We start from the raw sequence: 114,413 nt of genomic DNA, 5'->3' as shown, positions 1-114,413 counted from the left end.
CTGCACCGTGACCGGGTGCTCGGCATACCGCAGTCCGCTCTCGGCGAGCCGGGTGAGGAACTCGCTGGCCCAGCCCATGTCCGCCACGCTCAGCTTGAGCACCTCCGCGAAGCTGCGCCGGAACGCCCTGAGTCCGTTGTGCGCGTCGGTGAGGGCGATGCCGGAGGACAGCCGCTCGAAGAGGCGACCCACCCGCAGCAGTCCCCTCCTGCTCCGCCGCATGTTCGTGGCGGAGCCCAGGAACCGCGAGCCGATCAGCACGTCGACCGGAGTGCTGCGCAGCCGCTCCACCATCGCCACCGCGTCCTCGACCCGGTGCTGCCCGTCGGCGTCGAAGGTGACGAAGTAGGCCGCCCGGGGGTCCAGCAGGGCGAAGTTCACACCGGTCTGCAGGGCCGCCCCTGCCCCCATGTTGAAGGGGTGCCGGACCAGGTGGGCCCCCGCGGCCTCGATCTCAGCGGCGGAGGCGTCCGTGCTGCCGTCATCGACCGCCACCACGTTGGGGAAGTGGGTCCGCAGGCCCTCCATCACCTCCCGGACCATGGGCGCCTCGTTGAAGACCGGGACCACGACCCACACGTCGTCGTTCGTGTCCACGTCGGTCCTTCCGGTGGGTGCGTCGAGCGGTTGGCCGCCGACCCTCCTGATGCTACGTACCACCGAGCCGAGCCGCGCCCGACTTGCCGACGTGGGCGGTTGGTGTCGCGGCTGCGGGACCGGAGGTGACAACTACGCTGGGGGCTCCGGGCGTGGGTCCGGCCGGGCGCTCCGGGACACGGAGCACCCGGCCGGCCGGGACGCAGCCGGCCGGACAGGAGGAAGAGTGGGCAGTCGGGTCTCCGTCATCGTGCTCGGCTACGGCCCGGAGCCGTACCTCGAGCACTGCCTCGACGCCATCGCCTCGGAGCTGCCGGCGGACGGGGAGATCGTCCTCGTCGACAACGGCGTCGGACCCCGCCCAGCCGGCTCGGCCCCGTTCCCGGGCCAGGTGCGCATCGTGGGTGACGGCGCGAACCTCGGCTTCGCCGGCGGGTGCGACCTGGGGGCCGCGCGGGCCACCGGGGACGTCCTCGTCTTCGCCAACTCCGACGCCATCGTGCGCCCGGGCTCCCTGGCGCCGTTGGTGGGGGTCGCCGAGGCCGCCGAGGTGGGCATCGCGAGCGGCAGCCTGCGACTGGCGGACGCGCCAGACCTCATCAACTCGGCCGGCAACCCGCTGCACTTCCTGGGGCTCACCTGGGCCGGTGGCTGCGGGGAACCCGCCTCGCGGCACGCCACTGCCTGCGACGTCGCGGTCTGCACGGGCGGCTTCTTCGCCGTGCGGCGCGAGGTGTGGGAGGCGCTCGGCGGCTTCGACCCGACGTACTTCGCCTACCACGAGGACACCGACCTCAGCGTGCGCTGCTGGCTCGCCGGCTGGCGGGTCCGCTACGTCCCCGAGGCCGTCGCCGACCACCACTACGACTTCGGGCGCAACCCCCGCAAGATGTACCTCCTCGAACGCAACCGGCTCCTGACCGTGCTCACGGACTACCCGTCGGGGCTGCTCCTTGCCGTCGCTCCGGCGCTGCTGGTCACCGAGCCGCTGTTCCTCGTCCTGGCCGTGCTGCAGGGGTGGCCACGCCAGAAGCTGGAGGCGTGGGGGTGGGCGCTCTCCCACCTGTCGCTCGTGCGCCACCGCCGGCGGCGGGTGCAGCGGGCCGTGCGGCGGGGCCCGGACGTGGTGGCCCTCCGGATGGCTGCGCGCATCGAGCCGCCGATGGTCAGCCCGCCACCGGGCATGGGCCTGGTCAACCTCGCGCTGTCCGCCTACTGGCGCGTGGCCCTGCGCACGCTGCTGCGCGGGACCGGGACACCCGGTTCGGCCGAGGCACCCGGCCCGACACCCGGTTCCACACTGACGCCTGGTTCACCCACATGAGCCGACGGAGCCTGCGCGACCGGGTCCAGTCCCAGTCGCTGCGAGCGGGGTCCGTGCGGGTCGCCGTCGGCCTGGCGTTCTACGGCGGCTCCACCTACGTCTTCCTCGCGATCGCGGCGCGCGTCCTCGGCGCCGCCTCCTACGCCGACTTCGCCGTGTTCTGGGGACTGGTCTACGGGGTGGGCCTCGGGGCCACCTACCCCTTCGAGCAGGAGGTCAGCCGGCGGACCTCCCTCGGCCGGGAGCACGGGACCAGCGAGCTCGGCGTGCTCCGGGCCGCCTACCGGCTCGGGTTCCTGGTCGTGGCGGCCGTGGCCCTGCTCCTGCTCCCGGTGCTCCCCCACCTGACCCACACCGGCTTCGTCGAGGCGCTCCCCCTGTGGGGCGTGACCGTGGCCGCGGTGGCAGGCCTGGCAGCCGCCTACGTCTCCCGCGGCGCGCTCTCGGGTCGGAGGCGCTTCGGCGCGTATGCCGGGCAGCTGGGCATCGAGGGCGCCGTCCGGCTGGTGGTCGCGCTGCTCCTGGCCTGGCTGGCGGTGACGTCGCCGTGGCCCTGGGCACTGGTGGTGACGGTGGCCCTCCTCGTCGCCGTGGTGCTGACCGCGCGCAGTGGGCGCACCCCGCCGACCTCCGTCCCCGACCTCCCCGTCCGCGAGCTGGTCGTCTCCATGGCTGCCGTGGGGATCAGCTCGATCATCGCCCAGTCGCTGGTGAACCTGGGACCGGTGGTGGTGCGCGTGCTCAGCGGTCCTGCCGACCAGGAGCTCAGCGGTCGCTTCCTCGCGGCAGCGCTGGTGGCACGGCTGCCGATCTTCGCCTTTGCGGCGGTCCAGGCGGTGCTGATGCCGCACCTCGTGGAGGCCGTCGTGCGGAAGGACGCCGCCGGCTTCACCCACAGCCTTCGCCGAGTCCTGCTCGCGACGACCGGTCTCGGTGCCCTCGGGGTGCTGCTGTGCGCGGCGGCCGGCCCCCAGCTGCTGCGGGTCCTGCTCGGACCCGACTTCGAGCTGCCGCAGCGCGACATCGTGCTGCTGGCGGTCTCGATCGCGCTGTTCCTCGGGACACTGGTGCTGCAGCCGGCCTGCCTGGCCCTGCGCCAGCACTGGCGGGCCGCGGGCGCCTGGGTCGCGGCGGGTGCCACCTTCGGCCTGGCGACGGTCGCACCGCTGTCGCCCCTCCTGACAGTGGAGCTGGCGCTGATCGCGGCGTGCGCCGTGGCGTTGGGAGGACTCTCCCTGGCGGTGGCCCGGGGGCTGAGGACCCTCTGAGTCAGGCGCTGGGCGCGATGGTGGCGATGTGCTCGATGAGCCCGGTGGTCGAGACCGAAGGGGTGCGCGGCAGGTAGACCACCTCGCACACGTCGGAGACCCAGTCGAACTTCCCGGCCCAGTCGTCGCCCATGACGAGCACGTCGCCGCCGTGCTCGACGATGTAGTCGCGCTTCTTCTCCAGCGACTCCTCGACGAAGACCTCGTCGACCATCTTCAGGCTGCTGACGATCTCGAGCCGCTCGTCCTGCGTGAACACCGGGGCCCGGCCCTTCTTGGCGATGTTCAGCTCGTCGGCCGAGACGCCGACGACGAGTCGGTCACCGAGCTCGGCGGCGCGCTTGAGCACCCGGATGTGCCCGACGTGCAGCACGTCGAAGGTGCCGAACGTGATGACGGTGCGAGGGCTCAAGCGGTGCTCCTGGTATGCCGGTGGGCCGGCTTCCGCACGCGGCTGCCGGTGGTCTCCGGCGAGGGTACCGTGCTGGGTCAGTCGAGCCGCGAGCTGGACAGCACCGCCAGCAGGTGTCCCCCGGCCGTGATGAACGCGAGGGGCACCATGAGGAGCAACAGGCCCTGGGTGCCGCCGAGGTCGCCACGGAGGACGTCGATGACTCCGGCGAGCAGCACGAGCAGCGAGGCCTCGATGGCGACGAAGGCGCGGAAGATCGGCAGGTAGGCGAACGCCCGGCGTGCCGTGGCCAGCCCGGACCCCTTGGGGCGGGCCGTCTCGGCGACGTCCTCGAGCGGCGGCCGGCCGGTCTTCGCCCGCGCGACGTGCATGAGGTCGGTGAAGGCCTTGTTCATGAGCACGACGACCGAGACGAGCAGGCCGAGCAGGGTCCAGCCCCCGACGTCGAGCGGGTCGGACAGGGTCCAGCCGTCGGCCCGCAGCCCCACGGCGATCGGGATGGACGCCTCGGTGGCGTAGTGCCCGATGCGGTCGAGGTAGATGCCGGCCGGGGAGAACCGCTGGCGCCAGCGGGCGACCTCGCCGTCGCTGCAGTCGAGCAGGATCTGCACCTGCATGGCCAGGGCGCACAGGAGCGGGCCGACGAGCCCGGGCAGCGGGGTGGTGAAGGCCCCGACCACACCGACGACGATCATCAGCCAGGTGACGCCGTTGGGGCTGATGCCGGTGGGCAGCAGCGCGCGGGTGGCGTAGATGCTCAGGTGCCGGATGTAGAGCGCGCCGGCCCAGTGCTCGGCGTTGTAGCGGCCGATGTGGGCAGCGGGCTGGGCGACCGCGCGCAGCTGCTCCAGACTCGGGTGGTTGTCGCGCGGGTCGTGCACCGGCCCCGTGGGCGGCGACTCCGAACCGGCGGGCGTGGTGGAGTCGTCGGTCGGGCTCATGCGGCGCCTTCCTTGTTCTGCGCCGCCCTGTTCTGGGCGGCGATCCAGCGGTGCCAGCCGGTGGCGGACTCCGCGACGTAGAGCACGGCGAGGTAGACGGCGGCGACCCACAGCAGCGGGACCAGGGCCCCGGGCACGAGCCACGCCACCACGAGCAGCAGCACGAGGCGGCCGTCGACCCCCAGCCCGGCGGTCGACAGCCAGGCGGGCGGCGCGGCGCCGGTGTCGCGCTGGCGGTAGAGGGTGTCGTAGCGGTGGTAGGCGACGGCGCAGAGGTAGGCGTAGCCGGCAGCCGACATGACCCCGGCGGTGTGGTGCACCAGCAGGGCCACGACCAGCGACTCGGCCACCCAGAGCGCGGCGGGCGCCTGCCAGTCGAGGGGGTGGTGCAGCGGCGGCTGCCAGCCCTGCCCGACCATCAGCGAGCCGACCACGGCGGCCGCGAGCGCGACGCCGGGCAGGTCCGCCCAGATCGCGAGCGGGGCGGCGACGAGCAGGACGAGCACGCCGGCGAGGCCGGTCCAGAACGAGCCCCGTCCCACGGCGGCCGCCCGGGCGAGCGGGCCGAGGTCGAGCTGCTCGTCGACGTGGCCGGGGCCCTCGGTGCGCGGCACGGACGCCCAGGTGCGGTCACGGCCGACGACCACGGCGGCGACGCGGCCGCCCTGGGTCCACGCCACCGCGACGATGGTGGCCACGAGGAGCACCCAGAGCACGAGCAAGGGTCGGCGGGTGAGCAGGGTGAGCGCGATGAGCAGGTAGCGCTCGGCGATGGGCAGGTGGATGACCTTCTTGGCCCAGAAGACGGCCGACTGGCTGCGCGTGGGTGCCGGGGCGAGCTGCGTGCGCGCCCCCTCGGTCCCGAGGTCACGGGTGGCGTCGACCGGCAGCAGGTCGGCGACGCTGGCGCGGGCGAAGCCGATCCGGTGGTCGTAGGTGTCGTTCTCGAGGTGGCGCACGGTGACGGCCACCATGGTGGCGATGGCCACCGGCCACCCCGGCTGCCCCTCACGCACCGCCACGGCGGCGACCGCCGCCAGCACGGCATACTCCTTCACCCGGTCACCGACCGCGTCGAGGAAGGCGCCGAGCGGGCTGAACCGGCGGGTGAACCGCGCGATCTCCCCGTCGACGCAGTCGACCGCCAGCGCCAGCAGCAGCACCACGGCAGCCACGACCCAGGCCCACCACCAGCCGGTGGCGACGAGCAGCGCGGCGAGCACCCCCATGAGCAGGGACACGACGGTCACGACGTTGGGCTGCCAGTCGTGGCGCAGGCCCACCGCGGTGATGCGCCGCGAGACCGGCCGCACGGCATACGTCGAGAAGAACCCGTCGCCGCCGCGGGACGCACCGCGCAGGCGCTGGCGCCACGCGTCACCCGCCGCCCCGGCACCACCGGCCGTGCCGCGGGCCCAGCGGAACGGGCCGAGCGCCACCGCGCCGACCCGCAGGCCGCCCCGTACGAGGGCGAGCACGGCGAGGGCGGCGACGTCGCCACCCCAGCCGTCGGAGGCCACGGCGGCGGCTGCGCGCCAGAGGCGGGCCGCCTCCGCACGGTGCTCCGGCGCCACCCGCAGCACCCCGAGCAGCACGTGGGTTGGTGCGGTGACCACGTGGGCCGGCGAGCCGACCGACTCGACCGCGCGGCCGTCGCGACCGACCCGCACGAGCGTGGCCGCCTCGAGTCCGCGGTCGACGCCGTCACGGGCGACGACGGTCGTCGCGGTGCGCACGCCGGGGCGGTCGAGCAGGTCGAGCAGGGCGGGCAGGTCGGTGTCGAGGTCGGCCGCGGCCACCACGAGGGGGGTGTCGCGGGACGTCTCGGCGAGGTCGGCGAGCGCCGTCAGCGCCGCGCAGGCGCCGCCCGGCAGGTGACGCACCGACGTGGGGGCGCAGACCTCCTCGAGCACGGCGGCGAGGTGTGCCGACGCTTCGGGGGCTGCACGAGGGGTGACGCCGACGAGGACGACGTCGGCCCCGCGGGAGAGGCCCCGCAGGGCTCGCGAGGAGGCGGTGCCGACGGAGGTCGCCGGCGCGCTCACCGAGTCGCGTCCAGGTCGTGGTTGTAGCGGTCGAGGACGTCGTCCATGGGGCCGTCCATCATGAGGGCGCCGCGCTGGAGGTAGAGGCCGCGGGTGCTGAACCGCCGCAGGTCCGGCTCGGAGTGCGAGACCAGGAACAGGGTGCGGCCCTCGACGAGCAGGTCCTCCATGCGCTGGTAGCACTTCTCGCGGAACTTGCGGTCACCCACGGCGAGCACCTCGTCGACGAGGATGATCGGCTCGTCGAGGGTGGTGATCACGGCGAAGCCGAGGCGCACCTTCATGCCGGAGCTGAAGTGCCGGTAGGGCGTGTCGAGCCCGGAGCGGACCTCGGGACCGGCGAACTCGACGATGTCGTCGAAGTGCTCGTCGACCTGCTCCTTCGACAGGCCGTGCAGGCCGGCCGTGAGGTAGATGTTGTCGCGCGCGGTCAGTTCGCCGACGAAGCCGCCGGTGAGCTCGATGAGCGGAGCCACTCCCCCGTTGACGGTGACCTCGCCCTCGTCGGGCAGCAGCACGCCGGCGAGCATCTTGAGCAGCGTGCTCTTGCCGCCGCCGTTGCCGCCGACCAGGCCCACCGCCTCGCCCGCCTGGATCTCGAAGCTGATGTTCCGCAGGGCCCAGAAGGTCTCCCTGGGGGCGCCGCTGCGGCCGTGGAAGAGCATCTCGCGCAGCTGCATCCGGCGGCGGCGCGAGCGGTAGAACTCGATACCGAGGTCCTTGACCGCGATGACCGGCCCGGTGAGGTCGACCTGTGAGGTGGACATCGGCTCAGATCTCCTTCAGCACCGGCCGCTCCAGGCGGCCGAAGACGGTGTTGCCGATGAACACGAGGGCCACGCTCACGACCGCGCTGGTGGCGATCGCGCCCCACTGGATGGGGAGCTTGTCGTGCTCGAAGAAGCCGGCCCGCATCGCCTCCAGCACCCCGGTCATCGGGTTGAGCCAGAGGACCTTGTCGTAGGGCTGTGGCACCAGCTGGCCCGAGTAGATCACCGGGGTGGCGTAGAAGAGCATCCGCAGGACGATGCGGATGACCCGCTGCATGTCGGTGATGAGGGCGGTGACCGGGGCGAGCAGGAGGCCCAGGCCCACGGCCGCGATGAACTCGACGACGACGGCGAAGGGGAAGAGCACCAGCCAGCCGTTGAGGTGCGTCTTGCCCTGCAGCAGGTAGAAGCCGAGGAAGAACAGCAGCACCGGCAGGGAGAAGACGTACTCGATGCCCTTGGACACCACGACCCGCACGACCCAGATCTCGCGCGGGAGGTTGGTCGAGCGCACCAGCTTGGCCTCGGAGATCAGGGCCCGGGACGTGTCGGTCAGGGACCCGGAGAACCACTGCCAGGCCAGCAGGCCGATGAGCAGGAAGAGGAAGTACGGCTCGTGGCCGAGGTCGTTGCGCTTGAAGATGTAGACGAAGACCAGGAAGTAGATCAACGACATCAGCAGCGGGTCGAGGATCGTCCACACGTAGCCGAGCACGCTCTGGGAGTAGCGCACCCGCAGGTCTCGGATCACCAGCGTCCACAACACGCTGCGCCGGGCCGCGAGGGCCTCGGTCCGGGAGATCAGCCTCATTCGTCCTTGCCTGTCCAGTGCCGGGTCGGCGGCGGGCGTCCGCCTCACCTGTCGGGTCATCCTTGTGCGGTACCCGGCGACCGAGCGTACGCCACACCGGGGGCTGCTCCGCGCCACGGTGGCGGTCCGGGCCGGTCCAGTATCCTCGGGCGGGTCGCGACGCCTGCGGCGCCCGCTCGACGCACCCGCCCCTGAACCGGAACGGACTCCATGCACCGACTCGCCCGGACCCTGCGCAGCGACGTGGGGGCGCTGGTCCTGTATGCCGCCACGGCCGCCCTCATGGTGGTCGCCGCCCTGCTCGGGGGATGGTCCGCCGGCTGGGGCTGGGTCCTCGGGCTCGCCCTGGTGGCCAACTACGTGGCCGACGCCCGGCTGTTCCTCGTCGACGAGCGGGTCGTGCAGTGGCTCAACGAGCGGCAGCTCGCCAGCGCGCAGCGGGCGTTCCTCCGGGAGGCCTCCGCGGTGCTCGGGTGGGCGGTCATCGCCCGCCCCGACGCCTGGGTGGCCCTGCTCGTGGTGGCCGGTGTCGGCGCCACGCACCTGACCCACGCGGCATACCGGGTGCTCTCCGGGCGCAACCAGCGGCTGCGCCGCGGGCGCCTCGGCTGGGCGAACCTCGACGTCGACGGGCGCACCTCCGGTCCGGAGCTCCTGCCGCCCACGCTGCCCCAGGTCGCCACGATCACGGGCCCGCGCGTGGCCCTGCACGTCGACGTGCCGTTGCTGCTCGGCCTGTGGGTCGGCTGGGCGACCGGCTCCGCGGCTCCCGTCCTCGTGGGGCTGGCCCTGCTGCTCGCCGGGTCGGCCTTCGTCGCCTACCGGGTGCTCGAGCGGCGCCGGACCATCGCCCGCCTGCCCTCCCCGGCGGAGGACAACGCCAAGCTGCTCGCTGCCGTCGAGCGGCTGGCCCCCGAGGTGGCCGTGTACTTCAGCGGCGGCCAGGACACGACCTACCAGCTGAACGTCTGGCTCGAGACGGTCGACCGGCTCCACCGCCCGACCGTCATCATCCTGCGCGAGTTCCTCCACCTCGAGGCGCTGCTGCCGACGCGCACGCCGATCCTCGTGCTGCCGCGGGCCCGCGACGTCGAGGCGATGCAGGTGCCCTCGCTGAAGGTGGCCCTCTACCCGACCACGGTCAACAAGAACAACCACATGATCCGGCTGCGCGGCATCCGGCACGTCTTCATCAACCACGGTGACGGTGACAAGTCGGTCACCTACAGCCCGCTGCACCGCGTCTTCGACGAGATCTGGGTGGCCGGGCAGGCGGCCTGCGACCGCTACCTGCGCCGGGGTGAGGGCGTGCGACCCGAGCAGCTGGTCACGGTCGGCCGCCCGCAGCTGGCGCACATCCAGCCACGCACCGGCCCCGCCTCCCCGACGCCGGAGCGGCCGCTCACCGTGCTCTACGCCCCCACCTGGGAGGGCAACTTCGACGGGGTCGACTACTCCTCGGTGGCCCCGATGGGCGAGCGCATCGTCGACACGCTGCTGAGGTCCGAGCTGCCGGTGCGGGTGCTGTTCAAGGCCCACCCGGCCACCGGCACCCGGCTCCCCCGCGCCGCCGCCGCGCGCGAGGCCATCGAGCAGCGACTCAGGTCCAGCGGCGGGCGGCACCAGGTGGTCGGCACCGAGCCGGACTCCCTCTACAACGCCTTCAACGAGGCCGACGTGCTCGTCGCCGACATCTCGAGCGTGGTCGCCGACTTCCTCGCCTCGCGCAAGCCCTACCTGGTCACCAACCCCCGCGACACCGCCCTCGCGGACTACCACCGCGACTTCCCCTCCACCGCCGGCGGCGCGGTCATCGCCCGTGACTGCGCCGACCTCGCCGCGGCCCTGACCGACGCGGTGGGTCCCGACGTCAACCGCGCGCGCCGCGAGGAGCTGGCCACCTACTTCCTCGGCGCCCCGGTCGCCGACCCGGTCGAGCACTTCGCCGACGAGGTCGACCGCGCCTGTGAGCGGGCGCAGGCGGCTCTGGCCCGCAGCGCCGACCACGCCCAGCTGCTGGCCACCGACGACGCCGGGGCCCAGCCCCGCACCACCGAGGAGACCGCCCGATGAGCGCGCCCGCAGCCCGGCTGTCCCGGCCGTCCCTCACCCGCTACCTGCCGCCCGTCGCACTCCTGGCCCTCGGCTTCGGCCTCGAGGCGCTGGCCATCCCCTTCTCGACCGGTGTGCCGGTCGCCGCCGCGGTGCTCTTCGGCCTCGGCGCGGTCGCCGGCCACGTCGCCGAGGCCTGGCTGGTCCGCCGGCCGGTGCTGTTCGAGGCGCTCGAACGGTTCCAGGTCGGCCACACGGTGCGCACCGGCCTGCGGGGCGTGCTCCTGCTCGGGTTGGTGGCGCCGTGGTCCGCGAGCGACCGAGGCCTCTTCGTCGCGGTGGCCGTCGCCCTGGCCGTCATCTGGGTCGCGCGCCTGCTGCAGGTGGCGCTGCAGGCCGACAGCGAGGCGCGACGACTGCTGCCGGTTTCGTGGCGGAACTTCGAGGTGCCGGGCGTGCGGCGACGCCCGGCGCTGGCCCCTGCACTGCTCAGGCGCGCAGGCCACGGCAACAGCGCGGCCGGGACGGTGGTCGCCGCAGGGGTGGTCGCCCACCTGGCGGGCGGTCCGGGTGGCCTGGTCGTGGTCGCAGCCGTGCTGGCGGCCGTCCTGGCTGCGACGCTGCTGGCCCTGGTGGTCGCCGACGCGCTGCGCGCCCGGGCCGACACCTCCGCCGAGGAGGCGGTCGACCTGCTCGCCGCGGCGCTGCGCGAGCTGGCACCCGAGGTGCTCTTCTACTACAGCCGCCCGGAGGCGATCGGCTACATCGCCAACGTGTGGACGCCCACGCTGGAGGCGGTCGGCCGCAACACGGTCGTGCTGGTGCGCGAGCCGCACAACGCGCCCCTCGTCGAGACCGACCGCATCCCGGTCGTGCAGGTCACCCGCGCCACCGACATCGAGCGGGTCGTCCCGGAGTCGGTGCGGATCGCGCTCTACCCCTCGAACGTGGCCAAGAACAACCACCTGCTGCGCCTGCCCGGCATCGTCGACGTCTTCGTCGGCCACGGCGACAGCGACAAGGGCGGCAGCGCCACGGTGCTGACCCGCATCTTCGACGAGGCCTGGGTCAGCGGGCCGGCGGCGCGCGACCGCTACCGGGTCGCCGACGTGGGCGTCCGCGACGAGCAGGTCCGCGAGATCGGGCGCCCCCAGCTGGCTGAGATCCAGCGGGTCGCGGCGCCCCTGGCGCAGGACAACCGCGGTGGGAGCGGCACCGCCTCGTGGGACTACACCGTGCTCTACGCCCCCACCCGTGAGGGCTTCTTCGCCGAGTGGGAGTACTCCTCGGTGCTCACCCAGGGTGCCGGCATCCTGCGCACCCTGATGGGTATGCCGGGGGTGCGGGTCCTCTTCAAGCCGCACCCGGGCACGGGCACCGACGACCCCGCCTTCGGCGAGGAGGTCGAGCGGCTCAAGGCCATGGTCGAGCAGGCCGGCGCCCCGCACGAGGTCGTGACCGGGGCCGAGGGGCTGTACTCGGCCTTCAACCGGGCCGACCTGCTGGTCAGCGACATCTCCAGCGTCATCACCGACTTCCTCGCGTCCGGCAAGCCCTACGTGGTCACCAGCTCCAGCGCCGAGGACCCCGAGCAGTTCCGGCACACCTTCCCCTCCGCCGCCGGCGCCTACGTCCTCACCGGCGACGGCACGGACGTGGCTCAGTGCGTCGAGGACGCGCGGACGGTCGACACGTTCGCCGAGCAGCGGGCCCGCACCGCGGCATACCTCCTCGGCGACTACCAGACCGACCTCGTGGCCCGGTTCGACCGGGCCGTCGACGAGGCCGTCGAGGCGGTCCGGGCGCAGGCGGCCCAGCGCATCGCCTGAGCCGGCGCCGACCTGCCCCGCCGGGCTGTCCGGTGCGGCAGGTCAGGGGCCCTGGGTCGGCCGCGTCGGGCCCTGGGAGTCAGGCCGTGGGCCCGGGCTCGGCGGAGACGCCGAGGTCGTTCACCCGTGCGAAACGGCCGGCGGGCACCTCGACCGCGAGGTCGAGCCCGGCGGCCAGCAGGGGCAGCTCCGCCTCGATCGCAGCCACCGACCCTGCTGCCTCGATGCGCGACGGCGCGGAGACCTCGAGCCCCGAGGCCTGGTCGACGGCGCACAGGCGGGCGCCCAGCGGGGCAGCGCCCGGACCCACGTGCACGGGAAGCTCGACCCGCACGCGCAGGGTCTCGGCACCCCGGTCGACCGTCGCCGACAGCGCGCGCCCGGCGAGCCGCTCCCCGAGCGAACGGGTCTTCTGCCCCACGTCGAGGCTGAGGTTGTCCTGCTCGGTCCAGTAGGGCACCACGACCAGCGGCTTGCCGCCGACGACGGCCGGCTCGAGCTCGGTCTCCAGCCCCTCGATCCGCACGGCGCCGAGGCGCCGGGTGACGTTGTTGCCGGCGCCCCAGTCGCGCAGCCGGATGAAGAGGTCCCAGACCCCGGCCGAGAGTGGCTTGCCGCCGACGGCCCCGGGGTCGACGGCTCCCTCGGCCACCAGCCGGAACGGCTGCCGACCCGAGCCCCCGCCGGGGGCGGCCGACACCGTCAGGGCGACGGGACGGTCGACCTTGGTCTCCCGGTCGCGCAGGAGCAGCTCGACGCGTGGCTCCTCCACCGGCCTGAGCACCCGCGCCTGCTCCGGCACGTCCTTCGCCGGGCCCTCGTAGCGCAGCTCGCCGGCCTCGGACACGGTGAGTGCCGGGTCGCCCTTACCGGTCTCCACGGCGAGCGTCGCCGAGAGGTGCAGCCGGCCGTCCTTCCACCGGGCGTCGTCGAGGCGAGCCGACAGCACCAGGGAGGCGTCCCACGCGGCGAGGCGCACCAGGTCGTCGTAGCGGCCCTCGCGCAGCAGAACCGAGCGGACCCGGTGTTGGGGGCCGAGGGGCTCCCAGATCCCCGGGGAGGTGAACCGCTCCAGGGCGAGCTTGCGGATCTCCTCGTACATGCGCCGGCGGTAGCTGTCCCTCCAGCCCGCGAACCCCTTGCCGCCGACACGGTTGAGCATCTCGACGCTGTACCAACGGCGCATCACCAGGTCGCGGAGCGGGCCCGGCTCGGTCAGCCGCTCGACGATGTCGATCCCCTCGCGCAGGTTGCCGAAGTAGCCCACCGGCTCGATGGTCCCGAAGCCGGCGTTGCCGGCGTCGTCGCGGGCGATGTGGTGGTAGCAGGTGTAGTCGGACAGCACCGAGACGACCTGGGCCCGCAGGTAGGCCTCGACGACGAAGACGTGGTCCTCGAGGCGGCGCCGCCCCTCGGGGAAGCGCAGGTGGTGCTCGTTGAGGAACTCGCGCCGGAAGCCCTTGTGCGGGGTCATGCTCTCCATGAGCGGAGCGGTCTCCAGGGTGCACGCCTCGTAGTTCTGGCGGAACAGGGTGCGGGGCACGCGCCGGCCGTGCCCGGCGATCTTGCCGATGACGACGTCGGCGTGGTTGCGCGAGGCCATGTCGTACATGCGCTCCAGCGCCTCGGGGGCGAGCGAGTCGTCGTGGTCGACGAAGTAGACGTACTCCCCCTTGGCGGCCTCGATGCCCACGTTGCGGGGCTTGCCCGGCCACCCCGAGTTCGGGATGTGGATGGTGGTGACGTTGGGGTGTTTCGCGGCGAGCTCGTCCAACCGGGCCGGCGTGCTGTCCGTGGACCCGTCGTCGACGAAGATCACCTCGTACTCCGACGCGGGCAGGCTCTGCCCCAGCAGCGAGGACGCGCAGGGCTCGAGGTAGGACCCGGTGTTGTAGACGGCGACGACGACGCTCATCTTGATCTGCGGGCGTCGGAAGAGCCGGTCGGCGAGGCCCATGGCCATCTCCTTACGTGTGGTTGTGGCCCGTCAGCGCGAGCGGGCGGCCTCGGCGCCCTCGGGCATCTCGTCATGGGGCTCGGTCTGGTGCATGTCGTCGGCGACGTGCGCGGTCAGCTCGTGCGAGGTGAAGGGGTCGGCGCGGCGGATGTCGATGACGTGGCCGGTGAGCTCCGACAGCATCGTGCGCAGCGACGAGCGTGCCACGGTGTCGGAGTCGAGCAGCGAATCGGCGGGCTCGTGGCCGAAGGCCTTGGTGCGCATCGGCGTGCCCGTGCGCTCGGGGTTCATGCAGTTCACCCGCACCCCGCTGGCGGCCCACTCGTCGGCGAGCGCCTGGGTCAGGTTGACGGTGGCCGCCTTGGCCGAGGAGTAGAGGCTGTAGCCGCTGCGGCCCCGGGTGTAGCTGCTGGAGGTGAACAGCAGGAGCGCGCCGCTGGTGTCGCGCAGGTAGGGGAAGAACTCCTGGGCGATGAGGATGGGCGCGATGTAGTTGACCTCGGTGGCCGCGTAGATGGTCTCCTCGGTCGTCTCCTCGAGGGTCCCCCGCGGCAGCACGCCGGCCGTGTTCACGACGAAGTCGACCTTGCCGTCGGCGGCGAGCACCTGCTTGCGCGCCTTGACGATGTCGGCCCGCCGCTCGACATGCGTCCCTGTGCCCGAGCGGCTGAAGCTGTGCACGCTCGCGCCGTACCGCTCGGCGAGCGCGACGATGTCGGCGCCGATGCCGTAGGAACCGCCGAAGACGACGATCGTCTTGCCGGCCAGGGCGGCTCGGTACTGCTCCTCGTCGAGCTCCTGCGGCAGGCCGTGGCTGGTCAGCTGGAAGAGCTTGTCGGCGAGGTAGACGTCGATCGGCTCGGTGACCTTCATGTTGCGCTCGTCGCCGGCGACCACGGCGATCGGCACCTCCGGCAGGTAGCGCAGCACGACCGTGCAGTCGTCGGTGGCCGTGAAGTCCGGGTCCTGTCCCGCCAGCTCGTAGGCCCGGCTGATGACCGAGCGGCGGAACCCCTGCGGGGTCTGCCCGCGCCGCAGCTCCGCCCGCTTGAGGACGTCCTTGATCTCGAGCTGCTCCGTGACGGCGATGATCGTGTCGGCCGAGGGGATGGCGGTGTCGACGGCCTCGTAGGTCTCGAGGGCCGCGACGCAGTCCTCGATGATGCGCTGGCTCAGCAGCGGCCGGACGGCGTCGTGGAAGAGGACGTTGCACTCCTCGTCGCCGAGGGCCTGCAGCGCCCGCTCGGTCGTGCCGTTGCGGGTCTCGGCGCCCTCGAGGATGCGCGTGACCTTGCTGTAGCCGCCGTCGGTGACGATCGCGCGGACCGGGTCGAGGTACCCGGGGGTCATCATGACGATGACCTCGTCGATCAGCGGGCTTGCGTCGAGCACGTCGATGGTGTGCTCGATGATCGGGCGTCCCGCGATCTTGATCAGCTGCTTGGGGATGCTCAGCCCGACCCTGCTGCCGACACCACCGGCGAGGACCACTGCCACGTTGCGCATGGTTGTCACCGGCCAGACACTACCCGGTCGCCGGGCCCCCACCGGCGGGCGCGGTGGGTGCCCGTGACCCTCGTTATGCTGCCCGTCATGCTGCACGGGACGCCGACTTCTGCCGAGCGCCCCCTGCGGGCTCCCCAGCCCCGGGCGACGTCCTCGTGAGGGGCGTCGCCGACACCAGCTGGCTGGAGGCGGTCCCCACCATCGGCGTCGCGCTGCTGGTGCTCTTCGTGCCGGGTGTCGTCGCCGCGCTGCTGCTGCGCGCCCGCCCGTCCACTGCCCTGGCCACCGGGCCGGTGCTGACCGTGACCGCCATCTCCATGGGCGGGATCGCGGCCGCCCAGCTGGGGGTTCGCTGGGGTCTGGCCACCCTCGCCGCGAGCTTCGGCGCGCTGTGGCTCGTCACCGGCCTGGCCGGCCTCGTGCCCAGGATCCGCGAACGGTACGACGACGGTCCGCTGTGGCCCCTGGCGGTGGGCGCCGCCCTGGGCCTGGCCGTCGTGGCCGCCACGCTGGTGGTGGTGTCGGGCTCCGCCGACGCCCTCCCCCAGCACCCCGACACCGTCTTCCACGTCAGCACGACCCGCTGGATGGCCCAGACCGGTGACATCTCCTCGTTGCACGCCGCCGGCTACGCCAACGGAACGGGCAGCGGGTTCTACCCCGCCGCCTTCCACGCGATCGCGACCACTGTCCTGCAGCTGAGCGGCGCCACCGTGGTCACCAGCATCTCGTCCACCGTCCTGGTGACCGCCGGGGTCGTGTGGCCCCTCGGCGTCATGCTGCTGGCCCGCCGGGTCCTGGGGGCCACCGTCCCCGTCACGTTGGCGGCGGCGCTCGCCAGCGTCGCCTTCTCGGCCTTCCCCTACTGGTTCATGGGCTACGGCGTGCTGTGGCCCAACCTGTTCGGGCAGGCGCTGTTGCCGGCCATGCTGGCCGCGCTGGTGGCGGTCGCGAGCGGTCCCGACCGCCTGAACGCGTCGCTGCTGCTCCTCCTCGGTGTGCCCGGCCTGGCCCTGGCCCACCCCAACGCCTTCATCGCCCTGGCCATCATGGGTGCGGTCATCGTCGTCTTCGCCCTGGTGCGGCAGGCCTGGGCCTCCCGCAGCCGTCCGGTCGTGGCGGTAGGGGCCGTGCTGGCGGCGGTCGTCCTGGTCGCGGCCGCCGGCGGCGCGTGGGTCGTCGCCACCGCGGGGGCGGGGTCCATGCGTGACTCCAACCCCCCCGGGCCGGAGATGACCTCGTCGGCCGCACTGGTCGACGTCCTGTTGTTCGGGCCACGTGACGCGCAGCTGCTGTGGGTCACGGGAGCGCTCGTGCTGGCCGGCATCGTCGTGGTCCTGGTCCGGCACCGCCGCCAGCTCTGGCTGCCCGTGGCCTTCGTCGTGGTGGGCGGCCTCTACTTCCTCAACGCGGCGGTGGACTCCTCCACCACGCGCCTCCTCACCTGGCCCTGGTACAACAACACCCCCCGTCTCGCAGCGCTCCTGGTCGCCCCGGCCGCGGTGCTGGCCGCCGCCGCCCTCGCCGCGGTCGTCGACGGGGTGCGCCGCCTCGCCGCCTCCCGCCGGCGGCCGGTGGGGGTGACGGCCGCCACGGCCGGCGTCCTCGCGGCATACCTGCTCGTGACCCTCGGGGCCTCGACGCAGGCCCACCAAGAGCTGCTCACGCCCTTCTTCAACCAGCGCGCCGGCTACGCGTGGGTCAGCAACGGCGAGCTGTCCGCGCTGCGCACGCTCGGCCGGAAGCTGCCGGCCGACGCCGTCGTCGCGGAGAACCCCTACAACGGCGGCTCCTACCTCTACCTCGTCAGCGGCCGCCGGGTGCTCTTCACGAGCGAGAAGGCCAGCACGACGGACGACCTGAAGCTGCTCGGCCGCAGCCTCGACCAGATCGGCCGCGACCCGCAGGTCTGCGCCGCGGCGCGGCGGCTGCACGTCTCCCACGTCCTGACCGGCGGCCACTCCTCGACCTTCGGCCCCAGCCGTGAGAAGCGGTATGCCGGGCTGTCGGCCGTGAGCCTCTCCCCCACCTTCAAGTACGTGGCTGGGGCCGGTCCCTACCGCCTGTACAAGGTGGTCGACTGCGCCGGGTCGTGACACCGCTCGGGGACCCGCGCGATGCCCCGTCCGATGCCGGGTTCCCGCCCAGCCCCATGCGCTACCCTCGCCCTGCGCCGAGCCCGGCGCCCCCCGCCCCAGGAAGGTTCCAGCACCGCCCCATGGCAGACACCACGCGCACCGACCGCGCAGGCGTCGTCGATGCCTAGGACCTCCGGGATCTCCCTGACGAGCACGGAACGCGTGCCCGGGGTGCCCGACGCCCCGGGACTCGCCGCCACCGGCGTGCTGGCGCTCGCCTACCTCGGGCTGTTCGCGGCCGTGGCCGTGCCGAGCTCCCCGCTCTTCGCCCTGTTCGCCCTCCTGGTCGTGGGTGCCGAGTTCGCGGTCTGGCGCGTCGCGCCCCTGTCGGCGTGGGCCCTTGCCCGGGTGCAGCTCGGGCTGCCGTGGCGCTGGGCCATCGGCGCCGCCGCGCTCGCCGCGCTCGAGGCCCGCCTGTCCGGGCCCAACACCTCCCTCGACGTGCTCGTCGTGGTGTGCGCCGCGGCCGTCGGCATCTGCGGTGGCGTGGTCGAGGGCCTGGCCCAGGTCGTGGAGTACCTCCGGAAGAGCCCGGTGATCAGCCGCGGCCTGCCCCTCGGTGGCCTCGTGCTGCCCCGCGAGCCGCGGGCCCTGCTGCACCAGCGGTCACGGCTGCTGTGGCCCGCGGTGCTGGTGCTGCTCGTCGTGCCGGCCCTGGCCGCAGGCACGATGCTGCCGTCCTGGCTCGGCGCGACGGCCGCCGTCGGCGCCGCCGCCGGAGCGGTGGGCGTGGTGGTCTGGTCGCTGGTGCTCGCTGCCGAGACCCGGCGCGCCCGCCCCCGGTCACGCGTGCCGGAGGCCGTGCAGGCAGCGGTCACCGAGCTGGCCCCCGACCTCGTCCTCTACTACGGCGGCACCGCCGACGCCCTCTACCAGCTCGAGATGTGGCTGCCCACCTTCGAGTCCAGCGGCCACCGCACCCTCGTGGTGCTTCGCGACCGCGAGGCCCTGCGCCTGCTGCGGCCGACGACCCTGCCGGTCGTGTGCATCCCGGCCGGCACCGCCCTCGTCGCGTTCGACCTGTCGACGGTGCGCGGCGCGCTGTTCGTCTCCAACGCCGCCACCAACATCCACCTCATCCGCAAGGGCGGCATGCGCACCGCCTTCATCGGCCACGGCGACAGCGACAAGTCCAGCAGCCGCAGCCCCTTCACCAAGGTCTACGACGAGATCTGGGTGGCGGGCCCTGCGGGCGCCGAGCGGTATGCCGGGTGGGAGACGGCGCTGGTCAGCGACCGCATCCGCCTCGTGGGCCGCCCGCAGGCGGTGGCCGCACCACACCGCGTCCGCTGCCCCGGTGAGCCGGCGACGGTGCTGTACGCCCCGACCTGGGAGGGCTGGGGCGACGAGCCGTACCACTCCTCCCTTCCGTACCTCGGCGTGGACCTGGTCCGCCGCCTGCTGGCGACCGACGGCATCCGCGTGCTCTACCGGCCGCACCCGCTCACGGGCACCCGCGACGCGGGCGTGCGCAAGGCCCACCACGACGTCGTGGCCCTCCTCCAGGAGGTCGGCGCCCAGGTGCACCGCGACGCGGCGCCGACGGCCTCGGCCTCGCCGGCCGAGGCAGACGCGCTGGCCCTCATGGACGCCGCGGCCCGCAGCGCCGCCGGTGGGATGCACCGCGAGCCGGGTGCCACGGCGCAGTTCTGGGCCGAGGCGCCGGCCACGACCCACCGCGTCGTCGAGGGCAGCTGGCCCGGCCTGTCCAGCTGCTTCGAGCAGAGCGACGCGCTGGTGGCCGACGTCTCCAGCGTCGTCTCCGACTGGCTGGCGCTCGACCGCCCGCTCGCCCTCACCAACCCCGAGGGCCTGGACGCCGCCGAGTTCGGCGAGCGCTTTCCCAGCAGCCGCGCCGGCCTGCTGGTCGGACCGGACCTCGCGGGGCTCGACGCCATCGTCGCCGACCTGCTCGCCGGGCAGGACCGCACGCGTGCGCAGCGCTCGGTCGAGCGCGAGCACCTGCTGGGCACCCCACCCGAGACGGGCGCCGAGCGGTTCAGGGCCGCCCTCGACCAGCTGGTCGAGCAGGCCGGACCGGTGCCGAGCGGCTTCTAGCACCGGTGCCGAGCGGCTTCTAGCACCGGTGCCGAGCGGCTTCTGGCTCAGACGACCGGCGGGCGACCGAGGCGGGTCATCCGCCACACGGTGCGCCACCGCATCGGCCGGCGCGGGCCGGGGTCGGTGCGCCAGCCCTCCAGGAAGCCCCTCCCCCACGTCCGCAGGGCATGGGCGTCACGGTTGCGCAGCACCATGAGCACCACCCAGGTGCCGAGGTACAGCGGCACCAGCAGCACGGGCAGGTTGCGCCGGGCCAGCCACACCCGGTTGCGCGCGTTGTAGCGGTAGTAGACGTCGTGCCGGGCCGGTGAGGTGGCCGGGTGGCACATGGGCGCGTCGGCGTCGTAGCGGATGTCCCAGCCGTGGTCGAGGACGCGCCAGGCCAGGTCGGTCTCCTCGTGGGCGAAGAAGAAATCGCCCGGCAGGCCTCCGGCCTCGTCGAAGGCGACCCGCCGCACCGCGCTGGCCCCACCGAGGAAGGTCGTGACGAGCGAGGACCGGTGCGGGTCGCCCGCCCGCAGCCGTGGGACGTGCCGGCGCTGGGTGGTGCCGCCCTCGGGGTCGACGATCCGCAGCGACACCACGCCCAGCCGGGGTTCGGCCGCGAAGGCCGCGCGCAGCCGGTCGGCCGTGCCGGTGTCGGGCAGCCATCCGTCGTCGTCGAGGAAGAGCACGACGTCGCCGGTGGTGCGGGCCACCCCGGCGTTGCGGCCGGCGGGGATGCCGGCGTTCTCGGGCAGGCAGAGCACGTCGACCCAGTCGGGCAGGCCGGTCAGCTCGACGCCGTTGCCGACCACCACCGTCTGCACCGGCTCACCCTGCTGGTCGCGCAGGCTCTGCAGCGACCGGCTCAGCTCGGCCGGGCGGTCGCCACGGGTGAGCACGACGCAGCTGAGCGTCGGCAGTGGTGGTTTCACGCGCCGCTGCCGGGCGTAGCCGGCGAGTCGACGCTGCCGGGCGTAGCAGGCGAGTCGAGGCTGCCGGGCGTAGCGGGCGATTCAGCACTGTCGTGGGGCACGCCGTGCTCGCGGTCGAGCTCGGGCATGAGGTCACGCGGGCTGCTGAGGAATCCCCAGCCCCAGCTGAGGTGCATCGTCGGCAGCACCACCGTCTCGAGCAGCCGCTCGCGCCAGTCGAGCCGGCCCTTCATCGTGAGACCGCCGAGCGTGGTGACCGAGAGGTACCCAGCCGGCAGCACCCACGCGGGCGCCCACAGGAAGCCGGCGACGGCACCGCCCGCGACCAGCACGAGGGCCGTCGGAGGTGCCAGGTAGCGCAGGTTGATGGTGCCGCGGTGCTCCCGGGCGACGACGCGGCGCCACCGGCCGTAGTCGCGGTACTGCCGGGCCAGGGTCGCCAGCGTGGGGCGCGGTCGGTAGGTGACCCGCAGCTCGGGCGAGAACCAGACCAGTCCCCCGGCTTCACGGATCCGGTGGTTGAGCTCCCAGTCCTGGGCTCGGGTGAACCGCTCGTCGTAGCCGCCCATGCGGCGCAGCCACTCGCGCCGGAACACCCCGAGGTAGACGGTGTCGGCCGGGCCGGACGCCCCGCCGGTGTGGAAGGCGGCGTTCCCGACGCCGAGGCGCGACGTCATGGCGGCCGCGACGGCGCGCTCGAAGGTGGTGACGCCCTCGGCGTGCATCACCCCACCGACGTTGGCGGCACCGGTCTGCTCCAGCAGCTCGCAGGCGGTGCGGACGTAGTCGGGCTCGAGGATGCCGTGCCCGTCGACCCGGACCACGACCTCGACCTCGTCGGGCAGTGCCGCGAGCGCGGCATTGAGGGCCTCCGGCGTGCGACCCGACGGGTTGCGCACCGTGCGGACCCGCGGCTCGCGGCGCACGAGGTCAGCGGCGATCTCGTCGGTGCGGTCCGTGCTCGGGCCGAGCGCGAGGACGACGGTGACGGACCCGGCATACCGCTGTCCGAGCACGGCGGCGACCGCCTCCTCGAGGTGCCGCTCCTCGTTGAGGATCGGCATGACCACCCCGACGGCGGCCGCGCCGTGAGCGCCGCGTTGCGGCGCCCGGTGGGGCTCCTCGTCGTGCTGCTCGTGCGGACGGTCCGGCGAACTCATGAGGCGGAGCATACGGAAGCCAGGTCGGCCTCCGCCGCCTGCCCGCGCACCTGCACCGGCCCCTGGGGGCCCGCCCCACCCTGCCGCGGCGTCGCGGCGGACGTCCCGCCCGACTTCCCGCTGCCGCTCTTCGCGCCGGAGCCGGAGCCGCCTGAACCAGAGCCGCTGGAGCCGGTCGAGGACCGGGAAGCCTTCGCTGCCGGGGTCTTCGTACCTGCCTTGCTCTTCTCCGACGCGGCGATGGTCGCGGCCACCTGCTGCCTCACGAAGTTGGCGTCGTAGTCCCACGGCTTGATGAGCGGCGGCACGAAGTTGACGCTCTTGATCTTCTGCGACCGCGTCTTCATCGCGAGGTCGGCGAAGTAGCCGAGCTCGGACTGGGGCAGGTCGGTGTGCACCATGCCCGAGCTGGCTGCGGCGATCTTCTGGAAGCGGGTGAGCACCGTCTGCGGGTCGACCTGGTCGACGAGCGCGGTCATCACGCAGCGCTGGCGGGCCATCCGGTCGTAGTTGGTGGAGCCGGTGCGGGACCGGGCGTACCAGAGGGCGTGGAAGCCGTCGAGGTGCTGGCGGCCGGGCTCGATCCACCCGCTGATGGGCGAGGTCTCCCCACCGATCGGGGTGCGCCGCTGCACGGTGACGTCGAGGCCGCCCACCGCGTTGACCATCCGCTGGAAGCCCTTGAGGTCGACCATGACGTAGTAGTGCACGTCGAGGCCGCTGACCGCCTCGACCGCCTCACGCGTGGCGAGCACGCCCGGGTTCTGGGTACCGGGTGGGAACTCCGCACGGTGGTTCTCGGCCCACGTGTAGATGCCGTTGAGCAGGCACTGGTCGCCGCAGTTCCAGCCCTCCGGCATGAGCCGCTGCATGACCGACCCGGGTCGGAAGTTGATGTTCTCCATGTCGCGGGAGAAGCCGAACATGACGGCGCGGCCGGTCTCGGCGTCGACGCTCGCGAGCTGGATGCTGTCCGGACGGGTGCCGACGCGCGACTTACCGCTGTCGGCGCCGAGCAGCAGGATGTTGTAGCGGCCGTCGGTCGCGGCGACCGCGCGCTTGCCGGTGAAGAGGGAGTTGAGGGCGTCCTTGCCGGCTCCGACGCTGCTGGCGGCATACACGAGGCCGCCCGAGGTGACCACGAGCAGCCCGGCGGTGAGGCCGGTGAGCCAGCGCCGCGCCTGGATGACGAGGCGGCCAGGCTGCCCGAGGCGCCAGGCGTCGAGGAAGAGCACGCCCCACAGCGCGGCGAACCCCCACAGGCCCCACTGGAGGACGGTGAGAAACCAGGAGCGACCGAAGAGCCCGAGGAAGGCGGTGCGGTGCACCAGGAACAGCATCCCGGAGAGGAAGGCCAGCACCCACAGGCCCAGCCAGCAGCGGACGGCGACGCGGCCCAGCGTGCGGTTGCCGGCAGCGAGCTGCGCGCTCCCGGGGAAGACGAGGGTGAGCAGGATCAGCGAGAAGGCGCGGCGGCGGCGCATCCGGGGGCCCATCAGCTCCGGGTCGGCGAGCCGGCGGTCCGGCCGACCCGACAGGTAGACGCTCTCCTCGGCGTCCAGCTCCGGTGGTGCAGGGGGTCGGCTCATGGTCGCTCAGTATCAGGGAAGTGACGGGTGTTACTCCTGAGGCGCGCGGGTCTTTCCTGGGTTGGTGCGGTGCGTCCTTTTTGGCGGGGAACGGCTCGCAGAGGATCATGTCGGCATGACGCCCCGCGACACCCGCCCGGACGACGCCCGCCCGCTCCCCCAACGAGGGCGTGGCGCTGCCATGAGCTCGGGGGACGACGACGTCTACACCGTCGACGTGCGCCGGGGCCGACGCGGTGGTGCCGGCGCCCCCGTCGACGGTGGCACGCGGCCGCTGCCGGTGACCGAGCGCCCTGACCGCCGGGGCGGTGGCTACGACGACGACGGCGGCTCCGGCAACGGTGGCCGCGGTGGCGGGAACGGCGGTGGTGGCGGACGCCAGCGCCCGGCCCGCTCCGCCGACCAGGCACGACCGAGACGCCGCCTGCGCTGGGGCTGGCTCGTGGTGCTGGTCATCCTCGGCTGGCTGGCCTTCATGGTCTACACCCCGTGGCACGCCTGGAATGCCGTGACCAAGGTGGACACCGCCCCCAAGGGCGCCCGCCCGTCGGACAGCAAGGGCTACAACTACCTGCTCGTCGGCTCCGACAGCCGCGAGGGCCTGACCGCGGCCCAGCGCAAGGAGTACTCGACCGGCAAGGCCGCCGGACGTCGCACCGACTCGATCATCCTGGTGCACGTGCCCGCCGGTGACGGCAAGCCCGCCCTCATCTCCCTGCCGCGCGACTCGTACGTGCCGATTCCCGGCCACGGCAGCAACAAGGTCAACGCGGCGTTCGCCTTCGGCGGCCCGAAGCTGCTGGTGCACACGGTGGAGCAGGTCACCGACCTGCACATCGACGGGTACGTCGAGATCGGCTTCGGGGGCTTCGCCTCCGTCGTCGACAGCCTCGACGGCGTGAACATCTGCGTGAAGAACAACATGAACGACCCCAAGGCTGGGATCAACCTCAAGAAGGGCTGCCAGAACCTCGACGGCAGGAACGCCCTCGGCTACGTCCGGGCCCGCTACTCCGACCCCCGCGGCGACATCGGCCGGGCCGACCGCCAGCGGCAGTTCCTCGGCGCCATCATGAAGAAGGCCGCCACCCCCTCGACCGTGCTGGTCCCGACCCGCTACTGGGGCTTCAGCCACGCCGCCGCCAAGGGCCTCATCGTCGGCGAGGACACCTCGATGACCGACGCCGGCCGTGTCCTGATGGCGCTCCGCGCGGTCTCCAAGGACGAGGGCCTCAGCCTGGTCGTGCCGATCCAGAGCGAGAACTACCAGACCCAGGCCGGCAGCTCCATCAAGTGGAACACCCAGCGGGCCAAGGCGCTGTTCACCATGCTGCGCAAGGACGAGCCGCTCGAGGAGCCGCCGCCCGGCACCGACGGCAAGCCCTCCGGGGGCTGAGCGACTCCCCCTCCCTCGCCGCTCGGTGGTGGCAGGGACAGCAAGAGGGGCGGTATGCCGGGTGGCCGGCATACCGCCCCTCTCTCCTTCTCATCGAGGCACGGACATGCCTTCTCGTCGGGGCACGGACATGCCTGTGGCCCCGCCAGCGGGTGGCGGGGTGTGGGGCGGGGTCACGCTGGTTCGGTTGCGGTGTTGCTGGCCGCCCGGCGGGCGAGCAGGTCGGCGTAGGAGCCGCGGGTGAGGTCCCACTCGACCCGTTCCCCGAACGCCCCCTGCACGACGCGGCCGGCCAGGCGGCGGGTGTGCACGATGGTGTGGTGCCGCTCGCAGAGCAGCGCCCCGTTGGCCAGGTCCGAGGGTCCGAGGTCGGCCCAGTGCACCAGGTGGTGGGCGTCGGTCCACTGCGGCGGTGCCCCGCAGCCGGGGTAGGTGCAGCCGCCGTCGCGCAGCCAGAGGCGTTTGGTCTGGGCGTCGGTGAAGAACCGCTTCTCCAGACCCCAGTCCATGACCTCCCCGTCGGAGCCGAGGACGATCGGGATGACCGAGCCGTCGCAGCACAGCCGCCGGACGGTCTCGGGGGCGAGGTGGGTGCCGGCGTCGAGCCCGCCCAAGGTGGTGGCCGCGCCGAGGCGGTCCTTCAGGTCCTCGTAGCTCATGGTCAGCAGCAGCGTCGTCTTGTTGGTCTTGCCGACCTCGTCCCCGGCTCCGACCGCACGCCGGACCAGGGAGATGAGGGCGTCGCCGCGGCGGCGGTCCGAGGACCGCAGGTCGCGTTCGCCGTCGACCGGCCTGGGGGCCGAAAGTGGGCCGAGGGCGGCCTCGAGGACCGCCTTGCCCTCCACGTCGAGAGTCAGCCGGTACTCGAACGTGCTCGCCCCGGTGTCGGTCGGTGGGGAGAGCCGGATGAAGGACTTGCCCATGCTCTGCTGGTCCTGCAGCACGTCCTGGCGCCCGTACTTGGCGATCAGCCCGTCACGCAGCAGCCGGCACCCGGACGGGCCGTGCTGCTCGGCCATCCCGATCAGCCCCTCCAGCACGTGCGGCTCGGCCCCATCCGCCAGCAGCGGGCGCAGCTTGTCGGCCTCGGACACCACCACCGCCGCGGACTTCACCGGCAGGCGGCCGGACTCCACTGCTTCCTTCACCGGGGCGTTGACGCGCTTCCCGAACGCGGTCGCGACCGACACGATCGCCGCCGCACCACCGGCGATGGTCGACGGGGCGTGGTGGCGGACCCACTGCGCCGTGGTCAGCGCCGCCGACCCGCCGGAGCTCTCGCCGCGGTGCATCGCCTCCCGCAGCACCGCCACCCGGCCCGCGTCACACGCCATGCCCAGCGCGTCGACCTCGCCCATGAGACCGGACAGACCGTCCTCACCACCACCGGAGGGGCACTGCCACGTCACCTCGTCCAGCCCATGCAGCGCCTCCCGCGCGGCGGCGAACCGCTCCCGGCGCTCGGCCAGGCTCAGGCAGTGACCTGCCTGCTCGCCGTGGCGCTGGTTCCCCTCCATGGCGACAACCGTAGGGGTGACCACCGACAACCCACCTCAAGCCGCAATGAACGGAAACCGTTGCAACGCAACGGCTTTGGCGGCATACCGGCTCTTGTCACACAACCCCATCCGCGCGACCTGTGGACGGTGTGGCCTCGTCAACCGCCCTGTGGACGGCGACCCAGGTCAGGCGCCGCAGGCGCGGGCGGTGCGGACCGCCCACAAGGTGAGCTGGCCCGTGTCGGCGGCGTTGACCCTCTGCTTCGGCAGGATCGCGCGGTCGGCCGCCACCAGGGCGCTGGAACGGTACGCGCAGGCGGAGGGCACCAGACGGGTGTAGCCCATGGCGTCGTCGTACTTGCGCACGCTGGCGACCGGGTGCACCCAGCCGCCGGGCATGACCGCGTCGAGCGTCTTCTGGCCGGCCGCCGGGTCGAGGTCGAGCTGCATGTCGACCATGGCCGCGTTGTGGTTCCAGTCCTGGTAGGTGCTCGGCTTCGCGGCCGAGGAGTAGGGCCACCAGCCGCCGTGCTGCAGCGCCGCGTCGTGCGTGTACAGCCGACGCGAGAGCTCCAGCTGGCCGGGGCGCCGGATCCCTGCGTCATAGGCGGCCTTGAGGAACCAGGCGGCACCGGTGTTCACGTTGTAGACGCAGTAGCGACGGTCGCTGGGCTGACGGGTGTAGGCGAGGCAGTCGGGGTCGCCCTGCACGGTGGGCCAGCTGAGCACCAGGTCGACCAGCGGCTGGATCTCGCTCGCCGCGATGACACCGGCACGGTGGCCCTCGAGGAGGGCGCGGCCGGCGTGGTCGGTGACGGTGATGAGGTAGCTGGCGGAGGCAGGGTTCACGCTGCCGTCCTGGAAGGCGTCCCACGCACCGTCGACCCCGTAGCCGCCGTCGGGCTTCCGGCTGGCTCGCAGCCGCTGGAGCTGGGCCTTCGCCTCTGCGTCGTCCCACCCGTAGAGGATGCCGAGGCTGCTCCACTGGTGGGCGGCGTCGTAGGCGGTCTGTCCGGTGGGCAGTGACTGCTGCCGCGCCAGCGCCTGGAGGCTCAGGACCACCCAGTCGCCGAGGCCGCGAAGCCGGCCGACCTCCGCGGCGGTCGCCGACGCCCCGGCTGCCCGCGCGGCGGTGAGCAGGATGGGCGCGTGCCTGCGTGCTGCGGCGACCCCGCCGACGAGCGCGTCGGGGAAGGCGGTGCCCGTGGCCACGAAGGCGCCCCCCGCCTTGCCGGTGGAGGTGAGCACCGCTGCCAGCGCGGCCGAGGTGGCGTAGCGGTCGGCTCCGGCCGCCCGCTCGGCCTGACGACCCGTTGCGCTCTCGGCCGCCGACTCGACGGTGGTCGAGAGCGCTCCGGTGCCTCCGGCGAGCACCAGCCGTCCGGGGGCCAGGCGCTTCAGCTCGTCGCGGACCGCAGCGCTCAGACTGTCCCGCGGAGAGAGGAGGACCGGCCCGCCCAGGGCTGCGGCCACCGGGCCCGAGGCCACGCCGTCCGGGAAGTCTGCTCCGGCAGCGAGCACGGTCCCGCGCACTCCGGCGGGGAACTCCCCCGCGACCCGGCGGGCCGTCAGGTAGCGGTCGGCGCCGTCGAGCCGGCGGACGGCGACGCTCGCGCCCCCGGCGGCGGTCCGGGCCGCACCCAGCACGGCGTTCGACACCGCGCCGGTGCCGCCGACGACGGTGATGCGGCGCGGCTTGAGCCGGCTCAGCTCGTCGCGGACGACCTGCGGCAGGCTCGTCGGCGCGGTGATGAGCACGACCCCGGACAGCCTGGCCGCGAGGGGGCCGGCGGCCAGCGCGTCGGGGAAGGCGCCGCCCGTCGCGAGCACCACCTCCCTGGTCCCGGACGGTGCGACCGACCTGGAGACCGAGACGGCAGTGGCGTAGCGGTCGGAGCCGCCGAGCCGGACGGCGGAGCCGCCGACCCGCTGGAGCCGGGTCAGGTGCGCGTCCGGAACCACCGCGGAGGACCCGAGGACCGTCACGGGCAGGATGGCTGCGGCGCTCTTTCCCACCAGTCCGCCACCCGCCGCGTGGGCCGGCTCCGCCGCGGTCACCACCGCCGCCGCGAGGAGGGCGGACGTGGCCATCACACCTGTCAGTGACCGCAAACCCGACCGGACCCCGCCCCACGCAGACACGCGCGTCACTCTAGGTTCGAAAAGTGGCGGTTGAGCCGGTTTCGGGGATTTCGCCCAGACGTGTCCGAGTGTCGGCCGTGGTCCTGACCCGAGCCCACTCCCACCTGACGGACCCTGCTCCCGGCTGGCGGACCCCTGCTTCCGCCTGGCGGACCCCCGCTCCCCCCTGACGGACCCCCGCTCCCCGCCGCCGGGACCAAAGCCTCATCAGCCTCCGAGCCTTGAGTTCCTACCCTCAAGATGAGTGGCGGTGACGGCCCACCCCGTGCGGCTGCCCCGGCCACCCGCCAGGGAGGTGGGGGCCATGCCCCGGGTCAGGGACCTGTTGTACAGGCTCAGGCCTTCCGGTGCCCCCGGCGCAGCCAACCCACCCGGCGTCCCGGCCGACCGGGCGCGCGAGGCCGCCGACGAGCTGGCCCCCGTTTTCCTGCTCCTGGAGCCGGTGGAGACCGAGTGCCAGGGCATCGTGGCGGCCGCGCAGCACGACGCCGAAGCCCAGCGTGCCCATGACCGCGAGGTGGTGCGCGACCTGCTGGCCTCGGCCGAGGCGCGAGTCCCCGCCGAACGAGAGGCCGCTCGGGTCCGGGCCCGGCGGAGCGCCGACGAGCGGGCGGCTGCGGCGGCCGGGCGCGGGGAGGCGAGCGCCGAGCAGGTCCGTCGCAGGTGCGAGGAGCAGCTGCCCCACCACGTGGACCTCGTCGTGGCCCGGGTGTGGGAGCTCGTCACCGAGCCCACCACCGAGCCCGCCACCGAGCCCGCCGCCGAACCCGCCGTCGAGTCCGCCGCCGAACCCGCTCAGCGCCACGACACCGGAGTGGGCCCATGAGCGTCGGCTGGGTGGCCGGCAGCGTGCGCGCGCGGGCGATGGCCAACCGTCGCCTGGGCCGAGACGGCGCCCTCAAGCTCGCGACGAGCCCGACCCCTGAGGCCGCGGTCGAGCTCCTGGCCCGCACGACCTACGGCCGGCACGTGCACGCCGGCCAGTCGACGGCGCAGGCGGAGCGCGGCGTCCTCCAGGCGCTCATCTGGAACGCCAGGGTCCTGGCCGGATGGACGACCCGCGACGGCGTCGCCACCCTGCGCACGCTGCTGGCACCGCTCGAGATCCTTGCCATCGAGGAGCACCTGCAGCGGCTCACCCGACCGGTGACGGAGCCGGGCCCCGCCCTGAGCCCGCTGGAGCTCGGCGGCCTCGCCACCGCGTGGCCCCGCCTGCGCGGGACGGGAACGCCCGCAGCCGTCCGTGCCGCGCTCGCCACCTCGGCCTGGGGCGACCCCGGTGGCGAGAGCCCACGCGAGGTGCTGCTGTGGCTGCGTTGCTCGGTGGCGGACCGCGTGACCCTGGTGGCGCCGGCGGCAGCGACCTGGGCCGCGCGGTCGACCGCCCTCCTGCTCGCCCGTGAGCTCCTGACGGGGGCGGGGCCCCTGCCGTCCCCCGCAGCGCAGGCCGCCTCGCGCGTCGTCGGCCGGTCGGCCGCCCACGCCCGCCGCTTCACCGACCTGGCCCCGGCCCTCTCGCGCTCCACCCGCTCGGTGCTGGAGGGGGTGTCCGGGCCCGCTGAGCTGTGGGGCGCGGAGGCCCGCTGGTGGCTGGCGGTCGAGCGCGACAGCGAGGGGCTGGTCCGCGCACCACGCCCGGGGCCCGAGGTGCTCGTCGGCGCGGTCGGCCTGCTCGCCGCTGACGCCTGGCGTGTGCGGGCGGCGCTCCAGGCCGCGGCCCATGGCGCGGAAGGGCTGGAGGTCTTCCGTGCCGCGGCGTGAGGCCCTGGGCCCGGTGACGATGCAGCGGGTGGCGCTGCTCGCCCCTCGCGAGGTCCTGCGCGACGTGCTCGCGCGGGTGGCCGACGAAGGCTGTGTGGCGTTCGCCGAACCCAGCGGTCCGGGAGGGAACGGCCACCGGCTCGGAAGCCCGGAGGGCGCCACGTCGGGCCGGCTCACCGAGCCCCGGACCAACGGGGCAGAGCCCGTGGTGGCCGCCACCGCCCCGGACCTCGAGGAGTGCGAGCAACGCGGCCGGTTCGACCTCGTCGCAGGCGAGGCCGAGATCGCCCGGCGCGCCTCCGAGTGCGTCGAGCGGGGCCGCGTCTGCGGCCTGCCGGGCTGGGCGCCGAGCAGCGCCGTGGCGCCCCTCGCGGAACGACTCCGGCCGCTGGGCGCCGTGGTGGTGCCGCTCCCGCGGCCACCGGGCGTGCAACCGCCGACCCTGCTTCCCGCCACGGACCCGGGGCGGCCCTTCGCGCCCCTGGTCGAGACCTACTCGACCGTGCCGTATGCCGACGTCAACCCCTCGCTCGTCGCCGGCCTGGCCTACGTGGCGATGTTCGGGATGATGTTCGCGGACGCGGGCCACGGCATCCTGCTGCTGCTGCTGGCGCTGGTCATGCGGCAGCTGTGGTGGCCCCGGCTGCGAGGGCTCCAGCCGGCGTGGGTCTTCCTCGCCGGAGCCGGCGCCGCGAGCGTCGTGTTCGGCCTGCTGTACGGCGAGTTCTTCGGCCCCACCGGCGTCGTCCCGGCGCTGTGGCTGAAGCCCCTCGAGCACCCCGTCGAGCTGCTGGCCGCCGCGCTGGCCGTGGGTGCCGTGCTCCTGGCGGCCGCCTACGCCCTGGGCAGCGTCAACCGGTACCGCGAGGGCGGCTGGCGGCAGACGCTCTACGCACCCTCCGGCCTCGCCGGGAGCGCGCTCTTCCTGGGGCTCGGAGCCGTCGCTGCTGGGCTCTACGCGGGCGCCGACTGGGCCGTCTACCTGGGCTGCGCGGTGGCCGCCGGTGGCCTGGCGGCGGCGTATGCCGGGCTGTTCACCGCCGCGGGCGGCGGCGGCAGCGGTGCGGTCGAGGCCGGCATCGAGCTCTTCGACCTCGTCATCCGGTTGGGCTCCAACCTCGTGAGCTTCGCCCGCCTCGCCGCCTTCGGCCTCACCCACGCGGCACTGGCGGCGGTCGTCTGGACGGCCACCGTGGCGCTGTGGGACCGAGGCGGACTCGGCCTCGCCGCCGCGGTCGTCGTCTTCCTGGTCGGCACGGCGGTGGCCTTCGGGCTCGAGGGGCTCATCGCCGCGATCCAGGCGCTGCGCCTGGAGTACTACGAGCTCTTCTCGCGGGTGTTCGTCAGCGAAGGCGTGCCCTTCCGTCCCTGGCACGTGCCGATGGAGCAGCCGACCCCGCTCGGAGGAGACCCGCACGTCAGGAGCTCGAACGGCAGGAGCTCGAACGGCAAGGAGGACGTCGCATGACCACATGGCTGATCGCCGCCCCTCTCCTGGTGGCCGGCTGCCTCGCCGGGGTGTGGCTCCGGCGCCGCCGCCCGAGCACGGTGCTGCGGGCCGTGCTGGCCGTCAACGGGCTCCTGCTCGTCGGAGCGCTGGTGCTGCTCGTCCTGGCCACCACGGCCCCGGAAGCGGCCGCCACCGGCCTCCCCCACGCCGCGGCCGCGACCACGTCCTCCGCGAGCGGTGCAGCACTGCTCGGAGCTGCCATCGCCGTCGCCGGCTCGTCCATCGGCGCGGCGATCGCGGTGGCCTACACCGGCTCCGCGGCCCTGGCGGCGATGAGCGAGCGGCCCGAGATCTTCGGTCGGGCCATGGTCATCGTCGGGCTGGCCGAGGGCATCGCGATCTACGGCCTCATCGTGTCGGTCATCCTCATCGGCAGGGCCTGATGGCCGTCGCCGCGAGCCACCAGGTCGTCGCCATCGGATCGGAGGCCGAGGTCGCCGGGTTCGTCCTGGCCGGTGTGCGGGTGGTGTCCGCGGCCACGGCCTCGGGGACCCGTCAGACCTGGGACGAGCTGCCGGCGGAGGTGGCCGTGGTGGTTCTGACACCCCAGGCCGCCGCCGACCTGGGCGATGCACGGTGGTCCCCCAGGGCCCCGTTGTCCGTCGTCCTGCCGACCAGCGGTCCACCGGACCCGCTTCCCGGCCCGGGTGAGGAGGGCGCAGGTGGTTGACGTCCTCGACGCCCAGCGGCAGGCCCTGGACCCGCTGCGGACAGCCCTGCTGGCAGCCGCGCGCGCCGAGGCGGAGCAGCTGAGGCGGTCTGCCGCCGAGGAGGGCCAGGCCCTGGTGGACGGCGCACGCGAGCAGGCAGCCCGGGTACTCGCCTCCGCGGCAGCCGAGGGCGAGGCTGACGGCAGGGAGCTGGCGGCACGAGCCGCCAGCCGAGCCGAGCAACGAGCCCGGGCCATCGTGCTGGAAGCCCAGCACACGGCATACCGTCAGCTGGTGGAGGCGGCCCGCCGCGCCGTGGCGCTCGCCCTGCGCGAGCCCGACCGGAGGGCGGCCCTGGAGGCGGCACTGCGCACGAGCCTCGGCGGTGAGGCGGAGCTGGGCGACACCGCCGACGGCGGCCTCTGGGCCCGGGCGCCCGACGGCCGCACCGTCGACGGCTCGGTCGGCACCCTGGTGGCCCAGGCGATGGAGGGCCTCGACCTGGAGCAGCTGTGGTGCCCGGGCTGAGCACGGCCCGCATCGTGCGGGTGAGCGGCCCCCTGCTGGAGGTCGAGGGGCTCTCCGGCGTTGCCATGGCGGACCTCGTGGCGCTGGGAGAGGCGGAGCTGCCCGGCGAGGTCGTCGCGATCTCCGGGGGCACGGCGACCGTCCAGGCGTACGAGTACACCGGCGGCCTGCGCACCGGGGACCCCGCGCGGACCCTCGGCCGCCCCCTCTCGGTGCGGCTGGGGCCGGACCTGCTCGGGGGCGTGCACGACGGACTCCTGCGACCGCTCGCCGACGCCCCGACCTGGTTGCCACCCGGGAGCACCCGGGAGGTGGCGGGCGGGACGTGGGAGTGGCGGCCCGCGGTCCGCGAGGGCGACCTCGTGGAGGAGGGCGCGGTGCTCGGCACGGTGCCGACCCCGGCCGCGCTCGAGTTCCGCGTGCTGGTGCCGCCCGGCACCAGGGGGGCGGTCACGTGGCTGGCGCCCCCCGGTGCCCGGGTGTCCACCGAACCGGTCGCCCTGGTCGGGGAGGTCGTTGTCGCCATGACGGCCGACTGGCCGGTCCGGCGGGCACGCCCCACGGCCACCCGGCTCGACGCGGGTGAGCCGCTGCTGACGGGGCAGCGCGTCCTGGACGCCGTGTTCCCGGTGGCGCGCGGCAGCACCGCAGCCGTCCCCGGCGGGTTCGGGACCGGCAAGACGCTGCTGCTGCAGCAGGTCGCCAAGTGGTGTGCCGCCGACGTCATCGTCTACGTCGGCTGTGGCGAGCGCGGCAACGAGATGGCCGACGTGCTGGCCGAGTTCGGCGACCTGGTGGACCCTCGCACCGGGCGCCGTCTGGTCGAGCGCACGGTCATCATCGCCAACACCTCGAACATGCCGATGATGGCTCGGGAGGCGAGCATCTACACGGGGGTGACCGTCGCGGAGTACTTCCGCGACATGGGCCACCACGCGGTCGTGATCGCCGACTCCACCTCCCGGTGGGCCGAGGCCATGCGCGAGTGGGCGTCCCGGTCCGGGGCCCTCCCTGCGGAGGAGGGCTACCCGGCGTCACTGCCGTCGGCGCTGGCGGCCTTCTACGAGCGGGCCGGCAGCTTCACGACGCTGGGGGGTGGCACCGGGTCGGTGACCATCATCGGCGCGGTCTCCCCTCCCGGGGGCGACACCACCGAGCCGGTCACCACGCACACCGAGCGCTTCGTCCGTGCGGTGTGGGACCTCGACCGTGACCTCGCCTACGCCCGCCACTACCCCGCCGTGGCGTGGTCGGGCTCCTTCTCCCTCGACGCCGAGGCCGTGGCGCACTGGTACGCCGGTCGGGAGGACCCCGGCTGGGCGGCCCGGCGGGCCCAGGTCACCGCCGTCCTCGCCGAGGCGGACCGGCTGGCGGACCTCGCGGCCCTCGTCGGGAGCAGCTCGCTGCCCTCGCGGGAACGGGTCGTGCTGTGGGGTGGACGGCTCCTGCGCGAGGGGTTCCTGCAGCAGAGCGCCCTGTCGCCGAACGACTCGCACTGCTCACCGGAGAAGACCCGGGCGCTCCTCGAGGCGGTGCTCGGCGTCATCGAGGCCTGCCATGCCGCGGTCCAGCGGGGCGTCACGGCCGCGGAGGTCGAGGAGCTGGACTACTCGCCCCTGCTGCGGGCGGGCGGCGACCTCGCGCCCGACGACGTGGCCGGTGTCGAAGCACGGCGCGACCGGGTGCTCGCCGCCCTGGAGCAGCTGCGATGACGGCGACGACGGCGGGCACGGGCGGCGGTGGCCCCGCGCTGTCGGTCGAGTTCGGCAGCATCGCGCAGGTGCACGGCCCGCTGCTCGTGGTGCGTGACACCACGGGTGTCGGGTGGGACGAGGCCGCGGTGGTGCGCGTCGACGACGGGTCGGGCGGGCAGGTCCGGCACGGTGTCGTGCTCGAGGTCGACCGGGGCCTCGCCGTCGTGCAGGTCCTCGAGGGAACCGAGGCCATCGACCCCTTGGCCACGCGGGTCCGGTTCACCGGGCGCCCCGTGCGCGTGCCCGTCGGCACTGCCTGGCTGGGACGCACCTGCAACGGGCGCGGTGAGCCGAGGGACGGCGGGCCACCGGTCACGTCCGGCACGTCGGCCGCCGTCACCGGCCACCCCCTGAACCCGGTGTGGCGCGAGTCGCCCGGCGACCCGGTGCTCACGGGCATCTCCGCGATCGACGCGCTCACGACCCTCGTGCGCGGGCAGAAGCTGCCCATCTTCTCGGTGGCGGGGCTGCCCCACCTGGCCCTGGCCGCGCAGCTCGCCGCCCAGGCCCGCGCCGGGACCCGCCCCTTCTGCGTCGTCTTCGCCGGGATGGGGGTCACCCACGCCGACGCCGCGATGGTGCGCCAGGCGCTCGAGGGCCGCCTCGCGGTCGGTGAGCTCGTCCTGCTCCTCAACACCGCCGACGACCCGGTCATCGAGCGCATCCTGACCCCGCGCATCGCCCTCACCGTCGCCGAGCACCTGGCCTTCGAGACCGGCCGCGACGTGCTGGTGGTGCTGGCGGACGTCACCAGCTACGCCGAGGCGCTTCGCGAGATCTCCAGCGCTCGCGGGGAGCTGCCCGGCCGGCGCGCCTACCCCGGCTACCTGTACAGCGACCTCGCCTCGCTCTACGAACGCTGCGGGCGGGTGCGGGGAAGGGCCGGGTCCGTGACGATCGTGCCGGTGCTCACCATGCCCGGTGGCGACATCACGCACCCGGTGCCGGACCTGACGGGATACATCACCGAGGGCCAGGTCGTGCTCTCCCCCGCCGTGCACTCGCACGGCGTCTACCCACCCGTCGACGCCCTCTCCTCGCTCTCCAGGCTGATGCGCCACGGCGCGGGCCCGGGGCGGACCCGCGACGACCACCTCGACCTCGCGGCCCAGCTGCTCGCCGCCCTGGCCCGGGCACGGGAGGTCGCCGAGCTCTCGGAGATCGTCGGGGTCTCCGCCCTCTCCAAGACCGACCAGCTGTACCTCACCTTCGCCGACGAGTTCGAGCGCCGGCTGCTCGACCAGCGGCCACAGGAGCACCGCACCCTGGACGACACCCTGGACCGGGGCTGGTCCCTCGCCGCCCTCCTGCCCCGTCGCGAGCTGACCATGCTGTCCGACAGCCTCGTCGAGGAGCACCTGGGCGGACAGCACCCCACCGGAGAGCACCCCACCGGAGAGCACCCCGTCGGCGAACACCTGGAAGCGGGGCGATGAGCATGCCTGCCCTGTCCCGTGTTCCGCCGGGCCGCGCCGGCCGGCTCTGGCTGCGGCGTCGCCAGGCGGTGGCCGAGCGCGGCCGGGCCCAGCTCGACCGCAAGCTGCGGATCCTGCTGCCCCAGCAGCAGAGCCAGCGGATGCGCGCCTCACGACTGGAGCAGCAGTGCGCCGACACCTGGGCCGAGGCCCGCACCTGGGTCCTGCGCGCCGCGCTGCTGGGGGGCGAGGACGCCCTGCGGTCGGCGGCGCCGGTCGACGAGGCACAGGCCCGCGTGAGCTGGCAGGTGGTCATGGGGGTGGACCTGCCGATCGACGCCGACGTCCACTTCCCCGCACCCTCGCGCTTCCCGGCCGCGAACGCCGCGGTCGTGCCCGCCACCGACGCGGTGCGCCGGGCCGTGCTCGCCGCGGTGCGCCTGGCGGCCGCCGAGGAGGCACTGCGCCGGCTCGACGCGGAGGTGGGCGTCACGCGACGCCGGCTCCGGGCGATCGAGACGCACTGGCTCCCGTGGCTGGAGGCGGAGCGTGCACGTCTCGAGCTGGCCCTCGAACAGGACGAGCAGGACGACGGTCTGCGGCTCCGCCGGGCTGCAGCGGAAGGTGGCACCCGATGATCGAACGCATCCTGGTGGCCGTTGACGACTCGGCCGACTCGCTGGCCGCGGTCCGCACGACCCTCGCGCTGGCGGCACCCCTGGGCGCACAGGTGCTGGCCGTGCACGTGCTCACCGACCACGAGGTCGACACCGCGATCGGCCAGGTGAGCGGACCGGCCGCGCCGGCGGGACGGGCCCACTCGGTCAACCGGGTGCTGAGCCGGGTGTCGGCCATGGGACAGGCCAGCGAGGTGGCCGTCGAGACCGCGGTCCTGACGGGCGGCGCAGGGTCGGCGATCCTCGACCGGGCCGGGACCTGGGGTGCGGACCTCGTCGTCATCGGGCGCTCCGCGCGCCTGGCGACCGGTGAGGGCTACGTCGGGGCCCTCACCCGTCACGTGCTGGAGTTCGCCGACCGGCCGACCCTCGTGGTCCCCGCGGGCCGGGTCGAACGGGGCGACGTCCGGCGCCACCGCGACATCCGGTGAGCGACCACCCCGCAGCTCCGCCGAGCGCGTCCTCCCTCAGGAGCTGGCGGGCCATCACCACGCGCTGGATCTGGTTGGTGCCCTCGTAGGTCACCCGTACCACCATGGTCATCGCCTCCGTGGTGCCGGAAACGCACTCCGGACTCACCTCCGGCCTCGCCGGTTCGGCCACCCAGGTCGGTGCTGCGCTGGGCACCACCCCTTCACCGCCGGCCGAAACCGCCAACCACGACACAGCGACAGGAGCACCATGAACACCAACACCACGCTCGGACGAGGAGTCGCCATGAAGGCAGTCATCCAGGACAGCTACGGCACCTCCGAGGTCCTTCGCGTCGGCGACGTCAACATCCCCGAACCCGGCGACAACGAGGTGCTCGTGAAGGTGCACGCTGCCGGTCTGGACCGCGGCACTGAACACCTCATGACTGGCAAGCCCTACGTCGTGCGAATGGCGACAGGGCTGCGACGCCCGAAGCAGCCCACCTCGGGACGAGACGTGGCCGGCACCGTTGTAAAGGTCGGCTCGGCCGTGACCCGTTTTGCGCCCGGCGACGAGGTGTACGGCGTCGCGCCCGGCTCATTCGCCGAGTACGCCGTCGGCCCAGAGAACAAGCTCGCGCGCAAACCCGCGAACCTGACCTTCGCCCAAGCCGCCGCCGTCCCCATCTCGGCCGGTACGGCGCTGCAAGCCCTGCGGGACGTCGGCAAGGTCCGGGCCGGGCAGACGGTTCTCGTCATTGGCGCATCGGGCGGTGTCGGCAGCTACGCAGTGCAACTGGCCAAGGTCTTCGGGGCGCAGGTGACCGGAGTCGCCAGCGCCGCGAAAGCCGACTTCGTGACAAGTCTGGGTGCCGATCACGTGCTCGACTACGGCCGTGACGACTTCGCCGACGGCACCCGCACCTACGACCTCATCCTCGACATCGGCGGCGGCTCATCCCTCAAGCGACTGCGCCGCGCCCTCAAACCGCGCGGCACCGTCGTCTTCGTGGGAAGCGAGAACGCCGGAAGCATCACCGGAATGGGCAGGCAGCTGCGAGGGGCGCTGCTCTCGCTCCTCGTCCGCCAACGCCTCGCGATCCTCATGGCCAGGGAACGCGCCAGCGACCTCGAACAGCTCACCGAGCACCTCGAGGCCGGCCGGGTCATCCCCAGCCTCGCCGACAACTACCCCCTCGACCAGGCCAGGACCGCGATGGAACTGCTCGAGTCGGGCAAGGTCCGCGGCAAGGTGGTCATCATTCCGCTCGACACCGACGCAGAGGAAGACGGCACTCGCTGATGCCCCATCAGGGGCCAGCCGCACCTGAGCTGAGGGTCCACGGCTCTGCGGTCACCGATTGCTCAGGTGGTGCTCCCGCGGCGCTACGGCGATCTGGGTGGTTGGTTCAGACTGGCCCTTGGAGAGCCGTAGGTGATGAATGGTGGCGATCGCCCAGAGCACCGCCATGGTGGCGACCAGCACACCCAGACCGGCGCTGCTGGCCCACAGCACCATGGCCAGGCCGCCGGCGAACGCGACCAGCCCGAGCAGCGTCGTCGCCGCCAGATAGGTCTTGTTTCCGTGCACCAGCTGCGCGAAGCCCGGCACCACCGCAGATGCCGAGGCGGCGAAGCCCAGTGCCAGGATCGCCAGTCCGGTGACCCGGATGTTGCTCATGCCGGGCAGCGTTGCGTCCAGGAGCCACAACAGGTAGAGCGCGACTGCGGCGGCCACGAGGGCTGTGGCGATGAGGTCTCTCTTCGGTAGGCGCATTGTCTCCTACCTCCTTCAGCCCGTCGGCGTCGTAGCTGGCGGGCCTTCTTCTCGAAGTCGGGCCGAGGGCTTGGCAGCGCGGCTACCGCGTCCTGTGCATCTCGCGTTGGATGTCGTCCTCGGTCACGTCGTGCCTGAAGTAGGCGTCCCAGCCGTCCAGCAGCAGCAGGACACCCCAGATCGCGAGCACCCAGCCGGGCCAGAAGGAGCCGGCACCCGAAACGGCCCACAGGCCGACCAGGAACGCGTTGATGACGAGGTAGGCCACCACGTCGCCACGGAACTTCCGCTTCCGCAGCAGCCGGGCCCGGGCCTGCTCGTAGTCAGAGGTCATCTGTGCCTGTGCCATGTCGCCACCTCCTCTCCACCTCCAGCGTGTTGTCGCGGCGCCGTGCCGGTCAGGGGCGTTGGTCACGTCCGATGGCGAACCTCCGGCCGTCCGCCGGGGACGCGTGCGCCGATGCCGAGTCCTGGTGTGGGACCCCGTGCCAACAGGGCTTTCATCGGACCTCGGCCGGGCCTGCCGAGTGCGGCAGGTGTCGACCACCTCGAGTCGGCGGCAGGACGCATGAACTCAGATGCCGTCCACACGTCGGTGCCGTCGTAGGAGGAGGACGGCACGCTCGCCTTGCACGATCGCGCTCCGGCTTGCACCACCGCAGGTCAGAGCGTCAACGACCTACTTCAGGAGCTGGCGGGCCATCACCATGCGCTGGATCTGGTTGGTGCCCTCGTAGATCTGGGTGATCTTGGCGTCGCGCATCATCCGCTCCACCGGGAAGTCCTTGGTGTAGCCGTAGCCGCCGAGCAGCTGCACGGCATCCGTCGTCACCTTCATCGCGACGTCGGAGGCGTAGCACTTCGCGGCCGCACCGAAGAACGGCAGGTCCTTGTCGCCGCGCTCGGACTTGGCCGCCGCGACGTAGACCATCTGGCGCGCGGCCTCGAGCTCCATCGCCATGTCGGCGAGCATGAACTGGATGCCCTGGAAGTCGGCGATGGCCTTGCCGAACTGCTTGCGCTCCTTGACGTACCCGACCGCGAAGTCCAGCGCCCCCTGGGCGATGCCGACGGCCTGCGCGCCGATGGTGACGCGGGTGTGGTCGAGGGTGCGCAGGGCGATCTTGAGCCCCTCACCCGGGGCGCCGACCATGCGGTCTCCGGGGATGCGCACGTTGTCGAAGTGCAGCTCGCGGGTCGGCGAGCCCTTGATGCCGAGCTTGCGCTCCTTCTCGCCGAAGGAGAAGCCCTCGTCGGACTTCTCGACGACGAACGCGCTGACGTTGCTGCCGCGCTTGCCCTCCGGGTCGGTCACGGCGAGCACCGTGTAGAAGTCGGAGACGCCGGCGTTGGTGATCCACGACTTCTGGCCGCTCAGCACCCAGTCGTCGCCGTCCCGGCGCGCGCGGGTCTTCATCGACGCGGTGTCGGAGCCGGCCTCGCGCTCGGAGAGCCCGTAGGAGAACGTCGACTCGCCGCGGGCGACCGGCGGCAGGTACTTCGCCTTGACCTCCTCGGAGGCACCGAGGATCAGCGGCATGGTGCCGAGCTTGTTGACCGCGGGGATCAGCGACGACGAGGCGCAGGCCCGGGCCACCTCCTCGATGACGATGCAGGTCGCGAGCGCGTCGGCGCCGACCCCGTCGTACTGCTCGGGGATGTGCGGGGCGTGGAAGTCCGACGCCACCAGGGCGTCGTGCGCCTCCTGCGGGTAGCGCGACTCCTCGTCGACCGCGGCCGCGTAGGGCGCGATCTTGTCCTCCGCCACCGCTCGGACGGCCTCTCGAAGGGCCTCGTGGTCCTCCGAGATCTTGAACAGGTCGAAGGCAGCGTCACCAGTGCTCACGAACCGCAAGGCTACCCGCTGGTATGCCGCCGCGGAGCACCCCGTGGTGTGGTCCCGGCCACGCTGTGGCCGCCACCGTAGACTCACTGCCCGTGGCCGCCCCCCAGATCCTCTGCATCTCCTACTCCCCCATCACCGGTGACGCCCGGGTGCTCCGGCAGGTCGGGGTCCTCGCGCGCTTCGGCGAGGTCACGACGCTCGGCTACGGCGAGAAGCCGGAGGCGGCCACCGGGCACCTGCGGGTCGAGGACGGGCTGAACTCGCTGCCGCGCACCCCCCTCGGTGTCGCGAAGCTGGCGACCCGTCGGCTGCGCAGCGCCGAGCTCGCGGCCCCGGGCCTCCAGCGCGGCCTCGAGCTCGTCGGCGACCGCCGCTTCGACCTCGTCATCGCCAACGACGCCCGCGCCCTCCCGCTGGCCCACGCCGTCGCCCACGGCGCCCCGGTCTGGGCCGACATGCACGAGTGGGCGGCCGAGGAGTTCTCCCACGTGGCCACCTGGCGCCTGCTGGTCGGCCCACTGATGAAGCACCTCTGCGAGCGCTACCTGCCGCAGTCGGCCGCCGTCACGACCGTGTGCGAGCCGCTGGCCCAGCGCTACACCGAGCACTACGGCGTCGCCTGCGAGGTGGTGCGCAACGCCGGTCCCTGGCGCGACCTGCAGCCCACGCCGGTGCAGGACGACTGCGTCCGCCTCGTGCACAGCGGCGCCGCCATCCGGGGCCGCAACCTCGAGATGCTCATCGAGGCGACCCTCGAGGTGCCGCACTGCACTCTTGACCTCTACCTCGTGCCCGCCGCCGACGGTGGTCGCTACCTCGGCGAGCTGCGGGCCCTGGCCCGTGGCAGCGACCGCATCCGGATCAACCCGCCGGTGGCCCCGGCCGAGCTGCCGACCACCCTCAACCAGTACGACGTGGGCGCGTTCTGCATGCCGCCGATCAACATCAACGCCGAGTTCGCCCTGCCCAACAAGTTCTTCGACTTCGTGCAGGCGCGGCTGTGCCACGCCGTCGGGCCGGCCCCCGAGATGGCCCGCCTGGTACGCGAGTACGGCCTCGGCGTGGTGTCCGCCGACTTCTCCAAGGAGTCGTTCGTCGCGGCGCTGCGCACCCTCGACGCCGACGCCGTCCGGGCGGGCAAGCAGGCGTCGCACGAGCACTCCCACGAGCTGAGCAGCGAGCACGACGTCACGGTGGTCGAGGGCATCGTCACCCGGCTCCTCGGCGGCACGGCGTGACGGGACCCGACGCCGGCTCCCCGTCGGCGCTGCACGTCAACGACGCCGCCTACACCGGGGCGAACCTCGTCGCCGAGGCGCGGCGCCGCGGCTGGCGCTGGGACCTCATGCCCAAGGCGGCCGAGGCGCAGGACTGGAGCGGCGTCATCGGCCGGGCCCGCAAGGCGCTGCTCGGCGGCTCCTGGCTCGCCCGGCTGGCCGTCGCCGCCCGGAGCCACGACGTCGTGCACGTCCACTCCGCATCGACCTTGCACCACACCCGCCCGGCCGCGCCCCGGTTCGTGCTGCACTGCCACGGCACCGACGTGCGCACCACGCAGTACGACCCGCGCCGCACCGACGAGATCCGCGCCGGCCTGCGCGACGCCGAGGCGGTCTTCTACTCGACGCCCGACCTCGCCGAGCACGTCCTGCCGCACCGGGCCGACGCCACGCTGCTGCCGGTGCCGGTGGACGTCGACGCGCTGCCCTGCTGGCAGCCCGCACCCGGGCGGCCGCAGGTGGTGTTCGCGTCGCGCTGGGAGGCGGTCAAGGGCCTGGAGGCACAGCTCGACGTCGCCGAGCGCCTCGTCGCCACCCTCGGCGACCGGGTCGAGGTCGTCGGCCTCGACTGGGGTCCCGACGCGCAGGAGGCGGCACGGCGCGGGGTGCGGCTCGTGCCCCGCCTGGACCACGCGGCATACCTGCGTCTGCTCGCCGGGGCGAGCGCGGTGGTCGGCCAGTCGGCCGGCATCCTCTCGGCCAGCGAGCTGGAGGCGATGGGCACCGGCGCGCCCCTGGTCGTGCCCGTCGAGCTCCCCCTGTATGCCGCGTCCGCGCCGCCCGTCGTCGGCGGCAGCGTCGACGGTGCGGTGGAGGCCGTGACCGAGCTGCTCTCCGGAGGCCAGGGGCACGACCCCGACCGGGTGCGCGGTTGGGTGCGTGCCACGCACGGCACCGCCAAGGGCGTCGAGACCGTCGCCGCGGTCTACCGCAGCGTGGTGGCGGCCCGGTGATCGACGTCCGCGGCGTGACCGGCTCCGTCTTCCGCCCCCTGCGGCTCGACCGGCCCTCGCAGATCTCGCTGGTGCAGGGCGGCGCCCTGAGCACGGCCGGCCTGCTGGCGCAGGGGTTCCTGCGCTTCGCGACCGCCTGGCTCGTCGCCCACATCGCCGGCTCCGCGGCCCTGGGGGCGGTGGCCACGGCGATCGCCACGGCCACCCTGCTGGCCCTCCTCTGGCCCACCACCACCGGCAGCGCGGCGTCGAAGTACATCGCCCGGGCCCGCGGTGCGGGCAACAGCGCCGAGCTGCTCGCCACCGCGCGGCACCTCGCGCTGCGCACCGTGCAGACGTCGCTGCTCCTGGCCGTCGCGAGCATCCCGGTGTGGGTGCTCATCGACCACGGCACGGTGGCCGGGGCCCTGTGCGTCGCGGCGATGACCATCGCCTACTCCGGCTACAGCTTCACCCGCGGTGTGCAGTTCGGGGCGGGGCAGGTGCCGCGCGCCACCGCCTGGGACCTCATCAGTGTCACCGTGGGCCTCGGCGCCCTGGCCGCGGTGCTGGTGGCCGGCGTGCGCGGCCCGGCGCTCGTGCTGCCGCTGGCCCTCGGCTATGCCGTCTACGCCCTCGCCGGCTGGCCCCACGGGGTGCGTGGCCGTCCCGACGGGGCGCACCGCCGCGAGCTCGACGCCTTCGTCGCCCTCGGCGCTGCCGGGTCCATCGCGAGCACCGGCTTCCTCCAGCTGTCGCAGATCACCGCCCGGCTGACCTCAGGTCTGCACGACGCCGGCCAGTACGCCGCCGCACTCAACCTCGCCACCCCCGCCTCCATGCTCGCCGCCTCGCTCAGCCTGGTGCTCTTCCCGTCACTGGCCGAGGCCTGGGGCCGTGGCGACCACGCCGGCTTCCGGGCCCAGACCGACCGCGCCACCCGCACCCTGGCCGCCGTGATGGTGGGCATCTTCGGCTGCCTCATCCTCTGCAGCCGGTTCCTCGTCGCCGTGATCTGGGGCCAGAAGTACGCCGACGCCGCGACCGTGCTGCCGGTGCTCGTCCTCGCGGTGCTGGCGACCAACCTGGCCGTGGCCAGCGTCAACGCGCTGACGACGACCTCCCGCGAGGGCATGCGCATCACCACCGGCGCCAGCCTGCTCGGCATGGCCGTCGGCGTTGTGGTGTGGCTCGTCCTCGGCGACCGCCTCGGCATCCTCGGCGTGGCGCTGGGCTACCTCGCCGGCACGGTCGTCATCGCCGCCATCCCCATCACGATCGTCTGGCGGCGCGACCACCACCGCTGGGCCGGCCTGTTCCTGCGCGTGCTGGTCGCCCTCCTCGCGGTGGGCGCGCTCTCCCTGGGGGGACGTGCCGCCGACCTCCCGCTGTGGCTCGAACCCCTCCTGGCGGCGGTGTTCCTCACCGGCTGGGTGCTTGCCAGCCGACGTGACCTCCCCCGCATCCCCGGCCTCCCGTCGCCCCTCGGGCGCCGCCGCTCGTCCTGACCCCGAAGAGTTAGCGTCCCTGCCACCATGACCCGACCAGCCCCCGTCGTCATCGCCTCCCGCCTCTTCCCCCCGGAGCCGGGCGCCGCGGCATACCGGCTCGGGGCCCTGGCCCGCGCGCTGTGCTCCCGCGACGTGCCGGTCGACGTGGTGACCACCCGTCCCCCGGTGGGCAGCGCCGCCCCCACCGACCCGCCCGGCACCCGGGTGCGCCGCTGGCCCGTGCTGCGCGACGCCGGCGGGAACGTCCGCGGCTACGTGCAGTTCGCCAGCTTCGACGGCCCGCTGTTGCTGCGCCTGCTGTTCCACCGCCGCCCGGCCGCCGTCGTGGTCGAGCCCCCGCCCACCACCGGCACCGTCGTGCGGCTGGTCTCGATGCTGCGCCGGGTGCCCTACCTCTACTACGCCGGCGACGTCTCCTCGACCGCCGCGCGCGGGATCGGCGTCTCGCCGCTGGTCGTGCGGGTGCTCACCGCGGTGGAGGGCTGGGCGATGTCAGGGGCGGCGGAGGTGCTCGCGGTCTCCGACGGGGTCGCCGACGAGGTGCGCCGGCTGACCCGCGGCCGGGTGCCGGTCACCACGGTCGGCACGGGCGTCGACACCGACGTCTTCCACCCGTGCCCGTCGGCCACCGCGGCCGGGCGCACCCTCGTCTACGCGGGCACCATGTCGGAGATCCACGGCGCCGAGGTGTTCGTGCGCGCCTTCGCCGAGGTCGCCGACGAGTTCCCCGACAGCACCCTCGTCATGTACGGCCAGGGCGCCGAGGAGCAGACCCTCCGCTCGCTCGCGCAGTCGCTCGCCCCGGGACGCGTCGAGTTCCGCGGCATGGTCAGCGGCAGCGAGGTCGCGCAGGCGTTCTCCACCGCGCAGGCCGGCCTCGCCTCGTTGCACCCGCGGGTCGGCTACGACTACGCCTTCCCCACCAAGATGTTCGCCGCCACCGCCTGCGGCGCACCGGTCGTGTATGCCGGGCCCGGCCCCGGCCGCGCGATGGTCACCGACCACCGGCTCGGCTGGGCGTGCGACTGGGACGTCGAGCAGACCACCGCCGCACTGCGCTCCGCACTCTCGGCCGAGATCACACCGGCCGAGCGGGAGCGCCTGGCCGTCTGGACCCTCGAGAACGCCAGCCAGCGCGCGGTGGCAGCCGCCGCGGCCGACGCGGTCACCCGGCACCTGCGCCGGTAGCCCGTCCCGCCGCCCCTTGGGCGCAGCAGGCGGGCCCTGCGGTGCGGTGGGCCGGGCCGTTGGGGTGACCCGGCCCGGGGCCGCGATGCCGGCTCCGTCAGTGCCGGCGGCGGTGGAACAGGTGGCCGTGCTCCTCGCGGTCGACCAGCTCGGGTAGCACCTCCTGCTCGAAGAGCTGGATGCTGGTGATGTCGTAGGCCGCCTCGGGGAAGTACGTGATGGCGTACTTCAGCCCGGCGCCCTCGAGCTTCTTGAACTTCTCGACGATCTGCTGGGGCGTGCCCACGGCGGGCCCCGTGGCGAAGCCGTGAACGACCTCCTCGGCCTTCTCCGGCGTCAGGCCGGCCCGCAGGTACTGCTCGCGGATCCACTCGAGCCGGTTGCTGACCTCCTGCTCGTCACGGCCGATCACGACGTTGTAGTTGGCGCTGCGGACGATCTCGTCGAAGTCGCGGCCGACGTCCTGGCAGTGGCCGCGCAGCACCTCGCTCTTGTGCTGGAAGCCCTCGAGGGTGCCGTCGAAGTTCGTGTAGTCGGCGTACTGCGCGGCGATGCGAAGGGTCTTCTTCTCGCCGCCACCGGCGATCCACATCGGGATGCCGTTGTACTTCGACCCCGGCAGCACCGTTCCCTGGAGCGGCTGCGGGGCGCAGATCGCACCGTCGACGTCGTAGTGCTCGCCGTGGAAGGTGGCCGAGCCGGTGGTCCACATGTCGCGGAAGATCTGCACGCCCTCCTCGAGGCGCTTGATCCGCTCCCCCGCGCGAGGGAACCCGTAGCCGTAGGCGCGCCACTCGTGCTCGTACCAGCCCGCGCCGATGCCCATCTCGATGCGGCCCTCGCTGACGATGTCGACCGTCGCGGCCACCTTGGCGAGGTAGGCGGGGTTGCGGTAGCTCATGCACCCGCACATCTGGCCCAGCCGCACCCGACCGGTCACGGCACCCAGGGCCGACATCAGGGTCCACGCCTCGTGCGTCGCCTCGTTGGTCGGCTGCGGCGTGGTGTGGAAGTGGTCGTAGACCCAGATCGAGGTCCAGTCGTCGTTGGCGTCGACGCGGCGCGCGAGCCCGGCCATGACACCCCAGTGCTGCGACGGGTCGATGCCGACGAGGTCCATGCGCCAGCCCTGGGGGATGAACAAGCCGAACTTCACGTGTGTGCTCCTCGGTGGTGCGGGGTCTGCGTGGGAGGTCGGTCCTCACCCTAGGCGCTGCCCTCGACCCCGTCGCGCCCGGGCAGCACGCCTGCCCGGGCCTGCCCGGCGCGCCCGTAGAGCCAGCACGAGGACACCAGGTCCAGCCCGGGCGGCGGGTCCTCCCGACGCAGCAGCTCCCACTCCGGCTGGTTCTGCGCCACCCACGCGGTGAACTCGCGGTAGCGCAGGTGGGGGGCCGCATCGCCGTGTGCCGCGTCGTTGCTGCAGACGGCCACGTAGCGCTCGGCGGAGGCGAAGAGCAGCCGCATGTAGTCCTCGAACACCTCGTCCTCGACGAGGTGGAAGATCACCTCCATCGACAGCGCGAGGTCACCGCGCAGCCAGCCGGCCGGGTCGACGAGCTGGCCCGGCTCGTAGCGCAGGAAGCTCTTGGTGGGGTCGCCGCGGAAGCGGGCGATGCAGCGCCGCACGGCGGTGGGCGACCGGTCGATCCCGAGGTAGCGCGGGTAGGCGGCGAGGGCGAGCTGGTTGCCGTCGCCGCAGCCGAGGTCGACCACCGAGGTGACCCCGAGGTCGGCCACCCAGCGGTTGACGACGGACGCCTTCCACCTCGCTGCGGCGCCGGAGGAGCCCGCGCCCGAGGTGCCGCCCCGGGCGTACCGCTGCTCCCAGTAGCGACCGCTGCCCCGGAACCGCAGGCGGCGCACCACGTCGGCCGGCCTGCTGGAGGCCGACCGCTCGAGCGCCGCCCGGAGGCCCACCCTCCTCAGGCTAGGTGGGTCCCCAAGGGCGCGGGGCTCTTCAGGTCAGGTCGACGGTCTTCTTCGTCTGGGCGGACTCGATGCAGGCCTCGGCGACGCGCACCGTGGTCAGGCCCTGTTCCATGGTGACGATGTCGGCGCCCTCCTTGCCGAGCACCGCGTCACGGAACATCTCGTGCTCGACCCGCAGCGGCTCCGGCTTGGGGATCGCGTACCGCACCACGTCACCCTCGGACACGCCCCGGAACTTCGCGATCGCGTCCCACGTGGTCGCGATCTCCCCGTTGGCGTAGAACGTCAGGTCCGCGGTCAGGGTGTCGGCGATGAACGTGCCCCGCTCACCGGTGATCACGGTGACCCGCTCCTTCAAAGGCGACAGCCAGTTCACCAGGTGGTTGGCCACCGTGCCCTTGCTCAGCGACGCCACCACCGCCACCAGGTCCTCGTGCTCACGCCCGGACTTGTATGCCGTGCGCGCCGACACCGAGGTGTAGGTCTGCTGGGTCACCCACGCGGTCAGGTCGATGTCATGGGTGCCCAGGTCCTTGACCACCCCCACGTCGGCGATCCGGGCCGGGAACGGCCCCTGCCGGCGAGTGGTCACCTGGTACACGTCACCCAGCTCACCGGCCTCCAACCGGGCCCGGGCCTGCTGCAGCGCCGGGTTGTACCGCTCGATGTGCCCCACCGCCCCGACCAGCCCGGCGTCCGCGAACGCCTGGGCCAGCTTCGTCGCGCCCGGGGTGTCCTGCGCCAACGGCTTCTCCACCAGGGCGTGCACCCCCGCCGCGGCCAGCGCCAACCCGACCTGCTCGTGGTAGACCGTCGGCACCGCCACCATGCAGTAGTCGATCCCGGCCTCGATCAGCTCCTCCACCGACCCCAGCACCGGACGCCCACCGGACACCCCGTGCGGGTCACCACCGGGGTCGGCGACCGCGACCAGGTCCACCCCGTCCAGGGACCCCAGCACCCGCGCGTGGTGCCGGCCCATCATGCCCAGCCCGATCAGCCCGGCCCGCAGGTTCGCCATCACGCACCCGCCTTCGCCAGCGCGTTCACCGCGGTCACGATCCGCTCCAGGTGCGCACTGCTCAGTGACGGGTGCACCGGCAGCGACAGGCACTCCGCCGCCGCCTTCGCCGTCTGCGGCAGGTCCGCGTGCGGGGCGTCCGCGAACGGCGCCAGCTGGTGGTTCGGCACCGGGTAGAACATCCCCGACCCCACCGCATACTCGCTCTTCAATGCCGCCGCGAACCCGTCCCGGTCCTCCGGCACCCGCACCGTGTACTGGTGGTACACGTGCACCGCACCCGGCGCCACCGGCGGGGTCACCACGCCGGACAGGTTCTCGGTCAGGAACGCCGCGTTCGCCTGGCGCTGCTTGGTCCAGCCGTCGACCTTCTTCAGCTGCTCCCGGCCGATCGCGGCGTGGATGTCGGTCATCCGGTTGTTAAACCCGACGACCTCGTTGTGGTACTGCTTCTCCATCCCCTGGTTGCGGTACAGCCGCATCATCCGCTCGACCTGCTCGTTCGCGACCGAGACCATGCCGCCCTCACCCGAGGTCATGTTCTTCGTCGGGTACAGGCTGAACATCGCGAACGACCCGAACGCGCCCACCGGGGTCCCGTTCAGCGACGCGCCATGGGCCTGCGCGGCGTCCTCGAACACCTGCAGCCCGTGCTTCTGCGCGACCGCCATCAGGCCGTCCATCTGCGCCGGGTGCCCGTACAGGTGCACCGGCATGATGCCCACCGTCCGCTCCGTGATCGCGGCCTCGACCGCGGCCGGGTCCAGGCCGAAGTCATCCGCGGCGATGTCCGCGAACACCGGCGTCGCCCCCGTCAGCGCGACCGAGTTCGCCGTCGCCGCGAACGTGAACGACGGCACGATCACCTCGTCGCCCGCCTTGACCCCGCACGAGAGCAGGCCCAGGTGCTGACCCGAGGTGCCCGAGTTCACCGCCACACACGCCCGGCCCAGCCCGAAGTGCTCGGCGAACTCGACCTCGAACGCCGCCACCTCCGGACCCTGCGCCAACATGCCCGAGCGCATCACCCGGTCGACGGCGGCCCGCTCCTCATCACCGATGATCGGCTTGGCCGGCGGGATGAACTCCAACCCCTCGGTCCCAGCGGTCGTCCCGGTGTTCGTCCCGGTGTTCGTCCCAGCAGTCACTGTGCAGCCTCCACGAGGGTGTCGGTGTCCTTCTCCATGTACTTCTCGCCGGTCTTCGGGCAGACCCAGCTGCCCTCGCCGCCGTCGGGGTCGCGCTCCAGCGGCACGCCCGCCTTGCCCACCCAGCGCAGCCGCTTGGCCGGCACCCCGGCCACCAGCGCGAAGTCGGGGACGTCACGGTTGACGACCGAGCCGGCCGCCACGAGGGCCCACCGGCCCACGGTCACGGGTGCGATGCAGACCGAGCGGGCACCGATCGAGGCGCCCTGCCGGACCGTCACGCCGACGGCCTCCCAGTCGTCGCCGCGCTTGAGGGTGCCGTCGGGGGTCACCGCGCGCGGGTAGTGGTCGTTGGTGAAGACGACGGCCGGCCCGACGAACACGCCGTCCTCGAGGACGGCCGGCTCGTAGACCAGCGCGTAGTTCTGTAGCTTGCAGTTGTCGCCCAGCCGCACACCCGGGCCCACGTAGGCGCCGCGGCCGATGATGCAGTTCTCCCCCAGCACGGCCCCCTCGCGCACCTGCGCCAGGTGCCAGACGGAGGAGCCGTCACCGACCTGCGCCTCGGGCGAGACGTCCGCCGAGTCGACGATGCGGGCGGTCACGCGCCGGCCCCCTGCGCCGCACCGGCGACGTCGAGGTCGGCCACGCCCTGCTCGGAGATCCCGTGCTCGGCCTGGCCGACGACGAGGAAGCGGACCCCGCCGAACTTCTCCTTGTCCAGCAGGCGGCGGCCGTCGACGACGACCTGCACCCCGGGGAAGTCGTCCTTGGACAGGCCCGCGTACTCGGCGTGGTCGGCCTGCACCACCACCACGTCGGCGGGCTGGCCCAGCTCGTAGGCGTCCCAGCCGAAGCCCTTCAGCTCCTGCGCGGTGTACATCGGGTCGTGCACCAGCACGACCGCCCCGGCCTCACCCAGCGCCTGCACGGTGGCGAACACCCCCGAGAACGCGGTCTCCTTCACCCCACCGCGGTACGACGCCCCCAGCACCACGACCCGCTTGCCGGACAGGTCACCACCAGCCGCGCCGACCGCCAGGCCCACCGTGTACGCCGGCATCGCCGCGTTCGCCTCCCGCGCCGCCCGCACCACCGTCGCGTCCGGGTCGTTCCACAGGTACAGCCGCGGGTACACCGGGATGCAGTGCCCCCCGACCGCGATCCCCGGCCGGTGGATGTGGGAGTACGGCTGGGAGTTGGACGCCTCGATCACCTGGTACACGTCGATGCCGTGCCTGGCCGCGAACGCCCCGAACTGGTTCGCCAACCCGATGTTCACGTCCCGGTACGTCGTCTCGGCCAGCTTGGCCATCTCCGCCGCCTCCGCCGACCCCAGGTCCCACACCCCGTTGCCGCGCTGCAGGTCCAGCCGCTCGTCGAACTGCAGCACCGCCTCGTAGAACTCCACCGCCTTGGCCGCGCCCGCCTCCGAGAGGCCACCGACCAGCTTGGGGTACTTGCGCAGGTCCTCGAACACCCGACCGGTCAGCACCCGCTCCGGGGAGAACACCAGGTGGAAGTCAGATCCCTCGACCAGGCCCGAGCCCGCCTCCAGCATCGGCTTCCACCGCGTACGGGTCGTGCCCACCGGCAGCGTGGTCTCGTAGACCACCAGCGTGCCCGGCTTCAACCCACGGGCGATGTCCTGCGTCGCCGAGTCCATCCACCCGAAGTCCGGACGCGCCTGGTCATCGACGAACAACGGCACCACCACGACCACCGCGTCCGAGTCCGCCACCGCCGCAGCGGTGTCCGTCGTCGCCGACAGCCGACCACCCTCACCAGCGCCCTCAGCAGAGCCGTCGCCAGCGCCGGCGACCTCCTTCAGGTACTCCCCCAGGTGCGCCTCCCCCGGGAACGGCTCCACCCCCGCGTTCACCTGCTCCACCACCGACGCGTTCACATCGGCGCCGAACACCTCGTGCCCGGACCGTGCGAACTGCACGGCCAACGGCAGGCCGATCTTGCCCAGGCCCACAACAGTGATCTTCACAGGGGTTCCTTCTCGCTCGGGGTTACCGCCGTCGATAGTAGAGCCTGCCGCTCGGAGGCCCCATTCCGCCGCCGGGGCGGCTCCCCGGGTGCCCGCCGGGGCAGCTCCCCGAGTGGACAGCCGTTACTGTCGGCCTCGTGAGTCTGACGATCTCTGTCATCGGCACCGGCTACCTCGGCGCCGTCCACGCCGCGTGCATGGCTGACCTGGGGCACACCGTGGTCGGGGTCGACACCGACCCGGCCAAGGTCGAGGCGCTCAACAACGGCACCGCGCCGTTGTTCGAGCCCGGCCTGGACGAGCTGCTCGCCAAGGTTTTGCAGACCGGTCGGCTGCGGTTCACCACCGACTTCGCGGCGGTCGCGGATGCGCAGGTGCACTTCGTGTGCGTGGGCACCCCGCAGATGGTCGGCGAGAACGCCGCCGACACCACCTACGTGTATGCCGCCATCGACGCCCTGGCCCCGCACGTCCAGGACGGTGCGCTGGTGGTCGGCAAGTCCACCGTCCCGGTCGGCACCGCCAAGAAGCTCCTGACCAAGCTCACCGCCCGGGTCCCGGCCGGGGTCACGCCCCGGTTGGCGTGGAACCCCGAGTTCCTGCGCGAGGGGTTCGCCATCGAGGACACCGTCGCCCCGGACCGGTTCGTCTACGGCGTGCACGGCGACCCCGACAGCGACGCCGCCCGCGCCGACGTGGCCCTGCTCGACCAGGTGTACGAGGCGCCGTTGGCCACCGGCACCCCGCGGCTGGTGATGGACTACGCCACCGCCGAGCTGGTCAAGGTCGCCGCGAACGCGTTCCTGGCCACCAAGATCTCCTTCATCAACGCCATGTCCGAGGTCTGCGAGGCCGCCGGCGGCGACGTCGTCGCCCTGGCCGCCGCGATCGGGCACGACGACCGGATCGGGGCCAAGTTCCTCGGCGCCGGCGTCGGCTTCGGCGGCGGCTGCCTGCCCAAGGACATCCGCGCCTTCATGGCCCGCGCCGGCGAGCTCGGCGCCGACCAGGCGCTGACCTTCCTGCGCGAGGTCGACCAGATCAACCTGCGCCGCCGGGCCCGGATGGTCGACCTCGCCCGCGCCGAGTGCGGCGGCACCCTGATCGGCAAACGCGTCGCCGTCCTCGGTGCCGCGTTCAAACCCAACAGCGACGACGTGCGCGACTCCCCCGCCCTGGACATCGCCCAGGCCGCCCGCGCCGCCGGCGGACGGGTCACCGTCCACGACCCCAAGGCCATCCCCAACGCGATGCGAACCCGCCCCGACCTCGACTACGCCGACACCGTCGAGGAGGCCGTCACCGACGCCGACGTCGTGCTCCACCTCACCGAGTGGGCCCAGTACCGCGCCCTCGACCCCGCCACCCTGAAGACCCTCGTCGCGCAACCGACCATCATCGACGGCCGCAACGCCCTCGACCGCGACGCCTGGCGCGCCGCCGGCTGGACCTACCGCGCCCTCGGCCGGCCCCACGCCTGAGGAGACCTCACCCGGCTCCGGCCGTTAGCCCTTTCCCGCACGTCGGTTGCGCCTCCGCGCGACGGTGTGAGGATGAACAGATGACGCTTCACCACGAGCCGGGAACTCGAGAGCGACACACCGACCTGGGCGGACGCCCTGCGGAGGTGGCCGCATGACACTGCAGCACCAGAACGACCCGAACCTCGTCCGCCAGCTGATGGAGGACCCGGGGATCTGGGCGGTGGTCGGGCTGTCGACGAACCAGCAGCGGCCCGCGTGGGACGTCGCCCGCTGGCTCAAGCACGAGCTCGGCAAGGGCCTCGTCCCCGTCCACCCCAGGGCCGAGACGGTCCACGGCGCCCAGGGCTACGCGTCGCTGGCCGACATCCCCGACGGCACCGACATCAAGGTGGTCGACTGCTTCGTGAGCTCGGAGCACGTCGGGGCGGTCGTCGACGACGCGATCGAGCACAAGGACCGGCTGCAGATCGACGCGATCTGGATGCAGCTGGGCGTCATGGACGAGGCGGCCGCCGAGCGAGCCCGGCAAGCCGGGCTCGGGGTGGTCATGGACACCTGCCCGAAGATCGAGGCCCCCAAGGTCCGCCACGACGGCATGCTGCGCTGAGGCGAGCGCTGGCCGTGCAGAAGGGCTGCCTCCGCAGGGCCGGCTTTCGGGCTGCCTCGGTGGGGCGGCCTCAGCAGGGCTTGAGCGCCAGGGCCGCGTCTGACACGACTCCGGTGCCGCCGAGCGCGACGATGCGGGTGGCGCCCAACCGGGTGATCTCGGCCCGGGTCGCCGCCGGGGCACAGCTCTTGGCGGTGAGGAGCAACGGTGCTCCCACGGACCCGGCGGCCGGCGCACCCGCCAGCGCGTCGGGGAAGCTGCTGCCGGCCGCGAGGTAGACCGTCGTGGCGGACGGGAACGTCGCACGCGAGACGGCTGCGGCGGTGGCGTAGCGGTCGGCACCCGCACTGCGGCTGACGTTCGCCGTCGGCACCGCCGCGCGGATCTGCCGCTCGACCGCGCTCGAGACCGCCCCGGTGCCGCCGAGCACGACCACCTGGGCGGGCTTGACGCTCTGGAGCACCGTGGTGACCGACGGCGGCAGCTGGGTCGGCTTGGTGAGCACGAGGGCACCGTTCAGGTGGGCGGCCGCGGCGCCGCCACCGAGCGCGTCGGCGAACCCCGTGCCGCTGGCGACGAAGACCGTCGAGCCAGGCTCGGCGCCGTAGGCCAGCCGCGCTGCGGTCTCGTACCGGTCCCCGCCCGACCAGCGCCAGGCCCGACCGGGGGACGGCACCCGGTCGTCGAGCTGGGCGAGCATGTCATCGCTGACCGCGCCGGTGCCGCCCACCACCTCGATGGAGGAGGGCTTCAGCCGGCTGAGCTCGGTCGCCACCGACGATGGCAGTGAGCCGTCCTTGGGCACGAGCAGCAGGGGCACCCCGAAGTGGGCCGCGAACGGACCGGCGCCGAGCGCGTCGGGGAAGTCCTGCCCGGAGGCGACCACGACCCGGTCGACCGGGCCCGCGAAGTGCTTCTTGGAGATCGCCACGGCGGTCGCGTAGCGGTCGGGGCCCGCGAGGCGGCTGGTGGTTGCGGCCGAAGCAGCCACCGCCTGGACGGCGAGGGCACCCGCGACAAGGGCGGCGGCGATCAGGGAGGCGGGTCTGCGCATGGGCTGGCCTTCGACGGTGACGGGGCGGACTGGTCGCTCGCTTTCACCCTAGCCACACCTGCCCCAGCCGTCCGGCAATCGGGACGATTCGGGCAGGTCGCCTCAGCTGGAGCGGCGCTCCCGCAGGGCCGCGCCCTTGGCGTGCGCCTGGTCGCGCAGCGACGCCTGGAAGTCGGTCATGGCCCGGCGCAGCCGCTCGGCCTCGGGCCCCTCTCCGGCCGCGAGGATGCGCGCCGCGAGCAGGCCTGCGTTGCGGGCGCCCCCGACCGACACCGTCGCCACGGGCACCCCGGCCGGCATCTGCACGATCGACAGGAGCGAGTCCATGCCGTCGAGGTGCTTCAGCGGCACCGGTACGCCGATGACCGGCAGCGGTGTCACCGACGCCAGCATGCCGGGCAGGTGCGCCGCTCCCCCCGCCCCCGCGATGATGACGCGCAGCCCCCGGCCGGCGGCCTGCTGGCCGTAGGCGATCATCTCCTCGGGCATGCGGTGCGCCGAGACGACGTCCGCCTCGAAGGCGATGCCGAACTCCTCCAGCGCGGTGGCGGCCTGCTCCATGACGGGCCAGTCGCTGTCGCTGCCCATGACGACGCCGACGACGGGCCGCGTGGTGGCGGCGGACTGCACGGTCATTCGGTGATCACTCCCGAGAGGTAGTCGGCGGCGTGGCCGGCCCGCTCACGCAGGTCGCCGAGGTCGGAGCCGCTCACGTTGACGTGGCCGATCTTGCGGCCGGGGCGCACGCCCTTGCCGTAGAGGTGGACCTTCAGCCCCGGGTCGCGAGCCATGATGTGCCGGTACGCCGGGTACAGCTCGGGGTAGTCGCCGCCGAGCACGTTGGCCATCACCGTGAACGGCTCGCGCGGGGCCGGCGCCCCCAGCGGCAGGTCGAGCACCGCGCGCAGGTGCTGCTCGAACTGCCCCGTCACGGCGCCGTCCATGCTCCAGTGGCCGCTGTTGTGCGGGCGCATGGCGAGCTCGTTGACGACGTATGCCGGGCCCCCGGTCTCGGGGTCCCTCACCTCGAACATCTCCACGGCGAAGACGCCGGTGACGCCGAGGTTCTCGGCGATGCGCAGTCCCGCCTCGGTCGCCACGGCGGCCAGGTGCGGGTGGAGGTCGGGGGCGGGGGCGAGCACCTCGGCGCAGATTCCGTCGGTCTGCACGGTCTCCACCACCGGCCACGCAGCGGCTTGGTCGGAGGGGCTGCGGGCCACCAGCACCGCCAGCTCGCGCACGAAGTCGACCTTCTCCTCGAGCAGGATGCCGTCGCGGAGCGGTCCGCTGCCCTGCGCGGCGTCGCTCTCGGCCTGTGCGAGCCAGTCGGAGAGCTCGTCGACGGACGCGACCACGCGCACACCCTTGCCGTCGTAGCCGCCTCGCGGCGTCTTGGCCACGAACGGCCAGCCGACCTGCTCGGCGAACGCCTCGACGTCGGCGACCGTGCGTGCCTGGGCCCACGCGGGGCAGGCGACGTCGATCTCGGTGAGCTTGTGCCGCATGGCCAGCTTGTCCTGCGCGTACACGAGCGCGGACGGGCTCGGGTGCAGGGCGACGCCGTCGGCCTCCAGCGCGGCAAGCACGTCCGGCGGGACGTGCTCGTGGTCGAAGGTCACCACGTCGCACTCACGGGCGAAGGCGCGCACCGCCTCGACGTCCCGGTGGTCGCCGACCGGGGACGACGGCACCACCAGCGCCGCGGCGGCGTCCGGCGCCTCGGCCAGCACGCTGAGGGTGATCGCGAGCTCGGCCGCCGGAGCCGCGCACATCCGCGCGAGCTGGCCGCCACCGATGATGCCGACGACGGGGAACCCGCCGGGTGCACGTTGGGGGGAGGTCACGCCCGCGAGGATATCGAGCAGCGGCGCGCTCCGCCGCGGCTGCCCTGCGCGCGGCATACCCGTGGGCAGTCCGAGGCAGCGTCCGAGCGCGGCGCGATCGGTGCCGGACAGCACGGGCCGATAGGCTCCTCTGGTGCTCGGAGCCGTCAACCGCCTGCTCGACCGCCTGCGCGGCGCGGTCGGGCTCCTCTACCGCGAGGCCATCAAGTTCGGCGTCGTGGGGGCCGTCGCCTTCGTCGTCGACGTCGGCCTGATGAACCTGCTGCGCGCGACCGTGCTCGAGGACAAGCCGACCACCGCCAAGGTCATCTCCGCCTCGGTGGCCACCGTCGTCGCGTGGCTGGGCAACCGGAGCTGGACGTTCCGGCACCGGCACAACCGGCCCGTCGCCCACGAGGCGATGCTGTTCTTCGCCACCAACGGCGTCGCCATGCTCATCGGCGTGGGCACGATCGCCTTCTCGCACTACGTGCTCGACCTGAAGACGCTGGCGGCCGACAACGTCGCCAACATCATCGGCATCGCGCTCGGCACGCTGTTCCGGTTCTGGGCCTACCGGACGTTCGTCTTCACCAAGGCCGAGATCTACGAGGACAGCTCACCCCTCGGCACTCCCTGACGGGCCCAGCCGCTCAGGCGGGAGCGCCGATCAGCGCGTTCTCGTCGGACTCCGACAGGAACAGCGCGAAGATCGCCGGCTGCGCCTGGATGAGCTCGAGGCGTCCGCCGTTGGACTCGGCGAGGTCGCGGGCCAGGGCGAGGCCGAGGCCCGTGCCGCCCGAGGACACCGAGCGCTCGAAGATGTGCGGCGCGATGGTCGCCGGCACGCCGTCGCCCTGGTCGCTGACCTCGACGACCACCGAGGGGCCGCTGCGGCGGGCGTGCACGTCGACGGTGCCCCGGCCGTGGGCCAGCGAGTTCTCGAGCAGCGTCGAGAGCACCTGCGAGAGCGCGACGGGAGTGGCGTGCACGACCAGGCCGCGCTCTCCGTGCACCCGCACGCTGCGTCGGGCCTGCTCGAACGCCGGCTGCCACTCGCGCTGGAGGGCGGCGATGACGGAGTCGAGGGACACGGTGGCCCGCTGCTCGTCGCCGCCGCGGCGGGTCCGGGCCATCAGGTCGTCGACGACCCGGGTGAGCCGCTCGACCTGGGCGATGGCGATGTTGGCCTCCTCCTGCACGACGTCGAGGTCGTCGGTGGCGGCGATCTCCTCGAGCCGCATGAGCAGCGCGGTCAGCGGGGTGCGGAGCTGGTGCGACGCGTCAGCGGCGAAGTCACGCTCGGACGCCAGCGACTTGGTGAGCCGCTGCGCGCTGCGCGAGAGCACCTCGGAGACCTGGTCGAGCTCGGCGATGCCGGAGTGCAGCGGCTGGATCCGCGACTCCCCCGCGCCCAGCCGTTCGGCGCGCTCGGCCAGCAGGGTCATCGGGCGGGACAGGCGGCGGGCCTGGCGGCTGGCGACGAGCACGCCCGCCGCGAGCGCCACCACCGACAGCGCCAGCACGACGCCCATGAGCAGCACCGAGGCGGAGGTGCCCCGGTCGGCCCAGTCGCTCAGCGACGACGGGTCGTGCACCGTCACCCACCAGGTGGCCGCGAACACCGGTGCGCCGATGATGAGGATGGCCAGCGCGACGGCCAGGACCGTGGAGCGGATCAGCTGCTGCCGCATGGCGCGGGGTCAGGCCCCGTCGCCGCGCTCGAAGCGGAACCCGACGCCGCGCACCGTGGCGATGTAGCGGGGTTGGGCCGCGTCGTCGCCGAGCTTCCGGCGCAGCACGGAGATGTGCATGTCGAGGGTCTTGGTCGACCCGAACCAGGCGGTCTCCCAGATCTCGCGCATGAGCTGCTCGCGCGAGACGACCTTGCCCTGCTCGCGCACGAGCACCCGCAGCAGGTCGAACTCCTTGGCGGTGAGCTGGAGCTCCTCGTCCTTGAACCAGGCGCGTCGGCCCTCGGGGTCGATGCGCACGAGCTCGTTGGAGGGCGCGGCGTCGGAGGGGTTGCGCCGCAGGAGGGCCCGCACCCGGGCCAGCAGCTCGGCCAGCCGGAACGGCTTGGTGACGTAGTCGTCGGCGCCGGCGTCGAGGCCCACCACCGTGTCGACCTCGTCGGCGCGGGCGGTGAGGATCAGCACGGGCACCGAGCGGCCCTCGGCGCGGATCCGCCGGCACACCTCGAGGCCGTCGACGTAGGGCAGCCCGAGGTCGAGAACGACGAGGTCGGGGTTCTCGGTGGCCGCGTCGAGGGCGGAGCGGCCATCGGCGCGCACGTCCACGTCGTAGCCCTCGCGACGCAGCGCGCGGGCCAGTGGCTCGGAGATGGCGGGGTCGTCCTCAGCCAGCAGCACTCGGGTCATGGGCTGATCGTAGGGAACCGCAGGCAAGTTCAGCGACCCGGCCACACCGGTCGGCGTTTCTCCGCGAATGCAGCCACTCCCTCGGCCCGGTCACCGGAGAACGCGGTGGCCCTCCAGCACTCGTCCTCGACGTCCAGCCCGGAGCCCAGGTCTGTGTCGAAACCCAGCCGCATGGCCCTCTTCGCGTTGCGCACACCGACCGGTGAGTGGGAGGCGATCGTCGAGGCCAGCTCGAGCGCGCGGTCCCGTGCCGTGCCGGCGGCGACGACCTCGTCGACCACCCCGAGCTGGTGGGCCTCCGCCGCCGTGAGCCGCCGTGCCGTGAAGACCATGGAGGCCGCGCGTGACCAGCCGACCCGGCGGGTCAGCAGCTGCGTGCCACCGCCGCCGGGGATCACGCCGACGCTCACCTCGGGCAGGCCGACCGTGGCGCCCTCCCCCGCGACGATGAGGTCGCAGGAGAGCGCAATCTCGAAGCCGCCGCCGAGGGCGAACCCGTCGACCGCCGCGACCACCGGCACCGGCAGGTCCAGGACGCCCCGGTATGCCGCCCGAGCCAGCGGGCGTTGCGCCCGCAGCTCGTCGTCGGTGAAGCGGTTGCGCTCCTTGAGGTCGGCGCCGACGCAGAAGGCCCGGTCGTGGGAGCTGCTGACGACCACCGCCCGCACCGTCTCGTCGTCGGCGACCTCGCCGGTGACCGCGGCGATGGCTCGGGCCATGTCGGTGGAGACGGCGTTCATCGCCTCGGGCCGGTCGAGCACGAGCTCGGCGACGTGGCCGCCCTCGCCGTGCCGCTCGATGCGCACCAGGGGCCGGGCGCCGGTCACGCCGGTGCCGGTCTGCGTCGTGTCGCTCACGGGTGGACCTCTCTGTAGGTGGTGCGGCGCTCCCCGCGGGCGCGCCGGAGCTCGCTGGGCGTGACCTGCCCGATGCCGCGCAGGGTGCGCCGTCGCAGGGCGGTCATCTCGAAGCCCGAGACACTCGCCAGCGACGCGGCGAGAGCGTCGTCGACGAGGACGGTGCGCGGCGGTGCCACGGCGGTGAGCCGGCTGGCCCGGTTGACCGTGGTGCCGAAGACGTCGCCGAGGCGGGAGATGACGCTGCCGTAGGACATGCCGACGCGGACGTCGGGCAGCAGGTCGTCCTCGGTCATGGTCTCGACGAGGTCGAGGGCGATGGCCGCGGCGGCCGCCGGACCCACGGTCACGAAGAGGATCTCGTCGCCCACGGTCTTGATCACGCGCCCGCCGTGCGCGGTGACGATGTCGGTGGCCAGCGCCTCGAACCGCTGCACCATCACGGCCAGCTGCCGCTCGGTCATCCGGCGCACCAGGGCGGTGAAGTTGACCAGGTCGGCGAACCCGACGACCCGGGTGACGCCCTCGCCCGCGTGGTCGGGGTCGGAGTCGGCCAGCATTCGGCTGATGGCGGCGGTGAGGTGTCGGCGCCAGGCGTAGACCAGCAGGGGCTCGAGGTCGTCGGCCATGTCGGCGAGGGTGACCGCGGCAGCGAGCGCGGCGTCGTGGTCGGGCACCGCGCGGGCGTCGGCCTCGTCGAGGGCCACCTCCTGCCCGGGCTCGGCCAGCGCCTCGGCCATCAGCTGGGTCTGCCAGACGGCGAGCCGGTCGGTGGTGCGGGCGAAGGCGCGGGTCATGGCGAGCGCCGTCGTCTCGTCGAGGTGCTGCTCGCGCACCAGCCGGGCGACGGACTTCAGCGCCATCAGGTCGGCCTCGGTGAACGCGGCGTCCTCGTCCTGCACGATCGGGAAGCCGAGGGCGTGCCAGAACTTCCGCGCGCTCAGCAGCGAGACCTGGGCCCCACGGCTGACGTCGCGGCGACCCATCGTCGCGGGCCGTCCGAGCAGCCGGGCCTCGATGTTGTCGGGGTCGGTCAGGGCCGTGGGCCCCTCGTTCGGGCGCACCAGCCGGTGGCGACCGGTCCTGCGCACCGCCGACACCTCCTCGTGCTCGCCACGTGCTTGATCAGCACGTCCTGAATCAACAGAGCCTGACCTGCGGTGCCGATCATGCCGTGTCGGCGCCGCCCGTGCCCGGCGGGGGGCCGTCGCGGCGCGGCGCCTCAGCCGCGAGTCTCCCGGACGTGGACGACGTCGCCGGCGGCCACGGCATACTCGCCGGCGTCTCCGTGCACGACCAGGCGACCCTCGTCGTCCACCCCCACCGCCGGCAACCGGTGGGTGGCGCTGCCGGTGTTGAGGTCGACGACCATGCCGATGGTGCGGCAGGCGGAGCGGTATGCCGCGCGGGCGGCTTCCAGCGCCGCCCCGCCCGCCATGAGGTCACCGTGCAGCACGGCGAGGTGCCGCAGGCAGGCCGCCACGAGGTCCTCGCGCCGGACGTCGGGCGCGCCGCACAGGGCGAGGGAGGTCGCGTTCTCGACCGGCAGCTCCTCACGGGTCTGGGTGACGTTGACGCCGAAGCCGACGACCACGCCGGCCGGGTGCACCTCGCAGAGCACGCCGCAGACCTTGCGCCAGTCGTCCTCCTCCACGAGCACGTCGTTGGGCCACTTGACCGCGGCGTGCACGCCGGCGACGTCGTGGGCCGCCCGGGCGACGGCCAGCCCCGTCAGCAGCGGCACCCAGCCGATGCCGTGGGCGGGAGCCGGCACGAGGACCGAGACGGCGATGGAGGTGCCGGGCGGTGCCTCCCAGGAGCGGCCCAGCCGGCCCCGGCCGGCGCTCTGGTGGTCGGCGACCACCACCCGCCAGGGCTGGGCGAGCTCGGCGGCCGCCGCGTTGGTGGAGCCGAGCTCGGCATGGACGTCGAGCCCCTGCCACGGTGATCCGGGCGTGACCAACGCCTCGTGCAATGCCTCACGGTCGAGCGGTTCGCGCATGAAGGCAAGGCTAGGCTCCCGCCATGGCCCAGAGCACCGACTCCCTCGTCACCGGGGGCACCGAGGTCCCGTCCGACATCGACGTCCACACGACGGCCGGCAAGCTGGCCGACCTCAAGCGCCGGGTGGCGGAGGTCGCGCACGCCGGGTCCGAGCGGGCCGTCGAGAAGCAGCACGCCCGCGGCAAGAAGACGGCCCGCGAGCGCCTCGAGATGCTGCTCGACGAGGGCTCCTTCATCGAGATGGACAAGTACGCCCGGCACCGCTCCAACGCCTTCGGGCAGGACCAGCACCGGCCCTACGGTGACGGCGTGGTCACCGGCTACGGCACCGTCGAGGGCCGCACGGTGGCGGTGTTCGCGCAGGACTTCACCGTGTTCGGCGGCTCCCTCGGCGAGGTCTTCGGCGAGAAGATCGTCAAGGTCATGGACTTCGCCATGAAGGTCGGCTGCCCCGTCATCGGCCTCAACGACTCCGGCGGCGCCCGCATCCAGGAGGGCGTGGTCTCCCTCGGCCTCTACGGCGAGATCTTCCGCCGCAACGTGCACGCCTCCGGGGTCATCCCGCAGATCTCGCTGATCATGGGGCCGTGCGCCGGCGGGGCGGTCTACTCCCCCGCGGTCACCGACTTCACCGTGATGGTCGACCAGACCTCGCACATGTTCATCACCGGTCCCGACGTCATCAAGACCGTCACCGGTGAGGTCGTCTCCTTCGAGGACCTCGGCGGCGCGCGTGCCCACAACACCAAGTCCGGTGTGGCGCACTACATGGGCAGCGACGAGGAGGACGCCATCGAGTACGTCAAGGCGCTCCTGTCCTACCTGCCGTCGAACAACCTCGAGGAGCCGCCGGCCTGGGAGGTCGAGAACGACCTCACCGTCACCGACGAGGACCGCGAGCTCGACACCCTCATCCCCGACTCGCCGAACCAGCCCTACGACATGCACACGGTCATCGGGCACGTGCTCGACGACGGCGAGTTCCTCGAGGTGCAGCCGCTGTTCGCGCCGAACATCATCTGCGGCTTCGGCCGGGTGGAGGGGCACTCGGTCGGTGTCGTGGCGAACCAGCCGATGCAGTTCGCCGGCACGCTCGACATCGACGCCTCCGAGAAGGCCGCCCGCTTCGTGCGCACCTGCGACGCCTTCAACATCCCCGTGCTCACCTTCGTCGACGTGCCGGGCTTCCTGCCCGGCACCGACCAGGAGTGGGACGGCATCATCCGCCGCGGCGCGAAGCTCATCTACGCCTACGCCGAGGCGACCGTGCCGCTGGTCACGGTCATCACGCGCAAGGCCTACGGCGGCGCCTACGACGTCATGGGCTCCAAGCACCTCGGCGCCGACATCAACCTCGCCTGGCCGACCGCGCAGATCGCCGTCATGGGCGCCCAGGGCGCCGTCAACATCCTCTACCGCAAGCAGCTGGCCGAGGCGGCCGAGCGGGGCGAGAACGTCGACGAGGCCCGGGAGCGGTTCATCACCGAGTACGAGGACACCCTGGCCAACCCGTACGTCGCGGCGGAGCGCGGCTACATCGACACCGTCATCACGCCGTCGAACACCCGGATGAACGTCACGAAGGCGCTGCGGGCGCTGCGCAACAAGCGCGAGACCCTGCCGCCCAAGAAGCACGGGAACATCCCGCTGTGAGCGGCGACGGGAACCAGCCCGTGGACGGCTCGGCGGAGTCGCCCGACGTGCAGGAGTCGCGGGAGGAGCCACGGCGTCCCACGCTGCGGGTCGTGCGCGGTGCGCCCACGTCGGAGGAGGTGGCCGCGCTCGTAGCGGTGCTGAGCGCTGCCTCCGGTGGCGCTGGTGAGCCAGAGCCGCCGAGGCCCCCGTCGCGGTGGACCTCGCGGCCGCACGGCCCGCGCGGCCCGCTGCACCCGGGCCCGGGCGCCTGGCGCGCCTCGGCCCTCCCCCACTGAGCGGACCTCTCCGGCAACGCCTACGACACTGATCGCGCTGCGTGATCAGTGTCGTAGGTGTCCTAGCCGTTCACCCCGGCGCACCTCGGCCAGCGGGAGGTCGTGCTCGCGGCCCCATGCCTCCCACTCCGAGGCGGTCCGCGTCCCGAACACGCCTGCCAGGCGCTCCACGAGATCGCCCGCGTCGTCCGTCACCTCCAGCAGCTCGAGCAGCCGCGTGAGGAAGTGCGGCTCGAGGCAGGCCACGGCCACGTGGCCGTGCCGTGCGGCATACAGCCGGTATGCCGGGTGCCCGCCACCCAGCGCACCACCCGGGACGGTGAGGCCGTGGCGCAGCGGCGCCGCCATGGTCTCGGCGGCGTCGGAGAGCGCCACCTCGCAGCGGCTGCCTGTCCCCGTGGTCCCGCGGGCGAGCAGCGCCGCGAGCGCCTCGGTGACCGCACGTTCGGCGCCGGCGAGGTCGGCCAGCAGGACGACCGGCATACGGGGCTCGTCACCGGGGGCGCCGGAGCCCAGCAGCCCCAGCGCCGCCTGGTAGGTGAGGTCGTGGCCCGGCAGGTCGTCGGCCGGCGCCGGGTGACCCACCACCGCGACGTGGCACAACCCGGGGTGCCGGGCGTGCAGCGCCTCCCAGCCGAGACCGAGCCGCTCGAGCGCCCGGGCGCGGCTGGAGGTGATGAGCGCGTCGGCGGCTGCGAGCAGCTGTTCCAGCCGGTCGCGCCCGGCCGGGTCCTTCAGGTCGAGCCGCACCACCTGCTGCCCTGCCGAGAGCTCCTCGTACCAGGCCGGCGAGGCCGCCTCGAGCGGGTCGCCGTCGGGCGGCTCGACCTTGACCGCCTCCGCGCCCAGTGCGACGAGCCGGGCGACGGCCACCGGGCCCGGCACGTTGACCGCGGTGGAGAGGATCCGCACACCCGTCAGTGGACCGGCAGCGGGCTCGTCGGCGCAGGCCTCGTTCGCGGTCATCCGGCCAGCCCGGCCCGCGAGCGCTTGTCGTAGGTCTCCTGCAGCTCGGCGTGGTCGACCGCGTTCAGCACCCCTGCCTCGAGCACCCGCCGGGCCGCGTCGAGGTCGCCGGTGAACGCGCGGAACGCCACCCGCACGTCGATGCCGTGGTCGGGTCGCGAGAGCACCCGCACCGGGTCGCCGCGGCGCACCGTCCCCGGCACCACCACCGCGAGGTAGGCACCGGTGTTGCCGACCTCGGTGAACCGCTTCACCCAGCCCTTCTCGCCCATGCGGGAGGCGAACGTGCTGCACGGGATTCGCGGACCGGCGACCTCGAGCACGACCTCGTCGCCGACCTGCCAGCGCTCCCCCACGATCGCACCGTCGACCTCGAGCCCCGTGGTGGTGAGGTTCTCGCCGAACATCCCGTCGGGCAGCTCGCGGCCGAGCCGGTCCTGCCACGCGTCGAGCTCCTCGCGGGCGTAGGCGTAGACCGCCTGGAAGTCCCCGCCGTGGTGCCGCTGGTCGCCGACGAAGTCACCGACGAGCCCGCTGCCGAGGCCACCCTTCTTCGGGCCGGGGGCGCGCACCTCGACCTCGTCGACGGGACGCTTGCCGATGCCGGTGGGGATGGCCTTCTTCACCGGGTTCGGCTCGGACCGGCCGACGTTGAGCGAGTGGATGCGGGCGGAGGAGGACATGGGCGGCAGCGTATGCCGTGCGGCGCCCTGGCCGGCACTGCGTTTCAGGCCAGCGCCTTTGGGGCCACCGCTATTCGGTGGGACGGCCCCGGGCGGGCGGGGTAGGTTCGGCCGGGTGACCACTGACGCTTCCCAGACCGCCCGCCCCGAGTCCGACGTCGACCGCATCGCCGACCGGTTCCTCGAGGAGTTCGTGGCGCTGAGCCCCATCACCGCCACCTACCTCGGCATCGCCGGCCACGACGAGGACCTCGACGACTTCTCCCCGGCCGGTCACGAGGCGCAGGCGGAGCTGCGGCGCCGCACCCTGGCCGAGCTCGACCGCGTGACGCCGGTGGACGACATCGACCGGGTGACCATCGCCGCCATGCGTGAGCGGCTGGGCCTGGCCGAGGAGACCCACCAGGCCGGGCTCGACGAGATGGCGCTCAACGTGATCGCCTCCCCGCTGCAGGAGATCCGCGGCACCTTCGACCTCATGCCGACCGCCACCAACGAGGACTGGGGCGTCATCGCGCGCCGCCTGGCCAAGGTGCCCGCAGCCCTCGACCAGTGGGTCGAGAGCCTGAAGTCGGCGGCCGGCAAGGGCAACGTCGCGCCGCGGCGTCAGGTCGAGGCGTGCATCAAGCAGTGCGGCGACCTGACCGCCGACGACGGCTACTTCGCGAACCTGCTCTCCGGCGCCAAGGCGGGCGACGACGACCTCGCCGACCCGGTGCGTGAGGAGCTCGAGGCCGCGGTCGCCGGTGCCTCCGAGGCCTACCGCGCGCTGGGCGACCGCCTCCGCGCCGAGCTGCTCGACCAGGCCCCCGAGTCCGACGCCTGTGGCCGCGAGCGCTACCAGCTGCTCTCCCGCGCGTTCCTCGGCGCGGCGGTCGACCTGGAGGAGACCTACCGGTGGGGCCAGGAGGAGCTGGCCCGCATCACCGCCGAGATGGAGGCGGTGGCGGAGCGGATCAAGCCTGGTGCGACCGTCAAGGAGGCCATCGCCGCCCTCGACGCCGACCCGGCATACCAGCTGCACGGCACCGACGAGCTCAAGGCGTGGATGCAGACCAAGGCCGACGAGGCCATCACCAACCTCGCCGGCACCCACTTCGACATCCCCGACCCGGTGCGCACCATCGAGTGCCTCATCGCGCCCACGCAGACCGGCGGCATCTACTACACCGGCCCCAGCGAGGACTTCTCGCGGCCCGGCCGCATGTGGTGGTCGGTGCCCAAGGGCGTCACCGAGTTCGGCACCTGGCGCGAGCTGACGACCGTCTACCACGAGGGCGTCCCGGGCCACCACCTCCAGGTCGCGCAGACCGTCTTCCGCTCCGAGCTGCTCAACCGCTGGCGCCGCATGTTCGCCTGGACCTCCGGCCACGGCGAGGGCTGGGCGCTGTATGCCGAGCGGCTCATGGCCGACCTCGGCTACATGGACGACCCCGGCAACCGGATGGGCCTGCTCGACGGCCAGTCACTGCGTGCGGCCCGCGTGGTGCTCGACATCGGCGTGCACTGCGGCTTCGAGGCGCCGGAGGAGGTCGGCGGCGGGGAGTGGACCTACGACAAGGCGTGGCAGTTCCTCAGCGCGCACGCCAACATGGACGAGGCGTTCCTGCGCTTCGAGCTCGACCGCTACCTCGGCTGGCCCGGCCAGGCCCCGGCCTACAAGATCGGCGAGCGCCTCTGGATGGAGCTGCGCGACGAGGTGCAGCGCCGCGAGGGCGACGCCTTCGACATCAAGGCGTTCCACCGCCGCGCGCTCGACATCGGCGGCGTCGGCCTCGACACCCTGCGCGAGGCCGTCCTCGGCACGCTGGACTGACGCAGCACCCACGACGCAAGCGCCCCCGGGGACCACCCCGGGGGCGCTTGCGTTGTCACGGTCGGCCCTACGGCGTCGTCGCAGGCACGGCCGAGGGCGCGACGGAACGAGCCGTCGAGGCCGTGAACCCTCTGACGATCAGCCACACGGCCAGGACGAGCTCCTGGAGGCCGATCGGGATGTTGAGGACGGTCGTGACCGTCGAGAAGCCGAAGTCCTGGGTGAAGCCGGAGTGGATGGTGGCGACCACCATCAACGCGGCTCCGGCCAGGCCCCACACCGACAGCCATCTCGGAATGACCCGTGAGGCGTAGAGGACGTAGTAGTACAACAGGGCTCCGATGCCGAACGCGAGCAGTCCGACGAACCCCAGCGCCCAGTCCCGCACGGCAAGCAGGGCGTCCCCGGTGGCCTGCGACGAGGCGGCGGCACCCGCCGCCGGCGACTGCTGGCTCACGGTCAGCAGGGCGAGCAGGCTGAGGGTCCCGACCAGGACGAACACCCCCTCGACCACTCGGGCAGCGACAGACCCCAGGGCCAGGGCCGGGTTGTGCTCCCGAAGCACCGGGTACAGCCCTATGGCGATGGCCGCGCCGGTCGCCGCCCACACCAGCTCGATGAGCGCCGTGAGGACCACTCTGTCGTTGCTCACCGCCAGCTTGGCGAGGTAGCCGGGTCCGTCGAGGGTCGATCCCAACGGCACCGCGCTGAGAATACTCGCGGCTGAACAGGCGATGAACAGCACTCCGACCGCGATCGCGTTGCCTCTGTGGGTCGCGTTACCTCTGTATGACGTCATCCTTGTCGCCTCCACTGCCTGGGTGGTGGAGCACGTCGCCGAACGGACGCCCCACCCCACCACCTCACGCTAGGCCGCCCCCTCGGGGGCGGCAGTAGAGGCGGAGGCCCTCAGAGCAGTGCGCAGGTCGACACCGCAGGCACCCCGGCCACCCGGGCCTCGAGGAAGGCGTACTCCTCGGCGAAGCTCGGCACCACTCCCCCGACGTGCGTCGGGACGGCCGTGGTCGAGAACCGCACCGTGGCTCCACGCGCGCACCAGCGCTTCGCGAGGTCGCGGCCCACGGCATACGGGATGACGTCGTCGGCCAGCGCGTGGGTGACGAGCACGGGTGCCGCAGGGCGCCGCTCGCCGATGACGTTGTCGGCGAGCACCGAGCGCCACGGCTCCTCGTCGAAGTAGTCGGCCAGGCTCCGGCCGTCACGGGTCAGGGCGGTCGAGCGCACGAACGCGTGCCGGGGCAGCGAGTCGCCCACGCACTCGTCCTCGGCCTGGTGCACCCGGCGCAGCCCCTCCTCGTCGAGGAGCGAGGTGAGGTCGATGTCGTAGGCAGCGGCGAGGCCGCCGACGGCGTAGAGCGCGAACGCGGCATACGGACCCCCGTCGAGCGCCTTGCCCACCGCGGCGAGGTCGGCGGGCACAGCACCGGCGACGGCCCCGACCACGGGCAGCTCCGGCGCGTACGTCGGGGCCAGCTCGGCCGCGGCGGCCGCTGCACCTCCGCCCTGGGAGTAGCCGGCGAGCGCGACCGGGCCGTCGGCCGGCACCCCCGCCCCGGTCAGGCTGCGAGCCGCCCGCACGCTGTCGAGCACGGCGGCCGCCTGCGACCGGCGGGCCATGTAGGTGTGCACGCCCGGCGTGCCGAGGCCCTCGTAGTCGGTGACCGCCACGGCATACCCGCGGCTGAGCAGGCCCGAGAGGAAGGCCCCCTCGTACTCGCTGGCCGCGGAGAGCTGGCGCGACGGCGCGCAGCGGTCCGCCATGCCCTGCGTGCCCACCGCGAAGGCCACCAGTGGGCGGCTCCCGCTGCCCCGCCAGGGCGAGGAGGGCACCAGCACGCTGCCCGTGACCGCCACGGGCCTGCCGGACCGGTCGGTCGACGCGTACATCACCCGCGTGGCCGTGCCCGGTGCGCGCACGGTGCGGGCCGGGTCGAGGAAGAAGTCCATCGGCTCCGAGCGGAGCAGCCGGCCGGGCTGCGCCGGCACGCCGGCCGGTGGCTCGTAGAAGGCGGGCCGGTCGTCGCTGCCCGCCGCGGCCGGCAACGCGCCGGACGCCTGCGCGCTCGTGGCCAGCGCGCCAGTCCCCGCCACGACGAGCAGCGCCGTCACCAGCACGCGCGCCAGTCGGCTCCTGACGTGGGCGGCCCTGGCGTGGGCGGCCATGGTGGGTGCTCCCATGGTGGGGTCCTCCTCGGGTGGGGCGCGGGCCGTCCGGCGCCCTGACCAACGACGACCAGGCGGGCACGGCACGGCTGCGCCACCCTTCTTGACCGAGGCTTGACCTTCGCGGCATCCCGACCTGCGGGCGGCCGGGGGCTGTGGCACCCTCGGCCGAGCACGCGCCCACCGGGCCTGAGGGCCAGGCGAACGCGCCTCCCGCCCAGTCCCGGCTACTGGTTCGACGCGTAGGCGAGCGCGCCGGCGAACGCAGCCGAGGTGAGTGACCCGAGAACGCGCGCTCGCGCCGGGATGCCACGAGCGGCCGCAACCATCAGCGCGTCCGCGGCGTTCATGGCGGCGCTCATGGTCATCAGCCTCTGCCTGTTCTGAGTGCCTTCCAGGGCGAACAGCAGTGCGCCGAGGACGGCGGTGCGGGTGCCCCAGAGCCGCGTCATCGTCCGCACGCTCGCCTCGTCCGGCACGCCGTACATGCCCAGGAACAGCCGTGGGCTCAGGGTCGCTACTGCACCGAACGCGACGGATCCGGCCCCCACTGCCTTCTCGATGTCACCTGCACCAGCCATGAGCTTCTCCCCGTCTCGCCGTGAGCCGGCTCCGCGCCGCCTCTTGTTTCACGCTACGGATCCCCGCCGCGTCGGTCCATACGCTCACGGCCGGAGCTTTCCGGACAGGGGCGTCGTGGGTCAGGTCCGGGCCGCTGGACCCTTGGCCGCTGCGAACCGAGCACGGTGTCATGGTCGGGTGGACGCGGGTCCGATGAGCACGTGGTCCCTCCGACGGGTCGAGACCGTCGGCGCCGTCGCAGTCGTCGTGGCGGGGGTGCTGTGGCACTTCGTCTACGACTGGTCAGGTGGAAGCCCCTTGGTGGCAGCAGTCGCGCCTGCCAACGAGAGCGTGTGGGAGCACCTCAAGCTGGTGGTGGTCCCCGTGGGGGCTCTGGGACTGGTGGAGGCGAGGTGGGTGGCCGACCGTCCGAGGCTGTGGTGGGCAAAGTGTGTCGAGGTCGCGACCGCATGCACGGTCATCGTCGCGTTCTTCTACACCTACACCGGCGCGCTCGGGGTCCACAGCATCGTGGGCGTCGACATCCTGACCTTCGTCGGGGCGGTCGCCGGCGGCCAACTGCTGAGCTATCGCGTCATCAGCTCACCGAGAAGTGCACCCGTCCCTGTCGCCGTGTCGGTCACGGCGCTGGTCCTGTTGGTGTTCCTCTTCGCCGCGCTCACGTTCGTGCCACCACACCTACCCCTGTTCCAGGAGGCCGCCACCGGCGCCTACGGGCCCACCTGAGCAGCGGCTGGGCCACTACTGGTGCACACCGACCCGGAGGTCGCCGTACGTGCCGCGCGCCCGTTCCAGCGCGCTCACGTACCCCGCCCGCTCGTATGCCGTGGCGTCCACGCCGCGGGGCACGGCGAGCAGGCCGCGCACCTCGTCCAGCGACGTGAAGCCCTTGCGGGCCATCCACTCCTGCAGGCCGTCGAGCAGGACGCGCACGTGGTCGACGCCGTGGCGCATGAGGGCCGAGGCGGTCATCACGACGTCGGCGCCCGAGAGCAGGTACTTGACGACGTCGTCCCACTCGTCGACGCCGGTCGTGGCCGCGAGGGAGCACACGACGTGGCCGCGCAGGATGGCGATCCAAGTCCGCGGGAGCTGCGCGTCGGCCGGCCGGGACAGGCCAGTCGCGGGGTGCACTGCGAGGGTCTCGACGTCGATGTCGGGCTGCTGGAACCGGTTGAAGAGCACGAGCCCGTCGGCGCCGGCGTCGTCGAGCCGCAACGCCATCTGCCCGGGCGAGCTGAAGTGCGGGCTGAGCTTGACCGCCACCGGGATGGAGACGACCGAGCGCACCCGCTGCAGGATCGCGACGTGCGTCTCCTCGACCTCCCGGCCGGTCACGTGCGGGTCGCCCGGCACGAAGTAGACGTTGACCTCGATGGCGGCCGCGCCGGCCTCCTGCAGCGAGCGCGCGAAGTCCTCCCAGCCACCGGCCGTGCTCCCGTTGAGGCTGGCGATGACCGGCACGTCCACGACGCCGGCGGCCCGCTCGACGAGGTCGAGGTAGCGCTGGGGGCGACCCGGCAGCCCGCTGTACCCGGTGGGGAAGTACGTCAGCGCCTCGCTGAAGGCCTCCGAGCCACCCTCGGCGAGGGCGTCGTCGCGGTCCTGCTCCTTGCGCAGCTGCTCCTCGAAGAGCGACGGCAGCACCACGGCACCGATGCCCGCTGCGGCCAGCTTGCGGATCCCGTTGACACTGCGGGTCATCGGCGACGCCGAGGCGACGAGCGGGTTGCGCAGCCGCAGGCCGAGGTAGGTCGTGGAGAGGTCCATCAGGAGCTCCTTCGTGCATCGGCGGTGAACTGGCTGGCGCTGCGCGTCGCCATGTCCTCGTAGGTGGCCCAGCGCTGGTCGACCGCCTCCTGGGCCAGTGCCAGGAGGCGCTCGGCCTCGACCGGGTCGGTGTTGCGGAGCATGCGGTAGCGCAGCTCGCGGTAGACGTAGTCCTCCAGCGGGATCCGCGGCCGAGGCGAGTCGAGCTGGAACGGGTTGCGGCCGTGGGCGCGTGCGACCGGGTCGTAGCGGACGAGGGGCCAGTGGCCGCTGGCGACGGCGCGGTGCTGCTGGTCGAGCCCGTCCTTCATCTCGATGCCGTGGGCGATGCAGTGGCTGTATGCGATGACGAGCGAGGGTCCGTCGTAGGCCTCGGCCTCGCGGAAGGCGGTCAGCGTCTGCTGCGCGTCGGCCCCCATCGCCACGCGCGCGACGTAGACGTTGCCGTAGGCGATGGCCTGCAGGGCGAGGTCCTTCTTGGCCGCGGTCTTGCCGGCTGCGGCGAACTTGGCCACCGCGCCGAGCGGCGTCGCCTTCGACGACTGGCCTCCGGTGTTGGAGTAGACCTCGGTGTCGAGGACCAGGACGTTGACGTCTCGGCCGCTCGCGAGCACGTGGTCGAGGCCGCCCGAGCCGATGTCGTAGGCCCAGCCGTCACCGCCGACGATCCACACGCTGCGCCGCAGCAGGTGGTCGGCGACGCTGCGCAGGTCCTCCACCGCCGGGCGGCCGTCCTCGAGCGCGTCGAGCCGGCGCAGCAGCTCGGCGACCCGCTCCCGCTGCGCCCCGAGCTCGGACTCGCGCACCTGCGGGGCCCCCAGGATCGCGTCGACCAGCTCACTGCCCACCTCGTCGCGCAGCTCGGCCAGCCGCTCGCGGGCCAGGCGGGTGTGCAGGTCGGCGGCGAGGCGCAGCCCGAGGCCGAACTCGGCGTTGTCCTCGAAGAGCGAGTTCGACCAGGCGGGTCCGCGGCCGGCGGCGTTCTTGGTCCACGGCGTGGTCGGCAGGTTGCCGCCGTAGATGGACGAGCAGCCGGTGGCGTTGGCGACCGTGAGCCGCTCGCCGAAGAGCTGGGTCAGCAGCTTCAGGTAGGGCGTCTCGCCGCACCCGGCGCACGCCAGGGAGAACTCGAACAGCGGCTCCAGGAACTGGGTGCCGCGCACGGTGCCGAAGTCGACCCGCGAGCGGTCGTTGACCGGCAGCGTCTCGAAGAACGCGATGTTGGGGCGCTCCCGCTCGACCTGCTCGTCGGCGTCAGCGAGGTTGATCGCCTTGCGGCCGGTGCCGGTCAGCGGGCTCACCGGGCACGCCTCGACGCACAGCCCGCAGCCGGTGCAGTCCTCGACGTAGACCTGCAGCGAGTAGCGGGTCGACGGCAGGCCGACGGCGTCCAGGGGTGCGCTCTTGAACCCCTCCGGGGCGCCGGCCAGCTCGGTCTCGTCGCAGTACTTCGAACGGATCACGCTGTGCGGGCACACGAAGCTGCAGGTGCCGCACTGGATGCAGGTGTCGGGGTCCCACTCCGCCACCAGGTCGGAGATGCGCCGCTTCTCGTATGCCGTGGTGCCGCTGGGGAACGTGCCGTCCACCGGCAGCGCGCTCACCGGGAGGTCGTCACCGCGGCCGGCCATCATCGCGGCGGTCACCTCGCGGACGAAGAGCGGCGCGGACGCCGGGACGACGGGCGCGGGGAGCCGGCAGGAGGTCGGCACCGCGGGCACCGGCACCCGGTGCAGCGCGGCGACGGCGGCGTCGACGGCCTCCTCGTTGCGGCGGACGACCTCGCTCCCCCGCTTCCAGTACGTCTTGTGGATGGCGGCCTTCACCTGCTCGACGGCCCGGTCACGAGGCAGCACCCCCGAGATGGCGAAGAAGCAGGTCTGCAGCACCGTGTTGGTGCGGCCCGGCAGGCCGCAGTCCCGGGCGACCCGGTCGGCGTCGATCGCGTAGAGGCGCAGCCCCTTGTCGATGATCTGCTGCTGCACCGGCCCGGGCAGGGCGTCCCAGACCTCGGCGGGTGGCTGCGGGGCATTGAGCAGCAGGGTCGCGCCGTCGGCCGCCCGGGCCAGAACGTCGACCTTCTCGAGCAGTCCGAGGTGGTGGCAGCCGACGAAGCCGGCCCGCTGCACGAGGTAGGGCGCGCGGATCGGGTGGGGCCCGAAGCGCAGGTGCGAGACGGTCTGGCCGCCTGACTTCTTGGAGTCGTAGACGAAGTAGCCCTGGGCGTGCATCTGCGGGTCGGCGCCGAGGATCTTGATGGTGTTCTTGTTGGCCCCCACGGTGCCGTCGGAGCCGAGGCCGAAGAAGACCGCCCGCACGGTGTCGGCGTCCTCGATGTCGAGGTCGGCGTCGTAGTCGAGGCTGGTGCCGCTGACGTCGTCGACGATGCCCACCGTGAAGCGGCGCCGCGGCTCGGGCTTCGCGAGCTCCTCGAGCACGCCGGCCACCATGCCCGGCGTGAACTCCTTGGAGGACAGGCCGTAGCGACCACCGACCACCGCGGGCAGGTGTGCCAGGTCGCCACGCTGGTGCCCTTCGGCCAGGGCGGCCACGACGTCGAGGAAGAGCGGCTCGCCAGCCGAGCCGGGCTCCTTGGTGCGGTCGAGCACGGCCACGTGGGTCGCGGTCGGCGGCAGCGCCGCCGCCAGCTCGGCGGCCGGGAACGGCCGGTAGAGGCGCACCTGCACCACCCCGACGCGCTCTCCGCGGGCGACCAGGTGCTCGACCGTCTCGCGGGCGGTCTCGGCACCGGACCCCATGACCACGAGCACCCGCTCGGCCTCGGGGTGACCGGCATACTCCACCAGCGTGTAGGCCCGGCCGCAGTGCTCGGCGAGCTCGTCCATGACGGCCTGCACGATGCCCGGTGTCTCGGCGTAGAACGGGTTCACCGTCTCCCGGGCCTGGAAGTAGACGTCCGGGTTCTGCGCCGTGCCGCGCACGAACGGCCGCTCGGGGGTCAGGGCCCGCGAGCGGTGCTGCCGGACGAGCTCTTCCGGCACCAGCGCGCGCAGCACGTCGTCGGGCAGCAGCTCCACCGTGGTGAGCTCGTGGGAGGTGCGGAAGCCGTCGAAGAAGTGCACGAACGGCACCCGCGAGCGCATCGTCGCCGCGTGCGCGACCAGCGCCAGGTCGTGCGCCTCCTGCACCGACGACGAGGCCAGCATCGCGAAGCCGGTCTGGCGCACGGCCATGACGTCGGAGTGGTCGCCGAAGATCGACAGTCCCTGTGCGGCAAGGGACCTGGCGGCGACGTGGAACACCGTCGAGGTCAGCTCGCCGGCGATCTTGTACATGTTGGGCACCATGAGCAACAGGCCCTGCGACGCCGTGAACGTGGTGCTGAGCGCACCGCCCTGCAGCGCGCCGTGCAGGGCTCCGGCGGCACCACCCTCGCTCTGCATCTCCATGACGGTCGGCACGGTGCCCCACATGTTGGGCCGGTCACGCGACGACCACTCGTCGGCGAGCTCGGCCATCGGCGACGAGGGGGTGATCGGGTAGATCGCGCACAGCTCGCTCAGCCGGTAGGCCACGCTGACCGCGGCCTCGTTGCCGTCGATGGTGACGCGCACGTCAGCTCCCCTCGGTGGCGCCGAGGACGCCTCGGTCGCCCGCGGCATACGGGTCGGTGTCCGGGACGGCCGCGCTCTCCTCGGCCACCATCTCGATGGCGTGCACCGGGCACTGCCGGTAGCAGGTGCCGCAGCCGGTGCAGGCGGTGTAGTCGAAGCGGTAGCGGTGGCCGGTGCCCAGCTTGATGACCGCGTCCTCCGGGCACGCCCCGAGGCAGCCGTCGCACTCGAAGCAGTTGCCGCACGACAGGCACCGGCCCGCCTCGTAGGCGACCTCCTGCGGGGTGAGCCCGGCGGTCACCTCGACGAAGGCGTGCACCCGCTCGGCCGGGTCCAGCTCGGCCTGCTCGCGGCGGCTGTGGTCACCGAAGTACCAGAGGTTGAGCTTCCCGAAGTCGGCCATCGGGTGCTTCGGCGCGGGCGCGTGCTCCCGGCCTGCCAGCCAGGCGTCGATGCTGCGGGCCGCCTTCTTGCCGTGCCCCACACCGACCGTCACGGTCCGCTCACTCGGCACGGCGTCACCGCCCGCGAAGACACCGGCCGCGCCCGTCATGAGGGTCACGGGGTCGACCTGCACGGTGTCGCCGTCGAGCTGCACCCCGGGCACGGACCGCAGGAAGCCGGTGTCGCTCTCCTGTCCGACGGCGAGGATCACCGTGTCGGCGGCGAGCTTCTCGAAGTGGCCGGTGCCGTGCGGCCGGCCGTGCTCGTCGAGGGCCTGGACCTCGACGGTCAGCTCGTGCTCGTTCATCGAGCTGATGGTGCGCAGCCAGTTGATGCGGATGCCCTCGCGCTCGGCGTCGACCGCCTCTTCCTCGTGGGCCGGCATCTGGGCGCGGGTTCGGCGGTAGACGATGACGGTGTCCTCGGCGCCGAGCCGACGCGCGACGCGGGCGGCGTCCATGGCGGTGTTGCCGCCGCCGTAGACGGCCACGTGGCGGTTCGTGAGCGCGCCCTGCTCCCCCGACTCGACCTCGCGCAGGAACGAGACGGCGTCGATGACCCGGCTGGCGTCCTCGTTGGGGATGTCGACCCGCTTCGACAGGTGGGCGCCCACCGCCACGAACACCGCGTCGAAGCCTCCGTCGCGCATCTCGGCGGCGAGGTCGGTGACCCGGTGGTCCTGCTCGAAGACCACGCCCAGGGCGGCGATCCGCCCGATCTCGGCGTCGAGCACCTCCCGCGGCAACCGGTACGACGGGATGCCGTAGCGCATCATCCCGCCGGGGGCCGGGCCGTTGTCGCGCACGACGACCTCGTGCCCGAGACGGGCGAGGTGGTAGGCGGCCGAGAGCCCGCTGGGCCCGGAGCCGACGACCAGCACCCGGCGACCGGACGACCGCTCCGGCGGGGTGAGCTGCCAGCCGCGCTCGATGGCGAGGTCGCCGAGGAACCGCTCGACGCCGTGGATCGAGATGGCGCTGTCGAGCTCCGCGCGGTTGCACACGCGTTCGCACGGGTGGTAGCAGACGCGGCCGTGCACGGCGGGGAGCGGGTTGTCGGCGGTGAGCAGCCGCCAGGCGCCCTCGTGGTCCCCGGCCCGCACCAGGGCGAGCCAGCCCTGGATGTTCTCCCCGGCCGGACAGCCGGCGTTGCAGGGCGGCAGCAGGTCGACGTACACCGGGCGGCGCTCCCGCACCGGTCCGGACCGCAGCCGCCCGAGACCCAGCGGCGCCAGCGGGGTGAGGTCCCGGTCGCCTGTCGTCACGCGATCCCCTCCTGGTGAGGCGGGCTGCTCGCAGCCGCCTCGTCGACGTCCCCCCGATCGTCACCCGCGCCGCGCGTGCGCCTCTAGGGTCCTTCGTCACGGCGAGCCGGGGCAGGCGGCTCCACCTTCTGGCGGCCCACCTTCGGCGGGCGGTCCCCTGCGGGTTTGCGAGAATGACCGCCGTGCACCTCGCCCTGACGCTCCTCGCGGTGGTGGCGACCGTGACGGCAGTGGCGGGCCTCTCCCGCCGGCTCGGCCTGTCCGCGCCACTCGCCCTCATCGTCACCGGGGTCGTCGGCTCCTACCTGCCCTTCATCCCCGAGCCGCGGCTCAGCTCCGAGGTCGTGCTGGTCGGCCTGCTGCCGCCCCTGCTGTATGCCGCGGCGATCCGCACGTCGCTGGTGGACTTCCGCGCCAACAAGGCGGTGATCGGCTCGCTCTCCGTGGGCCTGGTGGTCTTCACCGCGCTCGGGGTCGGGGTGGTCGCGTGGTGGCTGCTGCCCATCCCCTTCGTCGTGGCGTTCGCGCTGGGGGCCGTGGTGGCGCCACCTGACGCCGTGGCCGCGACCGCGGTCGCTCGCCGAATCGGCCTTCCCCGCCGGCTGGTGACGATCCTCGAGGGCGAGTCGCTCGTCAACGACGCCACCGCCCTGGTCTCGCTGCGCACGGCCATCGCCGCCGTCTCGGCCACCGCGGCGGTCAGCTTCGGGTCGGTCGCCCTCGACTTCGGCTGGGCGGTGCTCGGCGGGGTCGCGTTCGGCCTGGCGGCCGCGGTGGTCGTCGGCACGGTGCGGCGCTTCGTCGAGGACCCCGTCATCGACACCTCGCTGTCGTTCATGACGCCGTTCCTGGCCTACCTGCCGGCCGAGGAGCTGCACTCCTCGGGCGTGCTCGCCGTCGTGGTCGCCGGGCTGCTGCTGAGCCACCGCTCCCCCGTGCTGCAGAGCGCGGCGTCCCGCACCAGCGAGCGCATCAACTGGGCCACGCTGCAGTTCCTGCTCGAGAACGCCGTCTTCCTGATGATCGGCCTGCAGATGCGCCGGATCGTCTCGGGGGTGGCGTCCTCCGACCTGGGCCTCGGCCTCATCGTCGGCGCCAGCGTGGCGGTCCTGCTGACGGTGATGCTGCTGCGGCCGGTGTGGGTCTTCCCCCTCTCGTGGCTGGCGCCGCGGATCGGTGGCACCACCGGGGGCCCGGTGCCGTGGCAGCACACGACCGTGCTGTCGTGGGCCGCCATGCGTGGGGTGGTGACCCTCGCCGCCGCCCTCGTGCTGCCCCTCAGCACGCCGCACCGCGACGTGCTGGTCTTCATCGCCATGGTGGTGACGGTCGGCACGCTGCTGGTGCAGGGACTCACGCTGCCGTGGGTCGCCCGACGCCTCGGCGTGCGAGGTCCCGACCTCCGCGAGGACGCCCTGGCCGAGGCCACGGTGCTCCAACAGGCGGTGGCCGCCGGGCTGAAGGTGCTCGACGCGGTGCCCGAGATCGACCACCACACCGCCGAGCGCCTGCGGCAGCGGGCCGAGGACCGCACCACCGCGGCCTGGGAACGGCTCGGCCGTGGCCGTGAGGACGAGAACGAGACGCCGAGCGAGGCCTACCGCCGGGCCCGCCTGCTCACCCTGGCCGCCGAGCGGGCCGAGCTGCTGCGCCTGCGCGACTCCGGGGCCGCCGACCACCACGTGCTCAGCACGGTCATGGTGCAGCTCGACATCGAGGAGTCGCTGCTCGAGCGGCTCGAGGACCGCTCCGAGGCCGTCCGCGACACCCCCCTGCACGCCCCGGAGTCACTGGCCGCCGCGTGCAAGCACCTCGAGAAGTACCGGCGCCCGGTGCAGCCGTTGACGCCGCGGGGCTGTCCCGACTGTGAGCGGGAGGGCCTGGTGCCGGTGCACCTGCGGCTGTGCCTGGTGTGCGGCAACGTCGGCTGCTGCGACTCCTCGGTCGGCCGGCACGCGGAGCGCCACTTCAAGGAGACGGGCCACCCGGTGATCCGCAGCTTCGAGCCCGGCGAGGCGTGGCGCTGGTGCTACGTCGACGAGGTGCTCGGCTGAGGCTCGCCGCCCGCGTCGAGCGCGGCATACCCGGCTGCGACCGCCAGGTCGAGGCCGTCCTGCTCCAGGGGCCACGCTCCGCCCGCCCGGCGGGCCTCCTCGACCGGCACGCCGGCGGCATACAGGTCGGCGATCCTCGACGCCACCTGCGCGAGCTCCGCCTGCTGCCCCACGACGAACGACCGGTCCACGGGTCGGCCGTGCCCGGGCACGACGACGTCCGAGGCGGTGAGCCGCCCCGCGAGCTCGGCGCAGGTGCCGGGCCACTCCAACGGGAAGCAGCCGGAGCCGTACATGGGTGGCCCCGACTCCTCGACGAGGTCGCCCACGAGCCAGGCCGATGCGTCGGGCACGTGGAGCACGATGTCGTTGTCGGTGTGGCCGCGCCCGAGGTGCAGCAGCTCGACGACCCGGCCACCGACGAGGAGCCGGTGGTGGTCGCCGACGAGCACCGTGGGCGGCGTGATGACGACCTCGGCCCACTCCTCCGCCGGTTCCTCGCCGCGGGCCACCCAGGCGGCCAGCATGGGCCGCTCGTAGGCGTCGAGGTGGGCGGGCACCCGCTCGTGGCCGTAGATCGGCACGCCCACGAAGCTCTGGTTGCCGAAGGAGTGGTCGAAGTGCGCGTGCGTGTTGACCACGGCCGTCACGGGGAGGGGCCCGAGGGCGCGCAGGTCGGTCCGGATCTCGTCGGCCTGGCGCGGCGACGAACGGGTGTCAACCACGAGCAGCCCGTCGCTGCCCCTGACCACGCAGACGCTGATGTCGAGGGGGTCGTAGCGCCGCTGGAACACCCCGTCGGCAACCTCCGCCCAGCCGCTCATGGAGCCACCGTAGGACAACGGCAGCCAGAGCGGGACCGAAGACCCGGGTGCCCTCCCCGCCGGGGTGACAGCCTGAGTGAAAGTCCTCCTGTGGTGGGGAGGGCGCACCCGGGAGGTGTCAGCCATGAGTGACGTCAACAGTGAGCGCATCCGCCACGAGGCACGTGAGTCGGTCGGCAACCGGCCACCGCGCGAGGGCGAGAGCCGGACCGAGGCGGCGATGCGGCGCTACCTCGGCGCCGAGATCTTCGACGAGCTGCACCGCCCGGAGAAGAAGGCGGAGGGCAAGGCGGCCAAGCCCGCCGCCGAGCCCGAGGAGGAGGCCGGCCCCGAGGGCTGACCGGACCGTCGTCGCTACGCTCGCCCCATGAGCGAGCGCCCCTCCCCCGTCCACGTCGTCCTGGCCTCGGCGTCCCCGGCCCGCAAGAAGCTGCTCCACGCCGCCGGGATCGAGCCCAGCATCATGGTGAGCGGCGTCGACGAGGACGCCGCCACCGCCCAGGCCGAGGAGACCTACGGCCCGCTCGAGCCCGCGGACCTCGCCCTCGTGCTCGCCCGGGCCAAGGCCGAGGACATCGCCCCCCAGTGCGACGAGGCGCTGGTCATCGGCTGCGACTCCATCCTCGAGCTCGACGGCGACGGCCACGGCAAGCCGCAGACCCCGGAGCAGGCCATCGAGCGGTGGCAGCTCATGCGGGGCCGGTCGGGGGTCCTGCACACGGGCCACTGGCTCATCGACACCCGCGAGGACGACGGCACCGGCGCCACGTTCGGGGCGACCGCGTCGACCACCGTGCACTTCGCCGCGATCGACGACGACGAGATCCGTGCCTACGTCGAGACCGGCGAGCCGCTCCGCGTCGCCGGCTCGTTCACCCTCGACGGGCTCGGGGCGCCCTTCGTCACCGGCATCGAGGGCGACCCGAGCAACGTCGTCGGCCTCAGCCTGCCGCTGCTGCGCGAGCTCCTCGGCGAGGTCGGCATCGCCTGGCACACCCTGCGCGCCCCCGGGATCCCGACGTGACCCACGGCGGTCCCCGCCTCGACGACGGGCGACGCGCCGGCGTCCTCACCGCGCTCGTGGGCCTGGGGTTCGCCGCGGTCGACGCCGCGACGCGTCCCGAGCCGGGCTCGCCCCGGCCCACCACGGTCGCGCGGCTGCGCCGCGCGGGACTGGTCGCCGCACCGTTCCTGGCGGGCGGCCACGTCCTGTTCTGGCGGGGCGTCCTCCCCCGCCGCCACTGACGCGCCTCTCCGTCAGACGGGCGGGATGTCGCGGCGCTTGGTGGCGAAGTGGCGGTCGCGCGCGCTGGCGTAGCGCAGCCGCAGCAGCAGCTCGGCCCGCAGCGCGTCGGCCTCGATGACCTGGTCGAGCACGAGGTCCGAGGCGAGCCGCTCGAGGTCGACGTCCTCCTCGTACTCGGCGCGCTTCTCCTGCACGAAGGCATCCCTCGCCTCGGCGCCCTGCTCGGCCTCGACCGCCGCGATCTTGTTGGCGTAGACGGCGTTCACGGCCGCCTCCGGGCCCATCACGGCGATGCGAGCGGTGGGCAGCGCGATGGTCGCGTCGGGCGCGAACCCCGGCCCGCCCATGGCGTAGAGCCCGGCGCCGTAGGCCTTGCGGACGATGACGCAGAACTGCGGCACGGTCGCCGACGACACCGCCGAGACCATCTTGGCGCCATGGCGGATGATGCCGCCGCGCTCGACCTCCGAGCCGATCATGAAGCCCGGCACGTCGGCGAGGTAGATGATCGGGATCGAGAAGGCGTCGCACAGCCAGATGAACCGGGCCGCCTTGTCGGCGCTGTCGGTGAAGAGCACGCCACCCTTGACGGCCGAGTTGTTGGCGATGACGCCGACGGTCTCCCCGGCCATGCGCCCGAGCCCTATGACGAGCTCGGCCGCGAATAGCGGCTTGATCTCGAAGAACGAGTCGTCGTCGAGCAGGCCGTCGATGACCTCGTGGATGTCGAAGGGTTGGCTCTCCCGCTCGGGCACGGTGTGCCGGGTGAGCGGCTCCGCCGGCTCCTCCGCGGCATACGACGGCAGGTCCGAGTGCCAGTTCTGCGGCATGTAGGAGAAGTAGAGCTTGGCCAGCTCGATCGCCTCGGTGTCGTCGGAGGCGAGCAGGTCGCCGACGCCGGAGACGGTGCAGTGCATGCGGGCGCCGCCCATCTCCTCGAGCGAGACCTTCTCTCCCACAACCATCTCCGCCATGCGCGGGCTGCCGAGGTACATCGAGGCGTTGCCCTCGACCATGATCACGATGTCGGTGAACGACGGGATGTAGGCACCACCGGCGGCACTCGGCCCGAACAGGCAGCAGATCTGCGGCACCTTGCCCGACAGCGCGACCTGGTTGTGGAAGATCCGCCCGGCGCCGCGGCGGCCGGGGAAGAGGTCGACCTGGTCGGTGATGCGGGCGCCGGCGGAGTCGACGAACCAGAAGAGCGGCAGCTCCTCGCGCAGCGCCGTCTCGGTCGCGCGGACGATCTTCTCGACGGTGCGTGCGCCCCACGACCCCGCTTTCACGGTGGGGTCGTTGGCCACGACGACCGCCGGGCGGCCGTCGACCGTGCCGCGGCCGGTGACCACGCCGTCGGCGGGCAGTCCGCTCGCCATCGCGTTGGCGTAGCGGCCGTCCTCGACGAACGACCCCTCGTCGAAGAGCAGCGCGATGCGCTCACGCACGAAGAGCTTGTTCTGCGAGTCCAGCTTCGCCTTCGCCTTCTCCGGCGGGACGTCGGAGGCGAGGTATGCCGCGGCGAGCCGCTCGCGGACGTCCGTCACCTTCGGGTCGACGCCGGAGTCGGAACCGGTCGCGAACGGGGCCTTCGAGCTCGAGGAGGTCACCGGCATACCCTCTCGCACGGTCATCTGTCGTCCTACCTTCGTCTCGGCGCTCACGCCGTCGGGAGGCCGAGGTTGCGGGCGATGACCATGCGCTGCACCTCGGAGGTGCCCTCGCCGATCTCGAGGATCTTGGCGTCGCGGTAGAAGCGGGCCACGGGGTACTCCTCCATGAAGCCGTTGCCGCCGAACACCTGGGTGGCGATGCGGGTCGCCGTCACGGCCGCCTCGGTGGAGTAGAGCTTGCAGATCGCGGCGGCCTGCTTGACCTCGGCGACCGAGCGGCGGCCCTTCTCGAGCTCGTCCTTGAGCCATGCCGCCTTGTAGGTGAGCTGGCGGGAGGCCTCGACCATGACGGCGAGGTCGGCGATCTGGAACGAGACGCCCTGGTTGACGCCGATCGGATTGCCGAACGCCTTGCGGGTCTTGGCGTAGGAGGTGGTCTCCTCGAGCATCCGCTGGCTCATGCCGACCGCGAGGGCGGAGATGGCGATGCGGCCGTCGTCGAGGGTCTTGAGGAACTGCTTGAAGCCGTTGCCCTCGGTGCCGAGCAGGTTGCCGACCGGGACACGGCAGTCCTGGAAGGTCAGGCCGTGGGTGTCGGAGGCGTGCCAGCCGAGCTTGTCGTAGGCCGGCTCGACCGTGAAGCCGGGGGTGCCGTTGGGGACCATGATCGCGCTGATCTGCGCCGACCCGTCGTCATTGGTGCCGGTGCGCGCGGTGACGGTGACGACCGAGGTGATGTCGGTGCCGGAGTTGGTGATGAACGCCTTGGCGCCGTTGACGACCCACTCGTCGCCGTCGCGCACGGCCTTGGTGCGGGTGGCCCCGGCGTCCGAGCCGGCGTCGGGCTCGGTCAGGCCGAAGCCGGCGAGGGCACGGCCGGCCACCAGGTCGGGCAGGAAGCGCTCCTTCTGCTCCTGGCTGCCGTAGGTGAGGATCGGGTTGATGCCCAGGCCGACGCCGGCCGACAGGGTGATGCCGATCGACTGGTCGACGCGTCCGAGCTCCTCGATGGCCACGCAGAGGCTGGTGAAGTCGCCGTCGTCGCCCATGCCGCCGAACTCCTCGGGCACGACGAGGCCGAACAGGCCGAGCTCGCCCATCTTGGGCACGAGGTCGACCGGGAAGTGGTGCTCGCGGTCCCACTGGGCGATGTGCGGGGCCACCTCGGCCTCGGCGAACTCCCGGACGACCTTGCGGAAGTCCTCGTGGTCCTTGCTCAGCTCGAACATCATCGTTCCCACTTCTGTTGGTGATCAGGGCCGGGGTGGTGGCTGTTGGTGATCGTGGCCGGAGGTGGTGGCCGCGCGGCGTTGCTTGACGTTGACGTAAACGTAAAGCAATGATGGGCGCCATGACAACCCCGACCCGGGAGCAGGAGCGCGCATCCAGTGCCCGCGACGGCGCCGAGCAGCGCGAGCGCACCTCGTCCGACCGGACCTGGACGATCCGCGAGATCGCCGACGAGTTCGGGGTCACCCACCGCACCGTGCGGCACTACGAGGACCTCGGCCTCATCTCCCCGGAGCGCCGCGGCACCACCCGCGTCTACCACCGCCGCGACCGCACCCGGCTGAACCTCATCCTTCGCGGGAAGCGCCTCGGGTTCCCCCTCGAGGAGATCCGCACGATCATCGACCTCTACGACCGGCCGCGCGGCAAGGCCAGCCAGCTCGAGTACGTGCTCGGCCAGATCGACGAGCGGCGTGAGGACCTCGAGCAGCGCCGTCGCGACATCGAGGACGCGCTCTCCGAGCTCGGCGAGTTCGAGCGCCGCTGCCGCGAGGACCTCGACCGCCTCGGCTGAGCCCCACCCCGTCCCAGCCCACGCCCAGCCCGGTCGGCTAGGTTCGCCGCCGTGAACTGGGGTGAGGTCGGCGCACGGCTCGTGCCCACGCACGCGGTCACGCTGACGGCGCCCATCGTCCTCACGGCCCTGGTCGCCGCCCTGGTCGTGGTCGGCGTCGGCCCCGTCTGGCGGGCGGTCCGGCTCGTCGTGACCCTCGTGCACGAGCTGGGCCATGCCGTCGTCGGGATCGCGGTCGGCCGCCGGTTCACCGGGTTCGTGCTGCGTGGGGACATGTCCGGGCACGCCGTGACCGTGGGCCCGACACGAGGCGCCGGCCGCCTGGTCACGACGTGGGCCGGCTACCCCGCCCCGGCCGTCGTGGGCGCCGCCATGGTGTATGCCGCCGGGCGCGGCTGGTCGGCGCCGATGGTCACCGCCGGACTCGTCGTGCTCGTCGTCGCCCTGCTGCGCGTGCGGTCGGCGCTCACTGCGCTGGTCATGCTGCTGGTCCTCGGGGCGAACGCGGCCCTGTGGTGGTGGCGCAACGACCGGCTGCAGGCGACCGTCCTCGTGGGCCTGGGGGTGGTGCTCGTGGTCGGGGCCTGGCGCCACCTGGCCGCCGTCGCCGGAAGCCGCGACCGAGGGAGCGACTCGGCGGTCCTGGCCGCCCTGACCCGGGTGCCCCGCGCCCTCTGGACCGCGTCGTTCGCGCTGGTGTGCGCTGGAGCGACCGCGGTGGCAGCCAGGGTGCTGCTCGACCTCGTGCGCTGAACCGCCCTTCGTGTGAGGGCCCGGCACCTCGCGACGACACCGACCCGCCCGAGCCACCGGCCTGCGCACCTGCGGGGCCCACTTCCCCGTGGAATGCTGCGAACCATGGCCACACCTCCCCCTCGGACGACCGTGCTCATCCTGGGTGCGGGCGGTGACCTGACCCACCGGCTGCTGTTGCCCGGGCTTGCGAGCCTGCTCGTCGCGGAGCCCAGCCGCGACGTTCGCGTGGTGGGCGCGGACCGCACCGAGCTGACCCAGGCCCAGTGGCAGGACCGCGTCAGCGACGCCTTCGCCACGGTGGACCCCACCGCGACCCTGCTGAGCGCGGTGGTGAAGGACACGGCATACCTCACGACCGACGTGCTGGACCCGGACGGTCTCGGCGAGCTGGTCGCGAGCTGCGGTGACGGGCCCCTCGTGATCTTCTTCGCCCTCCCGCCGCACATCTCGATGAAGGTGTGCGAGCTGCTGCGCGACATCCACCTGCCCGAGGTGACCAGGTTGGCGCTGGAGAAGCCGTTCGGCACCGACCGCGCCAGCGCCGCCGCCTTCAACACGTTGCTGCACCAGGTGGTCGACGAGGACCAGGTCTTTCGCATCGACCACTTCCTCGGCCAGGCCGCTGTGCTCAACCTCATCGGCCTCCGGTTCGCCAACCGGCTCCTGCAGCCGGTCTGGAGCTCCGAGCACATCGAACGGGTCGAGATCGTCTACGACGAGGACCTCACCCTCGAGGGCCGCGCGGGGTACTACGACCATGCCGGCGCACTCCGCGACATGATCCAGAGCCACCTGCTCCAGGTGCTGGCCCTGTTCGCGCTCGAGTCGATCGCCACGCTCGACGCCCGGGAGCTGCGCGACCAGAAGACCCAGGTGCTGCGTGCCACCACGGTGTGGGGCGGATCCCCCGAGCGGTCCTCGCGTCGCGCGAGGTACACGTCGGGCGCGCTGGGCCGGCGCACGATCCCGGACTACGTCCACGAGGAGGGAGTCGACCCCGCTCGGGGCACCGAGACCCTCGCCGAGGTCACCCTGGCAGTGGAGAACAACCGGTGGGCAGGGGTGCCCTTCCTCCTGCGGAGCGGGAAGTCGCTGGGCATTCCCCGCAAGGATGTGGTCGTGCACTTCCGCGACGTGGCCCACCTGCCGGCCGGGTTCACCGGCGCCGGCTCCCACACCGACCGCCTCGTGCTGGACCTCAAGACGGGCGCGGTCTCGCTCACCCTGACCATGAACGCCGAGGGCGACCCCTTCGACCTCGAGCAGAAGGCTCTCACCGCCACGCTGGCACCGGCCGACCTGCTCCCCTACGGCGAGGTGCTGGCGCACATCCTCGACGGCGACCAGCTGCTGACGGTGCGCGGCGACGCCGCGGAGGAGTGCTGGCGGATCGTCGAGCCGGTGCTGCGGGCCTGGGCGGAGGGCACGGTGCCCATGGAGACGTATGCCGCCGGCTCAGCCGGCCCCGACGGCTGGCTGCCCGGCTGACGCGGTGGCCTCAGGCTCCGCACTGGCCCACCGGCCCGGGTGTGGTCGTCAGCCGCCGATCCGGGTGCGCACGGCATACAGCTCGGGGAAGAAGGTGAGGTCGAGCGCCCGGCGCAGGAAGTCGACGCCCGACGAACCGCCGGTCCCGGTCTTGTGGCCGATGGTGCGGGTGACGACCTGCAGGTGGCGGAAGCGCCAGGTCTGGAAGTTGTCCTCGATGTCGACGAGCTCCTCACAGGTCTCGTAGACGCCCCAGTGCTGGCTCGGGTCGGCGTAGACGCCGGCGAAGACGTCGACGAGGTCGTCGTCCATCCGGTACGGCGTGGTCACGTCGCGCTCGAGCACCGCCTGCGGGATCGCGTACCCGCGCCGGTGCAGGTAGCGCAGGAACTCGTCGTAGAGGCTGGGCTCCCCCAGCGCCTCGCTGAGCAGGTCCTTGGCGGTCGGGTCGTGGTCGAAGACCGCCACCATGTCGCGGTTCTTGTTGCCGAGCATGAACTCGACCGCGCGGTACTGGTAGCTCTGGAAGCCCGACGAGGTGGCGAGGAACGGCCGGATCTGGGCGTACTCGCTCGGCGTGAGCGTGGCCAGCACCGACCACTGCTCGGTCAGCTGGTTCTGGATGTGCTTGACCCGCGCCAGCCGCTTGAGGGCCGGGGCGAGGTCGTCGGTGGTGAGCAGGACCCGGGCCGAGCGCAGCTCGTGGAGCATGAGCTTGAGCCACAGCTCGGCCACCTGGTGCTGCACGATGAAGAGCAGCTCGTCGTGCTGCGGCGGGACGCTCCGGGGGTGCTGGGCCGACAGCAGCCGGTCGAGGTCGAGGTAGGACCCGTAGGACATGCTCGCGGAGAAGTCCCGCTGGATGCCCTCCTCCAGCTCGCGCTGGACCCGGGCCTCGGGGGTGTCGCTCATGGCGCACACCCTAGACCCGGGCCCAGCGCGGTCAGCCGGCCCTGGTGACGGTCGCCGTCACCCGAACGCGTCGGGGTCCGGGCCGGTGCGGTGGCCGCGGTCGAGCGTGGCGATGGCGGCGAGGTCCTCCTCGTCGAGGCGGAACCCGAAGACGTCGAAGTTCTCGCGGATGCGGCTCGGGGTCACCGACTTGGGGATGACGACGTTGCCGATGTCGAGGTGCCAGCGCAGGATCGCCTGCGCCGGGGTGACGCCGTGCTTGCTCGCCACCTTGCCGATCGTCTCGTCCTCCAGGACGTCACCACCGGAAGCCAGCGGGCTCCACGCCTCGGTGACGATGCCGTTGGCGGCGTGGAACTCGCGCAGCTCGCTCTGCTGCAGGTACGGGTGCAGCTCGACCTGGTTGATGGCGGGCAGCTCGCCGGTCTCGTCGAGCAGCCGCTGCAGGTGCGGCACGTGGAAGTTGCAGACGCCGACGGCGCGCACGCGACCCTCCTCGCGCAGTCGGAGCAGCGCCTTCCAGGTGTCGACGTACTTGTCCTGCTTGGGGGCCGGCCAGTGGATGAGGAACAGGTCGAGCGTCTCGAGGCCGAGCCGCTGCATCGACCCCTCGAACGCCGCGATGGTCGAGTCGAAGCCGTGGTCGTCGTTCCACACCTTGGTGGTCACGAACAGCTCCTCGCGGGGCACCGACGCCTTGGCGATCGCCTCGCCCGTGCCTCGCTCGTTGCCGTAGAGGCGAGCGGTGTCGATGCTGCGGTAGCCCGTCTCGATGGCGGTGGTGACCGCGTCGACGACCTCCTCCTCGGGCACCTGCCACACCCCGAAGCCGAGCTGCGGGATCTCGATTCTGGTCGTTCCGGCGGACAGCGAAAGGTTCGGGACAGCAGTCATGACCTCGACTGTATGCCGCGTGGGCGCGGCATACAGGTCGGGTCACCTGCCGGGACGAGGCGGAACATTCAAGGCCCTGCGGCTGTTGTGGAGCCCACATCCGGGGCGGGCGGTTGACGTCGGGGAAAGCGGCTAGGCTCCGCGCCATGGCGCCCATCAGCAAGGTTCTCATTGCCAACCGCGGCGAGATCGCCGTCCGCATCGCGCGTGCCTGCAAGGACAGCGACATCGGCTCAGTGGCCGTCTACGCCGACCCCGACCGTGACGCCCTGCACGTGAAGGTCGCCGACGAGGCCTACGCGCTGGGCGGCAGCACCCCCGGTGACAGCTACCTCGTGGTCGAGAAGCTGCTCGACGTCGCGAAGCGCTCGGGCGCCGACGTGGTGCACCCCGGCTACGGCTTCCTCGCGGAGAACGCCTCCTTCGCCCAGGCGGTCATCGACGCCGGGCTGACCTGGATCGGCCCCTCCCCCGCGGCCATCGACAGCCTCGGCGACAAGGTCAAGGCCCGCCACATCGCCGCCAAGGCCAAGGCGCCGCTGGTGGCCGGCACCCCCGACCCGGTCGAGAACGCGAGTGAGGTCATCGACTTCGCCGAGAAGCACGGGCTGCCCGTGGCCATCAAGGCGGCCTACGGCGGTGGCGGACGCGGCCTGAAGGTCGCCCGCACCCTCGAGGAGATCCCCGAGCTGTTCGAGTCGGCGACCCGCGAGGCGGTCGCCGCCTTCGGCCGCGGCGAGTGCTTCGTCGAGCGCTACCTCGACAAGCCGCGCCACGTCGAGACCCAGTGCCTGGCCGACGAGCACGGCAACGTCGTCGTGGTATCGACCCGTGACTGCTCGCTCCAGCGCCGCCACCAGAAGCTCGTCGAGGAGGCCCCTGCGCCGTTCCTCTCCGAGGCACAGAACGCCGAGCTGTACCGCGCCTCCAAGGCCATCCTCAAGGAGGCCGGCTACACCGGCGCCGGCACCTGCGAGTTCCTCGTCGGCCAGGACGGCACCATCTCCTTCCTCGAGGTCAACACGCGCCTGCAGGTGGAGCACTGCGTCAGCGAGGAGGTCACCGGCATCGACCTCGTGCGCGAGCAGTTCCGGATCGCGAACGGTGAGCCGCTCGGCTACAGCGACCCCACGCCCCGGGCCCACTCGATCGAGTTCCGCATCAACGGCGAGGACGCCGGCCGCAACTTCCTCCCCGCCCCCGGCACCGTGAGCGTGTTCCAGCCGCCGTCGGGCCCCGGCGTCCGCCTCGACAGCGGTGTCGTCGAGGGCGACACCATCGCCGGTGCGTTCGACTCCATGCTCGCAAAGCTCATCGTCACCGGCCACGACCGCAAGCAGGCGCTGCAGCGCGCCCGCCGGGCGCTGGCCGAGTTCGTCGTCGACGGCATGCCCACCGTGCTGCCGTTCCACCGGGCCGTGCTCGACGACCCGGCCTTCGACCCGGCCGACGCCGGCGAGCCCTTCACGGTGCACACCCGGTGGATCGAGACCGAGTGGGACAACACCGTCGAGCCCTTCGCCGGCCCGGCAGCCGAAGCCGAGGAGCAGGGCGAGCGCCAGTCCGTGGTGGTCGAGGTCGGCGGCAAGCGCCTCGAGGTCGTGCTCCCCGGCGGCCTCAACCTCGGCGGCGGTGGAGGTGCCGCAGCGAAGAAGAAGGCGCCGAAGCGCTCGGGTGGCAGCAAGGCCGGTGCGGCCGCGTCGGGCGACTCGCTGACCGCCCCCATGCAGGGCACCATCGTCAAGATCGCCGTCGAGGAGGGCCAGCAGGTCGCCGAGGGCGAGCTCGTGGTCGTGCTCGAGGCCATGAAGATGGAGCAGCCCATCAACGCCCACAAGGCAGGCACCATCACCGGCCTGTCGGCCGAGGTCGGCCAGACCGTGACCAACGGCGCCGTCATCGCCGACATCAAGGACTGAGCCACGCGGCATACCAGCGTGAACATGAGAGCGGCCCGTCACCCACGTGGGTGACGGGCCGCTCTCGTGTGCCCTGGCGGTATGGCGCGAGGTCAGTGCTGCCGGCTCAGTGCTGCTGGGGACCGCCGGTGTCGGGCTGGTCGCCGCCCGGCGTGCCGGGGGTGGCCTGCTCCTCACCCTGCTGGGTGGGGCCGCCCTGGGTCAGGGGCGTGCCCGCACCTCCACCGGGAGTGCCGGTTTCGGCGGCGTCGCCGCCCTGGGGTCGCAGGCCCTCCTCCAGCGGTCCGCCGGGCTGCCCGGGCTCCTGGCCGCCACCGGGCGTCAGCGGCTCGTCGAGCGAACCGGGCTGCTGGGCGTCGTCGCCTGGCAGCGGCTGGGGGTTGGGCGCGGGCGTCCCGTCGGGGTCCGGCGCGGAGTCGTCGGAGGCGGTCATGGAACCCGGACCGACGGGGTCGTTGCCGGTCTGCTGCTGCGGGAAGGGCTCCGGCTCGGGTGTGGGCGCGGGACCCGGTTCGGGCATGGGGTTCGGCAGCGGCTCGGGAGTCGGCGACGGGCCCGGCTCCGGCATCGGCGTGGGACCCGGCTCCGGGACGGGCGTGGGCCCGGGCTCCGGAAGAGGCTGCGGCATGGGCTCGCCCGGTACCGGGTGGCTGCCCTCGGGCGCCTCGGGCGCCTCCGGTGGCAGGCCGAGCTTGTCGCGCAGCGTGTCGCCGCCGCGGTCGATCTGCTCGGAGTACTTCCCACCGGTGCGCTCGTCGACGAGGTCCTGGACCTTCTCGATCGCGCTGCCCGCCTGGTCGGGGTTGCCCTTGACGAAGTCCTTGACCTTGTCCATGAATCCGCCGGCCATCGTCGTGCCTCTTCTCGTCTGTCGGTGTCGGTCTCGCGAACGACCCTAGCGACGGCCCGTGCCGACGGCTCGCCGAGCGACGGGCGGCGGCGCTACTGGGGTGCGTGCATCTGACGGGCCGCCTCGGCGACCGAACCCGACAGCGACGGGTAGACGGTGAAGGTGCCGGCGAGCTGGTCGACGGTCAGCCCGTGCTGCACCGCCAGCGTCACCGGGTAGATGAGCTCGGACGCCCGCGGCGCGACGATGACGCCGCCCACCACGGTGCCGATGCCCCTGCGCGCGAACAGCTTCACGAAGCCGTCGGTGATGCCCTGCATCTTGGCGCGAGGGTTGGTCGCGAGCGGCAGCATGAGCGCCTCGGCGTCGACGAGGCCCTCGTCGACGTCCTTCTGCGAGTAGCCGACCGTGGCGATCTCGGGGTCGGTGAAGATGTTCGCCGAGACCGCCCGCAGGTTGAGCGGGTGCACGGCGTCACCGAGCGCGTGGGCCATCGCGATGCGGCCCTGCATCGCGGCGACGGACGCGAGCGGCAGCACGCCGGTGCAGTCGCCGGCGGCGTAGATGCCGCGCACCGCGGTCCGCGAGACCCGGTCGACGGAGATGTGGCCCGAGGGCTTCAGCTGCACGCCGACCTCCTCGAGGCCGATGCCTGCCGTCTGCGGGACCGAGCCCACCGCCAGCAGTGCGTGGGTGCCCTCCACCTCGCGGCCGTCCTCGAGCCGCACGAGCACACCGGTGTCGGTGCGCTCGACCGCGGCCATGCGCGACCGGTTGAGCACCTCCATGCCGCGCTTGCGGAAGACGTCCTCGATCACCGTGGCGGCGTCGGCGTCCTCGCCGGGGAGCACACGGTCGCGCGAGGAGACCAGGGTGACCTGCGAGCCCAGTCCGAGGTAGGCCTGGGCCAGCTCGGCGCCGGTGACACCGGACCCGACGACCACCAGCTTCCCGGGGAGCTCCTTGAGGTCGTAGATCTGCTGCCAGGTGAGGATGCGCTCACCGTCGGGCTGGGCGGTCGCCATGACGCGCGGGGTGGCACCGGTGGCGAGCAGCACCACGTCGGCGGTGAGCTCCTCGACGCCGCCGTCGACGAGCTCGGCCCGCACCAGCGTCGGGGAGAGCATCCGCCCGAGGCCGCGCAGCACCCGCACGCCGTCGGCGTCGAGGCGCTGGCCGATGTCGCGGCTCTGGGCGGCGGCCAGGGCCAGGATGCGCCGGTTGACGGCGACGACCTCGGCCACGGACTCCGAGACCTCGTCGCCCTCGGGGTCCTCGAGGTGCACGCCGAGGTCGGCGGCCGTCTCGAACTGGGACTTGAAGTCCGCGGTGGAGATCAGGGCCTTCGACGGCACGCAGTCGGTCAGCACCGCGGCGCCGCCGAGGCCGTCACGGTCGACCACGGTCACCTTCGCCCCGAGGTGGGCTGCCACCAGGGCCGCCTCGTAGCCTCCGGGGCCACCGCCGAGGATCACGACTGAGGTCTCACGCGCGTTCACGGCCCCCATCCAACCACTGCCGCTCCTCCGGCCACCGCGCGGCGGCCCCGGCGGCCCACTGGACAACATCGCGCGAACTCCGGGGAAACGGAACGCTCATGGAGCCGTTGGGCCATCATCGGATGCATAGCATCGGCGCGGCGCCCCAGCCGGCAGGATGTCCGGTTCGCCGCTTCGCAGGAGGTCCGTCGTGAGCCAACTCCACCATCGTCGCGTCAGCGCCGGGGTCGCCGCCGTCGTGGCGGTCGCCGCCATCGCCGCCTGCTCCCCGCCCGAGAAGAAGAGCAGCTCCAGCTCGGCGTCGGGGGCCAGTGCCGCCTCCGCCACGTCCGCCAAGGACCTCGGGGGCATGGACAAGCTCGTCGCGGCCGCGAAGAAGGAGGGGCAGCTCAACGTCATCGCCCTGCCACCGGACTGGGCCAACTACGGCGAGATCATCAAGGCCTTCCAGAGCAAGTACGGCATCACCATCACGAGTGACCAGCCCGACGCCAGCTCCGCCGACGAGATCAGCACGGCCCAGCGGCTCAAGGGCCAGTCGAAGGCGCCGGACGTGTTCGACCTCGGTGCCTCCGTGGCGGCGGCGAACACGGCGATGTTCGCCCCCTACAAGTCCGAGAAGTTCGACGAGGTGCCCGCGAACCTCAAGGACCCGAACGGCACGTGGGTCAACGACTACGGCGGCTTCATGAGCATCGGGTACGACGCCGGCAAGGTCCCGGCGCCCACCTCCGTCGCCGACCTGCTGAAGCCTCCCTACAAGGGCAAGGTGGCCCTCAACGGTGACCCGACCAAGGCCGGCGCCGCCTTCGCGGGCGTCCAGATGGTCTCCGTCGCGCAGGGCGGCACCGTCGAGGACATCACCAAGGGCGTCGACTTCTTCGCCAAGCTCAAGGCCGCGGGGAACTTCCTGCCCGTGGACCCGACGCCGGCGACCATCGAGTCCGGACAGACTCCCGTGGTCTTCGACTGGGACTACCTCAACGTCGCCCAGGGCGCCAAGCTCAAGGGCAAGATGGACTGGAAGACCTTCGTGCCCGACAACGCGGCGGTCGGCGGCTACTACGTGCAGGCCATCAACAAGGACGCCCCGCACCCGGCCGCTGCCCGGCTGTGGCAGGAGTTCCTGTACTCCGACGAGGGCCAGAACCTGTGGCTCAAGGGTGGCGCCCGGCCCGTCCGCCTCGAGGCCATGCAGAAGGCGGGGACCGCCGACGCGGCAGCGGCCGCGGCTCTGCCGAAGGTCGCCGGCCAGCCGGTGATCCCGACCGAGGCGCAGAACGCCAAGGCCAAGGACTACCTCGCCAAGAACTGGGCCAACGCCGTTGGCTGACCGGGCTCGCACGGGGGCGCTCCGCGGCATACGGCCGTCGGGCGCCCTCGCGGGTGTGGTGCCGTTCTTCGCCTACACCACGGTCTTCCTCCTCATCCCCACGCTCGTCGTCGTCATCGGGGCGTTCCTGAGCGGGGGTCGTCCCACCCTGGGCAACGTCCGGGCCCTCACGGAGCCCGCGGTCATCTCGGCGACCCAGCACTCCGTGGTGCTGTCCGCGGTCACCGCCGTGGGCGGCGCGGTCATCGGCGCCGTGCTGGCGTATGCCGTGTCCACGGCACGCGTCGACGGTGTCCTCCGGCGCTTCGTCGCCTCCCTGTGCGGGGTGCTGGCGCAGTTCGGCGGCGTGGCGCTCGCCTTCGCGTTCCTCGCCAGCTTCGGGGCCACCGGCTTCCTCACGACCTGGCTCGCGAAGGTGGGGGTCGACACCGGGCCCGGGCTCTGGCTCTACGAGTGGGACAAGGGCCTGATGCTCGTCTACCTGTACTTCCAGATCCCGCTCATGCTGATCGTCTTCCTCCCCGCCGTCGAGGGCCTGCGGCCGCAGTGGCGGGAGGCGACCGAGACCCTCGGGGGCAGCACCTGGGTCTACTGGCGCCGGGTGGCCGCCCCGATCCTCTTCCCGTCCTTCGTGGGCGCGACGCTGCTGCTGTTCACCAACGCCTTCAGCGCCTACGCCACCGCCGCCGCCCTCGTCTCCCAGGGCTCCCCCCTGCTGCCGCTGGCCATCGGCAACACGCTCACCTCGGAGGTGATCCTGGGCCAGGAGAACATCGGGAAGGCCATGGCCCTGGAGATGGTGGTCGTCGTGGCGGTCGCCATGACGCTGTATGCCGTGCTGGACCGGCGTTCGTCGAAGTGGCTGGCGCCGTGAGCGGCAACCGGGCGGCCGCGCGCCGCAAGCAGGACGTCTTCCGGTGGGTCACCATCGGGGTCTGCCTGCTCTTCTTCGCCCTCCCGCTCTACGGGATGCTCGAGTTCACCACCCGCGGGCCCGGGGGGACCCGCTCGGCGCAGACGTGGGCGACCCTGCTGGACTTCGGCAAGGTGAGCGCGGAGTACCCCGCGCTGAAGGAGGGGTTCCTGGCCTCGGTCGGCCTGGCGGTGCTCACCGTGCTCATCATGCTGGTGCTGCTCGTCCCCACCATGACGTGGGTGCGGCTGCGCCTCCCGGGCCTCTCCCGCACGGTGGAGTTCCTCTGCCTGCTGCCACTGACGGTGCCCGCGATCGTCCTCGTCGTCGGGCTGACGCCGGTCTACGCCTGGGTCACCTACCTGCTGGGCGAGTCGACCCTGTGGCTGTCCCTCGCCTACGTGATCCTCGTGCTGCCCTACGCCTACCGCTCCCTCGACGCCGGCCTGCGGGCCATCGACGTCAAGACGCTCGCGGAGGCCAGCCGCTCCCTCGGTGCGGGGTGGGGCACCGTGATGATGCGGGTGATCCTGCCCAACCTGCGCACCGCGGTGCTCTCGGCGTCCTTCCTCTCGGTGGCCCTCGTGCTCGGCGAGTTCACCATCGCCAACCTGTTCAGCCGCAAGAACCTCCAGGTCGCGATGTACGAGCTGGGCAAGAGCGACGCCCAGATCAGCATCGCCGTCGGCCTGGCCGCCCTGGTCTTCGGCTTCCTCGTCCTGTTCGCCATGTCCTTCGTGGGCGGCCCCCGCTCCGCCACCGCCGCCGCACCCCGGCTCCGCCGCACCCGCAAGGAGAGCCCGTGACCAGCATGACCAGCACCGACGGCCAGGGCGTCGCCGTCCAGCTGACCGGCCTGCGCCGGACCTACGGCGCGCTCAACGCCCTCGACCACTTCACCCTGCACATCGCGCCCGGCGAGCTGGTCGCCCTGCTCGGCCCCTCCGGCTGCGGGAAGACGACCGCCCTGCGCTGCCTCGCCGGCCTCGAGGACCCCGACTCCGGGCGCATCGAGGTCGGCGGACGCGACATCACCTCGGTGCCCACGAGCCGGCGCGACATGGGGATGGTCTTCCAGGCGTACAGCCTGTTCCCGCACATGACGGCCCGGCAGAACGTCGAGTTCGGGCTGCAGCTGCGCAAGCGGAGCACCCAGGAGCGGCGTACGCGGGCGGCCGACATGCTCGACCTCGTGGGGCTCTCGGACCAGGCCGACAAGTACGCCCACCAGATGTCCGGCGGCCAGCAGCAACGCGTGGCCCTCGCCCGCGCGCTGGCGATCGAGCCCCAGGTGCTCCTGCTCGACGAGCCGCTCTCGGCCCTCGACGCCAAGGTGCGCACGCAGCTGCGGGACGAGATCCGCCGCATCCAGCTCACCGTCGGCACGACCACGCTGTTCGTCACCCACGACCAGGAGGAGGCGCTCGCGGTGGCGGACCGCGTCGGCGTCATGCGCGCGGGCCACCTCGAGCAGCTCGCCGCCCCGGAGGAGCTCTACGCCCGGCCCACCTCGGAGTTCGTCGCCGACTTCGTTGGGTTGACCAACCGGCTCCCGGGGACCGCGGTCGACGGCCACGCCGACGTGCTCGGTGGTCGGGTCCCCCTGCTGGACGGCTCGGCCACCTCCGGCGAGGTCATGGTGCTCGTCCGGCCCGAGGGCATCGACATCGCGGCCGACCCGGCAGGGGACGCCACCGTGCTCAGCGGCAGCTTCCTCGGGGCCCACGGCCGGGTGACCGCCGAGACCGCGGGCGGCCACCACGTCGTCGTCCAGGTGCCCAGCTCGGCCGTCGCGGCCTACCCACCGGGCACCCGGGTGCGCCTCACGGCTCGAGGCGACCGCGCCCTAGCTGTACGGGCCGAGTGAGTCAGGGTCAGCGCATGTTGCCGGTGTGGCCCAGCGAGAACCGGCCCGGCTGCGGCCACACGGCCAGCCCGTGCGGACCGCTGTCGACCTTGATCCGGTGGGTGACCTTGCCGGTCGTGGTGTCGAAGACGTAGACGACGTGGTCGTAGCGTCCGGCCAGCCACAGCTCAGAGCCGTCGGCCGACACCCCGCCCATGTCGGGCGAGCCGCCGCCCGGGATCTTCCACAGCGCCACCTTCTTCAGCGTGGCGGAGTCGAGGACTGTGATCGAGCCGGCGTCCCGGTTGGAGACGAAGAGCCGGCTGGCGTCGCGGGAGGGGTAGATGCCGTGCGCGCCGATGGCCGTGTGGATGAACCGGGAGATCCGGAGCGTCTTCGCGTCGATGACCCACACGCCGTTGCGGAGCATGTCCGCCGCGAGGAACCAGCGGCCGTCCGGGGTGAGGCGGACGTCCTGCGGCATCGCCGACGCGCCCGGCATGAGGCCCTGCTTGGGGCTGCCCGGCATGTTCATCGCCTGGTGGGGTGACGTCGCCCCGGGGGTCTTGACCTTGTTCAGGTCGATGACCTTGCGGACCTTGGTGGCATGCGCGTCGATGACGAGGAGCTTGCCGCTGAACTCGCAGCTGGCGATGAAGAAGCTCTCGTCGGCGCTGAAGTCGGCGTGGTTGACGCCGTGGCAGGGCACCGACACCGAGTGCTTGAGCTTCATGGTGTGGGGGTCGCGGGCGTCGATGCGGCGCAGGCGCTCGGCCATGACGAGGGCGTACTTGCCGTCGGGCGTGAAGTACAGGTTGTAGGGGTCGTCCACCGCGACCCGCTTCCCCGCCTTGCCGGTCTTCGGGTCGATGGGGATGAGGTCGTTGCCCAGGTCGTCGTTGACCCACAGGGTCTTCAGGTCCCAGGAGGGCACGACGTGCTGCGGCTCGCGGCCGGTGCTGAACCTGCCGACGACCTTGTAGGTCGACGGGTCGATGAGCTGCACGGTGTTGCTCATGGTGTTGGGCACGTAGACCATCGGCTTGGCCGTGCGCGCGGCGCCGGTCAGCGCGCCGGCGGCGTCCGCGGCATACACGTTGGTCGTCGGGGACGCGCTGCCCGTGGCGGTCGCCGGCGAGCTCGGCGCCCGCCCGGAGCCAGAGCTGGACGGCGTGCCACCGGCTGGGCCGGTCGAGGTGCCGTCTGACGAGCAGCCCGCTGCGGCGAGCACGGCTGAGAGCAGGATGAGGGCGACGCGCCCCCGGGTTCCCCCTGGATGCATGGGCTCAGTCTCGCAGGAGGGTCGACAGGGTCACCGGCCGGAGTCCGGAATGGGACAGGTCGGCCAGGATTCCGGGCAGCGCCTCGACCGTGCCGGGGTGCCCCAGGTGCAGGCTCACGATCGACCCCGGGCGGACCTGCTTGCGCGTGCGCGAGCGCACCAGGGCGGCGCCCGGGTCGCGGTAGTCCTCGGGGTCGACGTCGTAGGAGATGCACCGGCGGTAGCCGCTCGCCAGGGCCGCGGCCCGGATGGTAGCGGTGCTGCGCGGGGTCCCGGAGGGGCGGAACCACCAGCCGGTGGTCCCGACGGCCTTCTTCAGCGCCGCGGCGCCGCGAGCCACCTCCTGGCGCGCGGTGGCGGCGTCGAGGGAGGGCATCTGCTGGTGGCTCCAGGTGTGGTTCCCCAGGTCGTGGCCGCCGCGGACGATGGCCCGGCCGAGCGACGGGTCGTCCGCGAGCCAGGTGCCCACGGCGAAGACCGTGATGGCGGCGCCGGCGTCGCGGCAGTGGGCCAGCACCCGGTCGGTGAGGGAGGCGGGCCCCTGGCCGTGGAAGGTCAGGGCGACCTCCTCCCGGCTGCGGGGGCCGTGCACGATGTCCGGGCCCGCGGTGTCGAGGAGCGAGGGACGTGCGGGGCGGCCGGACGCCGTGGCGGAGCCGGTCGGGGTGGCCGAGGCGGATGCCGTGGACCCGGGCTGCGTGCCCGACGTGCCGCCACCGCCGGCCGCGCTCGTCGCCCCGGAGGACGGGCCCGCCGCCGAGTCGGACCCGGTGCCGGGGGCGGAGCACGCGGCAAGGGTGGCGGCAGCGGCCGCGACCCCCAGGAAGGCCCGTCGGCCGAGCACGGTGGGTGCGGGGTGCTCGTCCGGTGCGGGGAGGTCCGGGTCGAGGGGTTCCGGTTCGGTCACCGGGGAAGCGTGGCACGACAACCTGAGCGATTTCTCAAGGCTCGCTCGGGCGGTCTGTACGCTTCGGCCGTGACCGACAACGCCAGCCTTCCCACCGTGCCGGACCTGAACGACCCGGCGACCGACCCGTTCGAGGTGGCCGGCGCCGCCGCCTCGGTCATCGCCGAGAGGACCGGTGCCGAGCGGCACGACGTGGCCCTGGTGCTCGGGTCGGGCTGGGGCCAGGCGGGCGACCTCGTCGGCGAGACGCTGGCCACGGTCGACAACGCCGACGTCCCCGGCTTCGCCAAGGCCGCCGTCGAGGGCCACTCCGGCACCATGCGCTCGGTCGCCATCGGCGACACCGGTCGCCGCGCGCTGGTCTACGGCACCCGCACCCACTTCTACGAGGGCCGTGGCGTGCGGGCCGTCGTCCACGCGGTGCGCACGGCTGCGGCCGCCGGGTGCAAGGCCATCGTGCTCACCAACGGCTGCGGCGGACTGAACCGCTCGTGGGGTCCGGGCACCACGGTGCTCATCCGCGACCACATCAACCTCACCGCCCACTCCCCCATCGAGGGCGCCAACTTCGTCGACCTCACCGACCTGTACTCGCCGCGCCTGCGTGAGCTGGCCCGCACCGTCGACCCCACGCTCGACGAGGGCGTCTACGTGCAGTTCCGCGGTCCCCACTACGAGACCCCGGCGGAGGTGCAGATGGCCAAGACCATCGGCGGCGACCTCGTCGGCATGTCCACGACCCTCGAGGCGATCGCCGCCCGGCAGGCGGGCCTGGAGGTGCTCGGCATCTCGCTCGTCACGAACCTCGCCGCCGGCATCAGCGACCAGCCGCTCTCGCACGCCGAGGTGATCGAGGCCGGCCAGGCCGCCGCAGGACGCTGCGGCCGGCTGCTCGCCGACATCGTCGCCGCCATCTGAGCCGCCACGAAGAAGAGGACTGCAGACATGACGTATGCCGGGCGGCACGGGCGCGCCGAGAACGGGGACAGTGGTGCGGTGCACCACCGCGACGAGCTGATCGAGGCCGCGCAGGCCTGGATCGACGACGACCCCGACCACGAGACGAGGGTCGAGCTGGGTGAGCTGGTTGCCCGCGCCAAGGCCGGCGAGGAGTCCGCCCTGCCCGACCTGGTCGACCGCTTCGCCGGGATGCTCGAGTTCGGCACCGCCGGCCTGCGCGGCGCCCTCGGCGCCGGTCCCAACCGGATGAACCGCTCAGTGGTCATCCGCGCGGCCGCCGGCCTCACGGCATACCTGAAGGAGCGGGACGCCGAGCCGTTCGTCGTCATCGGCTACGACGCCCGGCGCAACTCCGACGTCTTCGCCCGCGACACCGCGGCCGTGGTCGTCGGGGCGGGCGGGCGCGCCGCGGTGCTGCCGCACACCCTGCCGACCCCGGTGCTGGCGTTCGCCATCCGCCACCTCGGCGCCGACGCCGGCGTGATGGTGACCGCGAGCCACAACCCGCCGCAGGACAACGGCTACAAGGTCTACCTCGGCGACGGCAGCCAGATCGTGCCGCCGGCCGACAGCGGCATCGCCGGCCACATCGCCCACGTGCGGGCCGTGGCCGAGGTGCCGATGGCCGACGACGGCTGGGAGACCCTCGACGACGAGGTGCTCGACGCCTACGTCGACGCGACCGCCGCCATCGTCGCCGCCGACTCGCCGCGCGACCTGCGCACCGTGCACACCGCGCTGCACGGCGTCGGCAGCGAGACCCTGCTGCGCGTCTTCGAGAAGGCCGGCTTCCCGGCACCGATCCCGGTCCCGAGCCAGCAGCAGCCGGACGCCGCCTTCCCCACCGTGTCGTTCCCGAACCCCGAGGAGCCCGGCGCGATCGACGCCGCCCTCGAGCTGGCGCGGGAGGTGGAGCCCGACCTCGTGCTCGCCAACGACCCGGACGCCGACCGGTGCGCCGTCGCCGTGCTCGACGGCGGCGACTGGCGCATGCTGCGCGGCGACGAGGTGGGGGCCCTGCTCGGCGCCCACCTGCTGCGCCGCGGCGTGCCGGAGGACGCCGTCTTCGCCAACTCGATCGTCTCCTCGCGGCTGCTCGCCGCCATGGCCGCCAAGGCCGGCATCCAGCACGAGGAGACCCTCACCGGGTTCAAGTGGATCGCCCGTGTGCCCGGCCTGCGCTACGGCTACGAGGAGGCCCTCGGCTACTGCGTCGACCCGGCCACCGTGCGCGACAAGGACGGCGTCAGCGCCTGCCTGCTGGTGGCCGAGATGGCCGCCGGGCTCAAGGCCGACGGCCGCACCCTCACCGACGTGCTCGACGACCTCGCGGTGGAGCACGGTCTGCACGCCACCGACGCGTTCTCGGTGCGCGTGGCCGACCTGTCGCTGATCGGCACCGTCATGGCGCGGCTGCGGGAGAACCCGCCCACCGAGGTCGCCGGGACGGCCGTCGAGCGGGCCGACGACCTGGCCGAGGGCAGCGAGGCGCTGCCGCCCACCGACGGGCTGCGCTACCACCTCGCCGACGGGTCCCGCGTCATCGTCCGCCCGTCCGGCACCGAGCCGAAGCTCAAGGTCTACCTCGAGGTGGTTGAGCCGCTCGCCGGGCCCGAGGCGCTGGCGGCAGCCCGCGAGACGGCCACCGCGCGGCTGGCCGCGATCCGCGAGTCCATGCAGGCGCTCACCACCGTCTGAGAGACAGAGGGTCGTCAGCCGTCACGTGCGCAGCGCGACGGCTGACGACCACACTCTGAGACACCGATAGACTCCAGCGGTGAGTACCTCCACCGCACCGCGTGACGCGGTCGACGCACCATCTCGGGCCCGTGACATCCTCGGCGCCTCCCGGCTGACCAACGAGTCGCTGACCGCGTGGCTGCACGGCCTGCCGGGCGTCGACCAGGTGGGGTGCGAGGCCCGCGCCGCGATGCTGGGCACCCGCTCGATCAAGACGACGTCGAAGGCCTGGGCCATCGACACCGCCATCTCGATGATCGACCTGACGACGCTGGAGGGCGCCGACACCCCCGGCAAGGTGCGTGGCCTGTGCGCCAAGGCGCTCACCCCGGACGCCACCGACGCGTCGACCCCCCGCCCGGCGGCCGTGTGCGTCTACGGCGACATGGTGCCCTTCGCCCGTGAGGTGCTCGGCGAGGGCAGCGGCGTCAACATCGCCGCGGTCGCCACCGCCTTCCCCTCGGGCCGCGCCAGCATGCCCGTCAAGCTGGCCGACACCCGCGACGCCGTGGCCAACGGCGCCGACGAGATCGACATGGTCATCGACCGTGGCGCGTTCCTCTCCGGCCGCTACCTCGACGTGTTCAACGAGATCGCCGACGTCAAGCAGGCCTGCGTCCGGCCCGACGGCACCGCCGCGCGGCTCAAGGTCATCATGGAGACCGGCGAGCTGGTCACCTACGACAACGTCCGCCGGGCCTCCTGGCTGTCGATGCTCGCCGGTGGCGACTTCATCAAGACCTCGACCGGCAAGGTCTCCCCCGCCGCGACGCTGCCCGTCACGGTGATCATGCTCGAGGCCGTGCGCGACTGGCGCGAGCTGACCGGTGAGATGGTCGGCGTGAAGCCGGCCGGCGGCATACGGACCAGCAAGGACGCCATCAAGTTCCTGGTCGCGGTGAGCGAGGTGGCCGGCGAGGACTGGCTCGATCCGCACTGGTTCCGCTTCGGCGCCTCCAGCCTGCTCAACGACCTGCTGCTGCAGCGCCAGCGGATGCGCATCGGCGCCTACTCCGGGTCGGACTACGTGACCGACGACTCCCCCAGCCTGTACTGACCGCCCGCGGATTCCGAGGAAGCCAACCCATGCCCACGTTCGAGTACGCACCGGCACCCGAGTCCCGGGCCGTCGTCAACCTCAAGCCCTCCTACGGGCTCTTCATCGGTGGCGAGTTCACCGAGTCCGAGGGCGGGTCGGCCTTCAAGTCGATCAGCCCGGCCAGCGAGGAGGTCCTCGCCGAGGTCACGGAGGCCTCGTCGGCCGACGTCGACCGCGCCGTCGCCGCCGCCCGCCGCGCCTTCACCGGCGCGTGGGGCCGCATGTCCGGCGTCGACCGCGGCAAGTACCTCTTCCGGATCGCGCGCATCCTGCAGGAGCGCGCCCGCGAGTTCGCGGTGCTCGAGAGCCTCGACAACGGCAAGCCGATCCGCGAGAGCCGCGACGTCGACGTGCCCTTGGCCGCGGCGCACTTCTTCTACCACGCGGGCTGGGCCGACAAGCTCGAGTACGCCTCGCTCGGCTCGAACCCGCGCGCCATCGGTGTCGTCGGCCAGGTCATCCCGTGGAACTTCCCGCTGCTCATGCTGGCGTGGAAGATCGCCCCGGCCCTGGCCGCCGGCAACACCGTGGTGCTCAAGCCGGCCGAGACCACTCCCCTGTCGGCGCTGCTGTTCGCGGAGGTCTGCCAGCAGGCCGACCTGCCGGCGGGCGTCGTCAACATCGTCACCGGCGCCGGCGCCACCGGCCAGGCCATCGTCGACCACCCGGGCATCGACAAGCTGGCCTTCACCGGCTCCACCGCGGTCGGCAAGATGATCGCCCGCTCCATCGCCGGCACCCGCAAGAAGGCGACGCTCGAGCTCGGCGGCAAGGCGGCCAACATCATCTTCGACGACGCCCCCATCGACCAGGCGGTCGAGGGCATCGTCAACGGCATCTTCTTCAACCAGGGCCACGTCTGCTGCGCCGGCTCCCGCCTGCTGGTGCAGGAGTCGATCGCCGAGGAGGTCGAGGCACGCCTGAAGCGTCGCCTGGGCACCCTGCGCGTCGGCGACCCGCTCGACAAGAACACCGACGTGGGCGCCATCAACTCCAAGGCCCAGCTCGAGCGCATCACCGAGCTCACCGCCGCCGGCGAGGCCGAGGGCGCCACCCGCTGGTCGCCGGAGTGCGAGCTGCCGAGCAAGGGCTTCTGGTTCCGCCCGACCGTCTTCACCGGCGTCAGCCAGGGCCACCGCATCGCCCAGGAGGAGATCTTCGGGCCGGTGCTGTCGGTGCTCACCTTCCGCACGCCGCACGAGGCGGTCGCCAAGGCAAACAACACGCCCTACGGCCTCTCCGCCGGTGTGTGGACCGAGAAGGGCTCGCGCATCCTGTGGATGGCCGACCAGCTGCGCGCCGGTGTGGTCTGGGCCAACACCTTCAACAAGTTCGACCCCACCAGCCCCTTCGGCGGCTACAAGGAGTCCGGCTACGGGCGCGAGGGCGGTCGCCACGGCCTCGAGGCCTACGTCACGACGGGAGACAGCAAGTGAGCCCGACCACCGGCGCCCCGAGCCGAGTCGAGATCAAGAAGACCTACAAGCTCTACATCGGCGGCAAGTTCCCCCGGTCCGAGTCCGGTCGCTCCTACGAGGTGTATGCCGGCGGCGCCAGCTCCGGTGCCTTCCTCGCCAATGCGGCGCAGGGCTCCCGCAAGGACGCCCGCGACGCGGTCGTCGCCGCCCGCAAGGCGTTCCCCGCCTGGGCCGGCGCCACGGCATACAACCGCGGTCAGGTCCTGTACCGCGTCGCCGAGGTGATGGAGGGCCGCCGCGCCCAGTTCGTCGCCGAGGTCCGCGCCAGCGAGGGCGTCAGCGAGCGCCAGGCCGAGGCGGTCGTCGGGCAGGCCATCGACCGCTGGGTCTGGTACGCCGGCTGGAGCGACAAGTACGCGCAGGTGCTCGGCGGGCTCAACCCGGTGGCCGGCCCCTACTTCGACATCTCCGCCCCCGAGCCCACCGGTGTCGTGGCCGTGCTCGCGCCGCAGGCGTCGTCGCTGCTTGGCCTGGTGTCCGTGCTGGCCCCGGTCGTCGTCTCCGGCAACACCGCCGTCGTGCTGAGCAGCGAGCTGCGCCCGCTGCCGGCCATCACCCTCTCGGAGGCGCTGGCCACCTCCGACGTGCCCGGCGGGGTCGTCAACATCGTCACCGGGCGCACCGGCGAGGTCGCGCCGTGGCTCGCCTCGCACCGCGACGTCAACGCCATCGACCTGGCCGGGGCCGCGGGCGCCGAGGGCGTCGTCTGGGGCGACCTCGAGGCGGCTGCCGCCGAGAACCTCAAGCGCGTCGTGCGCCCGGCCGGCACCGGTCCCGAGGCGGTCGAGCCCGACTGGACGGCCACGCCCGACCTGTCGCGGCTCACGGCGTTCCTCGAGACCAAGACGGTCTGGCACCCCAAGGGCCGTTGACCGAGCAGCTCGCCCGCGTCGTCGTGCTTGCCGGCCCCAGCGGGGCCGGCAAGTCGCGGCTGGCGGGCCGTCTCCGCGATGCCCACGGCTGGCCGATCGTCCGCCTCGACGACTTCTACCGCGACGAGGACGACCCGCAGATGCCCCGCAGCGAGGAGCTCGGGATCATCGACTGGGACCACCCCGACTCGTGGAACCGGCCGGCCGCGCTGTCGGCGCTCGAGACCCTCGTGCGGAACGGCAGCGTGGAGACCCCGGTCTACGACATCTCCGCCAACCGCGCGGTCGACACCACGGTGCTCACCGCCCGCCCGACCGACATCGTGCTGGCCGAGGGCATCTTCGCGGCCGAGATCATCCCCGACCTGCGCCAGCTCGGGCTGCTGGCGGGCGCCTTCTGCGTGCACCACCACCGCTGGGTGACCTTCGCGCGGCGCCTGACCCGTGACCTGGCCGAGCGCCGCAAGCCGCCGCTGACGCTGGTGCGCCGCGGGCTGGCCCTCGCGCGCGAGGAGCCCGTCATCGTGCAGCGGCACGTCGACCTGGGCGCCGAGCCGGCCCGCGCGGCGCACCTCGAGCCACGGCTCAGCGCGCTGGCGGACGCCGTCGCCACCTGACCGCCGCCGAGCCCTTGCACGTCCTGCAACGTCCTGCCACTGCCCTGCCACGTCCCGGGCACGACATGGCCACCGCGTGCCGCAGACCAGCGTCCTCCGTCGTTCTGCGCTGGTAGGTTTCGCCGTACCGCGCGAGCGGGCTGGCTGAGGGGGTCGGATGAGTGAGGGCACGGTGCCCGGCGGAGCCACGGGCGCGACGCCCGGCTGGAGCGCACCCGGTGCGGCCCCGGCCCCGGAGCGGGGCGACGTGGGCTACGGGCAGCCAGCCGCGGCATACCCCTCCCTTCCGTCGCCCACCCACGCACCGCCGGGGTGGAGCGGTGTCCCGGCCCACAAGCCGGGCATCATCGCGCTGCGGCCCCTGACCTTCGGCGACATCATCGAGGCGAGCTTCGCCTGCCTGCGCCGCAACCCGCGCACCTTCCTCGGCCTGGCCCTGCTGACCTCGCTCGTCGTGCTGCTCGTGATGGCCGCCATCGGCGGCCTGGTCTGGCTCGTCAGCACCTCCGTCAACAGCACCGACGGGCTCGACGTCGTGCTCGCCCTCGGCGTGACCTCGTCCGTCGCGCTGCTGCTGTTCACCAGCACGGCGACCTCCATCGCGCTGTCGGGGATCCTCGCCTACCCGGTGGGTGAGGCGGTGCTGGGCCGCACCGCCTCGATGGGCGAGACCTGGCGGCGCACCCGCCGCTTCCTGCCCCGGCTCCTCGGCCTCTGCGTGGTGCTCGTCATCCCGCCCACCGTGGTGTTCGCCGGCTTGGTGGCGCTGGCCGTGTGGGGCTTCGCCGGTGGCACCCCGGCCGTCGGGGCGCTCGGTGTCGTGGCCGTGCTGTGCCTCACCCTGGCGACCATCTGGTTGGGCATCCGGCTGGTGCTCGCCACGCCGGCGGTGGTGCTCGAGGACCTCGGCGTCGTCGCGTCGCTGCGCCGTTCGTGGCGGCTGACGCCCGGGCTGTTCTGGCGCACCTTCGGCATCCTGTTCGTGTCCGGCCTCCTCATCGGCATCGTGCAGTACGTGTTGTCGTTCGCGTTCCAGCTCGGCGGCATGCTGCTCGGCTTCGCTGTCGGCTCCATGGGCAGCGGCCAGGCCGCTGACCTGGTCGCCGGCGTCGTCACGGTCGGCGCCTCCGTGCTCGGCAGCCTGCTCAGTGGGGTCGTCACCCAGCCGTTCATGGCCGCGGTGCTCGCCCTGCTCTACACCGACGCGCGGATCCGCAAGGAGGGCTTCGACCTCGCGCTCGCCCGGGTCGCGGCCGGCGCCAGCCCCATCGGTCGCTAGATGGTGCCCCTGGCCGCTGCCGCCGCGCTGCCCGCAGCTGCCATGGCCGCGCTGCCCGCGGCAGCCGCGTCCGTCGCGGGGGTGCCTGCGCGCGCCGCGCTGCACGTCGCGGCGCGCCTCGACCCGGGCAACGGTGAGGCGCGCAGGTGGCTCGAGGAGGAGCTGTCGCGTCCGGCCTACCACGAGCACAACGACCCGATCGCCCGAGCCCTCGCCGCCCTCGAGCGGTTCATCGACAGCCTGCTGAACGCCGACCCCAGCGCGGGAGGCGCGCTGCCGGCCGGCATCGCCGGGCTCGTGACCGCCGGCCTGGTGGCGTTGGTGCTCTTCGCCCTGCGCCACGTGCGCCGCGAGGCACGCCGCGGCGACGTCGGTGGACCCGCCCTGCTGGGCGAGGAGCGGCTGACCGCCGAGCAGTTCCGCGAGCGCAGCCGCCGCGCCCTTGACGAGGGCAGGTTCGCCGACGCCGTGCTCGACGCCATGCGGGCGACCGCCCAGGGAGCCGCCGAGCGGACCCTGCTCGACGACGCCCCGTCGCTGACCGCCCATGAGGTGGGGCTGCAGCTCGCCGTGCCGTTTCCGGAACACCGCGACGAGCTGGCCCGGGCGGCAGACCTGTTCGACGCCGTGGCCTACGGGCACCACGCCCCCGAGCGCGAGCAGGCCGAGCACCTGCTTGCGCTCGAAGCCACCCTGCGGCGCACCCGGCCGGCGACCCGCCAGCCCGTCGCTGCGGGAGGTGCCTCGTGAGCCTGACCGTGTGGGACCGCCACGAGGCCGAAGCCGCCACCGCCACCGACGCGAGTCCGGGTGGCACACCCGAGTCGCCTCAGGGCGGACGCTCGCGCCGGCGACGCCTGGTGCTCGTCACCGCCGTGGTGCTGGTGCTCGGGCTGGTCGTGGCAGTGGCGGTGAGTCTCGCCCGTCGTGGCGGCAACGACGCACCACTGGACCCGCGCAACCCCGGCGCCAACGGCGCGCAGGCGGTCGCGCGGGTGCTCGAGCAGCGCGGCGTTGCGGTCGACATCGCGCGCGGGCAGGCCGAGCTCGCAGACACCGACGCCATCGACGGCTCCACCACCGTCCTCGTCTCCGACCCGCGAGCCCTCTCGGAGGAGACGGCCGCCGCGATGTGGGACAGGGTGCGAGGCGCCCGGCGGCTGGTGCTGGTCGAGCCCGACCGCTTCCTCCTGCAGGCCCTCGACCTCGCCGTCTCGCCGGCCGGCGGGGGCAGCCCCACCCGGTCGCTGCGGGCCGGCTGCGTGCTGGCGGGCCTCACCGCCTCCGACACCGTGACGGCCGGTGGCACGGGCTACACGAGCCCCGCCCCCGGCGCCACGCGCTGCTTCAGCTTCGAGGGCAGCTCGGAGCTGGTGTCGCTGCCCGCCAGCCCCGGCACCCCGGAGGTGGTCGTGCTCGGCAGCGGCGACCTGCTCAGCAACGGCGAGGTCACCCGCTACGACAACGCCGGCGTGAGCCTGCGGCTGCTCGGCCAGGGCGACCGGCTCGTCTGGTACGTCCCCTCGGTGCTCGACGTCTCCGCCGGCGACACCACCCCGGCCTCCGAGCTGCCGAGGGCGCTGGGCCCGCTGGCCCTGCTGGCCCTCTTCGCGGTGCTCGCGCTGATGCTGTGGCGGGGCCGGCGCTTCGGTCCGCTCGTGACCGAGCCGCTCCCGGCCGTGGTCAAGGCGGTCGAGACGACCCAGAGCCGCGGGCGCCTCTACCGCCGGGCCCGTGACACCGGCCGGGCCGGCACCGTCCTGCGCGCCGCGGCCACCCGCCGGCTCGCGAGCTGGCTCGGCCTGCCGGTCGGGGCGACGCCCGAGGCGGTGGCGCAGGCCACGGCCGCGGCGTCCGGCCGCCCGCTGCACGAGGTGCTGGCCCTGCTGGCCGGTCCCCCACCTGCCGACGAGGATGCGATGGTGGCCCTCGCCGACGACCTGTCCACCCTGGAGAAGGAAGTGCACCGCCCATGACGGACCAGCCCCACACCACCCTGACCGACGCGCCGGGCGCCGACGTGCCGGGCGCTGACGACGCGAGGCGGTCCGAGCAGGCACGCCGGGCACTGCTCGCGGTGCGGGCCGAGGTCGGCAAGGCCGTGGTCGGCCAGGACGCCGCCGTCACCGGCATCCTCATCGGCCTGCTCTGCCGGGGGCACGTGCTGCTCGAGGGCGTGCCGGGCGTCGCCAAAACCCTGCTCGTGCGCAGCCTCGCCGCCGCCCTCGACGTGCAGACCAAGCGCGTGCAGTTCACCCCCGACCTCATGCCGGGCGACGTGACGGGCTCGCTCGTCTACGACAACGCCACGTCGGAGTTCTCCTTCCGCGAGGGGCCGGTCTTCACCAACCTGCTGCTCGCCGACGAGATCAACCGCACGCCCCCCAAGACCCAGGCGTCGCTGCTGGAGGCCATGGAGGAGCGGCAGGTGTCGGTCGACGGCATGCCACGCCCCCTGCCGGTGCCGTTCATGGTGGCGGCGACCCAGAACCCGGTCGAGTACGAGGGCACCTACCCGCTGCCCGAGGCGCAGCTCGACCGCTTCCTGCTCAAGGCGGTGCTGCCGCTGCCCTCGCGCGACCACGAGGTCGCCGTCATCGCCCGGCACGCCGCGGGCTTCGACCCTCGCGACCTCGCGGGAGCCGGCCTGCGGGCGGTCGCCTCCGCCGACGACCTGGCCGCCGGGGCGCAGGCCGTGGCCCGGGTTGAGGCGTCGCCCGAGGTGATCGGCTACATCGTCGACATCGCCCGGGCGACCCGGCACTCCCCCTCGCTGTCGCTCGGCGTGAGCCCTCGCGGCGCCACGGCGCTGCTGGCCACCAGCCGCGCCTGGGCCTGGCTCAACGGCCGCGACTTCATCACCCCCGACGACGTCAAGGCGCTGGCGCAGGCGACACTCGCCCACCGCCTGACGCTGCGCCCGGAGGCCGAGCTCGAGGGCGTGGGCGTGGCCGCGGTGCTCGACAGCGCCATCGGGTCCGTGCCCGTGCCCCGCTGAGGCCCAGCCCGTGTTCGTGACCGGCCGCCTCGTGGCGCTCGTGCTGTGCGGGGTCGTGCCCGTGCTGCTGCGCCCGGCCGTGACCACCGTCTGGCTCTGGGTGGTCGTCTTCCTCGTGGCCACGGCCCTTGACGTGGCGCTCGCCGGCAGCACCAAGGTCCTGCACCTGGAGCGCCGCCCGTCGGCGCAGGTGCGCCTCGGCGAGACCGGCAGCACCACGCTGCTGGCCACGAACACCGGCCGGCGGACGTTCCGCGGTTCCCTGCGCGACGCGTGGCAGCCGTCGGCCGGGGCCGTGGGCAACCGTCACCAGGTCGTGGTGCCCGGTGGCGAGCGCCGCGCCCTGCGCACCACGCTCACCCCCACCCGGCGCGGTGACCGACAGGCGGACCGGGTCACCGTGCGCCGGCTCGGCCCGTTGCGCGTGGCCGGACGGCAGCGCTCGTATGCCGTCCCCGGGCACGTGCGCGCCCTGCCGCCGTTCCACTCGCGTCGCCACCTCCCCTCCCGACTGGCCCAGCTGCGCCAGCTCGACGGCCGTTCCGCGGTGCGGGTGCGCGGCCAGGGCACCGAGTTCGACTCGCTGCGCGACTACGTCGAGGGCGACGACGTGCGCAGCATCGACTGGCGGGCCACCGCCCGCCGCCGCTCGACGGTGGTGCGCACCTGGCAGCCGGAGAAGGACCGCCACATCGTCCTCGTGCTCGACACCTCGCGGACCTCCGCGGGCAGGGTCGGTGACACCCCGCGCCTCGACGCCGCCATGGACGCCGCGCTGCTGCTCGGCGCCCTTGCCTCGCGAGCCGGTGACCGGGTCGACCTCATCGCGGGCGACCGCCGGGTGCACCGCAAGGTCGTCGGGTCGAGCCGCACCACGCTGCTCTCCGACCTCGTCGCCGCCATGGCCCCGCTTGAGCCGGCGCTGCTCGAGGCGGACTGGCGGCTGCTCACCTCGGAGGTCACCCGGCTGAGCCGACACCGGGGCCTCGTCGTGCTGCTCACTCCGCTGGAGCCCGCGGCCATCGAGGAGTCGCTGCTGCCGCCGCTCGGCGTGCTGGCCCAGCGGCACCGGGTCGTGGTGGCCTCGGTCTCCGACCCCGCCCTCGGCGAGATGCGGGCCGGCCGGGGCGACGCCCGTGCGGTCTACGACGCGGCGGCGGCCGAGCGCAGCGTGGCGCTGCGACAGCGCACGGCGGCCGGGCTGGGCCGCCTCGGTGTCGAGGTGCTCGATGCCGACCCGGAGCACCTTCCGGTGGCCCTCGCCGACCACTACCTGCTACTCAAGAGCCGCGGCCTGCTCTGACCAGTTCTGGTCATCGCTGGCTTCGCGAAGCGCATGCGCGTCCACCGACTCTGTCGGCGACTACGTGTGTCATTCCGCCCAGAATGCCGCGCGGACAAACGTCCGCGACATGACCGGCCCCCAACAGAAGTCAACTGGTGCGTCGCCGAGGACGCCCGCTGCTCTTTGCGGGCATCGCGTTGAAACCCAGCGTGTCCAGGTTCAAGTCAGCGAACGGGATGATGGGAATGGAGCTCGATGTAGCGAGTGGTGTCACTAGCGGCTCGCTTGTCACGATTACCCCCGCCACAGTGGTCACGGCAAGGCCGGCATTCGCACCGACATGGGCTAGAACGGTGCCGATATTGGCGCCAAGCCAGTCGATTCGCCGAGCATGCTTGTCCACGGTCGACCGCTCTGGCTTCTTGCCCTGCTTACCCATGAACAGTTTGGCTATCTCGTGCGACATCTCCGAAGGAGTTCGCGCAACTTCAAAGTCTTTGGCTTCAACAGCGAGCACGGTGCGCGTGTCGGGGTGCCAGGCGAGGACGTCGATGTCGCCCAGGTCTAGGCCGTCCGAATCGGCTATGCGCGCCCCTCCGATCTTGCTCACGGAGAGCTGGGCGCTGAAGCCGAGGCTGCGTAGTCGTTCGGCAACGTCCGCGGCGTAGCCGTCGTTGATGCGACCGCGTGCCTCGGAGACGTACGCCTTCATCGCTTGAGTCTTGGCGTTGGCTTGCAGTCGGCCCGAGATGAGACTGGTAAACCAGTAGGGACCGGTGTTTAGAACACTGCGGAACCCGAACACCAACTCGTCGCCTTGAAGGATCAGTGGCCTGCGCACGTATGACATATTGCGGTTGAAGCGCCATGGCACCGCGTCGGGGCCGATCTCCATGAACTCGCGCCGCGCGGTGAGCGACATTGCTTTTAGCACAGTGTCGACGACACCTGGGTTGAGGTCCCGGCTCGAAGCGACCTGGGCGAGTGCGTCGGCGCGGGCGATGCGTGTGACTTGGTCTGCGGTTCCAAGGTCTAGCAGTCCACCGCAAACTTCGCGTAGGTCCCGCAGGGTGAACCCGTACTCGCTGCGCATCGCATCCGCGCTTTCTGTGACGATGTCGGGCCCGGGTGCCACTTTGGGTCCATCCGGTGGTGGCTCAGTAGCCGTTCGAATTGCCCTCGCACCGGCCGCTTCGACGTACGTCTGCATCGCCTTGTCGACAGGTTCGTCCCGACTCATGCCGAGGCGTCCGGACTCTAGGATGGACACGTCGAAGTCTGCGAGTTTGTAGTGGAGGAAGTCGGACGCTGTTCCGCGCTCGATGATTTCCTGAGCGAGACCGAGGAGCCGGTAATAGTCCCGTGTAGTCGGCAGCCGTTCGCCGAGCGGTGGTTGGGCGGCGACGTATTCGATGAGGAACCTATTCGCTCGTTGGGCCGTGGCGCTTTCGCTGCGGTGCTCAACGAGTTCTCTGGTCGTTTCAGCACCGGCGCCGAAGCAAGCAAGCCGTGACCGAAGCACTCTTGCGTTGTACTTCGCGAAGTGGATGAGTGCCTCGTTCTGCGCGACGAGGTACTTCAGCAGCGCTTGTTGGTCATACCGAGCGATCTCCGTTTCCACGAGTGTGAACAGGTGGCCAACGGCCTTGTTCAAGGTTCCGGACCTGTCACTCCCCGTGAGCGGTCCTACTGGGAGACCGGCACCGGACGGGTCGCGGAGCCACTCGCCCAGTTCGTCGAGGATTTGTGCGGTGACTTGCCCGTGCCCGGTGAGCGGAGCGGGGAGGCGTTCAGCTCGCATGTCGGGTGTGTCGTTTTCGTTGAAGGCGTTGAGCATCCGTTTCGGGCCGAGCGGCGCGACCGCATTCACGAGCGGGTTGACGTCACGAGCATCAACAGCGAACAAGTCCGTTAGGAGCGCTGCGACAAGGTGCCGTTCAGCAACGTTCGTTTCCTCTTGGAGCTCGGCAACGAACAGGTCGGTGAATCGGAGGTTGACGGTGCTGTCCGCGCGAATCGCAAGCACCGGTTGTCTGGCGGTGGCCGCATCCTTGAGGCGTGTCCATTGTTCCGCGGGGCCTGGCGACACAACCAGGTGGCATCTCAGGGTCGGCGGCGTGAGCCCACCCCGGACGACGCACTCACGGACCCAGTACGAGACAGCTTCAAGGAGCAATGCGGCTACATCTGCTCGCGGTTGGCCACCCAGGTCAGGGCTCACGAAGATCAGATGGGTCCCGAACTCCACCACATACCCAACGAACGAGCTGGCCGGGCCGGTGATGAATATTTCGGGAGCGTCTCGGTTGTATCGCCGCCTGACTTGGACCATCGGCCGGCCTTCAACCGGTGCCTCTACCCCGTGACGATCGGTCTCTTCGAAATACCTTTCCCGTTCGAAGAACCCATCCCCTGCCTCAAAGACAACGATGCTAGGCAGACCATCATCGGAGAAGTAGAACGACTTCTCGTTGTCTACATAAGACGTGTATTCGTCAAGAATGTTGGTCGACATCGATTGTCCTGGACGACGATCGGCGGCTTCAGCGAAGTACAGCAAGCCGAGGGCGCCGTCTTGCTCCCTGTGGAGCATGACCTCAAGGTCGTCGCCCCGCGCCATGAGCACCGGATCGGCCCCTTCCATGTGCGGGACACCCCAAAAGGCGGACCGGCCCGGACTGTCAGTAACGATGAGGTGCAACACCGTCTCTGCCGATGAGTATGTGGAACGCACGCTGGGTTGAATAAGTTGGCCGATGCGCTCGAG

Annotated in this window: 100 protein-coding genes (2 of these 100 cut by a window edge); 52 read left to right on the top strand and 48 right to left on the bottom strand. The window is 72.7% G+C overall.

What is annotated here, in order from left to right; translation table 11 throughout:
* Nucleotides 1–597: the 5' portion of a glycosyltransferase family 2 protein gene (locus BMW78_RS14640; RefSeq protein WP_245735879.1), read on the bottom strand. It extends 99 nt beyond the left edge of the window; only the first 597 of its 696 coding nucleotides appear in the window; it begins with the start codon at nt 595–597; the stop codon falls past the left edge of the window.
* A gap of 226 nt (nt 598–823) precedes the next feature.
* Here BMW78_RS14640 and BMW78_RS14635 point away from each other — a divergent pair, with 226 nt between their 5' ends.
* Together BMW78_RS14635 and BMW78_RS14630 are read left to right on the top strand one after the other, a co-directional pair.
* Entirely contained in the window at nt 824–1,921 is a 1,098-nt protein-coding gene (locus BMW78_RS14635; protein ID WP_245735878.1) for a glycosyltransferase family 2 protein, read from the top strand.
* Complete coding sequence (locus tag BMW78_RS14630) at nt 1,918–3,189, top strand: lipopolysaccharide biosynthesis protein (RefSeq protein WP_091761257.1); 1,272 nt, start codon at nt 1,918–1,920, stop codon at nt 3,187–3,189. The genes BMW78_RS14635 and BMW78_RS14630 overlap by 4 nt, the downstream gene beginning before the upstream one ends.
* Before the next feature lies 1 nt (nt 3,190).
* Here BMW78_RS14630 and BMW78_RS14625 read toward each other — a convergent pair whose 3' ends face one another.
* The 5 genes from BMW78_RS14625 to BMW78_RS14605 all read right to left on the bottom strand — a co-directional run bounded on the left by BMW78_RS14625 (nt 3,191) and on the right by BMW78_RS14605 (nt 8,168).
* On the bottom strand, nt 3,191–3,601 hold the full coding sequence (locus BMW78_RS14625) for an FAD synthase family protein (protein WP_091761255.1): 411 nt from the start codon (nt 3,599–3,601) through the stop codon (nt 3,191–3,193).
* A gap of 77 nt (nt 3,602–3,678) precedes the next feature.
* Nucleotides 3,679–4,542 carry a CDP-alcohol phosphatidyltransferase family protein gene (locus BMW78_RS14620; protein WP_091761253.1) on the bottom strand — a complete coding sequence of 288 codons (864 nt, stop codon included), beginning with the start codon at nt 4,540–4,542 and terminating at the stop codon, nt 3,679–3,681.
* Nucleotides 4,539–6,587: a DUF5941 domain-containing protein gene (locus tag BMW78_RS14615; protein WP_091761251.1), complete on the bottom strand. Its 2,049-nt coding sequence runs from the start codon at nt 6,585–6,587 to the stop codon at nt 4,539–4,541. The genes BMW78_RS14620 and BMW78_RS14615 overlap by 4 nt, the downstream gene beginning before the upstream one ends.
* On the bottom strand, nt 6,584–7,354 hold the full coding sequence (locus BMW78_RS14610; protein WP_091761249.1) for an ABC transporter ATP-binding protein: 771 nt from the start codon (nt 7,352–7,354) through the stop codon (nt 6,584–6,586). Before BMW78_RS14610 ends, BMW78_RS14615 begins: the two co-directional genes overlap by 4 nt.
* Before the next feature lie 4 nt (nt 7,355–7,358).
* Complete coding sequence (locus BMW78_RS14605; RefSeq protein WP_091761247.1) at nt 7,359–8,168, bottom strand: ABC transporter permease; 810 nt, start codon at nt 8,166–8,168, stop codon at nt 7,359–7,361.
* A 210-nt stretch (nt 8,169–8,378) separates the two neighbouring features.
* On the opposite strand from BMW78_RS14605, the gene BMW78_RS14600 reads away from it, so the two are divergent.
* Together BMW78_RS14600 and BMW78_RS14595 are read left to right on the top strand one after the other, a co-directional pair.
* Entirely contained in the window at nt 8,379–10,241 is a 1,863-nt protein-coding gene (locus tag BMW78_RS14600; RefSeq protein WP_091761245.1) for a CDP-glycerol glycerophosphotransferase family protein, read from the top strand.
* On the top strand, nt 10,238–12,049 hold the full coding sequence (locus BMW78_RS14595; protein ID WP_091761243.1) for a CDP-glycerol glycerophosphotransferase family protein: 1,812 nt from the start codon (nt 10,238–10,240) through the stop codon (nt 12,047–12,049). Before BMW78_RS14600 ends, BMW78_RS14595 begins: the two co-directional genes overlap by 4 nt.
* Before the next feature lie 79 nt (nt 12,050–12,128).
* Here the strand turns inward: BMW78_RS14595 and BMW78_RS14590 are convergent, their stop codons facing one another.
* Nucleotides 12,129–14,006: a glycosyltransferase family 2 protein gene (locus BMW78_RS14590; protein WP_177180406.1), complete on the bottom strand. Its 1,878-nt coding sequence runs from the start codon at nt 14,004–14,006 to the stop codon at nt 12,129–12,131.
* A gap of 30 nt (nt 14,007–14,036) precedes the next feature.
* Nucleotides 14,037–15,512, bottom strand: a complete 1,476-nt coding sequence (locus BMW78_RS14585; protein ID WP_091761239.1) for a bifunctional cytidylyltransferase/SDR family oxidoreductase — start codon at nt 15,510–15,512, stop codon at nt 14,037–14,039.
* A 155-nt stretch (nt 15,513–15,667) separates the two neighbouring features.
* Between BMW78_RS14585 and BMW78_RS14580 the strand changes: the two genes are divergently transcribed.
* Complete coding sequence (locus BMW78_RS14580) at nt 15,668–17,608, top strand: DUF6541 family protein (protein ID WP_091761237.1); 1,941 nt, start codon at nt 15,668–15,670, stop codon at nt 17,606–17,608.
* A 162-nt stretch (nt 17,609–17,770) separates the two neighbouring features.
* Nucleotides 17,771–19,708 carry a hypothetical protein gene (locus BMW78_RS14575; RefSeq protein ID WP_143056266.1) on the top strand — a complete coding sequence of 646 codons (1,938 nt, stop codon included), beginning with the start codon at nt 17,771–17,773 and terminating at the stop codon, nt 19,706–19,708.
* A 47-nt stretch (nt 19,709–19,755) separates the two neighbouring features.
* Here BMW78_RS14575 and BMW78_RS14570 read toward each other — a convergent pair whose 3' ends face one another.
* From BMW78_RS14570 to BMW78_RS14560, 3 genes are read right to left on the bottom strand one after another with little or no spacing between them, the layout of a single operon-like run.
* Nucleotides 19,756–20,628 carry a glycosyltransferase family 2 protein gene (locus BMW78_RS14570; RefSeq protein ID WP_091761233.1) on the bottom strand — a complete coding sequence of 291 codons (873 nt, stop codon included), beginning with the start codon at nt 20,626–20,628 and terminating at the stop codon, nt 19,756–19,758.
* A complete protein-coding gene (locus BMW78_RS14565; RefSeq protein WP_091761477.1) occupies nt 20,625–21,788 on the bottom strand; it encodes a glycosyltransferase family 2 protein in 1,164 nt (387 codons plus the stop codon). Before BMW78_RS14565 ends, BMW78_RS14570 begins: the two co-directional genes overlap by 4 nt.
* Nucleotides 21,785–23,377 (bottom strand): LCP family protein, encoded by a 1,593-nt coding sequence (locus BMW78_RS14560; protein WP_091761231.1) that lies wholly within the window; start codon nt 23,375–23,377, stop codon nt 21,785–21,787. The genes BMW78_RS14565 and BMW78_RS14560 overlap by 4 nt, the downstream gene beginning before the upstream one ends.
* A 115-nt stretch (nt 23,378–23,492) precedes the next feature.
* Between BMW78_RS14560 and BMW78_RS14555 the strand changes: the two genes are divergently transcribed.
* Nucleotides 23,493–24,773 (top strand): LCP family protein, encoded by a 1,281-nt coding sequence (locus BMW78_RS14555; protein ID WP_245735877.1) that lies wholly within the window; start codon nt 23,493–23,495, stop codon nt 24,771–24,773.
* 173 nt (nt 24,774–24,946) lie between these two features.
* Here the strand turns inward: BMW78_RS14555 and BMW78_RS14550 are convergent, their stop codons facing one another.
* Together BMW78_RS14550 and BMW78_RS14545 are read right to left on the bottom strand one after the other, a co-directional pair.
* Nucleotides 24,947–26,290: an HNH endonuclease signature motif containing protein gene (locus BMW78_RS14550; protein WP_091761227.1), complete on the bottom strand. Its 1,344-nt coding sequence runs from the start codon at nt 26,288–26,290 to the stop codon at nt 24,947–24,949.
* Nucleotides 26,291–26,458: 168 nt separating this feature from the next.
* Nucleotides 26,459–28,363, bottom strand: coding sequence for a cell wall-binding repeat-containing protein (locus tag BMW78_RS14545; protein WP_091761225.1), 1,905 nt, complete (start codon nt 28,361–28,363; stop codon nt 26,459–26,461).
* Nucleotides 28,364–28,718: 355 nt separating this feature from the next.
* Here BMW78_RS14545 and BMW78_RS14540 point away from each other — a divergent pair, with 355 nt between their 5' ends.
* From BMW78_RS14540 to BMW78_RS14490, 11 genes are all read left to right on the top strand, one after another.
* Nucleotides 28,719–29,240 carry a hypothetical protein gene (locus tag BMW78_RS14540; protein ID WP_091761223.1) on the top strand — a complete coding sequence of 174 codons (522 nt, stop codon included), beginning with the start codon at nt 28,719–28,721 and terminating at the stop codon, nt 29,238–29,240.
* Nucleotides 29,237–30,175, top strand: coding sequence for a hypothetical protein (locus BMW78_RS14535; protein ID WP_091761221.1), 939 nt, complete (start codon nt 29,237–29,239; stop codon nt 30,173–30,175). The genes BMW78_RS14540 and BMW78_RS14535 overlap by 4 nt, the downstream gene beginning before the upstream one ends.
* Entirely contained in the window at nt 30,162–31,643 is a 1,482-nt protein-coding gene (locus BMW78_RS14530; protein ID WP_218144367.1) for a V-type ATPase 116kDa subunit family protein, read from the top strand. Before BMW78_RS14535 ends, BMW78_RS14530 begins: the two co-directional genes overlap by 14 nt.
* Nucleotides 31,640–32,068 carry an ATP synthase subunit C gene (locus BMW78_RS14525; RefSeq protein WP_091761220.1) on the top strand — a complete coding sequence of 143 codons (429 nt, stop codon included), beginning with the start codon at nt 31,640–31,642 and terminating at the stop codon, nt 32,066–32,068. The genes BMW78_RS14530 and BMW78_RS14525 overlap by 4 nt, the downstream gene beginning before the upstream one ends.
* Nucleotides 32,068–32,355 (top strand): V-type ATP synthase subunit F, encoded by a 288-nt coding sequence (locus BMW78_RS14520; protein ID WP_091761218.1) that lies wholly within the window; start codon nt 32,068–32,070, stop codon nt 32,353–32,355. Before BMW78_RS14525 ends, BMW78_RS14520 begins: the two co-directional genes overlap by 1 nt.
* Nucleotides 32,348–32,863, top strand: a complete 516-nt coding sequence (locus tag BMW78_RS14515) for a hypothetical protein (RefSeq protein WP_091761216.1) — start codon at nt 32,348–32,350, stop codon at nt 32,861–32,863. Before BMW78_RS14520 ends, BMW78_RS14515 begins: the two co-directional genes overlap by 8 nt.
* A complete protein-coding gene (locus BMW78_RS14510; protein WP_177180405.1) occupies nt 32,851–34,575 on the top strand; it encodes a V-type ATP synthase subunit A in 1,725 nt (574 codons plus the stop codon). Before BMW78_RS14515 ends, BMW78_RS14510 begins: the two co-directional genes overlap by 13 nt.
* Nucleotides 34,572–36,053, top strand: coding sequence for a V-type ATP synthase subunit B (locus BMW78_RS14505; protein ID WP_091761213.1), 1,482 nt, complete (start codon nt 34,572–34,574; stop codon nt 36,051–36,053). The genes BMW78_RS14510 and BMW78_RS14505 overlap by 4 nt, the downstream gene beginning before the upstream one ends.
* Nucleotides 36,050–36,670 carry a V-type ATP synthase subunit D gene (locus BMW78_RS14500; RefSeq protein ID WP_091761211.1) on the top strand — a complete coding sequence of 207 codons (621 nt, stop codon included), beginning with the start codon at nt 36,050–36,052 and terminating at the stop codon, nt 36,668–36,670. Before BMW78_RS14505 ends, BMW78_RS14500 begins: the two co-directional genes overlap by 4 nt.
* Nucleotides 36,667–37,140, top strand: a complete 474-nt coding sequence (locus tag BMW78_RS14495; RefSeq protein ID WP_091761209.1) for a universal stress protein — start codon at nt 36,667–36,669, stop codon at nt 37,138–37,140. The genes BMW78_RS14500 and BMW78_RS14495 overlap by 4 nt, the downstream gene beginning before the upstream one ends.
* Before the next feature lie 250 nt (nt 37,141–37,390).
* A complete protein-coding gene (locus BMW78_RS14490) occupies nt 37,391–38,425 on the top strand; it encodes an NAD(P)-dependent alcohol dehydrogenase (RefSeq protein ID WP_245735876.1) in 1,035 nt (344 codons plus the stop codon).
* 51 nt (nt 38,426–38,476) lie between these two features.
* Here the strand turns inward: BMW78_RS14490 and BMW78_RS14485 are convergent, their stop codons facing one another.
* The 3 genes from BMW78_RS14485 to BMW78_RS14475 form a co-directional block, all read right to left on the bottom strand.
* The gene (locus BMW78_RS14485; protein ID WP_091761207.1) at nt 38,477–38,899 is read right to left on the bottom strand and encodes a hypothetical protein; all 423 of its coding nucleotides are present in this window, start codon (nt 38,897–38,899) and stop codon (nt 38,477–38,479) included.
* 82 nt (nt 38,900–38,981) lie between these two features.
* Nucleotides 38,982–39,248, bottom strand: a complete 267-nt coding sequence (locus tag BMW78_RS14480) for a 2TM domain-containing protein (RefSeq protein ID WP_091761205.1) — start codon at nt 39,246–39,248, stop codon at nt 38,982–38,984.
* 330 nt (nt 39,249–39,578) lie between these two features.
* Nucleotides 39,579–40,745, bottom strand: coding sequence for an acyl-CoA dehydrogenase family protein (locus tag BMW78_RS14475; protein ID WP_091761471.1), 1,167 nt, complete (start codon nt 40,743–40,745; stop codon nt 39,579–39,581).
* A gap of 92 nt (nt 40,746–40,837) precedes the next feature.
* Between BMW78_RS14475 and BMW78_RS14470 the strand changes: the two genes are divergently transcribed.
* Genes BMW78_RS14470 through BMW78_RS14455 form a run of 4 tightly spaced genes read left to right on the top strand, consistent with a single transcriptional unit; the run spans nt 40,838 to nt 45,656 of the window.
* A complete protein-coding gene (locus BMW78_RS14470; protein WP_091761470.1) occupies nt 40,838–41,983 on the top strand; it encodes a glycosyltransferase in 1,146 nt (381 codons plus the stop codon).
* Nucleotides 41,980–42,978: a glycosyltransferase family protein gene (locus BMW78_RS14465; protein ID WP_091761203.1), complete on the top strand. Its 999-nt coding sequence runs from the start codon at nt 41,980–41,982 to the stop codon at nt 42,976–42,978. The genes BMW78_RS14470 and BMW78_RS14465 overlap by 4 nt, the downstream gene beginning before the upstream one ends.
* Nucleotides 42,975–44,465 (top strand): lipopolysaccharide biosynthesis protein, encoded by a 1,491-nt coding sequence (locus BMW78_RS14460; RefSeq protein WP_091761202.1) that lies wholly within the window; start codon nt 42,975–42,977, stop codon nt 44,463–44,465. Before BMW78_RS14465 ends, BMW78_RS14460 begins: the two co-directional genes overlap by 4 nt.
* 27 nt (nt 44,466–44,492) lie before the next feature.
* A complete protein-coding gene (locus tag BMW78_RS14455; RefSeq protein ID WP_091761200.1) occupies nt 44,493–45,656 on the top strand; it encodes a glycosyltransferase family 4 protein in 1,164 nt (387 codons plus the stop codon).
* 97 nt (nt 45,657–45,753) lie between these two features.
* Here BMW78_RS14455 and BMW78_RS14450 read toward each other — a convergent pair whose 3' ends face one another.
* From BMW78_RS14450 to BMW78_RS14425, 6 genes are read right to left on the bottom strand one after another with little or no spacing between them, the layout of a single operon-like run.
* Complete coding sequence (locus tag BMW78_RS14450; RefSeq protein WP_091761198.1) at nt 45,754–46,812, bottom strand: LLM class F420-dependent oxidoreductase; 1,059 nt, start codon at nt 46,810–46,812, stop codon at nt 45,754–45,756.
* Between the two features lie 50 nt (nt 46,813–46,862).
* A complete protein-coding gene (locus tag BMW78_RS14445; RefSeq protein ID WP_091761196.1) occupies nt 46,863–47,576 on the bottom strand; it encodes a class I SAM-dependent methyltransferase in 714 nt (237 codons plus the stop codon).
* A gap of 40 nt (nt 47,577–47,616) precedes the next feature.
* Complete coding sequence (locus BMW78_RS14440) at nt 47,617–48,609, bottom strand: Gfo/Idh/MocA family protein (RefSeq protein ID WP_091761194.1); 993 nt, start codon at nt 48,607–48,609, stop codon at nt 47,617–47,619.
* Nucleotides 48,609–49,757, bottom strand: coding sequence for a DegT/DnrJ/EryC1/StrS family aminotransferase (locus BMW78_RS14435; protein WP_245735875.1), 1,149 nt, complete (start codon nt 49,755–49,757; stop codon nt 48,609–48,611). The genes BMW78_RS14440 and BMW78_RS14435 overlap by 1 nt, the downstream gene beginning before the upstream one ends.
* Nucleotides 49,754–50,362, bottom strand: a complete 609-nt coding sequence (locus BMW78_RS14430) for an acyltransferase (protein ID WP_091761193.1) — start codon at nt 50,360–50,362, stop codon at nt 49,754–49,756. Before BMW78_RS14430 ends, BMW78_RS14435 begins: the two co-directional genes overlap by 4 nt.
* A complete protein-coding gene (locus BMW78_RS14425; RefSeq protein ID WP_091761191.1) occupies nt 50,359–51,753 on the bottom strand; it encodes a nucleotide sugar dehydrogenase in 1,395 nt (464 codons plus the stop codon). Before BMW78_RS14425 ends, BMW78_RS14430 begins: the two co-directional genes overlap by 4 nt.
* A 143-nt stretch (nt 51,754–51,896) precedes the next feature.
* Between BMW78_RS14425 and BMW78_RS14420 the strand changes: the two genes are divergently transcribed.
* A complete protein-coding gene (locus BMW78_RS14420; protein WP_091761467.1) occupies nt 51,897–53,234 on the top strand; it encodes a UDP-glucose dehydrogenase family protein in 1,338 nt (445 codons plus the stop codon).
* Nucleotides 53,235–53,388: 154 nt separating this feature from the next.
* Nucleotides 53,389–53,844, top strand: coding sequence for a CoA-binding protein (locus BMW78_RS14415; RefSeq protein ID WP_091761189.1), 456 nt, complete (start codon nt 53,389–53,391; stop codon nt 53,842–53,844).
* A gap of 70 nt (nt 53,845–53,914) precedes the next feature.
* Here the strand turns inward: BMW78_RS14415 and BMW78_RS14410 are convergent, their stop codons facing one another.
* From BMW78_RS14410 to BMW78_RS14400, 3 genes are all read right to left on the bottom strand, one after another.
* On the bottom strand, nt 53,915–54,898 hold the full coding sequence (locus BMW78_RS14410; RefSeq protein ID WP_091761188.1) for a cell wall-binding repeat-containing protein: 984 nt from the start codon (nt 54,896–54,898) through the stop codon (nt 53,915–53,917).
* A 102-nt stretch (nt 54,899–55,000) separates the two neighbouring features.
* Nucleotides 55,001–55,534: a 5-(carboxyamino)imidazole ribonucleotide mutase gene (purE, locus tag BMW78_RS14405; protein WP_177180404.1), complete on the bottom strand. Its 534-nt coding sequence runs from the start codon at nt 55,532–55,534 to the stop codon at nt 55,001–55,003.
* A complete protein-coding gene (locus BMW78_RS14400; protein ID WP_091761463.1) occupies nt 55,531–56,742 on the bottom strand; it encodes a 5-(carboxyamino)imidazole ribonucleotide synthase in 1,212 nt (403 codons plus the stop codon). Before BMW78_RS14400 ends, purE begins: the two co-directional genes overlap by 4 nt.
* A 133-nt stretch (nt 56,743–56,875) precedes the next feature.
* Here BMW78_RS14400 and BMW78_RS14395 point away from each other — a divergent pair, with 133 nt between their 5' ends.
* A complete protein-coding gene (locus tag BMW78_RS14395; RefSeq protein ID WP_245735874.1) occupies nt 56,876–57,361 on the top strand; it encodes a GtrA family protein in 486 nt (161 codons plus the stop codon).
* 13 nt (nt 57,362–57,374) lie between these two features.
* Here BMW78_RS14395 and BMW78_RS14390 read toward each other — a convergent pair whose 3' ends face one another.
* From BMW78_RS14390 to BMW78_RS14370, 5 genes are all read right to left on the bottom strand, one after another.
* Complete coding sequence (locus tag BMW78_RS14390) at nt 57,375–58,415, bottom strand: sensor histidine kinase (protein WP_091761186.1); 1,041 nt, start codon at nt 58,413–58,415, stop codon at nt 57,375–57,377.
* Between the two features lie 9 nt (nt 58,416–58,424).
* Complete coding sequence (locus BMW78_RS14385) at nt 58,425–59,102, bottom strand: response regulator transcription factor (protein ID WP_091761461.1); 678 nt, start codon at nt 59,100–59,102, stop codon at nt 58,425–58,427.
* A gap of 29 nt (nt 59,103–59,131) precedes the next feature.
* The gene (locus tag BMW78_RS14380) at nt 59,132–59,959 is read right to left on the bottom strand and encodes an enoyl-CoA hydratase/isomerase family protein (RefSeq protein WP_245735873.1); all 828 of its coding nucleotides are present in this window, start codon (nt 59,957–59,959) and stop codon (nt 59,132–59,134) included.
* Nucleotides 59,956–61,050, bottom strand: coding sequence for an adenylate/guanylate cyclase domain-containing protein (locus BMW78_RS14375; RefSeq protein ID WP_245735872.1), 1,095 nt, complete (start codon nt 61,048–61,050; stop codon nt 59,956–59,958). Before BMW78_RS14375 ends, BMW78_RS14380 begins: the two co-directional genes overlap by 4 nt.
* 131 nt (nt 61,051–61,181) lie before the next feature.
* Nucleotides 61,182–61,961, bottom strand: coding sequence for a biotin--[acetyl-CoA-carboxylase] ligase (locus BMW78_RS14370; protein ID WP_091761184.1), 780 nt, complete (start codon nt 61,959–61,961; stop codon nt 61,182–61,184).
* A 23-nt stretch (nt 61,962–61,984) separates the two neighbouring features.
* Here BMW78_RS14370 and BMW78_RS14365 point away from each other — a divergent pair, with 23 nt between their 5' ends.
* Nucleotides 61,985–63,616, top strand: a complete 1,632-nt coding sequence (locus BMW78_RS14365; protein ID WP_091761183.1) for an acyl-CoA carboxylase subunit beta — start codon at nt 61,985–61,987, stop codon at nt 63,614–63,616.
* Entirely contained in the window at nt 63,613–63,894 is a 282-nt protein-coding gene (locus BMW78_RS14360; protein WP_245735871.1) for an acyl-CoA carboxylase epsilon subunit, read from the top strand. Before BMW78_RS14365 ends, BMW78_RS14360 begins: the two co-directional genes overlap by 4 nt.
* A gap of 45 nt (nt 63,895–63,939) precedes the next feature.
* On the opposite strand, the gene BMW78_RS14355 is transcribed toward BMW78_RS14360, so the two are convergent.
* The gene (locus BMW78_RS14355; RefSeq protein WP_091761181.1) at nt 63,940–64,860 is read right to left on the bottom strand and encodes a CoA transferase; all 921 of its coding nucleotides are present in this window, start codon (nt 64,858–64,860) and stop codon (nt 63,940–63,942) included.
* Nucleotides 64,857–65,543: an MOSC domain-containing protein gene (locus tag BMW78_RS14350; protein WP_091761180.1), complete on the bottom strand. Its 687-nt coding sequence runs from the start codon at nt 65,541–65,543 to the stop codon at nt 64,857–64,859. The genes BMW78_RS14355 and BMW78_RS14350 overlap by 4 nt, the downstream gene beginning before the upstream one ends.
* Before the next feature lie 115 nt (nt 65,544–65,658).
* Between BMW78_RS14350 and BMW78_RS14345 the strand changes: the two genes are divergently transcribed.
* On the top strand, nt 65,659–67,359 hold the full coding sequence (locus BMW78_RS14345; RefSeq protein ID WP_245735870.1) for a DUF885 domain-containing protein: 1,701 nt from the start codon (nt 65,659–65,661) through the stop codon (nt 67,357–67,359).
* A 67-nt stretch (nt 67,360–67,426) separates the two neighbouring features.
* Here BMW78_RS14345 and BMW78_RS14340 read toward each other — a convergent pair whose 3' ends face one another.
* The 3 genes from BMW78_RS14340 to BMW78_RS14330 form a co-directional block, all read right to left on the bottom strand.
* The gene (locus tag BMW78_RS14340; protein WP_091761177.1) at nt 67,427–68,158 is read right to left on the bottom strand and encodes a DUF4386 domain-containing protein; all 732 of its coding nucleotides are present in this window, start codon (nt 68,156–68,158) and stop codon (nt 67,427–67,429) included.
* Between the two features lie 110 nt (nt 68,159–68,268).
* The gene (locus BMW78_RS14335; protein WP_245735868.1) at nt 68,269–69,558 is read right to left on the bottom strand and encodes a lipase family protein; all 1,290 of its coding nucleotides are present in this window, start codon (nt 69,556–69,558) and stop codon (nt 68,269–68,271) included.
* 212 nt (nt 69,559–69,770) lie between these two features.
* Nucleotides 69,771–70,124 carry a DUF4267 domain-containing protein gene (locus BMW78_RS14330; RefSeq protein WP_091761176.1) on the bottom strand — a complete coding sequence of 118 codons (354 nt, stop codon included), beginning with the start codon at nt 70,122–70,124 and terminating at the stop codon, nt 69,771–69,773.
* A gap of 193 nt (nt 70,125–70,317) precedes the next feature.
* Here BMW78_RS14330 and BMW78_RS14325 point away from each other — a divergent pair, with 193 nt between their 5' ends.
* A complete protein-coding gene (locus BMW78_RS14325; RefSeq protein ID WP_143056263.1) occupies nt 70,318–70,851 on the top strand; it encodes a DUF6512 family protein in 534 nt (177 codons plus the stop codon).
* Nucleotides 70,852–70,866: 15 nt separating this feature from the next.
* Here BMW78_RS14325 and BMW78_RS14320 read toward each other — a convergent pair whose 3' ends face one another.
* From BMW78_RS14320 to BMW78_RS14310, 3 genes are read right to left on the bottom strand one after another with little or no spacing between them, the layout of a single operon-like run.
* Nucleotides 70,867–71,895: a dihydroorotate dehydrogenase-like protein gene (locus BMW78_RS14320; RefSeq protein WP_091761173.1), complete on the bottom strand. Its 1,029-nt coding sequence runs from the start codon at nt 71,893–71,895 to the stop codon at nt 70,867–70,869.
* Nucleotides 71,895–75,470 carry a pyruvate:ferredoxin (flavodoxin) oxidoreductase gene (gene nifJ / locus BMW78_RS14315; RefSeq protein ID WP_245735867.1) on the bottom strand — a complete coding sequence of 1,192 codons (3,576 nt, stop codon included), beginning with the start codon at nt 75,468–75,470 and terminating at the stop codon, nt 71,895–71,897. The genes BMW78_RS14320 and nifJ overlap by 1 nt, the downstream gene beginning before the upstream one ends.
* 1 nt (nt 75,471) lies before the next feature.
* The gene (locus tag BMW78_RS14310; RefSeq protein ID WP_091761171.1) at nt 75,472–77,178 is read right to left on the bottom strand and encodes an NAD(P)-binding protein; all 1,707 of its coding nucleotides are present in this window, start codon (nt 77,176–77,178) and stop codon (nt 75,472–75,474) included.
* A gap of 173 nt (nt 77,179–77,351) precedes the next feature.
* On the opposite strand from BMW78_RS14310, the gene BMW78_RS14305 reads away from it, so the two are divergent.
* Nucleotides 77,352–79,232 (top strand): Na+/H+ antiporter, encoded by a 1,881-nt coding sequence (locus tag BMW78_RS14305; protein ID WP_245735866.1) that lies wholly within the window; start codon nt 77,352–77,354, stop codon nt 79,230–79,232.
* Here BMW78_RS14305 and BMW78_RS14300 read toward each other — a convergent pair.
* Complete coding sequence (locus BMW78_RS14300; protein WP_177180403.1) at nt 79,208–80,056, bottom strand: MBL fold metallo-hydrolase; 849 nt, start codon at nt 80,054–80,056, stop codon at nt 79,208–79,210. The genes BMW78_RS14305 and BMW78_RS14300 overlap by 25 nt on opposite strands.
* Nucleotides 80,057–80,180: 124 nt before the next feature.
* Here BMW78_RS14300 and BMW78_RS20495 point away from each other — a divergent pair, with 124 nt between their 5' ends.
* Genes BMW78_RS20495 through BMW78_RS14290 form a run of 3 tightly spaced genes read left to right on the top strand, consistent with a single transcriptional unit; the run spans nt 80,181 to nt 81,301 of the window.
* Nucleotides 80,181–80,396, top strand: a complete 216-nt coding sequence (locus tag BMW78_RS20495; protein ID WP_143056262.1) for a hypothetical protein — start codon at nt 80,181–80,183, stop codon at nt 80,394–80,396.
* A gap of 27 nt (nt 80,397–80,423) precedes the next feature.
* Complete coding sequence (locus tag BMW78_RS14295) at nt 80,424–81,080, top strand: Maf family protein (RefSeq protein ID WP_091761168.1); 657 nt, start codon at nt 80,424–80,426, stop codon at nt 81,078–81,080.
* Nucleotides 81,077–81,301, top strand: coding sequence for a hypothetical protein (locus BMW78_RS14290; protein WP_091761166.1), 225 nt, complete (start codon nt 81,077–81,079; stop codon nt 81,299–81,301). Before BMW78_RS14295 ends, BMW78_RS14290 begins: the two co-directional genes overlap by 4 nt.
* A gap of 12 nt (nt 81,302–81,313) precedes the next feature.
* On the opposite strand, the gene BMW78_RS14285 is transcribed toward BMW78_RS14290, so the two are convergent.
* Nucleotides 81,314–82,918, bottom strand: coding sequence for an acyl-CoA carboxylase subunit beta (locus BMW78_RS14285; RefSeq protein ID WP_091761164.1), 1,605 nt, complete (start codon nt 82,916–82,918; stop codon nt 81,314–81,316).
* 44 nt (nt 82,919–82,962) lie between these two features.
* Nucleotides 82,963–84,144, bottom strand: coding sequence for an acyl-CoA dehydrogenase family protein (locus BMW78_RS14280; RefSeq protein ID WP_091761448.1), 1,182 nt, complete (start codon nt 84,142–84,144; stop codon nt 82,963–82,965).
* Between the two features lie 122 nt (nt 84,145–84,266).
* Between BMW78_RS14280 and BMW78_RS14275 the strand changes: the two genes are divergently transcribed.
* The 3 genes from BMW78_RS14275 (at nt 84,267) to BMW78_RS14265 (ending at nt 86,963) form a co-directional block, all read left to right on the top strand.
* Nucleotides 84,267–84,719, top strand: coding sequence for a MerR family transcriptional regulator (locus BMW78_RS14275; protein WP_091761162.1), 453 nt, complete (start codon nt 84,267–84,269; stop codon nt 84,717–84,719).
* A gap of 51 nt (nt 84,720–84,770) precedes the next feature.
* Nucleotides 84,771–85,472, top strand: coding sequence for a M50 family metallopeptidase (locus tag BMW78_RS14270; protein ID WP_091761160.1), 702 nt, complete (start codon nt 84,771–84,773; stop codon nt 85,470–85,472).
* Nucleotides 85,473–85,577: 105 nt separating this feature from the next.
* On the top strand, nt 85,578–86,963 hold the full coding sequence (locus tag BMW78_RS14265; RefSeq protein ID WP_091761158.1) for a glucose-6-phosphate dehydrogenase: 1,386 nt from the start codon (nt 85,578–85,580) through the stop codon (nt 86,961–86,963).
* A gap of 48 nt (nt 86,964–87,011) precedes the next feature.
* On the opposite strand, the gene kynA is transcribed toward BMW78_RS14265, so the two are convergent.
* Both kynA and BMW78_RS14255 read right to left on the bottom strand, forming a co-directional pair.
* The gene (gene kynA, locus BMW78_RS14260) at nt 87,012–87,875 is read right to left on the bottom strand and encodes a tryptophan 2,3-dioxygenase (RefSeq protein ID WP_091761152.1); all 864 of its coding nucleotides are present in this window, start codon (nt 87,873–87,875) and stop codon (nt 87,012–87,014) included.
* A gap of 57 nt (nt 87,876–87,932) precedes the next feature.
* Nucleotides 87,933–88,769: an aldo/keto reductase gene (locus tag BMW78_RS14255; RefSeq protein WP_091761149.1), complete on the bottom strand. Its 837-nt coding sequence runs from the start codon at nt 88,767–88,769 to the stop codon at nt 87,933–87,935.
* Nucleotides 88,770–88,915: 146 nt separating this feature from the next.
* On the opposite strand from BMW78_RS14255, the gene BMW78_RS14250 reads away from it, so the two are divergent.
* Nucleotides 88,916–90,688, top strand: a complete 1,773-nt coding sequence (locus tag BMW78_RS14250) for an acetyl/propionyl/methylcrotonyl-CoA carboxylase subunit alpha (protein ID WP_091761147.1) — start codon at nt 88,916–88,918, stop codon at nt 90,686–90,688.
* 106 nt (nt 90,689–90,794) lie between these two features.
* Here BMW78_RS14250 and BMW78_RS21210 read toward each other — a convergent pair whose 3' ends face one another.
* The gene (locus BMW78_RS21210) at nt 90,795–91,538 is read right to left on the bottom strand and encodes an Rv0909 family putative TA system antitoxin (protein ID WP_091761145.1); all 744 of its coding nucleotides are present in this window, start codon (nt 91,536–91,538) and stop codon (nt 90,795–90,797) included.
* Nucleotides 91,539–91,630: 92 nt separating this feature from the next.
* Entirely contained in the window at nt 91,631–93,046 is a 1,416-nt protein-coding gene (locus BMW78_RS14240; protein WP_091761143.1) for an NAD(P)H-quinone dehydrogenase, read from the bottom strand.
* Nucleotides 93,047–93,227: 181 nt separating this feature from the next.
* Here BMW78_RS14240 and BMW78_RS14235 point away from each other — a divergent pair, with 181 nt between their 5' ends.
* From BMW78_RS14235 to BMW78_RS14220, 4 genes are read left to right on the top strand one after another with little or no spacing between them, the layout of a single operon-like run.
* The gene (locus BMW78_RS14235) at nt 93,228–94,370 is read left to right on the top strand and encodes an ABC transporter substrate-binding protein (RefSeq protein WP_245735865.1); all 1,143 of its coding nucleotides are present in this window, start codon (nt 93,228–93,230) and stop codon (nt 94,368–94,370) included.
* Nucleotides 94,363–95,244 carry an ABC transporter permease gene (locus BMW78_RS14230; protein WP_245735864.1) on the top strand — a complete coding sequence of 294 codons (882 nt, stop codon included), beginning with the start codon at nt 94,363–94,365 and terminating at the stop codon, nt 95,242–95,244. Before BMW78_RS14235 ends, BMW78_RS14230 begins: the two co-directional genes overlap by 8 nt.
* The gene (locus tag BMW78_RS14225) at nt 95,241–96,089 is read left to right on the top strand and encodes an ABC transporter permease (protein WP_091761445.1); all 849 of its coding nucleotides are present in this window, start codon (nt 95,241–95,243) and stop codon (nt 96,087–96,089) included. The genes BMW78_RS14230 and BMW78_RS14225 overlap by 4 nt, the downstream gene beginning before the upstream one ends.
* A gap of 5 nt (nt 96,090–96,094) precedes the next feature.
* Nucleotides 96,095–97,150: an ABC transporter ATP-binding protein gene (locus tag BMW78_RS14220; protein WP_091761443.1), complete on the top strand. Its 1,056-nt coding sequence runs from the start codon at nt 96,095–96,097 to the stop codon at nt 97,148–97,150.
* 7 nt (nt 97,151–97,157) lie between these two features.
* On the opposite strand, the gene BMW78_RS14215 is transcribed toward BMW78_RS14220, so the two are convergent.
* Entirely contained in the window at nt 97,158–98,411 is a 1,254-nt protein-coding gene (locus BMW78_RS14215; RefSeq protein ID WP_091761139.1) for a YncE family protein, read from the bottom strand.
* A gap of 4 nt (nt 98,412–98,415) precedes the next feature.
* Nucleotides 98,416–99,318, bottom strand: coding sequence for a polysaccharide deacetylase family protein (locus tag BMW78_RS14210; RefSeq protein WP_245735863.1), 903 nt, complete (start codon nt 99,316–99,318; stop codon nt 98,416–98,418).
* 69 nt (nt 99,319–99,387) lie between these two features.
* Here BMW78_RS14210 and BMW78_RS14205 point away from each other — a divergent pair, with 69 nt between their 5' ends.
* From BMW78_RS14205 to BMW78_RS14155, 11 genes are all read left to right on the top strand, one after another.
* Nucleotides 99,388–100,236 (top strand): purine-nucleoside phosphorylase, encoded by an 849-nt coding sequence (locus tag BMW78_RS14205; protein ID WP_245735862.1) that lies wholly within the window; start codon nt 99,388–99,390, stop codon nt 100,234–100,236.
* 27 nt (nt 100,237–100,263) lie between these two features.
* Nucleotides 100,264–101,976: a phospho-sugar mutase gene (locus tag BMW78_RS14200; RefSeq protein ID WP_091761136.1), complete on the top strand. Its 1,713-nt coding sequence runs from the start codon at nt 100,264–100,266 to the stop codon at nt 101,974–101,976.
* A gap of 79 nt (nt 101,977–102,055) precedes the next feature.
* Complete coding sequence (gene deoC / locus BMW78_RS14195) at nt 102,056–103,075, top strand: deoxyribose-phosphate aldolase (RefSeq protein ID WP_091761134.1); 1,020 nt, start codon at nt 102,056–102,058, stop codon at nt 103,073–103,075.
* 29 nt (nt 103,076–103,104) lie between these two features.
* Entirely contained in the window at nt 103,105–104,553 is a 1,449-nt protein-coding gene (locus BMW78_RS14190) for an aldehyde dehydrogenase family protein (RefSeq protein WP_091761132.1), read from the top strand.
* Nucleotides 104,550–105,467 carry an aldehyde dehydrogenase family protein gene (locus tag BMW78_RS14185; RefSeq protein ID WP_091761131.1) on the top strand — a complete coding sequence of 306 codons (918 nt, stop codon included), beginning with the start codon at nt 104,550–104,552 and terminating at the stop codon, nt 105,465–105,467. Before BMW78_RS14190 ends, BMW78_RS14185 begins: the two co-directional genes overlap by 4 nt.
* The gene (locus BMW78_RS14180) at nt 105,464–106,084 is read left to right on the top strand and encodes a uridine kinase family protein (protein ID WP_245735861.1); all 621 of its coding nucleotides are present in this window, start codon (nt 105,464–105,466) and stop codon (nt 106,082–106,084) included. Before BMW78_RS14185 ends, BMW78_RS14180 begins: the two co-directional genes overlap by 4 nt.
* A gap of 157 nt (nt 106,085–106,241) precedes the next feature.
* The gene (locus BMW78_RS14175) at nt 106,242–107,363 is read left to right on the top strand and encodes a glycerophosphoryl diester phosphodiesterase membrane domain-containing protein (RefSeq protein ID WP_091761129.1); all 1,122 of its coding nucleotides are present in this window, start codon (nt 106,242–106,244) and stop codon (nt 107,361–107,363) included.
* On the top strand, nt 107,364–108,113 hold the full coding sequence (locus BMW78_RS14170; RefSeq protein WP_091761128.1) for a DUF4129 domain-containing protein: 750 nt from the start codon (nt 107,364–107,366) through the stop codon (nt 108,111–108,113).
* A complete protein-coding gene (locus BMW78_RS14165) occupies nt 108,110–109,339 on the top strand; it encodes a DUF4350 domain-containing protein (RefSeq protein ID WP_091761127.1) in 1,230 nt (409 codons plus the stop codon). Before BMW78_RS14170 ends, BMW78_RS14165 begins: the two co-directional genes overlap by 4 nt.
* Nucleotides 109,336–110,361 (top strand): AAA family ATPase, encoded by a 1,026-nt coding sequence (locus BMW78_RS14160; RefSeq protein ID WP_091761125.1) that lies wholly within the window; start codon nt 109,336–109,338, stop codon nt 110,359–110,361. The genes BMW78_RS14165 and BMW78_RS14160 overlap by 4 nt, the downstream gene beginning before the upstream one ends.
* Before the next feature lie 10 nt (nt 110,362–110,371).
* Nucleotides 110,372–111,664, top strand: coding sequence for a DUF58 domain-containing protein (locus tag BMW78_RS14155; protein WP_091761124.1), 1,293 nt, complete (start codon nt 110,372–110,374; stop codon nt 111,662–111,664).
* A 130-nt stretch (nt 111,665–111,794) separates the two neighbouring features.
* Here the strand turns inward: BMW78_RS14155 and BMW78_RS14150 are convergent, their stop codons facing one another.
* Nucleotides 111,795–114,413, bottom strand: partial view of a hypothetical protein gene (locus BMW78_RS14150; protein ID WP_143056261.1) — the 3' portion only. 999 nt of this gene lie beyond the right edge of the window; the window shows 2,619 of its 3,618 coding nt (coding positions 1,000–3,618); the start codon falls outside the window, past its right edge; its stop codon occupies nt 111,795–111,797.

Origin of the sequence: Pedococcus cremeus (genome assembly GCF_900111375.1) — a bacterium.
Taxonomy (GTDB): Bacteria; Actinomycetota; Actinomycetes; order Actinomycetales; family Dermatophilaceae; genus Pedococcus_A; species Pedococcus_A cremeus.
This window is presented reverse-complemented; position numbering and strand designations above follow the sequence as displayed.

Bases quoted from the DNA above. Each gene is read 5' to 3' on its own strand.
- BMW78_RS14250 (WP_091761147.1), top strand. From the start codon at position 88,916: ATGGCGCCCATCAGCAAGGTTCTCATTGCCAACCGCGGCGAGATCGCC.
- BMW78_RS14550 (WP_091761227.1), bottom strand. From the start codon at position 26,290: ATGGAGGGGAACCAGCGCCACGGCGAGCAGGCAGGTCACTGCCTGAGC.
- BMW78_RS14495 (WP_091761209.1), top strand. From the start codon at position 36,667: ATGATCGAACGCATCCTGGTGGCCGTTGACGACTCGGCCGACTCGCTG.
- BMW78_RS14610 (WP_091761249.1), bottom strand. From the start codon at position 7,354: ATGTCCACCTCACAGGTCGACCTCACCGGGCCGGTCATCGCGGTCAAG.
- BMW78_RS14575 (WP_143056266.1), top strand. From the start codon at position 17,771: ATGCCTAGGACCTCCGGGATCTCCCTGACGAGCACGGAACGCGTGCCC.
- BMW78_RS14525 (WP_091761220.1), top strand. From the start codon at position 31,640: ATGACCACATGGCTGATCGCCGCCCCTCTCCTGGTGGCCGGCTGCCTC.
- BMW78_RS14385 (WP_091761461.1), bottom strand. From the start codon at position 59,102: ATGACCCGAGTGCTGCTGGCTGAGGACGACCCCGCCATCTCCGAGCCA.
- BMW78_RS14485 (WP_091761207.1), bottom strand. From the start codon at position 38,899: ATGCGCCTACCGAAGAGAGACCTCATCGCCACAGCCCTCGTGGCCGCC.
- BMW78_RS14605 (WP_091761247.1), bottom strand. From the start codon at position 8,168: ATGAGGCTGATCTCCCGGACCGAGGCCCTCGCGGCCCGGCGCAGCGTG.
- BMW78_RS14340 (WP_091761177.1), bottom strand. From the start codon at position 68,158: ATGACGTCATACAGAGGTAACGCGACCCACAGAGGCAACGCGATCGCG.
- BMW78_RS21210 (WP_091761145.1), bottom strand. From the start codon at position 91,538: ATGGCCGGCGGATTCATGGACAAGGTCAAGGACTTCGTCAAGGGCAAC.
- kynA (WP_091761152.1), bottom strand. From the start codon at position 87,875: ATGAGCGACACCCCCGAGGCCCGGGTCCAGCGCGAGCTGGAGGAGGGC.
- BMW78_RS14215 (WP_091761139.1), bottom strand. From the start codon at position 98,411: ATGCATCCAGGGGGAACCCGGGGGCGCGTCGCCCTCATCCTGCTCTCA.
- BMW78_RS14355 (WP_091761181.1), bottom strand. From the start codon at position 64,860: ATGACCGCGAACGAGGCCTGCGCCGACGAGCCCGCTGCCGGTCCACTG.
- BMW78_RS20495 (WP_143056262.1), top strand. From the start codon at position 80,181: ATGAGTGACGTCAACAGTGAGCGCATCCGCCACGAGGCACGTGAGTCG.
- BMW78_RS14595 (WP_091761243.1), top strand. From the start codon at position 10,238: ATGAGCGCGCCCGCAGCCCGGCTGTCCCGGCCGTCCCTCACCCGCTAC.
- purE (WP_177180404.1), bottom strand. From the start codon at position 55,534: ATGACCGTGCAGTCCGCCGCCACCACGCGGCCCGTCGTCGGCGTCGTC.
- BMW78_RS14190 (WP_091761132.1), top strand. From the start codon at position 103,105: ATGCCCACGTTCGAGTACGCACCGGCACCCGAGTCCCGGGCCGTCGTC.
- BMW78_RS14295 (WP_091761168.1), top strand. From the start codon at position 80,424: ATGAGCGAGCGCCCCTCCCCCGTCCACGTCGTCCTGGCCTCGGCGTCC.
- BMW78_RS14305 (WP_245735866.1), top strand. From the start codon at position 77,352: ATGACCGCCGTGCACCTCGCCCTGACGCTCCTCGCGGTGGTGGCGACC.
- BMW78_RS14170 (WP_091761128.1), top strand. From the start codon at position 107,364: ATGGTGCCCCTGGCCGCTGCCGCCGCGCTGCCCGCAGCTGCCATGGCC.
- BMW78_RS14505 (WP_091761213.1), top strand. From the start codon at position 34,572: ATGACGGCGACGACGGCGGGCACGGGCGGCGGTGGCCCCGCGCTGTCG.
- BMW78_RS14160 (WP_091761125.1), top strand. From the start codon at position 109,336: ATGACGGACCAGCCCCACACCACCCTGACCGACGCGCCGGGCGCCGAC.
- BMW78_RS14325 (WP_143056263.1), top strand. From the start codon at position 70,318: ATGAGCACGTGGTCCCTCCGACGGGTCGAGACCGTCGGCGCCGTCGCA.
- BMW78_RS14555 (WP_245735877.1), top strand. From the start codon at position 23,493: ATGACGCCCCGCGACACCCGCCCGGACGACGCCCGCCCGCTCCCCCAA.
- BMW78_RS14630 (WP_091761257.1), top strand. From the start codon at position 1,918: ATGAGCCGACGGAGCCTGCGCGACCGGGTCCAGTCCCAGTCGCTGCGA.
- BMW78_RS14240 (WP_091761143.1), bottom strand. From the start codon at position 93,046: ATGGGGGCCGTGAACGCGCGTGAGACCTCAGTCGTGATCCTCGGCGGT.
- BMW78_RS14535 (WP_091761221.1), top strand. From the start codon at position 29,237: ATGAGCGTCGGCTGGGTGGCCGGCAGCGTGCGCGCGCGGGCGATGGCC.
- BMW78_RS14300 (WP_177180403.1), bottom strand. From the start codon at position 80,056: ATGAGCGGCTGGGCGGAGGTTGCCGACGGGGTGTTCCAGCGGCGCTAC.
- BMW78_RS14620 (WP_091761253.1), bottom strand. From the start codon at position 4,542: ATGAGCCCGACCGACGACTCCACCACGCCCGCCGGTTCGGAGTCGCCG.
- BMW78_RS14175 (WP_091761129.1), top strand. From the start codon at position 106,242: ATGAGTGAGGGCACGGTGCCCGGCGGAGCCACGGGCGCGACGCCCGGC.
- BMW78_RS14200 (WP_091761136.1), top strand. From the start codon at position 100,264: ATGACGTATGCCGGGCGGCACGGGCGCGCCGAGAACGGGGACAGTGGT.
- BMW78_RS14455 (WP_091761200.1), top strand. From the start codon at position 44,493: ATGACCCGACCAGCCCCCGTCGTCATCGCCTCCCGCCTCTTCCCCCCG.
- BMW78_RS14275 (WP_091761162.1), top strand. From the start codon at position 84,267: ATGACAACCCCGACCCGGGAGCAGGAGCGCGCATCCAGTGCCCGCGAC.
- BMW78_RS14480 (WP_091761205.1), bottom strand. From the start codon at position 39,248: ATGGCACAGGCACAGATGACCTCTGACTACGAGCAGGCCCGGGCCCGG.
- BMW78_RS14560 (WP_091761231.1), bottom strand. From the start codon at position 23,377: ATGAGCCGACCCCCTGCACCACCGGAGCTGGACGCCGAGGAGAGCGTC.
- BMW78_RS14280 (WP_091761448.1), bottom strand. From the start codon at position 84,144: ATGTTCGAGCTGAGCAAGGACCACGAGGACTTCCGCAAGGTCGTCCGG.
- BMW78_RS14285 (WP_091761164.1), bottom strand. From the start codon at position 82,918: ATGCCGGTGACCTCCTCGAGCTCGAAGGCCCCGTTCGCGACCGGTTCC.
- BMW78_RS14335 (WP_245735868.1), bottom strand. From the start codon at position 69,558: ATGGGAGCACCCACCATGGCCGCCCACGCCAGGGCCGCCCACGTCAGG.
- BMW78_RS14390 (WP_091761186.1), bottom strand. From the start codon at position 58,415: ATGCGGCAGCAGCTGATCCGCTCCACGGTCCTGGCCGTCGCGCTGGCC.
- BMW78_RS14500 (WP_091761211.1), top strand. From the start codon at position 36,050: ATGAGCATGCCTGCCCTGTCCCGTGTTCCGCCGGGCCGCGCCGGCCGG.
- BMW78_RS14320 (WP_091761173.1), bottom strand. From the start codon at position 71,895: ATGGACCTCTCCACGACCTACCTCGGCCTGCGGCTGCGCAACCCGCTC.
- BMW78_RS14440 (WP_091761194.1), bottom strand. From the start codon at position 48,609: ATGGCGAACCTGCGGGCCGGGCTGATCGGGCTGGGCATGATGGGCCGG.
- BMW78_RS14540 (WP_091761223.1), top strand. From the start codon at position 28,719: ATGCCCCGGGTCAGGGACCTGTTGTACAGGCTCAGGCCTTCCGGTGCC.
- BMW78_RS14365 (WP_091761183.1), top strand. From the start codon at position 61,985: ATGGCCCAGAGCACCGACTCCCTCGTCACCGGGGGCACCGAGGTCCCG.
- BMW78_RS14600 (WP_091761245.1), top strand. From the start codon at position 8,379: ATGCACCGACTCGCCCGGACCCTGCGCAGCGACGTGGGGGCGCTGGTC.
- BMW78_RS14410 (WP_091761188.1), bottom strand. From the start codon at position 54,898: ATGCGCAGACCCGCCTCCCTGATCGCCGCCGCCCTTGTCGCGGGTGCC.
- BMW78_RS14415 (WP_091761189.1), top strand. From the start codon at position 53,389: ATGACACTGCAGCACCAGAACGACCCGAACCTCGTCCGCCAGCTGATG.
- BMW78_RS14585 (WP_091761239.1), bottom strand. From the start codon at position 15,512: ATGCGCAACGTGGCAGTGGTCCTCGCCGGTGGTGTCGGCAGCAGGGTC.
- BMW78_RS14255 (WP_091761149.1), bottom strand. From the start codon at position 88,769: ATGACTGCTGTCCCGAACCTTTCGCTGTCCGCCGGAACGACCAGAATC.
- BMW78_RS14220 (WP_091761443.1), top strand. From the start codon at position 96,095: ATGACCAGCACCGACGGCCAGGGCGTCGCCGTCCAGCTGACCGGCCTG.
- BMW78_RS14370 (WP_091761184.1), bottom strand. From the start codon at position 61,961: ATGCGCGAACCGCTCGACCGTGAGGCATTGCACGAGGCGTTGGTCACG.
- BMW78_RS14590 (WP_177180406.1), bottom strand. From the start codon at position 14,006: ATGGGCCTCGCCGACCGGCTCTTCCGACGCCCGCAGATCAAGATGAGC.
- BMW78_RS14330 (WP_091761176.1), bottom strand. From the start codon at position 70,124: ATGGCTGGTGCAGGTGACATCGAGAAGGCAGTGGGGGCCGGATCCGTC.
- BMW78_RS14565 (WP_091761477.1), bottom strand. From the start codon at position 21,788: ATGAGTTCGCCGGACCGTCCGCACGAGCAGCACGACGAGGAGCCCCAC.
- BMW78_RS14545 (WP_091761225.1), bottom strand. From the start codon at position 28,363: ATGGCCACGTCCGCCCTCCTCGCGGCGGCGGTGGTGACCGCGGCGGAG.
- BMW78_RS14490 (WP_245735876.1), top strand. From the start codon at position 37,391: ATGAACACCAACACCACGCTCGGACGAGGAGTCGCCATGAAGGCAGTC.
- BMW78_RS14350 (WP_091761180.1), bottom strand. From the start codon at position 65,543: ATGTCCTCCTCCGCCCGCATCCACTCGCTCAACGTCGGCCGGTCCGAG.
- BMW78_RS14520 (WP_091761218.1), top strand. From the start codon at position 32,068: ATGGCCGTCGCCGCGAGCCACCAGGTCGTCGCCATCGGATCGGAGGCC.
- BMW78_RS14265 (WP_091761158.1), top strand. From the start codon at position 85,578: ATGGCCACACCTCCCCCTCGGACGACCGTGCTCATCCTGGGTGCGGGC.